Source organism: Prevotella sp. LMAG:51 (assembly GCF_008680225.1).
Lineage (GTDB): Bacteria > Bacteroidota > Bacteroidia > Bacteroidales > Bacteroidaceae > Prevotella > Prevotella pectinovora.
In genome coordinates, this window is record NZ_NALQ01000009.1 from 1 (window position 1) to 110,753 (window position 110,753).

Annotated in this window: 82 protein-coding genes, 1 rRNA gene and 2 pseudogenes; 43 read left to right on the forward strand and 42 right to left on the reverse strand. The window is 47.6% G+C overall.

Going from position 1 to position 110,753, the window contains the following annotated elements:
• The 4 genes from dnaG to CCC32_RS03195 all read right to left on the reverse strand — a co-directional run.
• Window positions 1–1,158, reverse strand: a 1,158-nt coding sequence (gene dnaG / locus CCC32_RS03180) for a DNA primase (RefSeq protein WP_287072263.1), incomplete at its 3' end; no start/stop codon positions are given.
• The gene (locus CCC32_RS03185; protein ID WP_287072265.1) at window positions 1,151–1,705 is read right to left on the reverse strand and encodes an RsmD family RNA methyltransferase; all 555 of its coding nucleotides are present in this window, start codon (window positions 1,703–1,705) and stop codon (window positions 1,151–1,153) included. The genes dnaG and CCC32_RS03185, both read right to left, overlap by 8 nt.
• Window positions 1,706–1,754: 49 nt before the next feature.
• On the reverse strand, window positions 1,755–2,519 hold the full coding sequence (locus CCC32_RS03190; protein ID WP_052484780.1) for a DUF3822 family protein: 765 nt from the start codon (window positions 2,517–2,519) through the stop codon (window positions 1,755–1,757).
• 25 nt (window positions 2,520–2,544) lie between these two features.
• Window positions 2,545–3,021, reverse strand: coding sequence for a hypothetical protein (locus CCC32_RS03195; protein WP_278841685.1), 477 nt, complete (start codon window positions 3,019–3,021; stop codon window positions 2,545–2,547).
• A gap of 119 nt (window positions 3,022–3,140) precedes the next feature.
• Between CCC32_RS03195 and CCC32_RS03200 the strand changes: the two genes are divergently transcribed.
• Complete coding sequence (locus CCC32_RS03200; RefSeq protein WP_287072269.1) at window positions 3,141–4,649, forward strand: ATP-dependent DNA helicase; 1,509 nt, start codon at window positions 3,141–3,143, stop codon at window positions 4,647–4,649.
• Between the two features lie 113 nt (window positions 4,650–4,762).
• On the opposite strand, the gene CCC32_RS03205 is transcribed toward CCC32_RS03200, so the two are convergent.
• The 4 genes from CCC32_RS03205 to nadB form a co-directional block, all read right to left on the reverse strand.
• On the reverse strand, window positions 4,763–6,475 hold the full coding sequence (locus CCC32_RS03205; protein WP_022316255.1) for an acyl-CoA dehydrogenase family protein: 1,713 nt from the start codon (window positions 6,473–6,475) through the stop codon (window positions 4,763–4,765).
• Between the two features lie 8 nt (window positions 6,476–6,483).
• Entirely contained in the window at window positions 6,484–7,506 is a 1,023-nt protein-coding gene (locus CCC32_RS03210) for an electron transfer flavoprotein subunit alpha/FixB family protein (protein ID WP_022316256.1), read from the reverse strand.
• 3 nt (window positions 7,507–7,509) lie between these two features.
• A complete protein-coding gene (locus CCC32_RS03215; RefSeq protein WP_022316257.1) occupies window positions 7,510–8,379 on the reverse strand; it encodes an electron transfer flavoprotein subunit beta/FixA family protein in 870 nt (289 codons plus the stop codon).
• A 306-nt stretch (window positions 8,380–8,685) separates the two neighbouring features.
• Window positions 8,686–10,275 carry an L-aspartate oxidase gene (nadB, locus tag CCC32_RS03220; protein WP_042519190.1) on the reverse strand — a complete coding sequence of 530 codons (1,590 nt, stop codon included), beginning with the start codon at window positions 10,273–10,275 and terminating at the stop codon, window positions 8,686–8,688.
• 230 nt (window positions 10,276–10,505) lie between these two features.
• Between nadB and dacB the strand changes: the two genes are divergently transcribed.
• The 6 genes from dacB to CCC32_RS03250 all read left to right on the forward strand — a co-directional run bounded on the left by dacB (window position 10,506) and on the right by CCC32_RS03250 (window position 20,738).
• Window positions 10,506–11,870: a D-alanyl-D-alanine carboxypeptidase/D-alanyl-D-alanine endopeptidase gene (gene dacB / locus CCC32_RS03225; protein WP_044080859.1), complete on the forward strand. Its 1,365-nt coding sequence runs from the start codon at window positions 10,506–10,508 to the stop codon at window positions 11,868–11,870.
• Between the two features lie 162 nt (window positions 11,871–12,032).
• Window positions 12,033–13,391 carry an MATE family efflux transporter gene (locus tag CCC32_RS03230; RefSeq protein ID WP_287072274.1) on the forward strand — a complete coding sequence of 453 codons (1,359 nt, stop codon included), beginning with the start codon at window positions 12,033–12,035 and terminating at the stop codon, window positions 13,389–13,391.
• Window positions 13,392–13,643: 252 nt separating this feature from the next.
• Complete coding sequence (locus CCC32_RS03235; protein ID WP_022316261.1) at window positions 13,644–13,829, forward strand: hypothetical protein; 186 nt, start codon at window positions 13,644–13,646, stop codon at window positions 13,827–13,829.
• A 231-nt stretch (window positions 13,830–14,060) separates the two neighbouring features.
• Entirely contained in the window at window positions 14,061–15,620 is a 1,560-nt protein-coding gene (locus tag CCC32_RS03240) for a PD-(D/E)XK nuclease domain-containing ATP-binding protein (RefSeq protein ID WP_287072277.1), read from the forward strand.
• Window positions 15,621–15,971: 351 nt separating this feature from the next.
• Window positions 15,972–18,668 carry a TonB-dependent receptor gene (locus CCC32_RS03245; protein ID WP_042519183.1) on the forward strand — a complete coding sequence of 899 codons (2,697 nt, stop codon included), beginning with the start codon at window positions 15,972–15,974 and terminating at the stop codon, window positions 18,666–18,668.
• 39 nt (window positions 18,669–18,707) lie between these two features.
• Window positions 18,708–20,738, forward strand: a complete 2,031-nt coding sequence (locus CCC32_RS03250; protein WP_287072278.1) for a choice-of-anchor J domain-containing protein — start codon at window positions 18,708–18,710, stop codon at window positions 20,736–20,738.
• 204 nt (window positions 20,739–20,942) lie between these two features.
• Here CCC32_RS03250 and CCC32_RS03255 read toward each other — a convergent pair whose 3' ends face one another.
• Both CCC32_RS03255 and CCC32_RS03260 read right to left on the reverse strand, forming a co-directional pair.
• Window positions 20,943–22,112 carry a MalY/PatB family protein gene (locus CCC32_RS03255; RefSeq protein WP_022316265.1) on the reverse strand — a complete coding sequence of 390 codons (1,170 nt, stop codon included), beginning with the start codon at window positions 22,110–22,112 and terminating at the stop codon, window positions 20,943–20,945.
• Between the two features lie 77 nt (window positions 22,113–22,189).
• A complete protein-coding gene (locus tag CCC32_RS03260; protein WP_287072281.1) occupies window positions 22,190–23,365 on the reverse strand; it encodes a trans-sulfuration enzyme family protein in 1,176 nt (391 codons plus the stop codon).
• A gap of 381 nt (window positions 23,366–23,746) precedes the next feature.
• Between CCC32_RS03260 and phoB the strand changes: the two genes are divergently transcribed.
• From phoB to CCC32_RS03310, 10 genes are all read left to right on the forward strand, one after another.
• Window positions 23,747–24,436 carry a two-component system response regulator PhoB gene (phoB, locus tag CCC32_RS03265; protein ID WP_287072282.1) on the forward strand — a complete coding sequence of 230 codons (690 nt, stop codon included), beginning with the start codon at window positions 23,747–23,749 and terminating at the stop codon, window positions 24,434–24,436.
• Window positions 24,437–24,507: 71 nt separating this feature from the next.
• Window positions 24,508–25,926, forward strand: coding sequence for a sensor histidine kinase (locus CCC32_RS03270; protein WP_287072284.1), 1,419 nt, complete (start codon window positions 24,508–24,510; stop codon window positions 25,924–25,926).
• A 206-nt stretch (window positions 25,927–26,132) separates the two neighbouring features.
• Entirely contained in the window at window positions 26,133–26,840 is a 708-nt protein-coding gene (locus tag CCC32_RS03275; RefSeq protein ID WP_287072287.1) for an SIMPL domain-containing protein, read from the forward strand.
• A 96-nt stretch (window positions 26,841–26,936) separates the two neighbouring features.
• Window positions 26,937–27,509, forward strand: coding sequence for a GNAT family N-acetyltransferase (locus CCC32_RS03280; RefSeq protein WP_278841184.1), 573 nt, complete (start codon window positions 26,937–26,939; stop codon window positions 27,507–27,509).
• 18 nt (window positions 27,510–27,527) lie between these two features.
• Window positions 27,528–28,403 (forward strand): helix-turn-helix transcriptional regulator, encoded by an 876-nt coding sequence (locus CCC32_RS03285; RefSeq protein ID WP_022315856.1) that lies wholly within the window; start codon window positions 27,528–27,530, stop codon window positions 28,401–28,403.
• Window positions 28,404–28,561: 158 nt separating this feature from the next.
• Window positions 28,562–30,244 carry a SulP family inorganic anion transporter gene (locus CCC32_RS03290; RefSeq protein ID WP_022315857.1) on the forward strand — a complete coding sequence of 561 codons (1,683 nt, stop codon included), beginning with the start codon at window positions 28,562–28,564 and terminating at the stop codon, window positions 30,242–30,244.
• A 1,459-nt stretch (window positions 30,245–31,703) separates the two neighbouring features.
• Window positions 31,704–32,078 (forward strand): GxxExxY protein, encoded by a 375-nt coding sequence (locus CCC32_RS03295; RefSeq protein ID WP_042519170.1) that lies wholly within the window; start codon window positions 31,704–31,706, stop codon window positions 32,076–32,078.
• A 1,354-nt stretch (window positions 32,079–33,432) separates the two neighbouring features.
• Window positions 33,433–34,917 carry a rhamnulokinase gene (locus CCC32_RS03300; protein ID WP_287072293.1) on the forward strand — a complete coding sequence of 495 codons (1,485 nt, stop codon included), beginning with the start codon at window positions 33,433–33,435 and terminating at the stop codon, window positions 34,915–34,917.
• Between the two features lie 42 nt (window positions 34,918–34,959).
• Window positions 34,960–36,213 (forward strand): L-rhamnose isomerase, encoded by a 1,254-nt coding sequence (locus CCC32_RS03305; protein ID WP_022316830.1) that lies wholly within the window; start codon window positions 34,960–34,962, stop codon window positions 36,211–36,213.
• A 97-nt stretch (window positions 36,214–36,310) separates the two neighbouring features.
• On the forward strand, window positions 36,311–37,345 hold the full coding sequence (locus tag CCC32_RS03310; RefSeq protein WP_022316829.1) for an L-rhamnose/proton symporter RhaT: 1,035 nt from the start codon (window positions 36,311–36,313) through the stop codon (window positions 37,343–37,345).
• Window positions 37,346–37,487: 142 nt separating this feature from the next.
• Here the strand turns inward: CCC32_RS03310 and CCC32_RS03315 are convergent, their stop codons facing one another.
• Both CCC32_RS03315 and CCC32_RS03320 read right to left on the reverse strand, forming a co-directional pair.
• Window positions 37,488–38,978: a glycoside hydrolase family 125 protein gene (locus CCC32_RS03315; protein ID WP_502705598.1), complete on the reverse strand. Its 1,491-nt coding sequence runs from the start codon at window positions 38,976–38,978 to the stop codon at window positions 37,488–37,490.
• An 87-nt stretch (window positions 38,979–39,065) separates the two neighbouring features.
• Complete coding sequence (locus tag CCC32_RS03320) at window positions 39,066–41,216, reverse strand: GH92 family glycosyl hydrolase (protein WP_287072296.1); 2,151 nt, start codon at window positions 41,214–41,216, stop codon at window positions 39,066–39,068.
• Between the two features lie 399 nt (window positions 41,217–41,615).
• Here CCC32_RS03320 and CCC32_RS03325 point away from each other — a divergent pair, with 399 nt between their 5' ends.
• Window positions 41,616–42,923, forward strand: coding sequence for a helix-turn-helix domain-containing protein (locus CCC32_RS03325; protein ID WP_287072297.1), 1,308 nt, complete (start codon window positions 41,616–41,618; stop codon window positions 42,921–42,923).
• A 1,304-nt stretch (window positions 42,924–44,227) separates the two neighbouring features.
• Complete coding sequence (locus CCC32_RS03330; RefSeq protein WP_022316825.1) at window positions 44,228–45,127, forward strand: diaminopimelate dehydrogenase; 900 nt, start codon at window positions 44,228–44,230, stop codon at window positions 45,125–45,127.
• A gap of 369 nt (window positions 45,128–45,496) precedes the next feature.
• Here the strand turns inward: CCC32_RS03330 and CCC32_RS03335 are convergent, their stop codons facing one another.
• From CCC32_RS03335 to CCC32_RS03360, 6 genes are all read right to left on the reverse strand, one after another.
• Window positions 45,497–45,964 (reverse strand): hypothetical protein, encoded by a 468-nt coding sequence (locus CCC32_RS03335; protein ID WP_022316824.1) that lies wholly within the window; start codon window positions 45,962–45,964, stop codon window positions 45,497–45,499.
• A gap of 129 nt (window positions 45,965–46,093) precedes the next feature.
• On the reverse strand, window positions 46,094–47,551 hold the full coding sequence (locus CCC32_RS03340; RefSeq protein WP_287072300.1) for a TrkH family potassium uptake protein: 1,458 nt from the start codon (window positions 47,549–47,551) through the stop codon (window positions 46,094–46,096).
• A 78-nt stretch (window positions 47,552–47,629) separates the two neighbouring features.
• Window positions 47,630–48,973, reverse strand: a complete 1,344-nt coding sequence (trkA, locus tag CCC32_RS03345; protein ID WP_287072303.1) for a Trk system potassium transporter TrkA — start codon at window positions 48,971–48,973, stop codon at window positions 47,630–47,632.
• Between the two features lie 17 nt (window positions 48,974–48,990).
• A complete protein-coding gene (dxs, locus tag CCC32_RS03350; RefSeq protein WP_287072305.1) occupies window positions 48,991–50,901 on the reverse strand; it encodes a 1-deoxy-D-xylulose-5-phosphate synthase in 1,911 nt (636 codons plus the stop codon).
• Window positions 50,902–51,257: 356 nt separating this feature from the next.
• Window positions 51,258–52,196 (reverse strand): NAD(P)H-dependent flavin oxidoreductase, encoded by a 939-nt coding sequence (locus CCC32_RS03355; RefSeq protein ID WP_287072307.1) that lies wholly within the window; start codon window positions 52,194–52,196, stop codon window positions 51,258–51,260.
• Between the two features lie 855 nt (window positions 52,197–53,051).
• Complete coding sequence (locus CCC32_RS03360) at window positions 53,052–54,374, reverse strand: acetylxylan esterase (protein WP_287072309.1); 1,323 nt, start codon at window positions 54,372–54,374, stop codon at window positions 53,052–53,054.
• A gap of 404 nt (window positions 54,375–54,778) precedes the next feature.
• Here CCC32_RS03360 and CCC32_RS03365 point away from each other — a divergent pair, with 404 nt between their 5' ends.
• A complete protein-coding gene (locus tag CCC32_RS03365; protein WP_287072311.1) occupies window positions 54,779–55,624 on the forward strand; it encodes a radical SAM/SPASM domain-containing protein in 846 nt (281 codons plus the stop codon).
• A 27-nt stretch (window positions 55,625–55,651) separates the two neighbouring features.
• Here CCC32_RS03365 and CCC32_RS03370 read toward each other — a convergent pair whose 3' ends face one another.
• The 9 genes and pseudogenes from CCC32_RS03370 to CCC32_RS03415 form a co-directional block, all read right to left on the reverse strand.
• Window positions 55,652–55,948 carry a hypothetical protein gene (locus CCC32_RS03370; protein ID WP_287072392.1) on the reverse strand — a complete coding sequence of 99 codons (297 nt, stop codon included), beginning with the start codon at window positions 55,946–55,948 and terminating at the stop codon, window positions 55,652–55,654.
• Window positions 55,929–56,404: pseudogene (locus tag CCC32_RS03375) on the reverse strand (NAD-dependent epimerase/dehydratase family protein); the annotation flags it as partial. The gene CCC32_RS03370 and the pseudogene CCC32_RS03375, both read right to left, overlap by 20 nt.
• Window positions 56,405–56,539: 135 nt before the next feature.
• On the reverse strand, window positions 56,540–57,883 hold the full coding sequence (locus tag CCC32_RS03380) for a UDP binding domain-containing protein (protein ID WP_287072313.1): 1,344 nt from the start codon (window positions 57,881–57,883) through the stop codon (window positions 56,540–56,542).
• 33 nt (window positions 57,884–57,916) lie between these two features.
• Window positions 57,917–58,594 carry a hypothetical protein gene (locus tag CCC32_RS03385; protein WP_287072315.1) on the reverse strand — a complete coding sequence of 226 codons (678 nt, stop codon included), beginning with the start codon at window positions 58,592–58,594 and terminating at the stop codon, window positions 57,917–57,919.
• Window positions 58,595–59,415: 821 nt separating this feature from the next.
• Entirely contained in the window at window positions 59,416–60,822 is a 1,407-nt protein-coding gene (gene ltrA / locus CCC32_RS03395) for a group II intron reverse transcriptase/maturase (RefSeq protein WP_044075172.1), read from the reverse strand.
• 1,186 nt (window positions 60,823–62,008) lie between these two features.
• Window positions 62,009–62,117, reverse strand: a 5S ribosomal RNA gene (rrf, locus tag CCC32_RS03400).
• Window positions 62,118–62,177: 60 nt separating this feature from the next.
• Window positions 62,178–63,392, reverse strand: a complete 1,215-nt coding sequence (locus CCC32_RS03405; RefSeq protein WP_287072318.1) for a hypothetical protein — start codon at window positions 63,390–63,392, stop codon at window positions 62,178–62,180.
• 85 nt (window positions 63,393–63,477) lie between these two features.
• Window positions 63,478–64,038, reverse strand: a complete 561-nt coding sequence (locus tag CCC32_RS03410) for an RloB family protein (protein WP_287072320.1) — start codon at window positions 64,036–64,038, stop codon at window positions 63,478–63,480.
• 2 nt (window positions 64,039–64,040) lie between these two features.
• Window positions 64,041–65,270 carry an AAA family ATPase gene (locus CCC32_RS03415; RefSeq protein ID WP_287072322.1) on the reverse strand — a complete coding sequence of 410 codons (1,230 nt, stop codon included), beginning with the start codon at window positions 65,268–65,270 and terminating at the stop codon, window positions 64,041–64,043.
• Window positions 65,271–65,687: 417 nt separating this feature from the next.
• Here CCC32_RS03415 and CCC32_RS03420 point away from each other — a divergent pair, with 417 nt between their 5' ends.
• From CCC32_RS03420 to CCC32_RS03455, 8 genes are all read left to right on the forward strand, one after another.
• Window positions 65,688–65,915, forward strand: coding sequence for a helix-turn-helix transcriptional regulator (locus tag CCC32_RS03420; protein WP_042517287.1), 228 nt, complete (start codon window positions 65,688–65,690; stop codon window positions 65,913–65,915).
• 40 nt (window positions 65,916–65,955) lie between these two features.
• A complete protein-coding gene (locus tag CCC32_RS03425) occupies window positions 65,956–66,117 on the forward strand; it encodes a hypothetical protein (RefSeq protein ID WP_156139282.1) in 162 nt (53 codons plus the stop codon).
• A gap of 141 nt (window positions 66,118–66,258) precedes the next feature.
• On the forward strand, window positions 66,259–68,004 hold the full coding sequence (locus CCC32_RS03430; protein WP_287072328.1) for an RNA/DNA-binding domain-containing protein: 1,746 nt from the start codon (window positions 66,259–66,261) through the stop codon (window positions 68,002–68,004).
• A gap of 10 nt (window positions 68,005–68,014) precedes the next feature.
• On the forward strand, window positions 68,015–69,229 hold the full coding sequence (locus CCC32_RS03435) for a hypothetical protein (RefSeq protein ID WP_042517285.1): 1,215 nt from the start codon (window positions 68,015–68,017) through the stop codon (window positions 69,227–69,229).
• An 11-nt stretch (window positions 69,230–69,240) separates the two neighbouring features.
• Window positions 69,241–69,783, forward strand: a complete 543-nt coding sequence (locus tag CCC32_RS03440) for a condensin complex protein MksE (protein WP_287072331.1) — start codon at window positions 69,241–69,243, stop codon at window positions 69,781–69,783.
• Window positions 69,780–73,436 (forward strand): ATP-binding protein, encoded by a 3,657-nt coding sequence (locus tag CCC32_RS03445; RefSeq protein ID WP_287072332.1) that lies wholly within the window; start codon window positions 69,780–69,782, stop codon window positions 73,434–73,436. Before CCC32_RS03440 ends, CCC32_RS03445 begins: the two co-directional genes overlap by 4 nt.
• A complete protein-coding gene (locus CCC32_RS03450; RefSeq protein ID WP_042517280.1) occupies window positions 73,433–74,305 on the forward strand; it encodes a hypothetical protein in 873 nt (290 codons plus the stop codon). The genes CCC32_RS03445 and CCC32_RS03450 overlap by 4 nt, the downstream gene beginning before the upstream one ends.
• 5 nt (window positions 74,306–74,310) lie before the next feature.
• On the forward strand, window positions 74,311–75,150 hold the full coding sequence (locus CCC32_RS03455; protein WP_287072340.1) for an HNH endonuclease signature motif containing protein: 840 nt from the start codon (window positions 74,311–74,313) through the stop codon (window positions 75,148–75,150).
• A 263-nt stretch (window positions 75,151–75,413) separates the two neighbouring features.
• Here CCC32_RS03455 and CCC32_RS03460 read toward each other — a convergent pair whose 3' ends face one another.
• Complete coding sequence (locus CCC32_RS03460) at window positions 75,414–75,674, reverse strand: hypothetical protein (protein ID WP_287072343.1); 261 nt, start codon at window positions 75,672–75,674, stop codon at window positions 75,414–75,416.
• Window positions 75,675–76,272: 598 nt separating this feature from the next.
• On the opposite strand from CCC32_RS03460, the gene CCC32_RS03465 reads away from it, so the two are divergent.
• The 3 genes and pseudogenes from CCC32_RS03465 to CCC32_RS03475 all read left to right on the forward strand — a co-directional run.
• Window positions 76,273–77,271, forward strand: coding sequence for a Fic family protein (locus tag CCC32_RS03465; protein ID WP_287072345.1), 999 nt, complete (start codon window positions 76,273–76,275; stop codon window positions 77,269–77,271).
• 22 nt (window positions 77,272–77,293) lie between these two features.
• Complete coding sequence (locus CCC32_RS03470; RefSeq protein ID WP_287072347.1) at window positions 77,294–78,547, forward strand: hypothetical protein; 1,254 nt, start codon at window positions 77,294–77,296, stop codon at window positions 78,545–78,547.
• Between the two features lie 114 nt (window positions 78,548–78,661).
• A pseudogene (locus CCC32_RS03475) lies at window positions 78,662–78,901 on the forward strand (helix-turn-helix domain-containing protein); the annotation flags it as partial.
• A gap of 247 nt (window positions 78,902–79,148) precedes the next feature.
• Here the strand turns inward: CCC32_RS03475 and CCC32_RS03480 are convergent.
• On the reverse strand, window positions 79,149–79,727 hold the full coding sequence (locus tag CCC32_RS03480) for a hypothetical protein (RefSeq protein ID WP_287072352.1): 579 nt from the start codon (window positions 79,725–79,727) through the stop codon (window positions 79,149–79,151).
• Between the two features lie 5 nt (window positions 79,728–79,732).
• Window positions 79,733–80,233, reverse strand: coding sequence for a hypothetical protein (locus CCC32_RS03485; RefSeq protein ID WP_287072354.1), 501 nt, complete (start codon window positions 80,231–80,233; stop codon window positions 79,733–79,735).
• A 156-nt stretch (window positions 80,234–80,389) separates the two neighbouring features.
• Here CCC32_RS03485 and CCC32_RS03490 point away from each other — a divergent pair, with 156 nt between their 5' ends.
• The 8 genes from CCC32_RS03490 to CCC32_RS03525 all read left to right on the forward strand — a co-directional run bounded on the left by CCC32_RS03490 (window position 80,390) and on the right by CCC32_RS03525 (window position 86,979).
• A complete protein-coding gene (locus CCC32_RS03490; RefSeq protein ID WP_287072356.1) occupies window positions 80,390–81,304 on the forward strand; it encodes a helix-turn-helix transcriptional regulator in 915 nt (304 codons plus the stop codon).
• A 110-nt stretch (window positions 81,305–81,414) separates the two neighbouring features.
• On the forward strand, window positions 81,415–81,987 hold the full coding sequence (locus tag CCC32_RS03495) for a sigma-70 family RNA polymerase sigma factor (protein WP_287072028.1): 573 nt from the start codon (window positions 81,415–81,417) through the stop codon (window positions 81,985–81,987).
• A gap of 12 nt (window positions 81,988–81,999) precedes the next feature.
• Window positions 82,000–82,854, forward strand: a complete 855-nt coding sequence (locus CCC32_RS03500) for a hypothetical protein (protein WP_287072358.1) — start codon at window positions 82,000–82,002, stop codon at window positions 82,852–82,854.
• 2 nt (window positions 82,855–82,856) lie between these two features.
• Window positions 82,857–83,186, forward strand: coding sequence for a hypothetical protein (locus CCC32_RS03505; RefSeq protein WP_287072031.1), 330 nt, complete (start codon window positions 82,857–82,859; stop codon window positions 83,184–83,186).
• A gap of 15 nt (window positions 83,187–83,201) precedes the next feature.
• Window positions 83,202–84,461, forward strand: a complete 1,260-nt coding sequence (locus CCC32_RS03510; protein ID WP_287072360.1) for an MBL fold metallo-hydrolase RNA specificity domain-containing protein — start codon at window positions 83,202–83,204, stop codon at window positions 84,459–84,461.
• Window positions 84,462–84,471: 10 nt separating this feature from the next.
• The gene (locus tag CCC32_RS03515; RefSeq protein WP_287072362.1) at window positions 84,472–85,431 is read left to right on the forward strand and encodes a hypothetical protein; all 960 of its coding nucleotides are present in this window, start codon (window positions 84,472–84,474) and stop codon (window positions 85,429–85,431) included.
• 39 nt (window positions 85,432–85,470) lie between these two features.
• Window positions 85,471–86,406, forward strand: a complete 936-nt coding sequence (locus CCC32_RS03520) for a hypothetical protein (protein WP_044072216.1) — start codon at window positions 85,471–85,473, stop codon at window positions 86,404–86,406.
• A complete protein-coding gene (locus CCC32_RS03525) occupies window positions 86,407–86,979 on the forward strand; it encodes a metallophosphatase domain-containing protein (protein WP_287072364.1) in 573 nt (190 codons plus the stop codon).
• Between the two features lie 102 nt (window positions 86,980–87,081).
• On the opposite strand, the gene CCC32_RS03530 is transcribed toward CCC32_RS03525, so the two are convergent.
• From CCC32_RS03530 to CCC32_RS03540, 3 genes are read right to left on the reverse strand one after another with little or no spacing between them, the layout of a single operon-like run.
• Window positions 87,082–87,621 carry a hypothetical protein gene (locus CCC32_RS03530; protein ID WP_287072366.1) on the reverse strand — a complete coding sequence of 180 codons (540 nt, stop codon included), beginning with the start codon at window positions 87,619–87,621 and terminating at the stop codon, window positions 87,082–87,084.
• 17 nt (window positions 87,622–87,638) lie between these two features.
• Window positions 87,639–88,847 (reverse strand): relaxase/mobilization nuclease domain-containing protein, encoded by a 1,209-nt coding sequence (locus CCC32_RS03535; RefSeq protein ID WP_287072367.1) that lies wholly within the window; start codon window positions 88,845–88,847, stop codon window positions 87,639–87,641.
• A 22-nt stretch (window positions 88,848–88,869) separates the two neighbouring features.
• A complete protein-coding gene (locus CCC32_RS03540; protein ID WP_287072370.1) occupies window positions 88,870–89,283 on the reverse strand; it encodes a hypothetical protein in 414 nt (137 codons plus the stop codon).
• 389 nt (window positions 89,284–89,672) lie between these two features.
• Between CCC32_RS03540 and CCC32_RS03545 the strand changes: the two genes are divergently transcribed.
• Window positions 89,673–90,878: an ISL3 family transposase gene (locus CCC32_RS03545; protein ID WP_502705599.1), complete on the forward strand. Its 1,206-nt coding sequence runs from the start codon at window positions 89,673–89,675 to the stop codon at window positions 90,876–90,878.
• Between the two features lie 126 nt (window positions 90,879–91,004).
• Here the strand turns inward: CCC32_RS03545 and dnaK are convergent, their stop codons facing one another.
• From dnaK to CCC32_RS03570, 5 genes are all read right to left on the reverse strand, one after another.
• Entirely contained in the window at window positions 91,005–92,942 is a 1,938-nt protein-coding gene (dnaK, locus tag CCC32_RS03550) for a molecular chaperone DnaK (protein WP_044064328.1), read from the reverse strand.
• A gap of 270 nt (window positions 92,943–93,212) precedes the next feature.
• On the reverse strand, window positions 93,213–93,896 hold the full coding sequence (locus CCC32_RS03555) for a hypothetical protein (RefSeq protein ID WP_287072375.1): 684 nt from the start codon (window positions 93,894–93,896) through the stop codon (window positions 93,213–93,215).
• 55 nt (window positions 93,897–93,951) lie between these two features.
• On the reverse strand, window positions 93,952–94,266 hold the full coding sequence (locus tag CCC32_RS03560) for a DUF3244 domain-containing protein (protein WP_287072376.1): 315 nt from the start codon (window positions 94,264–94,266) through the stop codon (window positions 93,952–93,954).
• A 251-nt stretch (window positions 94,267–94,517) separates the two neighbouring features.
• Window positions 94,518–96,308: a tetratricopeptide repeat protein gene (locus CCC32_RS03565; RefSeq protein ID WP_287072378.1), complete on the reverse strand. Its 1,791-nt coding sequence runs from the start codon at window positions 96,306–96,308 to the stop codon at window positions 94,518–94,520.
• Between the two features lie 70 nt (window positions 96,309–96,378).
• Entirely contained in the window at window positions 96,379–97,404 is a 1,026-nt protein-coding gene (locus CCC32_RS03570) for an IS110 family RNA-guided transposase (protein WP_042517114.1), read from the reverse strand.
• Window positions 97,405–99,045: 1,641 nt separating this feature from the next.
• On the opposite strand from CCC32_RS03570, the gene CCC32_RS03575 reads away from it, so the two are divergent.
• Window positions 99,046–99,420, forward strand: a complete 375-nt coding sequence (locus CCC32_RS03575; protein ID WP_287072379.1) for a hypothetical protein — start codon at window positions 99,046–99,048, stop codon at window positions 99,418–99,420.
• A gap of 181 nt (window positions 99,421–99,601) precedes the next feature.
• The gene (locus CCC32_RS03580) at window positions 99,602–99,997 is read left to right on the forward strand and encodes a hypothetical protein (RefSeq protein WP_044080040.1); all 396 of its coding nucleotides are present in this window, start codon (window positions 99,602–99,604) and stop codon (window positions 99,995–99,997) included.
• 117 nt (window positions 99,998–100,114) lie between these two features.
• Here the strand turns inward: CCC32_RS03580 and CCC32_RS03585 are convergent, their stop codons facing one another.
• Window positions 100,115–101,200, reverse strand: a complete 1,086-nt coding sequence (locus tag CCC32_RS03585; RefSeq protein ID WP_287072382.1) for a YeiH family protein — start codon at window positions 101,198–101,200, stop codon at window positions 100,115–100,117.
• Window positions 101,201–101,406: 206 nt separating this feature from the next.
• Between CCC32_RS03585 and CCC32_RS03590 the strand changes: the two genes are divergently transcribed.
• Window positions 101,407–103,173, forward strand: a complete 1,767-nt coding sequence (locus CCC32_RS03590; RefSeq protein WP_287072384.1) for a calcineurin-like phosphoesterase C-terminal domain-containing protein — start codon at window positions 101,407–101,409, stop codon at window positions 103,171–103,173.
• Between the two features lie 140 nt (window positions 103,174–103,313).
• Here CCC32_RS03590 and CCC32_RS03595 read toward each other — a convergent pair whose 3' ends face one another.
• From CCC32_RS03595 to CCC32_RS03605, 3 genes are all read right to left on the reverse strand, one after another.
• On the reverse strand, window positions 103,314–106,454 hold the full coding sequence (locus CCC32_RS03595; RefSeq protein WP_287072386.1) for a PKD domain-containing protein: 3,141 nt from the start codon (window positions 106,452–106,454) through the stop codon (window positions 103,314–103,316).
• Between the two features lie 184 nt (window positions 106,455–106,638).
• The gene (locus CCC32_RS03600) at window positions 106,639–107,664 is read right to left on the reverse strand and encodes an IS110 family RNA-guided transposase (protein WP_042517114.1); all 1,026 of its coding nucleotides are present in this window, start codon (window positions 107,662–107,664) and stop codon (window positions 106,639–106,641) included.
• 1,119 nt (window positions 107,665–108,783) lie between these two features.
• The coding region (locus tag CCC32_RS03605) for a hybrid sensor histidine kinase/response regulator transcription factor (RefSeq protein ID WP_287072388.1) at window positions 108,784–110,753 on the reverse strand (1,970 nt) is incomplete at its 5' end.

Below are 110,753 nucleotides of genomic sequence, written 5' to 3' on the forward strand. Positions count from 1 at the left end.
CTTCATCGGGTCGGTGACGCCCTTCAAGAGATAGGATATCTTGAATTCTATCACGTCCTGCTGATGGTCGGCCACATATTTGCGGAAATCTTCCGCCGTATGCTTGCGTGCGAAACTGTCGGGGTCGTCGCCTCCCGGCAGCAGCAGCACCTTCACTTTCATCGCTTCAGCGAGGAGCATGTCGATGCCTCGCATGGCGGCATGGATTCCTGCGGCGTCACCGTCGTAGAGCAACACGATATTGTCGGTGAAGCGGTGAAGGAGCCGTATCTGATACACGCTGAGTGCCGTACCTGAGTTTGCCACCACATTCTCTATACCACACTGGTGCATGGAAATCACGTCGGTGTATCCCTCCACCATATACACGCAGTTCTCTTTGGCTATCGCCTTCTTTGCCTGGAAGATGCCATACAGTTCGCGTTCTTTGTGGTATATCTCCGAGTCTGAGGAGTTGATGTATTTCTGCTGCACTCCCTTTGTGCGGGAATCGAGAAGTCGTCCGCCGAAGGCCCTCACGTTGCCGTTGACTCCAATCCACGGAAACATCACCCTGCCCGAATATTTGTCTACGATTTCTCCGTTGTCACGCTTGAAGCATAGTCCGGTGGCTATGAGATATTTCTCGTTGAATCCCTTGCGCAGGGCTTCCTGCGCGAGGGCATTACGCGACGGAAGGGCGAAACCGAGATGGAATTTCTCTATTATGTCGTCGCGGAAACCGCGGCTGCGGAAATACTGCATGCCTACCGCTCTGCCATCTACATCGTTGAGGAGGATGTTGTTGAAATATTCCATCGCCCATTTGTTGACGATGAACATACTCTCACGGTCGTTCTGCTCCCGCTTCTCCTCTTCGCTCATCTCGCGCTCACGCACTTCGATGTTGTATTTGTTGGCGAGCCATTTCAGTGCCTCCACATACGTCATCTGCTCATGTTCCATGAGGAAACTGACGGGATTTGCCGACTTTCCGCATGAGAAGCAGTGGCAGATTCCGCGTGCCGGCGAGACATAGAACGACGGTGTCTTCTCGTCGTGGAAGGGGCACAGTCCTTTGTAGTTGGCGCCCACTTTCTTGAGCGTTACAAACTCAGAGACGACATCCACGATGTTTGCCGCATCCTTGATTCTTTCTATCGTAGCGTGGTCAATCATCTGCCTCCTTGTCTGCCTCCCTGAATATAGAGAAGTTCACACTTCCGTATTCTCTATGCTCCACGAAATTCGGATGCTGGCTGAAGTCGTTCTTCTTTCCATGTTCAAACACGAACACGCCTCCCGGCTTGAGCATTCCTGCCTTGAACACGAGCTCTGGCAGTGTTGGCAATTCCGGCAGGGCGTATGGCGGGTCGGCGAAGATGAAGTCGAACTGCTGCTTGCATCCCTTGATGAAGCGGAACACATCGCCACGTATCGTCACGCAGTTGCCGGCTCCGAGCTTTGCCACACATTGTTTGATGAAGGCATGGTGGTCGCGGTCGGCTTCCACGCTGATTACCTGCTGACAACCTCTCGACACGATTTCGAGCGATATGCTTCCCGTGCCGGAGAAGAGGTCGAGAGCTGTGGTGCCTTCGAAATCTATATATCCGTTGAGAACGTTGAAAATGTTCTCCTTTGCGAAATCTGTCGTGGGACGGGCTTTGAAGGTGCGGGGCACATCAAATCTCCTTCCCTTGTATAATCCTGTTATTATGCGCATTATATTATTGTTGTTAATGAGTGGACTTGCCGCCAAGTCCTGCCCATGTTCATTTCAGCAGTGCCGTCACCATATCGAAAGGCACACCTTCCTGCAAGGTCAGCGGATGGCGGTTGAAATCCGACGACGCCTTGATTTTGTATATGTTGGCTACAAAGCGATGGAGTTCTTCTATCAGAGCGTCGCGCTCCTTGAATTCGCCACACAAATAGATGTCGTCCTTCTTCTCGTTCATCGCCAGCTGATTCCATACCGAAAGGATGAAATATGCGGCATCGTTGGCATGCGCCACTTCGAACGTGTTGGAGAAGCGGAACCTGTTTTTGCGGAAGCTGCAAAGCTCCATCTTCCCGTCGTGGAAATAGCAATACAGTTTCTCGTTGTTGCCAGCCATACTGCGCCGCTGCAGATACTGCCATGTTGACCCACATACCGGATGCACCTTTATGTCGGAGAAATTGTCGGTGAGCACGAGTCTCAGGTCCTTGTTCAGCGAATACAGTGCCACGGCGTTCACCTGCGGCAGTATGGTGGCGAGCACGGCATTATTCTCCTGTCCCATCACGGTGTAGTTATAGAGCAGCTCCTTGCTGTGCTCGTCGTATTCGTCGATAGGCACCATCACCACCGGCGAGTCGAGAAGCACCTGCACTTTCCTCCATTTCGCCAGTCGGAGCGTATCGTCGCGCAACGCCTCTCTGAGGTTTGCCGCCATGGAGATTCCACCATTTATGGCGTATGGCACGAACGAGAATCCTGCACCATCGCCATTTCTGTATGCGAAGGCGAGTGATCCATGTCCCACTCTTATCATTAGTCGATGTTCCTGCTGTGATATGTTATTCCCAGTTTCCTGCATTGTCATTAGGTGTTGTGATGTCTCCAAATTTCATTCCCGGATATTCTCCCCTTCCGTTTGCCTCTTCGGTGAGCTCGCGAATGCTGTTCTCGTCGAGTCCTTGCAGATAGGCATCGTATGGCGCGCCGCATTCCATCACTGGCACTGCGGCTCCCGACTTGCCTGTATGCACCGAGGCTGAGAGCTCAAACTCCTGTCCTCTTGAATACGGCACGTAGCGCAGCGAATCGGCAAGCAGTCCGCTCCCGATGAGCTGTCTGAAAGACCCGGCGTATATTCCGAAGCGCTGTCTGTAGACTTTTTCCGCCTTGCGGATTTCCGTCAGCCGTTGTATGACTTCCGCCTCTCGCTGCTTACGCTGGTCGGCGAAGTGCATAGGACGCCTGACGCTCGCCCAACAGAGAGCGAGGAGCACCACCACGATGGCGGCAAGTATATGGTTGAGTTTTATTTTCATTCTTCTTGCCTTGCTATAAAGAAATCTTTAGCGTAACTTTGCACTCGTCGATAGAATATCGTAATATGCAAAATTACGGTAAATAATTTGTAATATCAAGAGTTTAGCTAAAAATAACCATGATTGAGGATGAATTAAGCAGGGCCATCACAGAAACCTTCGGCTTCTGCCCCACTGACGAACAGCAGGAAGCGATACGTACGTTCTGCAGGTTCATGACTTGTCGCGACGACCGTCCGGCGATGGTGATGTGTGGTTCGGCAGGTACCGGAAAGACGTCGCTCTCGGCGGCTATGGTCAAGACTTTGGCTCGCTTGCACCAGAGGGTGGTGCTGCTTGCTCCAACGGGAAGGGCTGCCAAAGTGCTATCCATGAATGCGGGAATGCCGGCATTCACCATCCACCGCAGGATATACCGGCAGAAGACTTTCACCGGCGACATGACGGGATTCAGCCTCAACATAAACAAGCAGCGTGACACGCTGTTTGTCGTTGACGAGGCTTCTATGGTGTCTAAAGACGGATTCGCTTCCGGTGGCGGTGCGCCGGGATTCGGCAGCGGCTGTCTGCTCGACGACCTCATGGAGTTCGTGTTCTCCGGCGACAACTGCCGGCTGATGCTTGTCGGCGACAGGGCACAGCTGCCTCCTGTCGGCGAAGAGGAGTCGCCGGCTCTCATGGCTGACAGTCTCGCCGCCAACTATTTCCTGACAATGCACAGTGTGGAACTGAACGAGGTGTTGCGACAGGCTCACGACTCCGGCATCTTATACAACGCCAACGTGATACGCCAGATGATAACCCACGACGAGGCTACACAGTTGCCCAAAATAAGGTTCAAGGCTTTTGCCGACATCCAGATGGTGCCTGGCGACGAACTGATAGAACAGCTTGCCGGCAGCTACTCTGAGGTGGGACTCGACGAGACAATGGTGGTGACTCGTAGCAACAAGAGGGCTAACGTATACAACAACGGCATCCGGGGCATGGTGCTCGGCAGGGAGGACGAACTGACACCTGGCGACATGCTGATGATTGTGAGAAACAACTATTTCTGGGTGGAACAGGAGGAGAAAAAGGCTCGTGAGGCTGCCAAATCATCGGAACCAGCTCCCAAGCCGCCTACTGCCGACATGGAGAAGACGCCTTTCTCATTCATCGCCAACGGCGACAGGGCGAAGGTGCGCCGCGTACGCAACATCAGAGAATTGTATGGTTTCCGCTTCGCCGACCTCGCCCTTGAATTCCCCGACTACGACAACTACGAGCTGCAGGCCACCGTCATCATTGACTCGCTGCAGTCTGAATCGCCATCGCTGACCCGCGAACAGAGCGAGCAGCTCTTCAATGGCGTCCTTGCAGACTATGCCGACCTTAGGCTGAAGAGCGAACGCATGGGACACGTGAGGTCTGACAAATACTACAACGCATTGCAGGTGAAATTCGCCTATGCCGTGACCTGCCACAAGGCTCAGGGCGGACAATGGGCACACGTGTATGTGGACCAAGGATACATGACCGACGACATGCTCACGCCCGACTATATCCACTGGCTATACACAGCCTTCACACGAGCAACGGAAAAACTGTATCTCGTGAACTGGCCTAAGACGCAGACAGAAGAGTGAACATGGCAACAGCTTTTGCAAAATGGTGATACCCCCAATACAAAGGGGATATGCAAGACGTGATACAGTCTGCATATCCCCTTAATATGTTGTATATATAAATTCTGATCCGCTTACTCTGCGGCACGGAAGTTCACCAAATCCTCGGCTATGAAGCTCTTGACATAGCAGCTGTGGCCGATTACCTCCTCCTCAGCATAGCGCACATAAACCTGTGCACTCTTGGCGAAGAGTTCCGGTGAGGCAGTAGCGTCACCGATGATGAGCAGCGACATGAGGATATCGGCAGTCATATCGTAGAGGCGACGGGCGAGGAAGTCGAGCACCTCCTGGTTTTCAGCCTGCTTCACGTATTCGAGCGACTGCTCGTAGAGCTCTATCATCTTTGCCACACGCACATGCAGCGGCTTCATGTCCTCAGACACCTCTCTCTCGAGCATCTCCTTCATGATGTTGAGATAGGTGCTGTTAGTGATGTAACGCAATGCAGCTACAACCTGCAGCTGTGTAGTACCCTCGTAGATAGAGAAGATACGTGCGTCGCGGTACAGGCGCTGACACTTGTATTCCATAATGAATCCCGAACCGCCATGCACCTGGATGCAGTCGTATGCATTCTGGTTGGCATACTCAGAGTTCATACCCTTTGCCACTGGAGTGAAGGCATCAGCAAGACGGGCATACTTCTTCTGCTCCTGACGCTCCTCCGGAGTGAGTTTGCGCTCACGGGAGATATCTTCGAGAGCCTTGTAGATGTCAACGTAGCGTGCTGTCTGATACAGGATGCTGCGACCTGCGTCGAGCTTTGCCTTGATACGGGCAATCATATCGTATACGGCAGGGAACTTCACGATAGCCTCGCCAAACTGCTTGCGGTCCTTGGCATAGGCAAGAGCCTCGTCGTAGGCTGCCTGGCTCACGCCGACAGACTGTGCGGCGATACCCAGACGGGCACCGTTCATGAGCGCCATCACATATTTGATAAGTCCCATACGGGTGCTTCCGCAGAGTTCTGCCTTGGCATTCTTGTATACCAGCTCACAGGTAGGTGAACCGTGGATACCGAGCTTGTTCTCGATGTGGCGCACGGTAACGCCACCCTGGTTCTTGTCGTAGATAAACATTGAGAGTCCACGTCCGTCGTGTGTGCCTGCCTCGGAACGGGCCAGCACGAGATGGATGTCAGAGTCGCCGTTGGTGATGAAACGCTTCACACCATTGAGCAGCCAGCATCCCTCCTCCTCGCTGTATGTAGCCTTGAGCATTACGCGCTGCAAGTCAGAACCGGCATCAGGTTCAGTGAGGTCCATACTCATGGTCTCTCCGGCACATACACGTGGAATATACTTCTGGCGCTGTTCCTCAGAACCGAACTCATAGAGAGTCTCGATACAGTCCTGCAAGCTCCAGATGTTCTGGAATCCGGCATCTGCCGTAGCCACGATTTCCGAAGCCATGGAATAAGGAGTGATAGGCATGTTCAGACCGCCGTAGCGGCGAGGCATTGAGATGCCCCAGAGTCCTGCCTGACGTGTAGCCTCGATGTTCTCGTATGTTTTCGAAGCATAGTGCATGCGTCCCTCCACGAGGTGTGGACCTTCGAGGTCAACAGCCTCACTGTTGGGTTCGAGGATATTGGCGGCGATGTCGCCGGTGATGTCGAGCACACGCTTGTAGTTCTCGATGGCATCGTCGAAGTCTACGGGTGCATCCTCATACTTGTCTTTGTCTGCGAAGTTGCGTTCCTTGAGCTCAACGACGCGTTTCATTTCCGGGTGATTGAGATAGAAATCAAATTCCGGATGGTCGCTATAATAATTAGCCATGATGTTCTTTACTTTGAGTTCTGCTTATAATACTTTATGAGTTTTGGAACGACCTCCTCCACAGTGCCGTTGATTACATAGTCGGCAATCTTGTTGATAGGAGCCTCAGGGTCGTTGTTCACGGAGATGATGATACCAGAGTCCTGCATACCTGCGATATGCTGGATCTGACCGGAGATACCACATGCGATATACACCTTTGGATGCACTGTCACACCGGTCTGGCCAATCTGGCGGTCGTGGTCTACCCATCCTGCGTCAACAGCCGCACGGCTGGCGCCCACCTCTCCGTGGAGTTCCTTGGCGAGTTGGAATAGCATGTCGAAACCTTCCTTGCTGCCCACGCCGTAGCCACCGGCAACGACGATCGGCGCACCCTTCAGGTTGTGCTTGGCAGCCTCAACGTGGCGGTCGATGACCTTCACCACATAGTCAGCCTCAGGCACATATTTTGCTACGTCCATATATACCACTTCATGCTTTGCCTCACCCTCGTATACGGCTTTCTGCATCACTCCGCTACGCACGGTAGCCATCTGTGGACGATGCTCCGGGTTTACGATTGTGGCAACGATGTTTCCGCCGAATGCCGGACGAATCTGATAGAGCAGGTTGTCATAATGCGTGCCGCTCTTCTTGTCGTCGAAATCACCGATTTCGAGCTGTGTACAGTCGGCTGTCAGTCCGCTTGTCAGCGATGACGACACTCTCGGACCGAGGTCACGGCCAATCACTGTTGCTCCCATGAGGCAGATCTGTGGCTTCTCCTCCTTGAAGAGGTTCACCAGGATATCCGTATGTGGTGCTGATGTGTATGGGAAGAGACCCTCTGCATCAAAGGCGAAGAGCTTGTCAACGCCATAAGGCAGTATCTGGTCTTCCACCTTGCCCTTGATGCCGGTACCGGCAACGATGGCATGAAGCTCCACACCAAGCTGGTTGGCGAGCTTGCGGCCTTTGGTAAGCAATTCCTGAGACACCTCGGCAACCGTGGTGTTCTCTATCTCGCAATATACAAATACGTTGTTCATCTCTTATCCAATAATCTTTTCGTCCAACAATTCTTTTATCATTCCCTCGATATCAGTGTCGGAAGCGGTGAGCGTCTTGCTCTCCTTGGCCTGGAACACGATATTCTTCACAGCCTTCACCTTGGTTGGCGAGCCGGCGAGTCCACACTGCTCCGGGTCGCCGTCAACATCGGCTACAGACCACTGGTTGAGCGTCAGATATGGGCGCTCGGCATAAAGCTCGGCGTATGGCATGTCGGCAGTGCGCTCCAAAGGCACGTTGGCACGCTTGTATTTCATCACGAGCTTGGCGTTGCAAGGACGGCAAGGAGCGGCGCTGCCGTTCACCGTGATGACGATAGGCATAGGAGCCTCTACGGTCTCCACTCCTCCGTCGATATGGCGACGGATGGTGAGCACGCCATTCTCACACTTCTCTATCTCCTCGGCATAAGTCACCTGAGAGAGTCCCAGCTTCTGTGCCACCTGTGGTCCCACCTGTGCGGTGTCACCGTCGATAGCCTGACGACCACCGATTACCACGTCGGCACCGCCGATTTTCTGGATTGCCGTGGCAAGTGCGTATGAGGTAGCGAGCGTGTCGGCACCGGCAAAGAGTCTGTCGGTCAGCAGCCATCCTGTGTCTGCTCCTCTATAGAGTCCCTGGCGGATGATCTCGGCAGCACGTGGAGGGCCCATGGTGAGGATACCCACTGTGGAGCCTGGATTCTGGTCTTTCAAACGTAACGCCTGTTCGAGGGCGTTCAAATCTTCAGGATTGAAAATTGCTGGCAATGCGGCACGGTTCACGGTGCCTTCAGCCGTCATGGCGTCTTTGCCAACATTGCGTGTGTCTGGTACCTGCTTGGCAAGTACAATGATTTTTAAACCCATATTATTCTGTTATAATGTAAAGTTCATGTTATACAATAGGTGCAAAAATACGATTTTTTTGTTGTGCTGCAAAGAAAAGCACGAAAAAGCTAACAATACAGGTTATAAAAAGACCTGTCTGCTACATTATGAAATGCTAATTTCCTATCATTATGCTGTTTATGACCTTGTCTTGTCAGCAAATGCCAAACCGTCCCTTTTTACTCCAAAAACAACAAAGCCCAAACCTGTCATCCGGAACATCGCCTGATGACTGGTTTGGGGTTAATGCTATATATATCTTTCCGTCAGCCATCCACTCTCCTATTACTTCTTGTCGTAAGCATGAAGAGGATAGTCGATGGTGAAATGCAGACCACGACACTCCTTACGCTCTATTGCCTGACGTGTGATGAGGTAGCCCACGTTTATCATGTTTCTAAGTTCACAGATATCCTTGCTCGCCTTCACCCTCTTGAAGAGCGACTCTGTCTCTTCATAGAGCAGGTCGAGACGGTTCCATGCACGTTTCAGTCTGAGGTCACTTCTCACGATGCCCACATAGTTGCTCATTATCTGTCCCACTTCCTTCACGCTCTGCGTGATGAGCACTTTCTCCTCATTGGTCAGGGTGCCCTGGTCGTCCCACTCCGGCACATGCACATTGAAGTCATATTCATCAATGTGTGCCAGACTGTGCTTTGCAGCCGCATCGGCATATACCACAGCCTCGATGAGCGAGTTGCTTGCCAGACGGTTGCCTCCGTGAAGTCCTGTGCATGAGCATTCGCCGATGGCATAGAGGCGCTTGATGCTCGACTCGCCGTTGAGGTCCACCTTGATGCCGCCGCACATATAATGGGCTGCCGGCCTTACGGGGATATACTCCTTGGTGATGTCGATGCCGATACTCAGACATTTCTTGTATATATTCGGGAAATGATGCTTTGTCTCCTCCGGATCCTTGTGGGTCACGTCCAGACACACATGGTCGATACCGTGTATCTTCATCTCCTTGTCGATGGCACGCGCCACGATGTCGCGGGGAGCGAGACTCAACCGCTTGTCGTATTTCTCCATGAACGACTCTCCGTTGGGCAGTCGCAGGATGCCGCCGTAGCCTCTCATCGCCTCTGTGATGAGGTATGCGGGATGGGTCTCTTGCGGATTATACAGTGATGTGGGATGGAACTGCACGAACTCCATGTCCTGCACCGTTCCCTTTGCGCGGTATACCATTGCCTCTCCGTCGCCGGTGGCTATCACGGGGTTTGTGGTGGTCTGGTACACGGCTCCGCACCCTCCGGTACACATCAACGTGACCTTGCTCAGATACGTGTCCACCTTCTGTGTCTCCGGGTTCAGCACGTAAGCGCCATAACACTGTATGTTCGGCGTGCGGCGCGTCACCACGATTCCGAGATGGTGCTGCGTTATTATCTCTACTGCGAAATGATTCTCCTTGATGTCGATGTCCGGATTGCTGCGCACGGCCTCCATTAGTCCTCGCTGGATCTCAGCTCCTGTGTCGTCGGCATGGTGCAGGATACGGAACTCAGAGTGTCCTCCCTCACGGTGCAGATCGAAGCTGCCGTCTTCCTTGCGGTCGAAGTGCACTCCCCACTTCACCAGTTCATCAATCTGCTCCGGTGCATTCCTTACCACTTGCTCCACAGCTTCCACATCATTGATGTAGTCACCGGCTATCATAGTGTCTTCGATATGCTTATCGAAATTGTCTATCTTGAGATTCGTCACCGATGCCACTCCTCCCTGGGCGAAGTATGTATTCGCCTCATCGAGCGTTGTTTTGCAGATCAGGCATATCTTGCCTTTGTGTTCTCTTGCTACCTTTAGCGCATAGCTCATTCCGGCGACGCCGGCACCGATAATGAGAAAATCGTATTTATAAACCATAAAGACGTTTGTTTTAATCAATGCAAAAGTAATAAGATTTTCTTAAAACGGATAAATATCGGAGGCTTTTTGTAGGTTATTACATTCTTTAATAGTAATTATTCCACTTTTTCGCCCAAAAGTTCGTAATTTTGTATGCGTTATGGAATTTGGAGTACCATAGCAGCGACTTTTTCCTGTTGCTTTTCCATTGGCACACCAACATCAAACCCATCTGAACATATCAATAAATGAAAAAGAGAAAACTGTTTGCAAGTGGCATAATAAGTCTTGCGGCGCTGTTGCTGCTTCCGATGTATGCCACCGACGAGGTCACTCATTGCGCATTTGCCCAAGAGACCTGCCTCAACGAAATATTCAATGACGACGACACCGTAATCGTAGACACCGTCGACGTGGACACCATGACGATTGGCATCCAGCAGAACGACTCCACCGACGAGGCGTCTGACGACGGTGACGACATCGACGACGACGAGGACCTGCCGTGGCCGGAGAACGTGAGACACAGGATTGAGAAGATTTTCGACAACACCACGATATTCAACACCTCGATGGTGGGAATGAAAATCTACGACCTCACCGCCGACTCCACTATCTACGAACGCAACGCCTCTCAGCTGATGCGCCCTGCCAGCACTCTGAAGATGATGGTGGCGGTGACGGCTATCGACCGTCTGGGTGCAGGCTACGAACTGAAGACGCGCATGGCATATACAGGCAGGACAGACAGTCTGACGCTCCGCGGAAACCTGTATGTGAAAGGTGGCTTCGACCCCACGATAGGGAGCGACGACATCGCCGAGTTTGCCGACAGCGTGAAGGCGCTCGGCATCGACACCATCGACGGCAACATATATCTCGACCTCACGATGAAAGACAAGGACCGTCTTGGCGAGGGTTGGTGCTGGGACGACGACAATCCTGTGCTCTCTCCACTGCTCGCCGGCAGGAAGGAGGAGTTCGGCGAGAGACTGCAGAGGAAGCTCAGACAGAATGGTATCACCGTGACAGGAACGTGCAGCAACGGTTCGATGCCCTCCGGCGCTCACACCTTATATATAAAGCGCACCCCATTGCTCGAAGTGATGCGCCGCCAGCTGAAGCGCAGCGACAACCTCTATTCTGAAGCGATATTCTATCAGCTGGCTGCCGAAGTGGCAGGACGCAACACCGCATCTGCAAGACATGGCAGACAGGCGGTGAACGCCATAATATCCAAGGTGGGCAGGAGGCCTTCGGCATATTATATCGCCGACGGCAGCGGACTGTCGCTATACAACTACGTGTCGCCGGAACTGGAAGTGGACTTCCTGAGATATGCCTACCGCCATCCTGAAATCTACGACAACATGCTGCCTTGCCTGCCTATAGCCGGAGTGGACGGCACTCTCTCGAAACGCATGCGGAAAGGGGCAGCACATGAGAACGTGAAGGCAAAGACGGGCACGGTGACAGGTGTCAGTTCGCTCGCCGGATATCTCACCACGGCCAACGGTCACCGCATCTGCTTCTCTATCATAAACATGGGAATCAGACATTCTTCTTCTGGCAGGAACTTCCAGGACAAGGTCTGTCAGGCTCTCTGCAAATGACGGTGGGACGGACATCTGACTTTTACGGACTCCCCGAAGCGGCATCCGTCTTTTCATCCCGAAACGGCAATCAGACAGTCTCGGGGCTTGACATACAGGATAAAAAAACGACAACTAGAGCATAGGAAACGCAAGTACTGAAGCGGTACGACAATAACAAAGATGAAGAAGCAAAGAGACAACTACACTTTTCTCACTCACGCTCCCGTACACAGGGTGATTGTAAGCATGGCGGTACCCACCATAATATCAATGCTGGTGACAAGCATATACGGAATGGTCGACACATACTACGTGGGACAGATAAACACGCAGAGCACTGCCGCCGTGGGCATTTCATTCTCTATAATGACCATCATACAGGCAATCGGATTCTTCTTCGGACACGGTTCGGGCAACTACATATCACGGATGCTCGGCGCAAAGCGCACCGACGAGGCGAAATATATGGCTGCCACAGGACTTGTGGGCAGCGTGGCTTTCGGTCTGGCGGTTGCAGTGGTGGGACTGGCGTTTCTTTCCGACATCTGCATATTCCTCGGTTCCACGGAGACCATTCTGCCATACGCGGAACGATACCTGGGCATAATCCTCGTGGGAGCGCCGTTCATGACGGGTGCCTTCACGCTGAACAACCAGATGCGCTTTCAAGGCAACGCCAAATATGCCATGTATGGCATACTCAGCGGTGTGGTGCTCAACGTGGTGCTCGCACCGATACTGATATTCTATTTCTGTCTGGGAATAACGGGGGCTGCCGTGGCTACGCTCGTGAGCCAGACGATGAGTTTCTTCATACTGTTCAACATGACTCGCCATCGGGGCAATATAGCCATTGAACTAAGGAACTGCCGTCTTTCGGGCGCCTTCGCCAAGGAAATAGTCATCAACGGCACTCCGTCGCTCTCACGACAGGGACTGGCGAGCGTTGCCACGATAATGCTGAACATCGCTGCGGGGGCTTACGGCGACGCTGCCATAGCGGGAATGTCGATAGTGACGAGGATTTCCAATTTTGTGTATGCCGGCATTGTGGGACTGGGACAGGGATTCCAGCCGCTTTGCGGATTCTGCTGCGGAGCGAAGCTGCTCGACAGGATATACGAGGGCTTTGTTTACTGCATAAAGATAGGCACGGTGTTCTTCCTCGCCATCACCATAATAGGCTTCATATTCACGGAACCCATAATATCGGTATTCCGCGACGACCCTGCCGTAATAGCCGTCGGCACAGCGGCTTTCCGCTGGCAGCTCATCACCTACCCTCTCATCGCCACCATCATCCTCACCAACATGCTGTCGCAGACGGCACGCAAACCGATGCGTGCCAATCTCGTGGCCGCCTCGCGCAGCGGTATGTTCTTCATCCCGGCGGTATTCATCCTCCCATTGTTTCTCGGTCTGCAGGGCGTGGAGATGAGTCAGGCGGTGTCCGACCTCTGTTCGTTCCTCCTCTCAGTGCCTGTGGCATGGAGCGTGTTCCGCGATCTGAAAAAGGATTTCGGGAATGACCATGGTTAACCCCAGAATCCAGGCTAGCCATAATGCCAGATTCTGGACTAACGAAAAATGTTTTTCTCCGGAAAAGTGTCAAAGTATCATTTTCCGGTTCCCTTCAGCATCCAAAGTCAAACAAGCCAACAAGTTACCGTTATGACACTTTTCTGAATGCTTTACAGAAAAGTATCATAAAAGTATCATTGAAGTATCATGCCGCTTTGCGCCACCCGGAGATTTCCAAACCACAATCATTGGCAAGGATAACAAAACCTCATGAAACAGGCAACGATTGTGCCCAACCGGGGCAAGCAGCGTTCTCAAGTGGGGCAAGCAGCGTGCCCCAAGTGGGCAAGCAGCGTGCCCAAAACTGAGCCCAAAGTTTCCATAAGAAGAAACACCCGTAAAGGAAATGAAAAGAAGCGGCATCTGAACAAACTCTTTCCTGTTGATGAGGAATGACATTATGCTTACTCGTCGATTTTTTCATACATAAAGGATGTTCATCATATACAAATTGATCGAGTCATTGGATAACAATAAATTATCCAATGCTTGAGAATGCCCCTTTATGGTATTGCCATGGAGCGTTTTTTGTAAAAGACTTGCCGTTTATTCAAATAATCACTATATTTGCAATAGAATGCAGCATATCGCATCCTACATGGATGAATAACAGCAAAACAAATGACCATGGCACAGGCTAGAAAATATCCGATAGGCATACAGACGTTCAGCGAGATTCGGGAACGTAACTATCTTTATATCGACAAGACGCAGTATCTTGTGGATTTCATCGACAAGGGTTATAAGTATGTTTTCCTGAGCCGCCCGAGGCGGTTCGGCAAGTCGCTGTTTGCCTCGATGATCCATGCTTATTACGAGGGGCGCAAGGACCTGTTCGAAGGCCTCGCCATGGGAGAGTATGAGAAAGACTGGGTTAAGCATCCCGTGCTGCACTTCGACATGAGTGCAGCCAAGCACATGGACAAGGACATGCTCGAGCGTTATCTTGCCGACATGCTCACCGACCAGGAAGCCGTTTTTGGCTACAAGAGCGAAAAGCAAGACCCCAACATTCGCTTGAAAGACCTGGTGGTGACGGCAAACAGGCTAACAGGCCGGAAAGTGGCGCTCATCATCGATGAGTACGACGCGCCGCTGCTTGACGTGGTGCACGAGGAACTGAACCTTGTCGCCCTGCGTCGCGCAATGCAGAACTTCTATTCGCCCATCAAGTCGCTCGACCCGTATCTTGAGTTCGTGTTCCTCACGGGCATCACCAAGTTTGCGCAGCTCAGCATCTTCAGTGAGCTGAACAACCTGTTCAACATATCCATGTACGACAAGTATTCCGCCATCTGCGGCATCAGCAGCGAGGAGCTCCACACTCAGATGCTGCCCGATGTGGAGCGCCTTGCCGAGCACCTGCACCTCAGCGTGGACGAGACATTCGAACGGCTCAAGCGGAAATACGACGGCTATCATTTCAGCAAGAACTCTGAGGATGTGTACAATCCGTTCAGCTTGATCAAAGCCCTTGCCTCAGGCGACATCGGCGACTACTGGTTCGACTCGGGCACGCCCACCTACATCATCAAATTGCTCCAGAAATACAATGTCGGCTTGCGCGACCTCACTGGCCAGGACGCCGGAGTGAGCGACTTCGACGTGTCGCCAGAGAACATGACCACCGCCCTTCCGTTGCTCTACCAGAGCGGCTACCTCACCATCAAGCACTACGACCCGATGATCGACCTCTACACGCTGGGCTATCCCAACGAGGAGGTGCGCACGGGCATGGTGCGCTCGCTTGCCGCCAACTACCTCACGCCGGCCGAGGGCACCAACAGCAGTTTCGTCATCAAGTTTGTCAAGGCGGTCATCGCCGACGACATGGAGCAAGCGCTCACGCTGATGCGCGCCTATCTCGCCGGCGTGTCCTACCGTCTGTCGAACAAGACGGAGCGCGACGTGCAGACCATCTTCTATCTGGTGTTCTCGCTCATCGGCTCGTTCATCAAGGTGGAGGAGGAAAGTGCGCACGGCAGGGCCGACGTGGTGATCACGCTGCCCTCGGTGGTCTACGTCATGGAGTTGAAGTTTGACGGCTCCGCCGACGCCGCGCTCCGCCAGATTGACGAGAAGGGCTATCTCATCCCCTATACAGCCGACGGCAAACGGCTGGTAAAGGTGGGCGTGAACTACAGCAGCGAGGAACGCACCATCACGGAGTGGCGGATAGAAGGATAGCTGCGACTCTTTATCAAAAAAAATTGAAAAGTATTTGCGTGTCTCAATCATTATAAGTGTCTTCGCTCCGATAATTCAAGTATCTCAAAATGAGGAGTAAACTGCACTGTAAGAAATGCTTCCAGTGTTGCCTTGTCAAATTAGTCCGTTGTCAATGGACCAATTACTATTTCATCACTGCCTGCTAAAACAGGTTCATTAATTCGTCCCGTTTTCTTCTTTTTCCAACATTATTTGGCGGTTTCCCATTAAAATTACATTACAAGACGCCTTTTTGTTTAACATTTATAGGGTTATTAAACATTAATTTGTATATTTGTGCAGTATTAATCAACTTTTACAAATTTAAGTATGAAAAATCATCTAAAACATCTCCTTCTCGTGGCTGTGCTGGCCATTGTCGGCACGGTGACGGCAGTGGCTCAGTCCACGCTAAGAGGTAAGGTAGTTGATGCGGAAAACAACGAACCGCTCATCGGTGCTACGGTAACCGTTAACGGCGTCAAGGTGGCAACCGACATCGACGGTGCTTTCACAGTGAAAGGCGTAAAGGGAACTGCAGAAATCACTGTAGACTACATCGGCTACAAGTCTAAATCCATGAAGACCAATGCCAGCAAGGGCGACATCGCCACCATCAGCCTGAAGCCAGATGGACGCATGCTCGACGACGTAGTGGTGACATCACAGGTGGCTGTGGCAAGAAAGACTCCGGTGGCTGTGTCTTCCGTTCCGCTCTCGTTCATCGAGGAGAAAATCGGAACACAGGAGTTCCCCGAAATCCTCAAGTCTACCCCTGGCGTGCATGCCAACAAAGAGGGTGGTGGCTATGGCGACTCTGAGATATACATGCGTGGATTCGACAACACCAACATCGCCGTGATGGTGAACGGAGTGCCTATGAACGACATGGAGAACCAGAACGTATACTGGTCTAACTGGGCTGGTCTGACCGACGTGACCCGTTCTATGCAGACACAACGCGGACTCGGTGCTTCAAAGGTGTCGGCACCTTCTGTAGGTGGTACCATCAACATCATCACAAAGTCTATCGAGGCAAAGAAGGGCGGATCGATATATTATGGTATGGGCAACGACAACATGAACAAGGTGATGTTCACCGTTTCTACTGGTCTGTCAAAGACAGGATGGTCGATGACATTGCTCGGTTCAAAGACATGGGGCGACGGATACGTGCAGGGCACTGAATTCTCAGGCTACACATACTTCCTGAACATCTCCAAGCGTCTGAACGACAAGCACCAGCTCTCGTTCACCGCCTTCGGAGCTCCTCAGGAGCACTTCCAGCGCAAAGACGCGCTGACTCTCGCCGACTGGAAGATGACAGAGCAGGTGTGGGGAGTGAAAGACCACAAGTATAACCCTACTTACGGTTTCGACAGCAACGGCAAGATGCGCTCTGCCGAATATAACGTTTACCACAAGCCTCAGCTGAGCCTCAACCACCAGTGGCAGATCAACGACAATTCGTCGTTGAGCACCGTGCTCTATATGAGCATCGGCCGTGGATACGGATACAGCGGACAGGCGAATACCGACTACGGATACTCTTACACCGACTGGTATGGAGCATACAAGGGAGTGATGCAGAACAAGTTCCGCAAGGCTGACGGCACATTCGACTATGGCGCTGTAGAGGAACTGAACGCCAACAACGAGAACGGTTCTATCATGGTGATGACAAAGGCGAAGAACTACCACAACTGGTATGGACTCGTTTCTACATACAACACCAAACTGACAAAGGACATCGACTTCTACGGTGGTGTAGACTTCCGCTTCTACAAGGGCACACACACCAACGACATCGTTGACCTCTATGGAGGCAAATATTTCATTGACAGCACCCGCAAGTCGGTGAAACCTGAAAACAACGCCAATGCCGCAAACCAGAGCTGGGTATACCAGAAGCTCGGCGTGGGCGATGCTGTATATCGCGACTATGACGGACACGTGGTTCAGGAAGGTGCCTTCTTCCAGGCTGAATACTCCAAGAACGGTCTCTCTTCATTCCTCTCTGGTTCGCTCTCAAACACTTCTTACTGGCGTTACGACCGTCTCTACTACGACAAGAAAAACGCTGAGTCTGAGACCAAGAACTATCTCGGCTTCACCGTGAAGGGTGGTGCCAACTACAACTTCAACGAGCATCACAACGCATTCTTCAACGTGGGCTACATCAGCCGCGCTCCTAAGTTCAACTACGGTGCGTTCCTCTCATTCGCATCAAGCAACGTGACTAACCCTGACGCCAAGAACGAGAAAGTAGTATCATTCGAACTTGGCTACGGCTACCGTCTGAAGTGGCTGCAGGTTGACGTGAACGCTTATTGGACAAAGTGGCTCGACAAGACAATGGCAAAGAGCTCTACAGTGGGCACGGCACAGGTTGACGCCTTCGTGAACATGACCGGCGTGAACGCCCTGCACAAGGGTATCGAAATCGAGGCAAAGGCAAGTCCGCTCTACTGGCTCGACGTGAACGCCATGTTCTCTATCGGCGACTGGAAATGGGACAGCAATGCCAAGGGATACGTGTTTGACTACAACGGACAGCCTCTCACAAAGGACGGAAGCATAGCAAGCGGTATCGGAGCAGAAGATCATCTCTCTACGGGTATCAACCTGAAGGGTATCCATGTTGGCGGCGCCGCTCAGACAACGGCAGCTCTCGGCGCTACAATCAAAATCGGCAAGGAGATTCGTATCGGTGCCGACTGGACTCTCTACGCCCGCAACTATGCCTACTATTCTATCTCGGGCAGCAACCTCTCGCTGGGCAAGACAAACACCGTGGCTGACCCATGGAGAGTGCCTACAGCAAGCCAGTTCGACCTCAACGCATCTTACAAGTTCAAGATTGCAGGTCTGAACGCCACAATCTCGGGCAACGTGAACAACCTCTTCGACTATCAGTATCTGGGCAAGGTGTGGAACCCAAGTTCCGGCACTGCAACAAAGGACAACATCTACGGATTCTATGCCTTCGGACGCACGTTCAGCACAAGACTGAAAATCAATTTCTAATCAACCGTATACATTATATATATATAACATTAGAAGAATATGAAAAAGATATATTTACTGTCGGCTGTCGCCCTGCTGTCGCTTACCGCGTGTAACGACTTTGAAGACCAGTTTCATATCGGCGACCAGATTACCGACGTGAAGAAGGATTTGCCAATAGTGCTCGAGGATGGCGACTACACCGCCATCGCCAATCTCGCAGCCAACAAGGCTCTCGCCGCACAGCTCGACGAGCAGAGCGGAACTACAGCGTATACCGACGCGTTGAATAAACTCGGCACACAGAAGTATTTCGACAATATGATTACCGCCGACCAGTTCCTGCCGGCATTCATCAACAACAAATATCCTGCTGCCGACCTGGGCTCTACGTTCAAGGTGACATACAACGAGTATTGCGGAAAATCGGAATATCTCGCCGACTTCGACAACATGAAGGGTGAATACACTCTGACTGCCGACGACTACAACACGATCTGGGACGGTGCGTCAACGGCTACATACCTCACTCCTTCTACAGAGAACAAGATAGCTGCCGCACTGAAGACAGCAAAAGCCGATGCCAAGGCTGGCGACATCATGGTGGTGAACTACTCTTACTCTGAGTTTGAACCTGCCGGCGGAGGCTCTCAGCCAGAGAGTCAATACACCAAGATTTCTGACGTCATCGCAGGTGGCGTGGGTACTTACACCGTGAAGGGCAAGGTGCCGGCAGTTTACAGCCGCGGCTTCCTGCTCTACGACGGAACCGGTTATATCCTCGTATACAAGACCAGCGACGTGAAGGTTGGCGACGAGGTGGCTGTTAGCGGAACGACCACAGAATATGGCGGCCTGCAGCAGTATCCTACCGACGGCACAGAGGTTTCTGTATTGAAGGCTGGCAACGGCACATACACACAGCCTAAGGCTAAGACCATGGGCAGCGCCGACTTTGAGGCTTATGCCAATGCCCCTTACGTGGCATACGTGACATATACCGGCAAACTGACAATCAACGGCAACTACTACAACGTGGCTATCGACGGAACTGAGAAGCAGGGAAGTCTGGCTTACGTTCCGGAAGGAATGGTAAGCGCCGACCTCAACGGCAAGAACGTGGTGGTTTACGGATACACCGTAGGTTCTGCTTCCAAGGGCAAATACGTGAACACCATGGTGACAAGCGTTGCAGAGGCTGCTTCGGGTGCCAAGATGAACGGAATGCGCCGCGCTGCCGCTTCGAAGGCTAACAAGTCGGTGGTATACAAGTTTGACGGCACTGCATGGAAGACATACACCACTTCTGACGCCAAGGTGATGGCTGTTCAGCCTGCTATGTATGAGGCTGTAGGCTCTACCACAATCGGCAAACCTGCCAACTATCTGCCTCAGCTGCTGCAGCAGGCTTATCCTTTCGCCGCTGACGGACAGAAGGTGGCTGTGGTATACCGCAAGTCGGCTACGGCAATGGCTGTAGTGGAATACACATATTCTGCCACTGAGGGATGGGCAGAGTCTAAGGTATACAAGAAGGAGACCACCACTTTCGCCAACACCGAGAATGGCTATGAGGCTCAGATAAGCATGTATCTCAACGAGTCGCTGCTCGGCAACGAGGGTGGCTTCGTGGCATACAACATCAACATCGGCACACTGAGCTACGTATGGTCTAACACCGCGGCTTACGGATGGAAGGCTTCGGCATTCGCCAACAAGGTGAACCAGGCTGCCGAGAGCTGGCTCGTTTCGCCTGCACTCAACATGAAGAAGGGCAAAGACCCTGTAATCTCATTCGAAGAGGCACTCAACTTCCTGGGTTCTAACAACCTGACTGACTTCATACAGGTGAAGGTGTCTACCAACTTCGACGGCACCGACGTGAAGGCTGCCACATGGGAGGACGTGGAGTTTGACCCGGCTACACGCTCTGCCGGCGACTCTTGGAGCTTCGTAACCGTTGGTCCTGCTTCGCTCGCAAAATATGTAGGCAACACTATCCATATCGCCTTCGTATACAAGAGCACTGACGAAGTGGCTCCTACATACGAGTTCAAGAACATCGTGGTGAAGGAGAGAGACGCTGAATAACAGTAATTTCCCCGAATATCAAAGCGGCAATCAGAAACCGGGTCTTCGATGACTTGAGATTCTCATTACCGCTTTGAACAGAATCATAAAAAAGAAGGATGCCAAAGCGACATCCTTCTTTTTTTATGATTTAACCCAAATCGGTCATTAGGGCTTGCTTGGATTTTGTTTCGTCTTTCAACCTCAATCGGGCATCAATTCATATCATCCGCAAACGGCGTCTTTCAGTTGGGAGAGTGCCTGTGTGAGGATGGCGCGCGGCGTTGCCACGTTCATTCTCATGAAGCCTTCGCCACCCTTGCCGAACATCTCTCCGTCGTTGAGGGCGAGACGTGCCTTGTTGACAAAGAGGTCGATGAGCCGGTCGTGATTGAGACCGAGCTTGCGGCAGTCGAGCCACACCAGAAATGACGCCTCCGGTCGCAATGGCCGTATCATCGGCAGATGTTCACGGCAGTAGTCTTCCACATAACGGATGTTGTCTTCCACATAAGCGAGCATCGCCCTGCGCCACTGCTCTCCTTGCTCAAAGGCGGCGATGGTGGCGATGGGCGAGAACATGGGTGCCTCGTTAAGTTCGTTGGCGGCGAGCCACGAATAGAACTTCTTCCTTATCTCTGGGTTGGGGACTATCGAATAGGAGCTGACGATGCCTGCAATGTTGAAGGTCTTCGACGGTGCTCCGAATGTGATGCTACACTGGGCAGCCTTCTCTGACGCCGTGGCAAAGGGCACGTGCTTGTTGCCCCACAGAGCCATGTCGCAGTGTATCTCGTCGGAAATGACTATGATGCCGCGGTCGTAACAGAAGTCGGCAAGGCGTGCCAGCGTCTCCCTGCCCCACACTATGCCTGCCGGGTTGTGAGGATTGGAGAGTATAAGGAGACGGCATTTCTCGTCGGCTACCTCTGCAAGGTTGTCGAAATCCATCGAATATGTGCCGTCGGCATTCTCCTTCAGCGGATTATACACCACTTCTCTGCCGTTTCCCTCTGGAGTGAGGCGGAAGGGATGGTATACCGGCGGCTGGATTATCACCTTCTCGTCGGGATTCGTAAACACGTTTATCACCATTCCGATGCCTTTCACTATGCCCGGAATGTAGCTGAACCACTCCAGCGGCACCTCCCACTGATGGTGGTCGCGTATCCATCGCTGCACGGTGGGCCAGTATTCCTTCGGCTCCACGGTGTAGCCGAAGAGTGAATGGTCGAGGCGGCGGCGCAGGGCATCGGTGATGAACTGCGGTGTCTCGAAGTCCATGTCAGCAACCCACAGAGGCAACAGGTCACCTCTGCCGTAGCGCTCCTCAAGCACCTCGTGCTTAAGGTCGCCACTGCCCGAACGGTCTATTATCTTATTGAAATCGTACATATCAAACTCTATGTGTGCTGATTTTTTGTCGTTGTCTTTATCCTCTGCCGGCAATCACCGGCAGCAAGGGGCATATATCAGCGCTCCACAGCCTGCTTGATATCCTCGAACACGTCGTCCATATCTTCCAGTCCCACTGAAATACGCACCGTAGTGTCGAGCACGTCCATCTTTCTGCGCTCCTCGTCGGAGAAGTTTCCGAAGATGGTGCTTGCCGGATGGATGGCGAGCGTGCGGTTGTCGAAGAGGTTTGTGGCACGGCGGACGAGCTTCAGATTGTTTATCATGCTGAAAGCGGCTTCCTTGCTCTCCAGGTCGATGGTCATCATCGCTCCGGCAGTCTTGCCATATTGTGCCACGGCAATATCGTGGAACGGATTGTCGGCGAGTCCAACATAGTTTACGCTCTTTATCTGTGGCAGCTCACGCAGTCTGTTGGCAAGATAGATGGTGTTCTGGCTCTGCACTCTGTAGCGGGCATCGAGGGTCTCCAGTCCGAGCGACTGCATGTATGCCACGTGGGGAGTCATGTAGGCACCGAAGTTGAAGAGCATCTCGTTCTTCACCTTGTGGCCGAATCCCTCTGCCGTGCCGTAGTCGATAATGAGTCCGCCGAGGGTGGTGGCACCGCCTGAGAGGTATTTCGTGCTCGACACCACCTCGATGTCTACGCCGAGGTCTTTTGCCGAGAACTGTGTGAACGGTATCACCGTGGTATCGGCAATCAATGGCACGCCATACTCATGGGCTATCGCCGAGAGAGCCTTCAGGTCTGCCACTTCCATCTGTGGGTTGGTGATAATCTCCAGGAATATGCAGCAGGTGTTGGCATCCATCTTTGAGCGCACCTCGTCGAGGTTGAGCAGATCGCAGGGACGTGCCTCAACGCCGAAGCGTGGCAGCGACTCGGTGATGAGCGAGAAGGTATTGCCGAACATGTGTCGTGAGGTGACGATATTCTTGCCTGCTGCCGAGAGGGCGAGTATTGTGTTGCTGATGGCAGCCATTCCCGACGACAGCGCCATCACATTGGCGGCTCCCGTCATTGCCTTCACCTTGTCTTCGAGATACATCACCGTTGGGTTGAGTACTCTGGAATAGTCTGGTGCTATCACTTTGCCTGTGAAGGCGTCCGCCATATCGGCGGCAGTGTCAAACTCGTATGCTGCGGTGTGGTATACCGGCATGCTCAGCGACCCGTATGCGTCGCGCTGTCCAAATGGCGTGTCAATAGCCTTTGTCTGATTTTTCATCGTTTCTATTATAAGTTTGTGTTTATTTCCGAACTGCAAATTTACAGTAAAAATGACGGTTTATGACCAACACGTAATGTTTTTATACTTTTTTATAGCTCAACCCAAACCGGTAATCGTAATTGTCCATCGGAACTGTATGTCAGTCGGAAACGGGACGCACTGAATACAAGCAAACCCTAACGAACGATTGGGGGAGGTATAGTCTTTTCTCGCATAACGCAATGGTTTATTCTTAAAGTTTGTTTGTGTTGCAAGCAATTTGCTTTATCTTTGCATAAGATAAGCTTTTGTGGTGTAACAATATTGTAACATCACTGTAACAATTATGAACTAGTATGAAACTACTTTTGCACCGTAACAATAAAAACTCAGGAAAAGATGGAAACGAAAAACCGCATTTTAGTAGTTGACGACGAGCAGGACCTCTGCGAGATTCTGAAGTTCAATCTTGAAACGGAAGGCTACGAGGTGGACACTGCAAACTCTGCCGAAGAGGTGCTGGAGATTGGAGCGGAGAAATACGACCTGCTGCTGCTCGACGTGATGATGGGAGCGATGTCGGGATTCGCACTCGCAAAAAAACTCAAAGACGAACCGATGACGGCTAACATACCTATCATCTTCCTTACGGCAAGAGACACGGAGAACGACACGGTGACTGGATTCAACCTCGGTGCCGACGACTACATCTCAAAGCCTTTCTCCATCCGTGAGGTGCTGGTGAGAGTGCGCGCCGTGTTGAGAAGGACAAGCGATACGGGCTATGCCCCACACAACAACATCATCTCATATCAGGGACTGGAACTCAATCTCGACAAGAAGACGGTGGCTATCGACGGTGAGGAAATACCGTTCACCAAGACGGAATTTGAAATCCTGCATCTGCTGCTCGACGAGCGTGGCAGGGTGTTCTCACGTCAGGAACTCATCGACAGGGTGTGGCCAAAGGATGTGCTCGTGCTCGACCGCACGGTGGACGTAAACATCACGCGACTGAGAAAGAAGATAGGACGTTTCTCCAAGTGCATCGTGACGAGACTCGGCTTCGGATATTATTTCGACGCATAGCATCATCATACATCCGTATAATGACGGCAAGGCTGATTCCCTTGTCTACTGATAACTAACCCCCATCCACTATGTCAAGGACATCCGTAGGAAAAAAACTGTATTTCAGCGTCATCGCCGTGTTCATCGCCTTTGCCGCTGCATTCATCGTGTTCCAGCACGAGAGAGAGAAACAATACAAGATCGACATGCTCGACACCCGTCTGCAAGACTACAACGAGCGCATGGCTGAAGTGATGAGTCTCGACAAGAGCCACTCAGAAAGAGACCTCGACGAATACGTGAAGCGCCACTACAAGTCGAAAATCAGAGTGACACTGGTCGATATGAAAGGCAACGTGCTCTACGACAACAGGTTCAAGAACTACCATCAGCTCGAAAACCATCTCAACCGAAGCGAGATAAGACAGGCTCTCAACATGGGCCACGGATTCTCAATCGACCGCAAGAGCAGCACGCTCGGAGAGTCGTTCTTCTATTCGGCTACATACTTTCCACACCAGAAATTCATCATCCGCACCGCACTGCCCTACGACAACAGCCTCATCAGGACTCTGCAGACCGACCAGCACTACATCTGGTTTGCCCTCGCCGCAATGCTTATCCTAACCTTCTTGCTCTTCCGCTTCACACAGAGGCTGGGGGCCAACGTGACGAAGCTACGCACCTTTGCAAACCGTGCCGATCACAACGAGAGCCTCGAGACGGAAGACCTCATAGAGTTTCCGAACGACGAGTTGGGAGAGATTGCCGAAAAAATCATCAAGATATACAAACGCCTGCAACACACCAAGAAGGAACAGGACATACTGAAGCGACAGCTCACCCAGAACATAGCCCACGAGCTGAAGACTCCCGTAGCGAGCATACAGGGTTATCTGGAGACCATCCTCGACAATCCGAACATCAGCGAGAGCATGAAGGCGCAATTCCTTCAGCGATGCTATGCACAGGCGCAGCGCCTCACGTCGCTGCTGCGCGACATCTCAACGCTGAACCGTCTCGACGACGCTCCCGACATGCTCACCGACTTCGACACCGTGGACATCTCGCAGATGGTGGCAAACATACAGAAGGAAACGGCACTACAACTCAAGGAACACTCGATGACATTCGACAACCGGCTGCCAGCCGACATACAGGTGAAGGGCAACCAATCACTGCTCTACAGCGTGTTCCGCAACCTCACCGACAATGCCATCGCCTATGCCGGCGAAGGATCCACCATCACACTGTCTGCCGAAAAGACAAGTCAACAGGTATGGCGTTTCACATTCTCCGACAACGGCGTCGGAGTGCCACACGAACACCTCGCACGCCTCTTCGAACGCTTCTACCGTGTTGACAAAGGACGAAGCCGCAAGATGGGAGGCACGGGGCTCGGACTCGCCATCGTGAAAAACGCCATACTCCTACACGGCGGAAGCATCAGCGTGAAAAACGCCTTGCCGCCCAACCACGGACTGATATTCACATTCACACTGAAATGACGACGTTCCGCAAACCATATTCATACGAAGACTGAAGCCCTTACTGCCGATTGCCGCTGAAACGCGCACAATTGGCAGTCAGGACTTAAAGCTTGTGAAAAACTTTTAAATCGCTTGTGGGTGCCAGTATATTTCATATCTTTGCCAAATGACAGCATATAGGAAACACGCCAAACCAATATAAACTAAATAACGGAGGAAAAATCATGAATGTAAACACAGGTATCAAGCAAGCACTGATCTTAGCCATCGGCATCATCGTGCTCGGATTTTTTGTAGACTCAGGACTTAAGAGTCTGGCTGGCAAAGACCGCAAAGTGGTAGTGAAAGGACTGGCAGAAAAGGAGGTGGAGGCAGACAAAGTGACGTGGCCTATCCTATCCAAGGAGTTGGGTGACGACCTGCCGGAACTATACCAGAAGATCAACACCACGACAAATAAAATACGCAAATTCCTGATTGCCAACGGAGTGAAAGACAACGAGATAATCGTGAACGCACCAGTGGTGATCGACCTCAACGCCGAACGATATGGCGCCAACCAACAGCCCTACCGCTACAACATCACATCCATCATCACCGTAACTTCAAAAAACGTGAATCTCGTGCGCAGCATAATCTCCCGACAGGGCGACCTGCTGAAGCAGGGCGTCGCCATCGTTGACGGCGGCTACGAGAACCCGGTGAAATACGAATATGTGGCATTCCGCCAACTGAAACCGAAGATGATGCAGGAAGCTATAGAGAACGCGAAAGTGACCGCCGAGCAGTTTGCCAAAAACAGCGACAGCAAGATAGACAAGATAATGAATGCCGACCAGGGACAGTTCTCAATCGAAGACCGCGATTCCAACACCCCATACATCAAGAAGGTGAGGGTGGTGACCACAGTGACATACTCGCTGAAAGACTGACCGGCTGCTGAATTACGCCGCTAATCTTGCATTTTATCATTAAATTTGCTAATTTTGCCCATCATTCCCATTAACATCACAATTTTAGCAACGACTATGAAAATACAGACAGCGACAAAGAGCCAGGCTCCAATCATCTCGCAACTCATTATGACGGCAATGACAGACGACTGTTGCCAGTATTTCGCCGGCGAACACCATACGCTTGCCGACTTCCGCTCCATGATGACATCGCTCGTGGAAAGGGAAGACTCACAATACAGCTATCTGAACACCCTCGTTGCCATCGACGACGACGGCAACGTGATGGGAGCCATAGTGGGCTACGACGGCGGAAAGCTGCATGAGCTGCGACAGGCATTCATAAACGCTGCCAAGGAATGCTTCGGCAGAGACTTCAGCCGGATGGACGACGAGACGCAAGCCGGAGAGGTGTATCTCGACAGCCTCGCCGTGATGCCCGACCACCGCGGCAAAGGCATCGCCACATCACTGCTGCGGGCAATGATAGAGAAAGCGGCAAAGGAGGGACACCCTGCCGTGGGACTGCTCGTGGACAAAGGCAACCCTAACGCCGAGAGACTGTATCTGCACGTGGGATTCGAATATGCCAACGATTCCTCGTGGGGCGGACATCCGATGCGCCACCTCGTATACAGGATAGATTAAAGAACAAAGACACATATCATGCAGGAAAGCAAATACCTCGTGGCAAACGAGAGAGATGCGCTGTGGGGACTCACGGTGAGCACCGTGGGCTACGACAAACTCAACCCCGGCGACCCATACCCCACCAGAGGCCACGCCGGAGGATACTACTTCGACGTGACAAGGGGACGGACGCTCGACGAATACCAGATGCTCTACCTACTCGACGGAGAGGGCGTGTTCTGTTCCGACCACGTGAAAGACCATCCGATAAAGGCTGGCGACATCTTCCTGCTCTTCCCCAACGAATGGCACACATACCATCCGCTCGCCTCCTCCCGATGGGAGAGCTACTGGATAGGCTACAGAGGAAAGAACATGGACGACAGAGTGGAACACGGATTCCTGTCGCCCGAAAAACCGGTATACCACGTAGGCTACTGTCCTGAGATAATAAGCCTCTACGAGTCTGCCATGCAGGTGGCAAAGCGCGAGGAGGCATACTCGCAGCAGTCGCTCGCCGGCATCGTGAACAATCTCATCGGCACGATGTATGCCAGAGAGCGCAACATCATCCTGAGCCGCGACCAGGACAAGGTGGACATCATAAACAAGGCTCGTCTCATGATACGCGAGAGACTGGAAAGCCGCATCACCATACAGGAGATAGCAGACCAGCTGGGAATGGGATATTCCAACTTCCGCAAGCTGTTCAAGGAGTTCACGGGCATCTCGCCGGCTCTCTACCAACAGGAGCTGCGACTGCAGAGGGCACGCGAACTGCTCTCCTCTACGCCGATAAGCATCAAAGAGATAGCCTACAGGCTGAACTTCGATTCGCCCGACTATTTCTCAAGCAAGTTCAAGGCGAAAGTGGGATGCAAACCAAGCGAATACAGAGAAAAGATGGGATAAAAATTAGGATTTGTTAATATTTTGTCGTACCTTTGCGGCATGATTTACACACAAGGAGCAGTTCTACACTAAAAGTTGACGGACTGCTCCATTTTCGTTTCCTTAATTCTAATAATACGCATTAATAAATACAAATATATTCAGAATAACAATTATCGATGAACAGTAAATTAGATTTCAAGCCGCAGCTCTTCACCACACTGAGGAACTACAACAAGAAGACTCTCATGGCCGACGTCATGGCGGGCATCATCGTGGGCATCGTGGCATTGCCACTTGCCATCGCCTTCGGTATCGCATCCGGAGTGACACCAGAGAAGGGTATCATCACCGCTATCGTGGCGGGATTCATCATCTCGCTGCTCGGAGGCAGCAAGGTGCAGATTGGCGGACCTACGGGTGCCTTCATCATCATCATCTATGGCATCATCCAGCAGTATGGCTTCGAGGGGCTCACCATTGCCACTCTGATGGCAGGTGCCTTCCTCATTCTGTTCGGAGTGCTGCATCTGGGCACCATCATCAAGTTCATCCCCTACCCCATCGTAGTGGGATTCACCAGCGGTATCGCCGTCACGATTTTCACCACGCAGATAAAAGACCTCTTCGGACTGAGCATCGACAAGGTGCCGAGCGACTTCATAGAGAAGTGGTGGTGCTACATCTGCAACTTCGGAACCATAGACTGGTGGTGTGCGGCAGTGGGAATACTCAGCGTGGTGGTGATTGCCGTCACGCCTAAGTTCAGCAAGAAGATTCCGGGATCGCTCGTGGCAATCATCGTGATGACCGTGGCAGCACTGCTCCTCAAGCAGTTTGCCGGAGTGACGAGCATCGAGACCATCGGCGACCGCTTCTCCGTGAGCAACGCCATCCCCGAAGCCCACATGCCTACAATAACATGGGACACGATAAAGGAACTGGTGCCACCGGCACTGACCATCGCCGTGCTCGGCGCCATAGAGTCGCTGCTCTCGGCAACTGTTGCCGACGGTGTTATCGGCGACCACCACAACTCCAACACCGAGCTGATAGCACAGGGTGTGGCAAACCTCGCCTCGCCTATCTTCGGCGGCATACCGGCAACGGGAGCCATCGCCCGCACGATGACCAACATCAACAACGGCGGAAAATCACCCATCGCCGGCATCATCCATGCCGTGGTGCTGCTGCTCATATTCCTGTTCTTCATGCCACTGGCAAAGTATATCCCTATGGCATGTCTTGCCGGAGTGCTCGTGATAGTGTCATACGGCATGTGCGGATGGCGTTCGTTCCTCTCGCTGATGAAGAATCCCAAGAGCGATGTCACCGTGCTTCTCATCACCTTCTTCCTCACCATCATCTTCGACCTCACCGTGGCTATCGAGGTCGGCCTCATCATAGCCTGTCTGCTCTTCATGAAGCGTGTGTCTGAGGTGACCGACGTGAAGTTGATAGAGAATGAAATCAATGAGGAGAGCGACATGATAAAGGGCAACCTGGAGCATCTCACCATTCCGGAGGGAGTGGAAGTGTATGAAATCAACGGTCCGTTCTTCTTCGGTGCCGGCAACCGTTTCGAGGAAGTCATGGCAGCGTTCGGCGACCGCCCCAAGGTGCGCATCATAAGGATGCGTAAGGTGCCGTTCGTTGACTCCACGGGTATCCACAACCTCACCAACCTCTGCGAGATGAGCCACAAGGATGGTATACAGGTGGTTCTCTCAGGTGTGAACCCTCATGTACACGCCGCCCTCGGCAAAGCAGGTTTCTACGAATCTGTCGGCGAAGAGAACATCTGCAGCCACATCAAGATTGCTCTGGACAGAGCTAAGGAGATTGTGGGAGAAAAGAAATAAGGAAACTGGAATCAGAAATCTGTGAGTGCTTAGTGTCCATCAGCCTGCGGCGATGGACACTGGTCTAAAATAAAAACACGGATTGCACGGAACACCACGGATTAATCATCACGGATTATTTTAGACTTATATTTTTGGATTTTATCTTGGATTTTCGTGGATTTGCGAGTGCTTGGGCACTCCCTTTTCCTGAAAGCATACGATAACATTCTATCGAGTACATCACCCTATCATACACCCAAAAGGAAGTGCCCAAGCACTTGCAAATCCTGCTAAATCCAAATCTCACTGACGAAATATCATCAAAAATGAATCCGTGAAAAGACTAATCCGTGTAAAGTCAGTGCTATCCGTGTTTCATTTTTTGATTTGTGTCCCTGCCGAAGGCTGGAGACACAACGGCAACACGGAATAAATATATCTGTGAGTGCTTAGTGTCCATCAGCCTGCGGCGATGGACACTGGTCTAAAATAAAAACACGGATTGCACGGAACACCACGGATTAATCATCACGGATTATTTTAGACTTATATTTTTGGATTTTATCTTGGATTTTCGTGGATTTGCGAGTGCTTGGGCACTCCCTTTTCCTGAAAGCATACGATAACATTCTATCGAGTACATCACCCTATCATACACCCAAAAGGAAGTGCCCAAGCACTTGCAAATCCTGCTAAATCCAAATCTCACTGACGAAATATCATCAAAAATGAATCCGTGAAAAGACTAATCCGTGTAAAGTCAGTGCTATCCGTGTTTCATTTTTTGATTTGTGTCCCTGCCGAAGGCTGGAGACACAACGGCAACACGGAATAAATATATCTGTGAGTGCTTAGTGTCCATCAGCCTACGGCGATGGACACTGGTCTAAAATAAAAACACGGATTGCACGGAACACCACGGATTAATCATCACGGATTATTTTAGACTTATATTTTTGGATTTTATCTTGGATTTTCGTGGATTTGCGAGTGCTTGGGCACTCCCTTTTCCTGAAAGCATACGATAACATTCTATCGAGTACATCACCCTATCATACACCCAAAAGGAAGTGCCCAAGCACTTGCAAATCCTGCTAAATCCAAACCAAAATCCAAATCTCACTGACGAAATATCATCAAAAATGAATCCGTGAAAAGACTAATCCGTGTAAAGTCAGTGCTATCCGTGTTTCATTTTTTGATTTGTGTCCCTGCCGAAGGCTGGAGACACAACGGCAACACGGAATAAATATATCTGTGAGTGCTTAGTGTCCATCAGCCTGCGGCGATGGACACTGGTCTAAAATAAAAACACGGATTGCACGGAACACCACGGATTAATCATCACGGATTATTTTAGACTTATATTTTTGGATTTTATCTTGGATTTGCGTGGATTCGCGAGCATAAATGCTCCCTTTTTCCGAATAATTAGTTACCTTTGCCTAAAGCATCCTTAATTCAAAACTAATCTGTTATGCTACTATACGAAGACCTTACATTCCAAATAAGAAAAGCGATATTCAATGTCTATAACTATTGGGGACCAGGACTTTTAGAGACTATATATGAAAAGTCATTGATGATAGAACTTGAAACTATGGGACTGAAAGTCGAATGTCAAAAACACATCCCTGTTGTATATAGAGGAAAGGATATAGAATGTGACTACAGATTGGATTTACTGGTTGAAGACAAGGTGATAATTGAATTGAAGGCGGTTGAAAACCTGCAGCCCATCCATAAGATGCAACTTTCTACGTATCTGAAAATTACCGGTAAACGCCTTGGCATCCTTGTAAATTTCAATACTTCTGATATTATACACAGCATCGTACGTATAGCAAACTAAGAGGAAGTGCTCCAACACTTGCAAATCCAACTGAATCCAGACCAAAATCCAAATCTCACTGACGAAATATCATCAAAAAATGAATCCGTGAAAAGACTAATCCGTATAAAGTCAGTGCTATCCGTGTTTCATTTTTTGATTTGTGGCCCTGCCGAAGGCCAGGGACACAACGGCAACACGGAAAAAATTATATCTATGATAATATAGTGTCCATACGCCTGCGGTGATGGACAAAAATTTAAACACAGATTTAACGGAGAACACGGATTTGGCTTTTTCACTGATTTTTTATTTGGTAAATGGTTGTTGGATTTCTATCAGGATTTTCGTGGATTCTCGAGTGCTTGGGCACTCCCTTTTCCCTAACTGATGATTCGGCTGATGATTTTTAGACAGAAACCGGGATAAGCCACGAAGTTAATGATGGAGATAAAAGAAAGGAATATTACATAGAAAATCAACATCAGCCCCCACCTAACCACCCCCGAAGGGGAGGGACAGATACACCTGTTGCTTGATAGTTGTCAATGGCTTGTCTGATTCAGAGTAACTTGCATCTCACTGTCTTTGACAGAATCAGAGTAACTTGTTCCTTCCCTTGGGGAAGGTTAGGATGGGTTTGAGAACGAGAGGGGGCTGAAGTTCATTGGCAGAAAGGAACATCCTATAAAGTTCATTGGCAGAAGGGAACATCCTATAACCACAATACATCGCAAGGCATATCAAAAAAGGAAGTGCCATGCACTCATTTTCTTCTAAAGAAGTGTCATAGTATCATTCTCCGTCTATCCAGAGCATTTAAAATACTACAAGCCAACAGGTTAAAGCAATGATACTTTTCTGAATGTTTTACATAAAAGTATCATTGATATATCACAGATGTATCATGCCGTTTTGCACCACCTGAAATCCCCCCACACCGTGGGGAACAGAACCCCCTAATGTGGGGTTTCATTCCCCACGGTGTGGGGGGATTTTCGAGCCTATGGTTTACCCTTAAGGAGTGGCGCATTACGAATACGCAAATCTTATTCTTGCAATTACCAAAAGTTTCAGATTAAATCGCAAATAATCGGGTTTTGCAAACACCAAAAACAAGTATCTTTGCATAAGATAAGCTACGGCTCGGGATAAGAAATGAATACATTCATTTCATTCTCCTCTCGCCTTGCAATATCTTTGCAAAAAATAGGCTGCATCTCAGCATAGCGTCCAAGCAAGCTTGACGCTCTGCATTCGATTTGCACTATCTTTGCCCTCAAAAAACCACCTATGCCGAAAACCAGTCATGACATGGCTGCCGGCATCACGAACCTACTAATTCAAACTGACCGAAAATAACATAATCAAACAAATGGACAACAACAAATATTTCTTCGCCGTGGACCTGGGTGCCACAAGCGGAAGGACTATCATCGGAACACTTGCCGAAGGCAAAGTGCAGCTGGAGGAACTCACACGGTTTGACAACTCGCTGATTGAAACGGGAGGTCACTTCTATTGGGACATCTTCGCACTATACAACGAAATAATCAAGGGACTGAAACTCGTGGCTAAGCGACAGCTGCCGATAACGAGCATCGGTATCGACACCTGGGGAGTGGACTTCGTGTGCATAGGAGAAGACAACGCCATACTGCGCAACCCTATCGCCTACCGCGACCCATTCACTTTCGAGGCTATGGACGAATATTTCAGCAAATGCGTAGACAAGAAGCGTGTGTATGAAACTACGGGAATCCAATTCATGAACTTCAACTCTCTCTTCCAGCTATATGCCATGAGAAGGGAGAACAATGTGGCGCTCGCCAATGCGAAGAAGATTCTCTTCGTGCCCGACGCCCTGTCGTGGATGCTCACAGGAAAGGCTGTCTGCGAATACACCATCGCTTCGACAAGCCAGATGCTGAATCCACGCACAAAAGACCTCGAACCGGAACTGCTGAAGAGCGTGGGACTGACAAGGGAGAAGTTTGGAATGATGGTGAACCCGGGTACGTGTATAGGCACGCTTACAAAGGAGGTGCAGAAGATGACGGGACTGGGAGCGATACCTGTGATTGCCGTGGCAGGACACGACACGGGAAGCGCCGTGGCTGCCGTGCCGGCAAAGAACGAACAGTTTGCCTATCTCAGTTCGGGAACATGGAGTCTGATGGGAATTGAGACTAAAGACGCCATAATAAACGAGGTGTCATATGAAAGAAACTTCACCAACGAGGGCGGCATAGAGGGCACAACACGATTCCTGAAGAACATCTGCGGAATGTGGCTGCTGGAGAGATGCCGCAAGGAATGGGGAGAGGACGCTCCCCGCGACTATGCCATACTGACTGCCGAGGCAATGGCTACGAAACCGTTTCAGAGCATCATAAACCCTGACGACAAGATGTTTGCCAACCCTGCCGACATGCAGGAAGCGATAAAGGAATACTGCCGGGAAACGGGACAGCACGTGCCGGAAGGCTACGCCGAGACATGCCGCTGCATATTCGAGAGTCTCGCACTGAGATACCGGGAGGTGTTCGGATATCTCAGAGAGATGGCGGCGTTCCCCATCAACACCCTGCATATCATTGGCGGAGGATCGCTGAACAGGCAGCTCAACCAGTTTACGGCAAATGCCACGGGAGTGGAGGTGCTCGCCGGACCGCAGGAATGCACCGCTCTGGGCAACATCATGATACAGGCGAAGGCGGCAGGCGAAGTGAACGACATTTTCGACATGCGCAGCATCATTGCCAACAGCGTGGTGATGAACCGCTTCGTGCCTGAAGACAAGGAGCTTTGGGACGAGGCTTACGGAAAATATCTGGAGATAAAGAAGAGGAAAGGTTAATGAGGAAACTAAAAAAACAACAACTATAAAAACCTAAAGAATATGAAAACAGAACAAATCACAAAAGCCTATGAAATGGCAAAAGAGCGCTATGCCGCTCTGGGTGTAGATACCGACAAGGCTATCGAAACTCTCGAAAACACTCCTATATCCCTGCATTGCTGGCAGGCTGACGACGTGGTCGGCTTCGAGCGCAACGTGGCAGCTTCCGGCGGTATTCAGACTACTGGAAACTATCCTGGAAAGGCACGCAACATAGACGAACTGCGTCAGGACATTGAGAAGGTGGACTCGCTGCTGGCAGGTAAGTTCCGTCTGAACCTGCATGAGACTTACGGTGAGTTCGGAGGAAAATTCGTTGACCGCGACGAAGTGGGAGTGGAACACTTCGAAGGATGGATGCAGTGGGCGAAGGAGCACAACATGAAGCTCGACTTCAACTCCACATCATTCTCGCATCCCAAGAGCGGAAGCCTCACGCTCGCCAATCCTGACAAGGAGATACGCGACTTCTGGATTGAGCACACAAAGCGCTGCCGCCGTATCGCCGACGCTATGGGTAAATTCCAGAACGACCCTTGTATCATGAATATATGGGTGCACGACGGAAGCAAGGACCTCACCGTGAACAAGCTGCGCTACCGCGAAATCCTCAAGCAGAGCCTCGACGAGATATTGGCTGAAGACCTGCCGGGAATGAAGTCGTGTCTGGAAGCAAAGCTGTTCGGTATCGGACTGGAGGCTTATACCGTGGGCTCTAACTATTTCTATACCGGCTACTGCGCCAAGAACAACGTGATGTATACTCTCGACACCGGCCACTACGAACCGACAGAGAACGTCTCTGACGCCATCTCAGCATTGCTGCTCTACGTGCCGGAGCTGATGCTCCACGTGTCGCGTCCTATGCACTGGGATTCTGACCACGTGACACTCTTCGACGACAACACCCGCAACCTCTTCTCTGAGATTGTACGCGCCAACGCTCTCGACCGCGCACATATCGGTCTCGACTATTTCGACGCATCTATAAACCGCATCGGAGCATACATCATCGGAGTGCGCGCTGCCCAGAAGTCGCTGCTCTCGGCTCTGCTCGAACCAACGGCAACTCTGCGTCAGTATGAGGACGAGGGCAAACTGTTCCAGCGTCTGGCTCTGCTCGAAGAGGCAAAGACACTGCCTTTCGGAGCCGTTTACGACTACTTCAACATGAAGAACAGCGTGCCTGTGGGCGAGGAGTATTTCGCTGACGTGGAAAAATACGAGAATGAGGTGCTCGCAAAGAGAAACTAAGAGAACAGATTTTCGATATCAAACAATAATATAGCCGGAGCACCAAGGGGAACAACCGATTCCCCTGGCGCTCCGGCTTTGTCACAAACAGGATATTATGGAAATTATCATCGGACTTCTCATCATTGCCATCGGCGCATTCTGCCAGTCGAGCTGCTATGTGCCGATAAACAAGATAAAGAGCTGGAGCTGGGAGTCGTATTGGCTGGTGCAGGGCATTTTCGCATGGATAGTGTTCCCGCTGATGGGAGCGCTGCTCGCCGTGCCGGAAGGTCACTCGATAACGGAACTGATTGCCAACGGAAGCAGCTTCGATATATGGATGACGGTGCTGTTCGGAGCACTATGGGGAGTGGGCGGACTGACTTTCGGACTCTCGATGCGCTATCTCGGAGTGGCGCTCGGACAGAGCATCGCCCTCGGAACATGTGCCGGACTGGGAACCATCATGGGACCCGTGCTCCTGAACATCTTCTTCCCTGAAGAGGATGCGCTGAGCAGACTGACCTTCGCCGTGATTCTGGGCGTGGTGGTGACGCTGGCTGGCATCGCCATAATCGGCGTGGCAGGCTCTATGAAGGCGGCATCGCTATCTGAAGAGGAAAAGAAGGCAGCGGTGAAGGACTTCAACTTTCCGAAGGGACTCGCCATAGCCCTGCTCGCCGGATTCATGAGCGGATGCTTCAACGTGGGACTGGAATTCGGAAAGGGGATAAACTTCGGCGACCTCACTCCCGACATGTATAAGACGCTGCCTGCCACATTGCTCGTCACACTGGGAGGATTCATCACTAACGCTGCATACTGCTTCTTCCAGAATGCGAAGAACAAGACATGGGGCGACTATTCCAAGAGTGGGGTGCTGGCAAACAACATCGTGTTCTGTGCGCTGGCTGGCGCATTGTGGTACAGCCAGTTCTTCGGTCTGTCGCTGGGCAAGGGATTCCTGACCGCATCCGACACGCTGATGACTCTCTCCTTCTGCATACTGATGGCGCTCAACGTGGTGTTCTCTAACGTGTGGGGAATCATACTGAAGGAATGGAAAGGGTGCTCGCAGAAGACCATCGTAGTGCTGATAGTGGGCATCGTGGTGCTCATCATCTCTTCGTTTCTGCCGCAATTGGTATAAATTCCAAACGGTCATCAGACCGTTCTATTATAATGATCCAATGAAAGTTGGGGACTTAAAGCAATCGGTCATCAAGGCTTGCACTTCTTCGCAAACCTTGATGACCGATTTTTATTGATCAATTTCTTATGAGAGTTGGGGCTTAAAGACTATTCAGAAGGTCTGCCTTTCCGTCGTTGATGAGCTTTATCACGAGCTCTCCGAAGAGGGTGTTCTGCCATGCGAACCAGGCGCGGGTGTAGCGTGAGGCGTCGTCTTTGTGGAACGACTCATGGATGAAGCCCGTGCCAGCGTCGGTCTGAAGCAGCGTCTGCATACACCAGCGTATCTCTTCGTCGTCTTTCGCCGTGAAACATTTCATCATGACAGACATCGGCCATGGCATGTCGTAGCCGATATGCGGACCGCCGATGCCTGCTCCTGCCTTGCCGCTGAAGAAGCAGGGGTTGTCGTCGCTCCACACAAAGCGGCGGGTGTTCTGATATACAGGGTCATCGATGTCTACATCGCCCATATATCCCATACCGAGGAGCGATGGCACATTGGCATCGTCCATCAGGAGACGGTTGCCGAAACCGTCCACCTCATAAGCGTATATCTTGCCGTATTTCGGATGGTCGTAAACGGCATATTTCTGCAGGGCAGCCTTCACTTCGGCTGCCAGTTCGCTGCATCTCTTTGCCATCAGGAGGATTTCCGTCTTTCGGCTGCCATACGCCTTGCCTGCACAATGGTGCAGGATTTCAGCTGCCTTGTTCATAGAAGACACCGCCATGAAGTTTGACGGCACGAGGAACGGCAGGATGGTGGCATCGTCTGACGGACGGAACATGGAGGCTATCAGCCCTACCGGTTTCACCGGCGCCCCATAGCCGTCCCATCCCAGGGTGTCGAAGGTGCGGTCGGTCATACGGGTAAACGTGTATGGACCACGGTTCTCCTTACGCTGCTGCTCGATGAAGGTGGCGAGGATATTGTCTATCGCCCTCAGCCAGTCTTCACCGAAGATACTGTCGTCGCCGGTCACCTTCCAATATTCGTAGGCAAGGCGGATGGGATAGCAGAATGAGTCTATCTCGTATTTGCGTTCAAACACTTCGGGGGGCATCTCCGTGTTGTCCTTATGCCAGCCGGCTCCCGTAGGCCCGTCGTTATAGGCATTGGCGTAGCGGTCGATGTTTATACACTTCATCTGTCGGAGTATGACGCCACGAAGCATCTTCTTCAGATTGTCGTCCTTATTGGCAAGGGCGACATAGGGCCACACCTGAGCTCCTGAATCGCGGAGCCACATCGCCGGGATGTCGCCGGTATACACGAAGGTGTCGTCGTCGCCATTGGGGAGCACACGATAATGAACGGTGCTCTCAAGGGTATTGGGGAAGCAGTTGGCAAACATCCATGCCAACTTGGGATTCTTCTTCAGGATTTTCTGAACCTCGCGGATTTTCTTCTCGACGGCGGTTGAGGTGAAGAGGCGCTCGTCAACGGGCGGACGCTTCGATTCATATTTTCCTTTGACTGGAGCAACCACCTTGGTATAGCGTGAGTGCACGTCGACGGTGGCATTCTCTTGTGCCGTCATCGTGGCTGTGGCTGCGAGGAAGGCTATGGTAAACAGGGTCTGTTTCATGATTGTGGTATTATTCTTGTTTTGAAATTGTTTCGGGATAAGGATTATCTCCCAAAGGCAATCAGGCAGTATGATGACCAGTTGGGGCTATGGACGGTCGGCAGACTTAGTTCCCCATGCCGATGGCTTGTTGCCCATCTGCAGTTCGAGCACTCCGCCTTTACGGATGTCGTCGTATAGGATATATGACTTGGTGTATCGCTTACCGTTGAGCTTGGCTGACTGCACATAGATATTCTCCTTGCTGTTGTCTGTGGCTACAATGGTGAATGTCTTGTCGCCGGAGACTTGCATCGTGGCTTTGTTGAAGAGCGGCGAACCGATGATGTATCTGCCGCCGGCGGGCTCCACCTGATAGAGGCCCATGGATGACAGGATATACCATGCTGACATCTGTCCCACGTCTTCGTTGCCACACAGACCGTCGGGGTCGTCACGATACAGCTCCGTCATGGTCTGGCGCAGCAGACGGGCTCCTTTCCATGACTGACCCACATAGTTATACATATACAGCACATGATGGCTCGGCTCGTTGCCATGGGCATACTGTCCGATAAGTCCGGTGATGTCGGGAGATGCGCCGGCTCCGAGATCTCCGGTCACGATGAAGAGTGAGTCGAGTTTCTGGGTGAAACGCCGTTCGCTGCCGAAGAGCTTCACAAGTCCGTGCACATCATGGGGCACAAGCCATGTATACTGCCATGCGTTGCCCTCGGTATAGTCGTCCTGACGATGGTCGGCGGAGAAGGGATTGAATGGTTCACGGAACTTGCCGTCGGTACCGATGCCGCGCATGAAGGTGGTTTCGGGATCGAAATACTTGCTGTAGCTCATGGCGCGGTCGCCGAAATATTTCGCATCGGCTTTCTTTCCCAAGAGGCGTGCCACCTTTGCCACACACCAGTCGGCAAGGGCATATTCCAATCCCTTGGCTACGGTCTCCCTGTTGGCGTCTTTGTCGTAGGGCAGATAACCGTATTTCTTCAGCAGTTCAAGTCCGCGCTCATCTTTCAGAGCTGACTGCTTCATGGCTTCGTAGGCTCCTTCTTTGTCGGCTACATATCCTTTCAGCACCAGGTCGGCAAGCACGGGAATTGCCGGATTGCCCACCATACAGTCTGTCTCATTGCCCATCAGATGCCATACGGGGAGTTTGCCCTGCTGACGGTGGATGTTGATGAACGTCTTGGCTATGTCGGGCAGCATGTCGGTGTGTATCAGCGTCATAAGAGGATGGGCTGCCCGATATGTGTCCCAAAGGGAGAGAGTGGTATAGTTGGTGAAATCACCCTGATGCACCTCGCCGTCGGCACCGCGATACTGGCCGTTGACATCCGAGAATACCGAAGGGGCTGTCATGGTGTGATACATGGCAGTATAGAAAATGCGACGATACGTGGCATCGGCGGTTTCTATCCTGACCTTTGAGAGTTCGTCGTTCCATGCCTTGTCGGCATCTGCCACTACCTTGCGGAAATCCCATCCGGGAATCTCTTTATGCAGGTTTTCTGCCGCATTGTCGACGCTGACGGCAGACATGCCTACCTTTATCATCAATGGCTGGGAAACATCGGCTGCCGTCAGGAGCCATCTGCCGCTGTCGAGTGGTTCTACGCTGACTGTCTGGGAGAATTCCGCAGAGAAGAACACCTTCTGGTTCTTTGCCCAACCTGTGGAATGACGATGGCCGGAGATTGTCGTATCGGTGATGCGGTCGAGGGCATAGTCTGCAGGCTTGTCGTAACCTATACCTTGATGAAGGTCGAGAACAAGCTGTGCTTTCGCCATGTCAGCACCGAAGGTATAGCGGTGGAAACCGGCACGCCGGGTGGCTGTCAACTCTACCCACACATTGGGCCGCTCGAGTTTCAGGGCGTAATAGCCGGGGCGCACGCTCTCATTGCTGTGATGGAAGACTATCTCTTCCTGACCGGCATCAGCAACGGGAAGGAAAGCCACATCGCCAAGATCGCCTACGCCGGTGCCGCTAAGATGCTGATGGCCGAAACCTATCAGCACAGAATCGGAGTCGTGGTAGCCGGAACACCAGTCCCAACCGCGGGTGTGCTCTGTGGGACCGAGCTGGACATAACCGAAGGGCACGTTGGCACCAAGAAATACATGTCCGTGTCCGCCGGTGCCGATTCGGGGATTCACGTATTGTGTGAGATTGTCTTGTGCGAAACCGCAAAAAAATGCGCCTATCGCAAGCAATAAGGTAAAGATTGAATGCTTCATATTATATATTAAGGTGTGTTTCCAAAGACTGCCCGAAACGGGTCGTCGGATAATATTCGGTATAAAAGTATGAATAAATCACGACACGGACAAGAAATTCGACGAATAATCAATAAAAGTGAAGCAAAAAAACATGCTGAGTGAGGGAAGAAAAAGAAATTGGATACCAAGTTATTGTTTTACTGTCACTAACCAAAGAAATCAGAACCAGAACAAGCCTTGACTAAAGACTGGGAAGATGTGACAAATGAAGGGGGAATGCGACAACAAGGATGAGAAAAAAAAGGGAAAAAGAGCAGAAAGAAGAAAAGAATTTATATTTTTGTACTTGAAATTGAATCATGCTTTGAAGCAAGACAAAAGCGAGACTTATACCTTAAACAGTAAAACTTGGCTGATATGGAAATGATTTTAACTCCAACATTCAATATGTTGGGATATACGGCATACGTGATAAGCAGCACGGCATTCATCATATTGGGTATATTCCTGATGTCGCTGAGAGTGATGGAAAAGGAAATGGCCGCCTGCTACAAATCACCAAGGGCTTGTATCGCATGGACGTCAATTGTCATCGGCGTGCTTCAGATGTGCAATGCCACATTGATAGCAAAAGGTATCGACTATGACGTGTTGACATCATTCGCCTACCCTCTGACATACTATATCCAACTGTATCTGCTCACAACATCTATTCTGACAATGACCATTGCAGACCAGAAGAAGGTGGACATGAAAAACATGACCTGCCTGCCGATTGTGGCATTGACACTGATTTACCTTGTATATTTCATCGTGAACAGAGAAACGGAGTTCAATATCGGATCTTATGAACTGTTCACCAATACTCTCCCTGCCAAGATAATAAAATACATTCTGCTTGTAGCCATATTCTCTATCTACCTGGTATACTCCGCAATGATATACTTCGAAATAAGAAGGTTTAGAGATAGTGTGGAAAAGGACGAAGAACTCAGCAAACGCATCAGGACGAAGCCGATGATAAAGAATGCCAAGATGACCATTGCATACGTAACGATTTTAGGTTGTGTAATATTCTTCGAGGCAATAACCGGGAAACACCTTAGCAACAATGCGAATATAGTATTCGTGTTGGTCCATACAGCTATATTCGTATCAAATGGTGGCATCATAGTCAACATATCGCTGAGATATATGAAAGAAACTCGTTATCTTGAAGCTAAAAGGAATGCTGAAAACACAAGACTAAAGGCTATAAGCATAAAGGATATAGAAAACCTATTGTTGAAGAATGCAGCGAACAAGGATACTACAACAAACGAAATAATCCATTCGCATGCAAGAAAAACGAGTAAGGAAGATAAGAAGAAGGAGCCTGAGGCAATAGAAGCCACAGTGAGAAGTTGGATGAGACTACCGTCAAAGCCATACTGCCGTGAGGGACTGGCACTGAGAGAAGCCGCTGCTGAAATGGGAATCGACCAACGGTTGCTGAGCGGCTTCATAAACAATATGTATAGAATGAACTTCAATGCATGGATAAACATGCTGCGCATAGAGGAAGTGAAGCGGTTGATAAGTCAAAGACCGGAAATGACTCTGGTAGATATAGCTGCCCATACTGGTTTTACGGACTCTTCTGCCATGTCAAAGGTATTCAAGAAGGCTGAAAGCATAACGCCGTCGCAATACAAGCAGGAGCATAAGAGGCGCAGAAGAAAATAATTCACTTTGTACACTCATCTGAAACGGCTATCAGACCGTTGGGGGGGGGATATTCGTTATATACGAAAATCCATCTTTCAGACACGACAAAGCAACAGAAACCAAGGACACAAAACCATTTTTCAAGCAATCTGATAAATATTAGTGTAACATATTTATTAATCATTCAAAAGCGATTAAGCCAAAATGTTACAATGTCACATATAACACATCTGCCTTAAAATCAAGCACTTCCCAATATCTCACCCTCAAATGTCAGCCAGAGGTTCAAAGAAACATTTGTATCAAATCAACAAAATATTACATCGGATGCGACACATTAGTAAATTTATATCATATTTTTACTAACTCGAATTAATTCCCTTTTATTACCTTTGCAGCGCAATCAAATAAATGATGCATTGAAGAGACAATAAATATCTCCTTGAAATATTAAATATGTAAGAACAATAAAGAATAGGGCTCCGCATCAACAGAACGATGTGGGGCACTATTTAAAAAGAAAAAGATAAAGTCAACAAAAGCAAGTTGGAAAGCAAAAAGGAGAGATGACAATATAGAATAATACAACTTTGATTAAGTCAAATAATAAAATATATAAATTCAATCATCATTATTAAATTGTCAAAAGCTGAACTTCACTAAAGCAATATCTACAGTGTTTAGGACTAAAGCAAAAAACAAGAAAGTATAAAAGAATTAAGATAAAAATACAATTATCAAGATAAAGGAACCGTTTGTCCAGAAAGTATGGAGGCCCCGAAAACACGGAGCATCTGAAGAATTGTGGATGGAATGGTTGAAAAGAATATAGCTTATAGGAATTTATTAATGTAGCATGAAATAAATATAGCAAAACACAAAAAGTAAAGAATTGTACCAAAAATAAATAAGTCTTCAAAGACGTCTGTGTATAGCCGCAGGGATGCACCTATACACAGCAACTTTTTTTTTTATCCCAAATCGGTCATTAGGGCTTGATAACATTCTCAATAATATTGCTGGCCACACCTGCATTTGGCCAGGTTCAAGTAACATACCACCTTTTTAGTTTCTTTATGACAAGAATATGATGATATTCCGACAAAAAGGCGTATTTTTGTAGTCGGAACGAACAAATGTACGTTCAGCGCATACAAGAAGAGCATCTCACAAATGCATATTCATATTACATGGTAATCAATAAAGACAAAACTTTCAAGAAAGAATAACAATCAAGAAAGAATAAAACTCAAGAAAGATAAAACTATAAATAAAAGAAAACAGCAATCAAGAAAGACAAAACTATTAAACAACAACATAAAATGAAGAAAATTAGAGCAGCCGTAGTGGGCTACGGCAACATCGGACATTATTCTGTACAGGCTCTCGAAGCAGCAACGGATTTCGAAATAGCCGGTATCGTAAGACGCAACGGCGCAGAGAACAAGCCTGCAGAACTGGCAGAATATGAGGTAGTTAAGGACATTACAGAACTTAAGGACGTTGATGTGGCAATTCTCGCCACTCCATCGCGTAGCTGCGAGGAATATGCCAAGAAGATTCTCGCCCTCGGCATCAATACCGTTGACAGTTTCGATATACACACGGGTATCGTGGACTATCGCGCCACTCTCATGCCAATCTGCAAGGAGCACAATGCAGTTGCTGTCATCTCTGCCGGTTGGGATCCAGGTTCTGACTCTATCGTACGCACTCTGATGCAGAGTCTGGCACCTAAAGGATTGTCATACACCAACTTCGGACCAGGAATGTCGATGGGCCACAGCGTCTGCGTACGTTCAAAGGCAGGTGTGAAGAACGCTCTGTCGGTTACCATTCCAAAGGGTGAAGGTCTGCACCGTCGTATGGTGTATGTGGAACTTGAAGAAGGAGCGAAACTGGAGGATGTTGCAAAGGCAGTGAAGGAAGATCCATATTTCGCCAACGACGAGACACATGTGTTTGCCGTAGACTCAGTAGACGAAGTACGCGATATGGGCCATGGTGTAAACCTCGTGCGCAAAGGTGTGAGCGGCAAGACCCAGAACCAGCGCATGGAGTTCAACATGAGCATCAACAACCCTGCATTGACTGGTCAGGTGCTCGTCAACGTAGCCCGTGCCTCTGTTCGCCAGCAGCCTGGTTGCTACACGATGGTGGAGATTCCTGTAATCGACATGCTTGCCGGTTCACGCGAAGATCTCATCAAACACTTGGTATAAGCACTTGGTATAAACAAAGCGCCCCACACCGCGATACTTATGCGATGTGGGGCGCTTTGTTTTTGATATTTTGTTTCGCTATGGTTTCTTACTCTATTAAACCCAAAACGGTCATTAGGCCGTTAAATGTGATATTTTATAACTGCTTGCAGTCTTTTGCTTTTTATAAGGCGTCTTTTGTCCGTTTTTAATTCGCAATAGCTTGCTATTACTCATTAAAAGCCAACCAAAATCCACTCTTCTAAAAATCAAAATCCAAGCAAGCCCTAACGACCGATTTGGGTTAAAGTAACGTTCTGACTGCTACTAACCGTAATCGGTCATCAGGCTGATTAGGGATTGGTCAACCGACTATAGAACAGCAATTAGTCATTTCTTCTCAACGGCCTTGCGCTGAATGAGTCTGAAAGCGATGCCATACATATTGTCACCGCAAGTGACATGTATAAACTTCACGCGATTCTTCTCAAAATCTCTATAAGGCTGTGCGTTGAATACGATACGACGGTATCCTTCGCCATCGTTCACCACCTTTGCCGTGAACCATCCGCCCTCTGTAACATTCTTGGTGTCAGCCAGTTTGCCGTTTTCCACACTCTTCACGTTAGTTTCCTTTGTCTTTCCCTTGTCGTCGGTAGTCTTGTCGTTTATCTGCACGATATTGAGTTCCTTGGCGTTTTTCACCGTTACGGAAGCCTCTCCACCTTCAGCATTGATGTAGACATCAGTGTTGTTGGGGTCGAGCACCGGCAACACCTTTGAATCATCATCATCATCACTACATGCCGTAAACGCTACAGCGCAAAGGGCAAAAAGCATAAACAGGTATTTCTTCATTTCTCTTTTCGTTTTGTTATTTGTTATTATTAAGATTGACAAGTTTCCTTATGCTATCATAACTCCAAAAGCATCAAAACATTGCATCCCCCTCTACCGGAAAACGCATGTTTTCTTTCATATCATGGGTTATCTGTCCTTCCAGAAACCACGGGTGAACAGCACTACTACGCTGAATATCTCCAGTCGGCCCATCAGCATCAGCACGGAACAAATCCACTTGCCCACGGCAGGCAGGATATTCCACGACGCGGTAGGTCCGATTTCCAGTCCCAGCGTCGGTCCCACGTTGCTCGCACAACTCATGGCGATAGTGATGGAGTTTGTGCTGTCCACTCCCATACATATCAGACAGAAGTATGCAAAGATACACAACGCCATATACAGGGCGAAGAACACGAGCAGCGTGACCTGTGCCGAACTGCTCACCAAATTGCCGTTCACCCTCACCGGCAATACTGCCTTTGGATGAAGGATACGACGAAGTTCGTTGCGCACCACCTTGAACAATATCACGCCTCTGACACTCTTGAAACCACCGCTCGTACTGCCGGCACATGCTCCGATGAACATACAGATGCTGAGGATGACCCACGTGATATGCGGCCATTTGCCGGCATCGTCGTTGGAGACTCCCGTTGTGGTGATGAACGACACCACCTGGAACAACGCGCTTCTGAGGGCATTCGCCATGTCATAACCGTTGAAGCGTATCAGGAAATACATTATTCCCATCGTGGCAAGCGACACCACGAGCACATAGAGCTTGAATTCCGAATTCTGGAACAGCGACAGGAACTTACGCTTGAAGAAGGTAAGATACAAGAGCGTGAAGTTTGTTCCAGACAGGAACATGAAGGCTATTGTGGTATAATCGATGAATGCCGAGTGGAAATGTCCGATACTGTCATTATAGGGTGCGAAGCCCCCCGTCGCAGTAATACTCATAGAGTAGTTGGTACAGTCAAAGAGGTTCATTCCTCCCAGATACAGACACACGGAGCAACCCAATGTCAGCAACAGATATACGAGCCATATCGACTTTGCGCTCGACGATATTCGCGGGTGCACCTTGCTCTTTATCGGTCCGGTAGACTCCGCTGCAAACACCCTTATGCTTCCGCCCACGAGCGACGGCAGGATGGCGATGGTGAAGAACGCTATTCCCAATCCACCGATCCATTGCGTCATCGACCGCCAGAAGAGCAGTCCATGCGGCAGAGCCTCAACATCATCGATGATGGTGGCTCCCGTAGTGGTAAATCCCGACATCGTCTCGAAGAAGGCGTCGGTATAGTCTGAGACATATCCGCTGATGGTGAACGGGAATGCTCCGAAGAAGCTGAAAAGCGCCCAAGTCAGCGTGACGAGCAGATAGGCGTCACGGCGGTTCATACTGTTTTCCGCCATGCGACCCTTGTATTTCAGCATAAAGCCAGACCCCACGATGATGGCAATGGATATGGCAAACGCCATGGCATCGTCTTCTCTATAAAACAGAGCCATGGCGAGACACAGCGACATCAGCAATGCCTCAAGGAAGAGGAGCTGTCCCAATATCTTATATATAAGCTTGAAATTCAACATTTCTTTATATGATTCATATCTTATGACTACAATATTCCCCTTGACTGATAATAAGCCAAAGAGCCTTGAGGGATGTCATCACTTGAAGAATTTCTCAAGTTTCTCCATCCTCACGTTATAGCAGAACACCACCACGATGTCGCCAGCCTCTATCTGCGTACCACCCGACACGAGGTGTCCCTCTCCGTTGCGCACGAGTCCTCCGATGGTGGCACCTTTCGGCAGTCCGAGTTCAAACACCCTTTTCTTAGTCACTTTCGACTTCGGATGTGCCGTAAACTCAGCCACATCAGCATTTGCCGTCATCAGGAAGCGCACGTTGTTCACCTCTGCGTCGAGCATCATCTGATAGATATGACTGGCAGCGATAGCCTTCTTGTTGATGATGGTTCCGATGTCGAGACTCACCGCCATGTTCACATAGTCGAGGTTTTCCACCGCTGCCACGGTCTTTCTCACTCCCATGCGCTTCGCCGTGAGACAAGCCAGGATATTCGTCTCGGCATTGCTCGTGAGCGCCACGAAAGCCTGCGTGGTGTGTATTCCCTCCTCGTTGAGCAGCTGCAGGTCACGTCCGTCGCCGTTTATCACCATCACCCTCTGGTCGTCAATCTGGTCGTTGAGAATGTCGCAGCGCTCCACGTCGTGTTCCATCAGCTTCACGTTCATGTATTCAGGCATGTTCTTCAGCGCCCTCACGGCAGTGTCGCCACCACCCATTATCATCACGTTCTTCACATCGACATAATGCTCCTTGCCCACGATTTTCCTCACGTAGGGTATATACTGCTTCGTCACCATGAAGTAAACGAGGTCGTACATCTTCAGCACATCATTACCTCCCGGTATGATGGTGTCGCCGTCGCGGCGTATCGCCACGATATAGTATGGCGAGTCGGGCTTACAGAGTTCTTTCAGCGGACGGTCGAGAATCTCGCAGGTCTCCCTCAGTTTTATGCCGAGCATCACGAGAGCCCCTCCGTGCACGTCCCATCTCTGGCGCACCCAGCTCATTTTCAGTCCGTTCACGATATCGTATGCGGCGAGGTTCTCAGGATAGATAAGCGAGTCGATGCCCAGTTTCTCATAAAACTTAGCCATCTCCGGCTCCACGAACTCATAGTTGTTCACCTTTGCCACGGTCTTCTTGGCTCCGATAGCCTTCGCCATGACACAGCTGTTCATATTGAGATTCTCGTCGGGCGTCACGGCGATATACAGGTTGGCGTCTGCCGCTCCCGCATTTTTCAGTGCCGCCAGACTCGTCGGCGAGGCGTGCATCGTCAGTATGTCGTAGTCGGAGCTGATATTCTCAAGCCTCTGCTCGTCGTCGTCGATAAGCACGATGTCCTGATTGTTTCTCGATAGCAGTTTCGCCAGATGCGAACCTATCGCGTATGCTCCCGCAATGATTATCTTCATTATGTATTTCTTTTTGTTTATTTCCTGAGTGTTTCCTCTATCGTGCGGCGTATGCCTTCGGCATCAATGCCCACGATACTCTGCAGCTGTGCCACGGTGCCATGCTCCACGAAGTGGTCTGGCAGTCCGAGGCGCACAATATCAAGATGCTGCCCGTTGTCTTCCATCCATTCTATCACCGCCGAACCGAAACCGCCTTCGCGCACTCCGTCTTCCACGGTGATGACATGCTTGAACTTCGCCGCCACCTCCTTGAGCAGGTTCTCGTCGAGCGGCTTCACGAAGCGCATGTCGTAGTGTGCCACGGATATGCCATCGCCGTCGTTCTCTATCATTTCGACAGCCTTCACCACGTTGTTTCCCACAGGTCCCACCGACAGCACGGCGATGTCGTCGCCGTCGCGCAACTTGCGTCCCGTACCCACCTTCACTTCTTCCAGCGGACAATGCCAGTCGGCAAGCACTCCCCTACCCCTCGGATAGCGTATCACGAATGTACCCTTGCCGGGCAGCTGTGCCGTATACATGAGCCGGCGCAGTTCGTGCTCGTTCATCGGTGAGGCGAGAGTGATGTTCGGCACCGGTCTGAGAGCCGCCATATCAAAGGCTCCATGATGTGTGGCACCGTCTTCTCCCACCAGTCCTGCCCTGTCGAGACAGATCACCACGGGCAGGTTCAGTATCGCCACGTCGTGTATGATATTGTCGTATGCCCTCTGTGCGAAGGCACTGTATATATTGCAGAAAGGCTGCAGCCCGTCCTTTGCCATTCCTCCGGAGAATGTCACGGCGTGACCCTCGGCGATTCCCACGTCGAAGGTTCTCTCCGGCATCTCCTTCATCATGATGTTCAGCGAGCATCCTGTAGGCATCGCCGGCGTCACTCCCACGATGCGCTTGTTCTCTTTAGCGAGTTCGAGAAGCGTGTTTCCGAACACGTCCTGGAACTTTGCCGGTTCGGTGCCGTCCTCCGTCTTTATGCGCTGCCCTGTGTCGAGGTCGAATTTGCCAGGAGCATGCCAGATGGTGGCGGACTTTTCAGCCGGTGCGTATCCGTGTCCTTTTATGGTGTGCAGATGCAGCAGCTTCGGTCCTTTCATCTCTTTCAGCTGGCGCAGCGTGCGCACGAGCTCCACCACGTTGTGTCCGTCGAAGGGCCCGAAATACCGTATGTTCATCCCCTCGAAGATGTTCTGCTGATGGCTTATCGCCGACTTCAGCGCATTGCTCAGCCGTATGATGCCTTTGCGTCTCTCGTCATCGAGCATACCATTGGAGTGCAGCCATTTGGCAGCCTTATATCTCAGTTTGTTGTAAGTCTCGCTGGTGTTGAGCCTCAACAGATACTGCTTCATTCCGCCCACGCTGCGGTCGATGCTCATATTATTGTCGTTGAGGATGATAATCATGTCGTTTGGCGTTGTCGACACGTTGTTGAGTCCCTCGAAAGCCAGTCCGCCGCTCATCGCTCCATCGCCGATTATCGCCACCACGTGTCTGTCGTCGTGGCCCGTCTGCCTGGCAGCCACCGCCATTCCGAGCGCCGCCGATATGGAGTTTGATGCGTGTCCGCACATGAAAGAGTCATACTCGCTCTCCTCCGGTGAGGGGAACGGTCGCAGTCCGCCGAGTTTACGGTTGGTGCAGAAGCTGTCGAGTCTGCCCGTGAGAATCTTATGTCCGTAAGCCTGATGGCCCACGTCCCATACGAGTCTGTCATACGGCGTGTTGAACACATAGTGTAGAGCTACGGTCATCTCCACCGCACCGAGACTCGAAGCGAGGTGGCCGGGATTCACCGACAGTTCCTTCAGGATGTCTGCCCTCAACTCATCGCATACCTCCGGCAACTGCTCCACAGGCAGTTTTCTCAGTTCATCGGGGTATTTTATGCGTTTGAGAATATTGTCCTTGTTGTCTTCCTTCATGATATACTGTTCTGTCAGAGAGTTTTTTCTTTTATGGTGTGATACGAATTACTTGTGCGTGATAATCCACGCAAAGCCGGATTACAAATTGCAAATGTAGCAAATTTATTCCATCATCAATTATAATAACGGAGAAATTTCCCTTTTATTCGTTTTCCGCCTTGCCTTTTATCCCAAATCGGTCATTAGGCCGTTAAATATATTATTTTACTAACTGCTTGCAGTCTTTTGCTTTTTATAAGGCGTCTTTTGTCCGTTTTTAATTCGCAATAGCTCGCTATTACTCATTAAAAGCCAAACAAAATCCACTCTTCTAAAAAACAAAATCCAAACAAGCCATAATGACCGATTTGGGATTATCCCAATATCCGCTTGCGTGCATCGGCATATTCGCCCATCATGCGCTCCACTATCTGTGCAGCTGTCTGTATCTCCTTTACCGCCGACGCCACCTGACCGATTTCGAGTTCTCCTCTGTCGAGGTCGCCCTCGAAGATGCCGCGTTTCGATGCCGCCTTACCGAGAATGCCTCTCAGCGCCTCGGCATCGGCGCCATTGTCTTCGGCAGTCTTTATCTCGTCGTAGAGCGGATTCTTTATCATTCTGGTCGGAGCCAGTTTCTTCAGACAGAGCATCGTGTCGCCTTCCTGCAGCGAGGCGCAGCGGTCTTTGAAGGCATCGGCAGCCGAGCTCTCCCGGCTCATGGCGAACACCGTGCCACACTGCACTCCCTCTGCTCCCAACGCTTCGGCTGCGAGCATCGCCTCGCCGGAGGCTATTCCGCCGGCGGCCACGAGCGGCAGCGTGGTGGCGCGGCGCACCTGCGGGATGAGCACCATAGTGGTGGTTTCCTCCCTGCCGTTGTGTCCTCCTGCCTCGAAGCCTTCTGCCACCACGGCGTCTACGCCGGCTTCTTCGCATTTGGCTGCGAACTTGCTGCTCGACACCACGTGTGCCACCTTGATGCCGGCGGCATGGAAGCGGGCGGTGTATTTCTTAGGACTGCCTGCCGAGGTGAAAACTATCTTCACCCCCTCGGCTATTATCATGTCTATCAGAGTGTCTATCTCCGGATACATCAGCGGCAGGTTGATGCCCCATGGTTTCCGGGTAGCCTCTTTCATCTTGCGTATATGTTCGAGAAGCGTTTCGGGATGCATGGATCCGGCACCGAGGAGTCCCAGTCCGCCGGCTTCGCTCACTGCGGCTGCCAGTCGCCAACCGCTACACCACACCATTCCTCCCTGTATCACGGGATATTCTATTCCGAAAAGTTCTGTAATTCTGTTTTTCATATTCTTTTTTTGCTGTTATCACTATTGCTTATTTACCGACATATAATGTTCCTTTGCAAATTTAGACAAAATATCCGTATTATAAGCAAGTAGGGATAAAAAAAGAGACAATCTACAAGAGTCCTTTTGGGGGAAAAGCATCCGCAAAAGCTCCTATAGACTGTCTCGCGCTAACAAACTTACCTTAAGACAACTATAACCTATTGTTATCTCATATTATTCCAGTCGTCATCCCAAAGACTGCCCTTTTTATTGACTCTTTAGCGTTGGCAAAGTTAGGAACTTATTAAATATGTAAATAATCCGAAAAGTGAAAAACGCATGAAAAAACGATGCAAACGTTTGTATTGTCATCTCCACACTACACTCTAATTCATACAAGAACACAGTGATTGCTTTTATACAAAAAATGGGCAGCATGCTTGCCCATGTGGGGCAAGGTGCTTACCCAACAGGGGCAAGGTGCTTGCCCCTGTTGGGCAGAATTGCTGTCAGACACATGCCCAATATCTTCATTTTGTAGTACTCCTATTCCTTTTCCCTGGATTCTACCAACGCATACAATTCCTGTCGTATGAATTCCTCACATCTGACATAAGCAAACCATCCAGACAATTGGCTGACAGTTGGATAACAGTCAACTGGCTGGATGTCAGAATATTACAACAAAAAACCAGACAATCTGACAGTTTTTTTCATTTTTCAGTTTTTCGTCAATTCAGGTGGTGACAACTCTTCTATCTCAATCGACATAAAGCAGTTTTGCCCTTAACACAGCAGGTCCTGCCTTGTTGGCATCCTTAACCCCCAAACGGTCATTAGGCCGTTTCAATGTAAATATTTTATCCCCTACTCCTAATTGACGAGATTTGAAAGAATCCATTCGCAATGCTCCCTTTCGGTAGCGTCGCTGGTCCAATGCTCATTGATGGGAGTGATGAGCGAAGACTTGGGACAACGGAGCACATTCCATACGGCATAGCTGGTTGTCGGCGGACAGGTGTTGTCGTTATACCCCCATGTCATACGTACAGGACAGGAGATGTGGCGTGCGAAATTCACCACATCGTAATACTGCAGCGTCTTCTCCGTTTGCTCGTTGAGCAGCCCCATGCGCTGCATGTGAGGGTAGCCGCCCGTGCGTCCCTTATCGCGGTAGGCCGCCATGTCGGCAAGAGCCGGATGATTTGCGCAGCAGAGCGTCACACGGCTGTCGAGCGCCGCCGCCACAAGACTCAGCGCACCGCCCTGGCTGCCACCCTGCACGGCAACGTTCTTTCCGTCCCACTCAGGCAGAGAGGTAAGGAAATCTATGGCACGCACCAGTCCGAGGTAGACATGCTTCATATAATAATCATCGCGAGAATACAATCCCTGACACAGATAGCCATTGGCACCGGTGTTGAGGGCGTTGCTTATTTCCTTGAACTGCCGGTCACTCATCCTCGGGTCGAGTCCGTGAATCTCCGTCTCGAAGCGGATGCAGCCGCTGTCGGCATAATAGCGGTGGCGCAGCGGCTCCTTGATGGTCTTCACGCCTGCTCCCGGAGGACAGAGCACCACAGGGCACGAGCCTTTTATGTGGCCATTGGGTATGAACAGATAGCCGTAGATGCACTGTCCCTGCTTGTTCACGTCGAGGCGCACGAGATAGGCATCGGCCTTGTCGGTGTCGTATTCATGGGCAGGGTTCATGGTGTAGCTGAGCGGCACGCTCTTCAGCTCGTCAAGCTCTTTCTGCCAGAAGGTCATGAAGTCTGATGGTTCTTTGGTGTAGGGCTGTATTTTATCCACCGAGAAGCCGACCTTGACATGATGAGTGGTAGTCGCACCGCCGATTTTGGCAGTAAGACGGAGGTCGAGGAAGCCGGGGTCGCGGCGTGTGCCCATATCTACCACTGCCCTGCCGTGTTTCAGCACAGCCTTGCCGGTATGACCGCCGTCGAGCATGTCGCGGCATACGGTATATGTCACCTCGCCGTCCTGCGCCACTCCGTATCTATACAGCTGCACCTCCACCAGCGCCTTCTCGCCGGTCTTATAGAGCCAGTCGGTATGGTCGGGCACGGTGACCCACAGGAAATCACTACGGTAAGGATAGTTTTCAGCACACACATTGCATGCTGCCATCATCACGAATAGAACCAGAAGGAATAACTTTCTTGATTTATTTTTCATTTTCGATTTATTTGTATATTGCATTTATCCCAAGTTTGTTTTCGTATGCAAATTTACAAAAAAAGGCATATATGCAAAAACGAATGCAAATTATCCTCTACAATATTGCCATTTATCTCGGTTAACCGGATTTTTGCATTATCTTTGAATAAGATAAGCGGCACCTCGGCAATAAAAATGAAAGTCTCAGGCCTTTCATTTTGTATTGCTCTCGGTTTGCATTATCTTTGAATAAGATAAGCGGCACCTCGGCAATAAAAATGAAAGTCTCAGGCCTTTCATTTTGTATTGCTCTCGGTTTGCATTATCTTTGAATAAGATAAGCGGCACCTCGGCAATAAAAATGAAAGTCTATTGCCTTTCATTTTGTATTGCTCTCGGTTTGCATTATCTTTGCAAACGATATGATTACCAGATGTTACCTTGAAATCACGAATGTCTGCAACCTGAACTGTGTGTTCTGCCCCAAGACAACGAGGGAGAAACACTCAATGACGCTTGACGAATTCGACACTCTGACAACACGACTCGCCGGAGAAGTGAGATTCCTGTATTTCCACCTCATGGGCGAACCGTTTCTACACCCTCTGCTGCCTGAGTTCATCCTGATGGCACGCCGGAAGGGGTTCACTCCCGTTATCACCACCAACGGCACGCTGCTGGCGCAACGTGGCGACCTGCTCGACGCACTGCCCCACAAGCTGCAGATTTCGCTGCATTCGCATGAGGGTAACGGGAAGGATAATCCGGAACAGTATATCGATGAAGTGATGGCGTTTGCCAAAGATGCGGCGCAGCGCGGATGCATCGTGGTGTTGCGGTTGTGGAACGAAGGTGGGCTCAACCTTATGAACGGCTCTATTCTGGACATGATTGCCGACAGCCAGCCTCGTCCGTGGACACAGAGACACGACGGATGGAAACTCGCAGAGAACCTGTATGTAGAAAGCGACGACATGTTTGAATGGCCCGACCTTCAGCATGATGTCTACAAGGAGGAAGAGGTGTTCTGCTATGCGCTGCGCAATCAGATCGGCGTGCTTGCCGACGGCACGGTGGTGCCATGCTGTCTGGACCACAACGGCGACATGCCGCTCGGCAATCTCTACGACAATAGCCTCAACGAGATTCTCGTCTCTCCACGCGCCACCGCCCTCTATCAGGGCTTCACCAGCCACACCGCCGTGGAACCGCTATGCCGGCGCTGCGGATATTCCGCCGTTTCCAAACGGTTCAGAAAACAGGAATAGAAACGGAAGACAAGAGGTGGTCTCTTTTCAGTTTCGTTTCGGCAACCATGACGAAGGTACTTCTTTGAAGTTCTTGATATTGGGATTGGCAATGTCTATCAGTTTCAGATACCATTGGTCGCTTCCTCTGCGTTCGCCATCCATATAATATACTTTGTCGGGCTGGTCTCGCAATATCACATATAAATCCAAGAACAGGAATATTCTATCGTTGGCAATACAGCTCCAGTCAAACATCGGGATGCCTGTCAAATCTCTATTTTTATAGAAATAATAGTTGTTGTCCACTCGCAACATATCCATAAATTTTTTTGTTGCTGCCATATACAGATGATGAAGAAGCATAAACAAGATGTTCAACTTCGTGATGGCGGCAAGCTTCAAGGATATTATAGAAACCAATGAGGTTGCTCTGAATGTAAGCATCGGGATTAGTGATACTGTAACGTACACCTGCTTGGGCTGCGAGGTTTACCACAACAGCAATCTTGTTTTCGGTGAAAATCTTTTCTACAGCTTCTTTATCAGCGATTGATGCATGAACGAAAGTCCAGGACCCTCCTCGGGTCTCCCTGTTTTGGGAGGATGCTATTTCTTCTATTTCCTTGAGACGTTCGTGTTTGATGTTGACATCATAATAGTCTGTGTGGAATCAACACCAATCACTTTGATGTTCTGTACGTCGTGGAAAAGACGTTTTACAAGGTTGCTGCCAATAAAACCTGCAGCACCTGTTACAAGAATTGTCTTGCCTTCAAGATTTATGTTGTATTCTACCATAAAGACCCCCTCAGTCCCCCTGTTTAGGGGGAGGAAGAAGACCCCCTCAGTCCCCCTGTTTAGGGGGGAGGGGTGGAGAAAGTTTTTTTTCGTTTGTCTTGTAAGCCTCCCTAAACAGGGAGGTTTGGAGGGTCTTTAGTCTCTACGGAAGATATCTCTAGTATAAACTTTATCTTCTACATCTTTCAAGCAGTCGTCAAAACGGTTGGCGATGATGGCTTTGCTCTGTGCTTTGAATTCATCAAGGTTGTTGACTACCTTGCTGCCGAAGAATGTAGTGCCGTCTTCAAGGGTTGGCTCGTAGATGATGACTTCTGCGCCTTTAGCCTTGATGCGCTTCATGATGCCCTGGATAGCTGACTGACGGAAGTTGTCTGAGTTTGACTTCATGGTCAGACGATAGACGCCGACAACGGGAGCCTCCCCCTGACCCTCCCCTGAAGGGAAGGGATGGCCGTACTGGTTGTTGTTGGTATAGTCGTACCATCCAGCCTTGCGCAATACAGCATCGGCGATGTAATCCTTACGTGTGCGGTTTGATTCTACAATAGCAGACATCATGTTCTGTGGAACATCCTGATAGTTGGCAAGGAGCTGTTTGGTGTCCTTCGGCAAGCAGTAACCGCCATAGCCGAAGGACGGGTTATTATAATGTGTTCCGATACGTGGGTCGAGTCCTACGCCTTCGATGATAGCCTTGCTGTCCAAGCCCTTTACTTCTGCGTAAGTATCGAGTTCGTTGAAGTAGCTTACACGGAGGGCGAGGTAAGTGTTAGCGAAGAGTTTAACGGCTTCCGCTTCTTTCATACCCATAAACAAGGTGTCGATGTTTTCCTTGATTGCTCCTTCCTGCAAGAGAGCTGCAAATGTCTTGGCAGATTCTTTCAGCATCTCTACGTCGGTTACTGATTCTATTGCCTTGTTCTCGGCTTCAAACTCCGGTTTGTCGATAATCTTAGGATAGCCTACGATGATACGGCTTGGGTAGAGGTTGTCGTACAAGGCCTTGCTTTCACGCAGGAACTCTGGGGAGAAGAGGAGGTTGAACTTCTTGACTCCCTTCTGTGCGTATTTCAAGTAAAGATTGCGAGTATAGCCTACAGGGATAGTACTCTTGATCACCATAACGGCATCTGGATTCACGTCCAATACCAAGTCGATTACTTCTTCCACATGGGTAGTGTCGAAATAGTTCTTTACCGGGTCATAGTTGGTTGGTGCTGCGATAACCACAAAATCGGCATCAGCATAAGCCGACTTGCCGTCAAGTGTGGCAACAAGGTTCAATGGCTTTTCTGCCAAATACTTTTCGATATAGTCATCTTGAATAGGTGAAATCCTGTTGTTCAGCTTTTCTACCTTTTCTGGTATTACATCTACTGCTGTTACATGATGATGTTGTGATAGCAATGTAGCTATACTCAGTCCCACATAGCCAGTGCCGGCCACTGCGACTCTGATGTCTTTGAAATCACGCATATTTAAATTTTATTTAGTTTCTTATTCCGCTATTTAGAAATCTTCGTTATGCACATTGCTGATGGCAACGGCATAACCTCCAAGGTCCATCACAAGCTGGCGGTCGCGCAATATTCGTACGACATATCCTTCTTGTCCTGCCATGATTCCTGTCAGAACACGGAGCTTCACGTGTTCCCTTGCAAATTTCACAAAAGGATCACGAAGGAAAGTCACACGTTCTGGTTCCGACTCCATGACTTTCATGAACGGCTTCATGACGCTGTTCTTGATGGATGCCGGTTCTCCTGTCATGCAATTGTTTACAAGATGGTATCGTGGAAAATTCTTCTGGAGGAAATTCTTTAGGTCTTCAGTTTTGCCCTGCAAGAATACGAGGCCGCTTATTGAAGGTTTCTCTTCTTTGACTACACCTTTGCCATTTGCTTTGCGCTTATAACCAATGGTGCGATGAATGAAACACTTTGGAATGAAATCGCCTTCCCAATTGCCTTCTTCAAGTATCTTGTCGAACTTTTCAGCTGCAAAATGCTGGATAAACAAATATCCCCATGGAGCCTCTGATTCTTCGTTAATGGACATTCCTCCTACTTTTGAAGCCGATTTTTTATCAGCCCCAACAACGTGGATGCCCTTTGGTAAACACTTGTTGTTATACATATCGTTGTTTACGTCGGCTGTAGAAGAAGGAAGCGAGCAAACCTGCGTCATTTTCTTTATCTACTTTATGTCACTGTTAGCTGCCATCACGTATGATGACGATGCTATTATTACAATAACATTGCTCATAAAATCACACCTTAGAAGTACATATTGTCCAGTCCAGTAGATGAAAACAGAATTCGTCAAGTAGTCTTGGCCATCTTACTTTCTTACTACTATATGGCTTTGTGTCTCTATCAATATTATGTCTGTATCTTCATATCCATATCTCATAATGAGAGATAAGATATCGGGTGCAAAGTTACGCTTTTTCTTGCATTTATTATCATTCACATTATAAAACTTTTATGTTTTCATTGATTTTGTATAGCTATGTCTATGATTACACGCTAATTAGTAACAAAAATGCGACATAACTTTATATACACAATGCCACTGCCATCATTATATTCTTCACTTTCATCATTCTTCCTCAAACAATACCGCATTAGACTATACTTCGACTGTCTAAAGTTTTTCTTTCCGTCGTTCGTTCCACGCTATATTACTGCAACGTGGTAAACAATATAAGGAATCCAAGGTTTTGGCTAAAAATCCTCTCCGCAAAGCTTGCATTTTCGAATAATTTTAAATTTTGCTGCTGGCATAAGTATTTGATTTTTCAGTTAGTTAAATGGCCAAGGTTCACCTTATCGCTAATTAAGGGGACGGTACGAATCCGGTACAAATTTATAAAATTTATGCCCAGTTTTCAAAAATCCTTTATAAAAACCTGAAATCGAGTAGGAGGAAAACGAAGCAGTTTTCTTCCTACTTTCGTTTTCCGACCTCTCACACCACCGTACGTGCGGTTCCGCATACGGCGGTTCCTATTTTGGATACCATTCGAGATATGCCTCCATTAAAGTAGCATACCCTGCGGAGCGTAGTTTATTGTTATCTATCGCCCTTTTTAGAACAGGGCTGTCAGCTATTCGCCAATAGCCCTTGCGAGTATTACCCCATTCGTATGCTTGGTATTTATTAATGCCACATCTGATGAGGTTTGCCACTTTTGTCTTGACTTTCTTCCAAGCTTTCCATATACACATGCGTATTCGACGTCTTAACCATTCATCAGTATCAAGTAAGAGACGTTTCATATTAGCAAGATGATAATAGCCGACCCACCCTCTTATGTATTCTTTCAGCTTTTGCTTTCTCTTGGCGTATCCCCATCCGTTGCTGCGACTTGTCAATTCTTTCAACCTTGATTTCATCTTGGCTTTGGACTTTGGGTGCACTGTGAGTTGGCATTTGCCCTTCATCACATAAAAGGAGTAGCCGAGGTATTTCACTCCGCGCACATACGACACTACGGTCTTTTCCTTGTTGACTTTGAGATATAGAGTATTCTCTATAAATCGGGTTATAGACTCCTTCACTCGCATTGCTGCCCTCTTGGACTTACAAAATATCATCGAGTCATCTGCATAGCGTACAAAGGGAAGCCCTCTGCGTTCAAGTTCTTTATCCAATTCATTGAGCATGATGTTGCTCAACAACGGACTTAGCGGTCCTCCTTGGGGAGTTCCTTCCTCACTCGCTTCAAACAAGCCTTTGTTCATTACACCACTTCGGAGATATTTGTGTATAAGACTGACAACTCTGCCGTCTTTTATCGTACGGCTGAGGATTTCTATGAGCTTGCTATGGCTCACGGTGTCGAAGAAGCGTTCAAGGTCAAGGTCTACTACATAGGTGTAGCCCTCGTTGATTATCCTTTGCGCTCCACGCAGTGCATCATGGCATCCTCTTCTCGGTCGGAAGCCGTAGCTTGTCTTGGAGAATTGGTTCTCATAGATGGGAGTCAGTACTTGGTTGATGGCTTGTTGCACCACACGGTCTACTACTGTAGGTATTCCCAACAGGCGCATCTTGCCGTTGTCTTTGGGTATTTCTACCCTTTTCACTGGGTTCGGACGGTAAGAGCCGTCCATCAAGGAACGGATGAGCACATCCTTGTTGGTCATGAGCCATGGGAGCAACTGCTCGCATGACATCTTGTCGATACCACCACAGCCTTTGTTTCTCATAACAGCCTTGTAGGCTCGGTTGAGATTGGAAGGACTGAGGATTTGCTCGAAAAGGTGCTCCTTGTCGAATGGTACTTCCACGATGTTGTCTTCACACATCCACATGAAGGTCTGCACTCCCCCATACCATTCGGTTTCCGACCTATCTCTTTGGGGGCAGCCATTAACTTGGGATAATGTTTTCTGCATTCTTTCCTTCATGAGGTATGTTTCAATTACTATCGTTTAATTGTTAGGTTCAGCCCTTCGTGCAACGTTATCGACTATTGCACTACTATGGCGTCTGCTGACTTCTCACGGTAAGCTTTACTCCGCTTCTTTCGTAAAAAAAAAAAACTATTTGAAGCGTCCGTGAGACCTCCTCGGATAAGGGCATTGTCTTTCCATCTTATACCCACTTCATTTACACCGACCGTTCCGAATAGCTATGGGGCTTTGGTCTGTGTTGCAACCTTACCCACGGTCATATGCCTTGTATGAAGTTTCTGTACGTTAGGTCAGATGTTTGCCACCGGCTTCTTTCAGATTTCACCTCACGATGAACACCCTTGCCTTTGGCTATGTAATTCCCGCTATTAAGGCTTACTCGGGACTTGCACCCGTTAGACAATGCTCGTGCCGAGCATACAATAGAAAAAGGGCGTAACTCATTGAGTTACACCCCTTTATCTATCTTTTATCTACGCTTATCTATGAGCGTCTCATTTGACCTCCTCGAAAACGACTTTAACTGACTATCAATGCGTTAGCACTGGATGTTGCACACATGTCGCAAAAACGAAAATAACCATTGATAATCAACATGTTACAAAATCACTACAAATGTATGAATTTCTCCCCAAACAACCAAAAGAAAACACAGAAAAAATCACAAACTTGTCACATTTTCTTGTTTTTGGATTGGTTATAGAATGCAGAAATGGCAATGAAGCGGCATATGGAGAAAGACATGCCACATAGCTCTTCCTATAATTGTTCCTGATTTTTACATTGGAATAATATCAAGCCCTACTTCATTGCATATATACTTTTTTAAAAAGTACCTTGGGAGTTTACCAACGCTCCCAAGGATTTTTTTTGAAGACCTTATTGATTAATGAGGTTCCTTATATCGGGTATCAAACCGACAATATCCGTTACTACTGAAATTGCCCCAAAGGGTGTAGGAGTTGCAAGAAACTACGCAACGTCCGCAATTAAGATTACTACATTAACAATAACATTCCACGCGAGGTGGATGGTCTTGGTAGAACTTGCCTTCTTATTAAAAAGGCAAATCTACACTCCGGTTTTCTTGATATCAAAAACTTTCATAGTATAAATATTATTTTTAATAAGCATCACTTAAGTTTAACGTCATTGATCCGCTTTTTTGGACGAAGACTATATTGGGCAGTCACCTACTCTCCCGATTTCTCAGTACCATTGGCGCAACTGTGCTTAACTTCTCTGTTCGGAATGGGAAGAGGTGGAGCCACAGCACTATAACCACCGATAGTCTTTAATCTACAATATGCTTCATCGATACTTTTGTTTGTATTTCATGCGTTTGAGTTTTATTTGTCAATACGTTTATAGAAACTGCCGATTTGGCCATCTGGTAAAATGTCAACATCATAATAGTCTCCATTGTAATAATATGCCATATTCCCTTTCCGGAAGAATCTGTTGTCTGGATGTTCGTCTTTATATGTTTGATACTCATCATTCAGAGTACCCAAAACAATATCCATGGTAACTTTCAAATCTTTTTCGGCTAATTGAAATTTACTTCTTTCACCAAACTGATTCTCAACAGCAAGCTCTTTTACATGGCGAAGGTAGATGTGTAGAAACGATTCAAAACTCATATACAGCAGATGTTTACCAACCACATTATAGCGATGTTCATGAAAGCTTATAATCTTTGAAAATAACAGAGCTGCTTTCTCCGGATAAGACTTTACCAACTTTTCAAAACTTAATCCCATACTTTGCAGTTCTTTATCAGCTATGCCAAAACGATTAGCTAATCTATTTTGGGACAACTGCATCAGGTCTGTTTTGTTCTTTTCTGTCAGCTTACCTGTATCTTTTTTCCATAATAGCCAGAAATACCCGACTTCTTGATTTACAATTGCTCCGTTCTCATCAAAAATTTCCTTTCTTTCTTTTTCTGTTAGTTTCTCGCGTTCCAGCACCATCTTATAGGCTAGGTACTCATTATGTTCTTCTGGAGTCAATTCCATTCCATCTGCAATAAAATGACACAAGGCTCCATACATAAAAAAAATATCGTCACCATTGCCTTCACTCTGAAAGGGAATCTCCAGTACCTTAGGATTACGCAAAAGTGAACTTCCATAAGTGTTATTTTCTTCTGATGCTGGTCCAACTAGCATTTCAACTATATCCTTTGTCGGAATACCATCTTTAAGCAATTGAGTATATAGCGTTTCATCTAACTCTCCCAAAAGTTCTTCTGCTTTAACATTGGATATATCATTAAGAGCCATTCTGTCTTTTTCAAGTGCCATTCTATCTTTCTGATAATACACAAACACTACCGTCAACGACTCCCCATATACTTCCGCAGATTCTTGGCTCAAAGTCAATGTTGCAACACAATCCTTTGCACCAGCATATTCATATATTTTCTCTTGAGTAAAACCATCAGCCGATTTGTATAGCTTCATACCGCATCTTTCCGCCATTTGGTTTTCAAGAAAATCTATTTGTTGCTTCAGCAAAGATAGTATATCTTCTGAAGAAATATCTATATTGTTGTTCATTTCCATTGAATTAACCTATAATTTCCGTAATTAATCCTAGTCTGAAACGAATCTATCATTGAAAGTAACCTACGCTTTTAGGCTACTATCGTGCATTTTCTTTCAACATCTCAATCAACTTGTAAATACCTGTTGATGGATTCTGGAACTCTTGCAATTTCTTAGCTCTTTCAACAGCAACTTCTTTTTTGTCGTTCAAAAAAGACTTTTGTGTGTCGGTAAAAGCGGATTTTGAATAATTCTTCCACACGGGGGCGCTTTTCTTCAACTCTTTGATGAGTGCATCCGTTTCGATTGCTGCCTTCTGGTCTTTGGCATGAAGTAGCAACCATATTTCAAAGCAAGGATTGCTGAGCAGCATTTCTGCCTTGCATTTGTGAAGTTTCTCGTTGATGGCCTGCACATCCATGTCGTACATGAGGAATGTGTGCACCTTATCCCATTGTGAGATTTTGAGCTCCTTTGTACGCTTCTCAACCAACGATGGCGTGATCTTTGTGCCTTCTATGTGCGAAATGATTCTGATGGGTGACTTATACCACGATTTCAGAAGGTTGATATAGCAGACCTCTGTCTCGCCCTCGCAAATGACAAGGGCGATCTTTCGCATTCGCAAAGATGGTGACGGTTCTCTTTTGCTTGCCATAATCAACCTTCCAATAATTGTTTGATACTTGATACCGATGAATCAACATAAGGCACAGCGTCAAAGCGTCCTTGTATATATCCCTTTTCGGCATCCATATTCTCACGGAAATCCTTGAAGTCGTATAATGAATACACTTCCGTTGCGCCTTGCTCCGACTTGTTGACAAATACAATCTGGTCACGCCTCAGTCGTTTGACATCGATAAGGTTCGTATTATGGGAAGTGAACAATAACTGACTGGTCTCTGAGGCATGAATCAAGTCGAGAATGAAATCAGCTAGACGAGTGTGAAGTCCCATGTCAAACTCGTCCATCATAATGCTCTTCTTGTTCTTTACCACATCCAAGAGTCGTATCAGAATCTGGAACAGTTTTCTTGTACCGTTAGATTCTTCCATGTCCATGTCGAACATGATATCCTTTTGGTTACGATGGAAGGTCTTAAAGCGAAGCACATCCACCAGCTTGTACGATAGTTCTGTTTGTCCAGGCACAACCACAGGAGCCGGCATTTGCTCTTTCCTTGCTTCAATATCTGTAATATCCGTATCACATATTTCAAGTGCTTTGAGTATTACTTTCTTGTAGGCATTGAAACTATCCAATACCATTATGTCGTTCACATTTACGAGTCCAAGAAGGATTTGGTTCATGAAATAGCGATAAAGCTTTTGGGCAATCTCTCTGTTCATTGAACTGGCTCGGCTCAGGAACAGATTCTTTTCACTGGTATTGATTACCACATCTGAAGGCTTGACCATCACGCCTGTACCAAAGCTATACTTTCCATCAGCATTGCGAACAAATATCTTTGCTCGTCTACCAACGGGATAATGGTACAGACTCTCACTTATGATGCGTTCACGAGTCAGCTCAAAAGCGTATTCATACTCCACATCCTCACAGACAAAATCAATAAGGAATTTGCTGGGCTTTTTCTGCCAACCATCAAATTTGAAAGGTTCAAAGTTGAATGTCACCCCTTCGTTATGAAGATGTGACTCCAAAATCATTCTACAGCAAAAAGTAATGGCTTTCAGAATATTCGATTTGCCAGAAGCGTTAGGCCCAAACAAGCCAATAGTTTTAAGTACGGGCACACCGTTCCACTCCATCACATTATGGCTTAACTCCCGTGCAAGAGCTGTATTGATGTTTCCTGCTCTGAAGTCGATTCTTATTCTATCTCTAATAGAAAAGAAATTCTCAAATTCGATTTTCAATATCATTACACGTCTGATTTTGTAGGATTGCTGCAAAATTAGCGATTAAAGTTGAATCAACAATGGCTTTGAGGCGATCATTCGCTTTATCACCTTCATTATTTAACATTTATCAACCGAAATATATAGTTTGATGTGGTAAAAATTGCAAGAACCATACACTTGCTTTTGCAAACCTTTATGGTGCTTAGAGAAAGCGAGTGCGTATTTCGCCTTGTTAATGGTCAAGCATTTGACTAAATAGTCAAATATTGACCATTTTATAAAAATATTTGAGCAAACAAGTTAATATTTCACCTAGTTTTGGTAACTTTGCAGCCAAAGACTACGAGCCCACAACAATCATATACTGTTGATAGCTCTCAGTGCTTGATAGCAAAAATGAAAATAAGACATTCAACGATTATTTGACAACAACTTCAAATGGCGAAACTTAATAGGATTAGAGTCGTTCTTGCAGAACGCGATTTGAACAATAAATGGTTGGCTGATAAATTGGGCAAAGACCAGGCGACAGTATCAAAATGGATCACCAATACCACCCAACCAAACCTTGAAACGATGATGCAAATTGCAAAAGTCCTCGAAACACAGGTAGATGATTTGTTGCGATTTGATGAGTTGCCAGAGATTGATACAAAAGTAGAGTAACAATTGATTTTTTTAGCATTAATATGACTTCAAAAGAAATATGAAGCTAAACAATAATACCGAGATGCAGAGTATGAAGGATATAGATTCTCTGTCCACTCTAGACAACGAGCAGATGTTTGCGGAGGTTGCGGGGATGATTCGGCAGACACGGCAGAATGTCATCCGCATTGCCAATACAGCTCTCATCGAACTCTACTAGAAGGTCGGTGAATATCTTTCACGAAAAATAGCTGATGCAGAATGGAGGGTGTCCGTCAACTTCACCGACAAATAGATGCTCCTCCAACAGAAGATGAGGGAAATAGAAGATGAAATAGATCAGTTGGATAGTAACACCTAATTGACATATCTAGGAATAAAGACCGCAACAATAATGAATAAATTCACCATACAGCAACTCCAGCAGATGCGCGAATCCGAAGACCGCGTTGAGTTCAAGGCGGGCGAAGGAGGCAACATTTCCTACGATGGTCGAGGCAAGACCAATCCGAAGGATCGTCGCCGTTGCATCCTTGGTTATGTCATCGCCCTTTGCAACGAAGGTGGCGGTCGCCTCGTAATAGGTATGCACGACAACTATCCGCATCGTGTCACAGGCACTCGCCAGGCACATAATGCCATCGGACAGCTGGAGTCGGACATCTATCGTGACACAACCATTCGCCCTGAGATTTATGAACTCTATGATGAAGAGAACCGTCGTGTACTTGTGATTGAGGTTCCATCACGTCCTATCGGCAAGGTCTTCAAATTCGAGGACGTTCCTTTGATGCGTGTTGGCGAAGAACTAAAGCCAATGTCCGATGCCATGTATCTCAAGATACTCCAGGAGTCAGAGCCAGACTTCTCAGAGAAGATCTGCGAAGGACTCTCGCTTGAAGACCTTGACGAAGAAGCCATCCGTGTGATGAAGCAAGGCTATGCCCAGCGCTGGAACAAGCCTGAATTTGTAAGTACACCAACATTGCAGGTACTCCATGATTTCGCCCTCATGAATAAGGGTGGTCAACTGACCAATGCTGCCCTTATTCTTCTTGGTAAGTCAGAAGCAATACGCAAGCATTTGTTTTGCAATCGCGTGACTGTAGAGTACCGCCTATATCACTCTATGATAGAATACACTGCACGTCAGGAATTCCAAGAGCCACTTGTACTGATGGTAGATTCTGTCTGGAACTACATCAACCAGCCTGCCAGCAATCCATTACAACACTATAATGACGGATTCCGCATTGGCGACATTCCCACATTCAACCGTGATGTTGTCCGAGAAGCAATCCTCAATGCATGCTGTCATCGTGTGATGTACATCCAGAGCGATGTGGTAATCAAGCAATATCCCGACCAACTCATCATCACCAATGCTGGAGGTTTTCCAGTCGGTGTGGATGTGGACAATATCCTTACGGTCAACAGTATGCCACGTTGCAAACTCATCACCGAAGTTTTGCAGAAGGCAGGTTTCATCGAGAAGAGCGGACAAGGCGTTGACAAGATGTTCTACCATTGTCTGATGGATGGCAAATGTTTGCCTGATTATTCTCTGACAGACGAATGGCAGGTATGCTTACGACTCCCTGGCGAAATCAAGTACCCAGCCTTCATGCTCTATGCTCGTGAGTTGCAGAATGCCCGGCCAGCGAACAACAAACTCAACGTCTTCGACCTCCTTGCCCTCTTCCGTGCTTCGCAAGGCGATAGCCAACGCTATACGGACGAAGTGACACTACGCAAACTTATCGACGAAGGATTGCTCATCTCAGCACAGGATGGTTATAAGTTGTCTGACAGGTATTATGAAATCGTCAAGAAAACCACAGTCAATGTAACTGGACAAAAAGATGATACGATAAATGTCCAATTATTAGATATAAATAAACTAACTGAACGTCAAACAGTTATATATAATAGCATAAAAGAGGGTGTCCAATTAAATGTCCAATTAAACACTACCGATTTGTCCAATAAGCTTAGCATTGGATTCAAAACCATGCAACGAGAATTGAAGGTTATAGAAAACTTAGGGTTAATCGTCAGAGTTGGTAGTAAGAAAACAGGTCATTGGGAAGTGATTAATAAAGGGTAAAAAAGAGAATATGGAGAACCGTTCGCATTTTCGTTCGCTGGACGAACTCATCAGGGGGCTCGATAGGGAGAGAGCCTTATTGAAGGAGATGTTTGCCAAACGCAAGACGTACTCTTTCCGCTATGATATTGCCCGTGAGCTGGCATCCAAGAAGGAGGAAAGTCTGGAGTTCCTCCGCAGAAATGGTGTCATCAGGGATAATGGCGAGTTTGTGGAACTGGAGGATGTGTATCTGAAGTTCTTCGAGGAAGTGCTGGAAGTGAATGAGGAAATCAACGTGGCGAGCGTGAAGCAAAGCATTGACAACCTTAATGAAAATATCGAGTACTATTTGATAGAGAAGTCGCCAGCGAAGAAACACTCATATCTGACGGAGGTGAAGCGCATCCTTCACACTATTGCCCTGAACATTCTGAGAAGTGTGATAGATCTGAAGAGAAACATCGACAGCACTTACAAGAATGAACCGACTCTTGCTGTCAAGAAAAAAAAGCTGGAGCATCTGGACGAGAGGAGAAAGGACATTGCAGTCTTCATCAAGGAGTGTGAGAAGGTGATTGATGAAAAGCAACCGACATTCTTTCTGGAGGCTATGGACGTGCAGTTGAAGGAGACAGTGACGAACGTGAAGTATCAGATGAATGAGGCATATCACAACCTCATTGAGCTGGATCGCCAGATAATCAATTATCTCAATCTGATAGTCTACCAGGACCATCTGGTCAAGAAGGTACAGAGGCTGAAGTATCTGAAGGACCAGTTAATACTGGATACCAATACCAATATCAGGTCTATGCTGAATCAGACAGATCCAGTCTGGATGGAACCAAGACCGAAGTATACATTGAAGGTCTCGATACCTATGCTCCGAAACACGGATGAGGGACTGAGAATACTGCATAAAGTGGCAGCCGGTAAGGGCAACAGCAGACTGAAGAAATGTGAGCTGGCAGAACCATTGACTCTTGAAGACATGCAGGCAGAAGCTCAGGTGCTGCAGACTGTGGATGCTTCGGAAGTGAAGAATGCTTTCATGGCCTCGAGCGACAACCTGTTTCATTTCGTGATGAACTATGGTAACTACAGTAAGAAGATGGATGAGGAAGATAAACTGGTACTGTTCTGTCAGATAGCGACACAGTATCTTGATGAGTTGACTGTGGAAGATAATTACCAGACAATGGGGAACATAGAGTACCCTCTCATTTATTCAAGACAAAACTAAAAAGGATTCGTATGCGATATACAAAAGAAATATTCGATATCCTTAGTCGAGGAGGTTTCATCTCGCAGAATAGTGTCTCACATCAGAAGACACAACTATATGATGCGATTGAGGATGACTACAATGAGTATCTGGAGTACTACAAGGGCATCGGTTTCTTCCTTGAAAGTGGAAATAGCTATTATTACTTCACTCGTACAGAGAACAAGGTGGACTTGGAGAACAAGATCCAGCGTATGGCAGAATGGATAGATCGTGTGGACTTCCTGAAGGTGTTTAACTCCACCTTCGGTCCTGGATTTACTTTCCGCAAGTCGAACATCATGGAGCAGTTTGCCAATGACATCGAGCTGAAGGAGAAATCCGGAGGACTGTATCCGGAGGAGAAGAGTCTGGAGAATAAAGTCGAAAGTCTGGTGAAGGACCTTGAGAAACAGGGATTCGTGGAGATGGAGAACGAACTGGACGGCACTTACAAGGTAACATCGGCTTTCCATTATATCGAAGAAATGATTGATTGTCTCACCATTTATGAAACGGAGGATGAGCAATGAGAGCACTAAGGAAAATTGTCTTCATCAATAGCGCGAACATACGCTATGCGGAAATTAAGCTGGACGGAAATGTACACTTCATTGGAACCCAAGGTGTGGGCAAGAGTACGTTGCTGAGAGCTATCCTGTTCTTCTATAATGCGGACAAACTGCATCTCGGTATTCCGAAGGAGATGAAGTCGTTTGACGACTTTTATCTGCCGAACCCCAACTCTTATATCGTGTATGAGGTGGAGCATGAGCACAGGCCTTTTACGGTTTTGGTGTTCCGCTCTTCGGGGAGAGCATGCTATCGTTTCATAGATGCTCCATTCGAGAGAAAATGGCTGGTGGATGAGTTTGGTGACGTGACATCGGAGTATAAGGTCATCAATTCGCGTCTGGACAAAAACATCTACATGAGCAAGTTGATTGACCGTTACGAGATGTTTAGGGAAATCATCTACGGCAACTACAAGGTGGCTGGCAAAGAGTTCGGAAACTTCCAGCTCATGGAGGCGAAGAGCTACCAGAACATCTACCGGTCGATACAGAATGTGTTCCTTAATTCAAGGTTAGATGCCGACTTCATCAAGGATATCATCATCCGATCGATGGAGGAAGAAGAATCGAACATCAATCTGGCCTATTATCGTGGGCAGGTGGCCGACTTTGAGCAAGAGTATAAGGATATTTCGTGCTGGTTCAGGACCAATGCCAAGGGGGAATCGGCAGTGAGACTACAGGCTGACAAGGTGATAGCCTGCTACCATGACCTGCTGTATCAGAAGCAGCAGATTGGGGAGCTGTGTGGCGAACTGAACTATGCGGTCAGAAATTCGCGTGAACGTATTCCGTTGGTTGAAGAGAATACGGAGAAACTGACAGCCGAAAGAGAGCGCCAGCAGAAGCTGCTGGGAGAAGTAAAGGAGAAGTACGAGACTGAGAAATCAGGCCTGAACAAGCAACTGGGCGTAGCGGATGACAGAATCAAGTCTTGCAAGGCGAAGAAGGAATACTATACTAGCATAGGTATTGATGAGATAATCCGCAGATGCAATGAGGGACCTTTGCTGAAGGAACAGCTGACGGCTCAGAAGGAGAGACTCAATGACCTCACGTGCCAGTACAATGATATTGCCAGCAAATACAAGAAGCTGGTGGATGGTGTGAAGTCGGAATTGGACGGCTTCAGGCAGTTGCAGGAGAATAGGAAGAACAATATCCGCACAGAGTCTCTCTCGAGAAAGGAACAGCTGATGGATGAAAGAGACAAGCAGAAGAGAGAGATTGCAGCTTCTTTTGAAGAAAAACTAAGAGTTGCGGAGAGCCAGATAGATAGCATCAAACTGGAGAGACAGGAGTGTGAGAAGAGCCTGCACGCTTTGCTGTTATATGCTCCTTACAAGGATGTGATGGATCTGCATCTGGCTAAGAAGGTTGAGCTGCAGAAGGAGGAGGTGAAACTGGCTGGCGACATCAGAAGTCTGGATGCCAACTTGAAGCAGTTGCAGACTGAATATGAAGCTATTGTAAAGGACATAGAGTCTGAAGCAAAGGCAGAACTGGAGCGAAAGGCTCAAGAGATGAAACAAGTAGAGACGAAGATTGCCGAATTGGATAAGATGCTCGAGTGTACGAAAGGTTCGCTCTACGAGTGGCTGGACGGCCATGTGACAGGATGGGAAAAGAACATCGGAAAGATCATAGACGAGAAGCAGGTACTGTATCGTACAGGATTGCATCCCGAAAAGGTGGATACTGCAGGCAAGACACTCTATGGGGTGGAACTGGATCTGACGGAACTGCCGATGAGTGTGCGCAAGCCTGACGAAATAAAGGCAGAGAAGCAGAGGCTGGAAGAGCAGCTGAAGGCTATGAGGAAGGCGTGTGCAGAAATTGAAGCGAAGAAGGTAGTGGAACTGGATTCGCAGAGAAAGGCCTACACTCCCCGGGTGAAGGACATGCGTGAACGAAGGTCGCTTTGTGAGGCTCAACGGAATTCTATCCCAGGAAAGGTGAAGGCTCTGGATGTGAAGATTCAGGACCTCCTGAACAAGACAGAGGAGGAGAAAAAGCAAAAGAAGGCAGCTCTGGACAAGCAAATGAATGATGTGAGCCACAGGCTGATGGATGCAGAGTCCGTCATCACGAAGACCAGAGACGACAAGGAGAAACAACTGAAGACTGCCCAGAAGTTGTTTGAACAGGCTGTGGCTAAGGTTGAAGGTGAACAGAAGGCTGCTCTGAATGAGATAGAAATTGCAGTCAAGGCAAAGCAGACTTCGACTGAAACGGAGATCATGCGCTTGCAGCAACAGGAACTGAATGAAATGAAGGGAAAGGGTGCCGATACGGGTGCTGTGGAGAAGTGCAAAGACACCATCAGCGGCATCGAGAAGGAACTTGATTATATAGAAAACAATCGCAAGTTCGTCTATAAGTATCAGTCTGATAAAGAAGAACTACTGGATAAAGAGGATGAGTTCAAGGTTTTGAAGAAAACTCTGCAGGAGAAACTCGGTCAGCTGGAGGACAAGTACGAACTGAGGCGACAGGATTACGGCCGTAAGATTGCTTCATTGAATAAAGAGATAAGCGGGTGCAATGAGCAATTGCAGAAGATAAAACAAGGTCTGGGGAAGGCAGATGACTTTGTTGGCAATTCGGATCTTTGTCCGCCGATACTCAGGGATGTGCCAGAGCGTAAGACCCTGAAATCGCCTGAAGAGGTGGTGTCGGATTTGACCGGCATCATCGTTTCGAGACACAGGAAAGAAGAACAGTTCAAGCAGTCGGTTGTGCTGTTCAACGATAATTTCACGTCCAAGAATACCTTTAACTTTAAGGTTGTGCTGAAGACTGTGGAGGATTATCTGGACTTTGCTTCGAATCTGGATGACTTCATCCATAACAACATGATTGAGGTGTACAGGAACAGGACGAGTGAACGCTACACTGAGATTCTTGCGCGTGTCTCTTCGGAGATTGGAGCTTTGACCAAACGCGAGTCGGAAGTGGTGAAGGTGATTCAGGGTATTAACAAGGACTTTGATGCTCAGAAGTTTGTGAAGGTCATCCGGCAGATTTCTATCCGATCGAAACCGTCATCGGACAAGATGGTTCAGCTGATGAAGCGTATCAAGGAGTTCCATGACGAGAACCAGTTCGCAATGGGTGAGGCAGACCTGTTCACCACCGATAATCGGGAGGATGTGAACAACAAGGCTGTGGATCATATCCTGGACCTGATGAAGTATCTGAATGAAGATACGAGCAGGAAGAGTATGACATTGGGCGACCTGTTCGATTTGGAGTTCCGAGTGGTGGAGAACGATAATGACACACAATGGACATCGAAGCTCTCGCATGTGGGTAGTGAGGGAACCGATACGTTGGTGAAAGCTATGATCAACATCATGCTGATCAATGTATTCAAGTCACAGGTCAGCAAGAAGTTCGGTGATTTCAAAGTGCATTGCATGATGGATGAGATTGGCAAGCTGCATCCACAGAACGTGAAGGGTATTTTGGGATTTGCCAACTCGAAGAACATCCTGTTGATCAATTCTTCGCCTACTACATATAATGTTTCAGATTATCGATATACCTATCTATTGGACAAGGATAGTAAGTCGAGAACTATTGTCCGTCCGTTAATTACTCAGAAATGAAAATAACCAGAAGTTTGATAGACAAGCTCATTGCCCTGAGTAATGGCGAATCATTGCCTGCCTGCAGATTAACGGGAGAATGGGTGAATGAACTAGTCAGAGACGGTATTCTGGTCAGTTCTTCGAGAGGTAGCAAGAGAAGCTTGAAGGCTGTAGACAGAGAGTCGTTTGTGAAGGCCTTGGCGAGAATTGACGAGCGTTTTGCTGACCTCAAGAAGACGAGAAATCTGCTGATGGATGATGGCTCTTCTGGAGGCGCTTTGCGTGCTTCTCAGGCTGCGGATTCTGGAAATTCGAAATTGAAGATGAGGAGGTCTTTCCCTGGGTTTCTTGTTAATTCTTATGAGGCTATTGATGCTCAATTAAATGGCAGGTCATGTGTTATCCTACCAGAGGAAGGAAGCTGTGTGTTCGTGTCGGATTGGGAGCGTTTTGTGATTCCGTCTGACGTGATAGTAGTGGGCATCGAGAATCCAGAGAATTTCAGATTCATACGTCAGCAAAGGTATCTGTTTGAGTCGTGCCTGCCAGGGAAACAGCTGCTGTTCGTGTCTCGCTATCCCCAATCGTGCGACCTCAGGAACTGGCTTATGGGAATTGGCAATCCGTATGTCCATTTTGGCGACTATGATCTTGCCGGTATCAGGATTTTTATAACTGAATTTCATCGCTATTTGCCAGATCGGTCATCGTATCTGATACCTTCGGACGTGGAAGAGAGGCTGAGGAATGGTTCAACGGAACGTTTCCAGGGCAACTATTACGAGAACCGTCATTTGTCTTCTGATATCCCTGAACTGCAGGCTTTGATCGACCTGATTATGAAGTACCATAAGGGGTATGACCAAGAGGGCTATATAAGTTTTTAAATACTATGTTTCTTTACCAAAAACTCATAGATCGTTCCACTCTGCGTCAGGGATTCCAGATTCCGGTGGAGTTTCATCACCTGCTGAAGGCGATGCCTGGGGGTATGCCCCAGCATGGGGAGACACGTAACGTAAAGGTGTTGATTGATGGTGTGGGCTATGATGCACAACTCAAGAACCAAGACTTTGACCGCACGAAGTATGATGGACATGCGGACGTAATACAGATAAGGTACAGCGAAGGATGCGCATTAGTGAAACGATTGCGAGAGGTATTCTCTTCGACCTGGAACTATGTGGAAAGCATCAAGAACCTACCGAAAAACATCAATCGAAAGTTCACCATCCGTATACCCAAGGAACATCAGGAGTTTCTTGCCCTTAGCACTACGGATTTACCCGAAGTCTTTGTGGCTGATTGCATCACAACGACAGTCAAGGCAGAAGTGAAGACTGAAGTGAGCACGATGTCGGAACTCAACTTTGAAACCTTCGAACCGCGTGAAGATAAGAGCGTTGGTATCAAACAAGTTACTCGCTTGCAGAAGGTTAGACTGCTTGACCGCTCAATTGGAGATTCCCTAAAACTTCTCTACGACTATCGTTGCCAGATGACAGGCGAGAAGGTTGGCGATGAATACAACGCTCAGGTGGTAGAAGCCCATCACATCATCCCCTTCACTGAGAGTATGAACAACGACACCTCGAATATCATCATCCTCTCGCCCTCATATCACCGCATCATCCACAAGGCAAATCCATCATGGGATAGTAAGAATTTGGCGTTTATCTTTCCTAATGGATTGATTGAGAAAGTGAAGATAGATAAGCATTTGAACATATAACAAACATGAACGAAATACATAAATATATTGACGTTGAAGCTTACGAACGTGTGGCAGAGCCACATAAACGTGAGAGAGCCTCGGCTTGGCGTACCGCTATTGGTCTTCAGGACGTGGGTTGACACCATGTATCTGAATATATAAAAGAAGCAGCTGTAAAATATATCGAAGGTGACATCAGCTAAATGAGTGGTCATTCCCAATTCGGGAAGGACCACTCATCATTATTTATACTCACACGCGCGTAAGCTATTACAATACCATCAACGCCTAACGTTCTTTCTTTTATCCTTGTCATTCCAAGGAGAATGACTATTACTTCCACCGCCTCCTGTACCTACACGAGCTTGAGCTGGGCCATCCATAGCTGCGATGAGGACTGCGCCAAGGAGTTCTGCCTGTTTTGCATTGACTTGTTCTGCGGGATCGAATGCGTCATTGACAAGTTCGTGGATGGTAAGCTCGCCATCATCAAAGCGTTTTACATCATAGTAGCCAACATTAAAAAAAGGCAGAATAAGCACATAGAAAACATGAGCCTATAAAATGCAAATAGCGTGTAACTCATTGAGCTACACGCTATTTGATAGTGTTTTGTTATGTCTTTACTTATTGGTCTCATTTGACCTCCTCAAATATAAACAGTATTGTGTATCAGTGACTTACAAATACGCGTGAACGTTTTGGAAATCTATTAAGGGCAGTGAAGGCAAACAAAAATAGGAAAAAATAAGACGATTAGTATATTCAGCAGAAGGTATATAGATTTGTTTATTGTTATCTATGGATAGCAAATTTGAAAATCTTGTTTTGTCAGATTACTCATATGTAATATATACGCACACGCACGATACATTGCATCACAAAAACAAAGTACCACAAAAATGCTGGATGAAATAGCACAAGAATAACGAATAATGCCAAAAAAGGTTATTGGAATACACCTTTTTGTGTGTTATATTGCTATTATTTGATGGAAATTTTGTAACTTTGCACCCAGTAAAGGTTAACGACATAAACCTTTTAATGTAATTTGTTACAAAAACCATATATATGAGAAGTATAGAAGATGTAATGAATGAGTGGAACGCTTTGCAGCCTTTGTCTGATAGAGACAGAGAGATGCTAAGTCGTCGATTCACTATTGATTTCAACTACAACAGCAACCATATTGAGGGTAATACACTGACTTATGGACAGACAGAGATATTGCTCATGTTCGGAAAGATTGTTGGCGAGGCTGATGTTCGTGATGTTCACGAAATGACTGCCAGCAATGTTGGTCTAAAAATGATGAAGGAGGAGGCTCTACTTAAAGAGACTCCTTTGACGCAGCATTTTATACGAACATTACATAAAACCCTCCTGCGTGAGGATTACACAGTATATCGCACACTGCCTGGAGGTGTTCAGACGAGCTACGTCATTCATGCCGGGCAATACAAAACTCGTCCTAATTCCGTCATTACTCGTTATGGTGACCGATTCGAGTATGCAACGCCTGACGAGACTCCTGCATTGATGAGCGATTTGATCGATTGGTACAACGATGCAGAAAGATCGGGAAAGTTCACTCCAATAGAGCTTGCCGCGATATTCCACTATCGCTACATTCGTATTCATCCATTTGAAGACGGCAACGGGCGTATAGCCCGATTGATGGTCAATTACATCCTCACTCGCCATGATTACCCTATGATAGTGGTACGTAGCCGTAAGAAAAAAGAGTATTTAGAGGCGTTGCATCGTACAGACCTGACTGTCGGTGCAGCACCTTCACTTGGCGCACATGCCTCAAAGCGCGACATTCAACAGTTTCTCACTTACTTTACCAACCTCTTTATTGACGAGGTGTCATATGACATACAGTTCTTGACTGAGCGTGGAGATAATGTATGGTGGTTTGATGGCGAACGCGTGAAATTCCGTAGTGCTACTACCAGTATAATACTAAATCGTATGTATGAGCAGCCGAATAGTACCATTCCGCAACTGGCAGAGGCAGCCGGTATCAGTCTTACAGCAGTAAACAAGCAGTTACGACTGCTTACTGAGAAGGGATATATCACTCGTACAGAGAAAGATAATTCTTGGAGGCTAATTATCACCCCATCAGTATAAAACACAAATCACGTATAAACGTATGAATCAAGGAAATACTTGGTACGACTACTTAAACGAACTGAAGCGTTTCTTGTGTGACGTTGCAAAGTCACGGTGGGCAAGGTATTTGTTCTACCCATTAGGTGTGTTTGTAGCTATCATGTACATGACAAGCCAGGCAGGAGCACACCCATATTCGTTCTTTAGTTATGTATGCGATTTTGCAGGTTGTATTGCAGTCATCATATTATGTACTATGACTGTTCTATCTTGCATCTTCACCGCTGACTATCCATATGATAGACTAAGGAGAAGAAACAAAGAGAGGGATAATCAGCGAATAATTGCAGCATTTCGGAAAGAGTATGATAAAGAGACGGAGCTGCGCATACAAAGAGATAACGAGTTAGTACGCCGACAGGTTATCGTAGAATGCCACAAGCAACAGAAGGCTCAACTGGACGAGATCCGCACGAAGCAGAAAGAAGAACTGGATAATCTGCAAAGTGAGATAAACCAGAAAAAGAAGGAATTGGAATTCTGTAAAAGCCGATACGAGCAGGATTATCAAAATCTTGAGAATGTCCACAAAAAATCGGAGGATGAAATCGTCAGATTGACACAATACATTACGGAGAAAGAGAAAAGTATCGGAGACCTTCAAACTCGACTCGTTGAATCGCAAAGCTCCTACAACATTCAGATTGAAGAACTTAAAGCTCGACAGGCTGAAGAATTGGAGCAGTTTAAACAGAAAGCTATTGATGAACTCCGCAGTAATGGATTCAGTTTGTTCAAAAAGGCGACAGAGGCGTTAGAAGAATCACGTGAAAGAATCTTACGCGAAAACTCAGAAAGAGTGAAAGTCGTAACAACATATGCTGTGATGGAACTCACCCAATTCGGATTCTCCCCAGAATCATACGCATTCATTCAGCACAAGGTTTGCACCTTTGCCGAAACTGGAGGTAAGTTCGACAAGTCAGAACAAAGCATAATCGTGAATCCATGCAAGAATGAGGTTGCCAGAAAATATGGCCGTAAGAAGAAGATAAACAAAACAGGCAATGTTCTTACGACGCTGGATATTGCACACTACACTCGCAACATAGCTATTTATCTTGATTTTAGACTCGAAGATGTTGCCCGATTTACAGTATATTTGTTCAAAGAGTGGTACCCAGATGGAGATTTCCTGAGTATTACAAAAGCTGCTGCGAAGTTACCCGATAGTGGATTAATCAAAATTCATGAAGATTTGGAGGGGTATATAGCGGAGCAAGGATGGGGGTAGAAAAATTCGCAAATGCCATGGAAACTGATGCGAGACGTAACTTTTATGCATCTTGACAAGGAGGACAAGCCATCTTTGCTTGCCCCTGTCATGATAGCAATCCTTTCTACCTGTGCTCAGTTGGAACGTGATAACATCTCATTTCGACTGAACTCAGAAAGAAAGCAGTATGTAGAGAAAGGCGGTAAACTCGGCAGACCTACAGGTTCCACCAAGTCCCAGGATAAAAAGAGGGAAGAATATAGAGAGGTTATCAACCTCTTGAATAAGGGGTATGCCATCCGTGATGTTGCAAAACTCACAGGAAAAGGAATCAGCACTGTTCAAAGAGTCAAGAAGGAATTTGTGGCTTGACGCACGAAACCTTGGAATGGAGCCGTGAAACACAGCCTCATAATAAAGTGGTCAAGGGTATAGCGACGTGCTATGCCCTTTGTCATAAGCCGGGGTGGTGTTTCACACCTGTGTTTTTACCAGATTCGTGAAACGCTAATGTGGTTTCAAAACCAGATTGTCGAAATAACAATGAGGTTTCCAAACCAGTACCCTGATTCGGGGTTGCGATTTACGATGACTGATGTCTCCTAAGAACAGCCTCCTATTAGTTATAGAGTTTCATTCTTAATCTTTCAAAATCTTCTGTCATATGCGCCTTTATGTATGCTAGTTTGTAACAGATCATTGCTCTGTTTCGAAAGAATTTTCTATTCGAAAGGGAATGTTGGCGCAATTCTATCTCGTGTAGAACAATCTTTATAGCCGAACTATATCGTTCTTTCTCTTCATCTGAAAGTGAATCAATGTAGGCAAGGATTTCTTCCTTCTGTTCTTTCCAGAGTAACATTCCATGTGTATCACTGAGGATTTCCTTTACTCTCTCCATTTCTGTGAACCTTGGATATGTAAATGGTTGTATCTTCTGAATCTTCAGGTATGTATAGATATACGGATTAACTGCCAACCCATGGCTTAGTGCGATTGTTGCAGTCAATTCATCCATATTCTTTGGTTTAATTTGTCGAAGGTCGTACTTGTCCCATTCGGATTCCATCATGAAGATGCCGTCTGTATCTGCTCGTTGAAACAACTCAAATGTTGAAGAATCATCGAGAGGAAGATTGTTTGCATCAAACTTATCAGCAATGAAGGCAAACATTTGCTTAGCCTTTTCTTCTGTCATTCTTTTCATGCGCGTGTTCTATCTATGATTATATACAACTTACTGAACTTTACTATTGGGCGACCGAGGTATGTTGATATGTTATAGCCATTTGTCTTTGCCCAATCGACAATTTGGTTCCGGTATTCTTCTGGATAATAGATTGTCAGTATTTTTTGTTCAATCATCTCGCTCCATGTAAGAGGAAGGCCAATCTTATTGATGTCTTCAACCTGTGCTATTCCAAGAGCAACAGCAGTAGGACTTTTAACGAAATCTCCTTTTTCTGGTGTTGGAGTCACCACAAAAGACTGTTTAACGCCATCAACAAGCGATTTGATTGCCAAGAGTTCCTGGGCAAGTTCAAGTTCTGCAATGAAGTCCACCTCTGCATCAATAAGCTGGTTAAACATGTCATCTTCGTGACCGAGTTGTTTCAGTCCCCAGTGTGCCTGAAAGCGGAGGGTCTCAACGGCACTCTTCTTTGCATGTGCCTCTGCCTTCTTCTGATTCTTTTTCTTTGTCATACTTTGTTTGATTTTGTACGTTACTATTACATAATACGATTAAAAATCTTCAAAATCGGTAATTTTACCGCCTTCTCTGCAAAATTTCCGCAGAACAAACGCAATTTCTTCGTGATTTTGCCGTTATTTTGATAAATTTGCAGAAATTTTTGAATCATGATCAGTAAAACTTATCTCAGATACATTTGGCTACTTGACACTATAAAGCGTTCAAAATATCCTCTCACATTCGAGGATATTGTTAAGATATGGGAGGGGTCTCCTTATGCCTATATGGGTGGTTTACCAATACGCACCTTCCACGAACATCGTAAAGGTATTGAAGAAATGTTTGGAGTTATCATAGAATGTGATAAATCCAAAGGTTACATATATTATATAAAGAATCCAGAAGTCCTGATCCAAAATCCTTATGCACAACTTTTATTGCGTAAGTACAGTGTTCCACAGGATTTCTCCACATTTAACATGATGCGTGACCGCATTTTGTTGGAAGAGATACCCCATGGCACTGGTTACTTTGACTCAGTTGTTGAGTCTATGAGGACTAATACAGAGCTTATAATTGACTATCAACGTTATGAGGGACAACGAGAAACACTTACGATGCAACCTTATTCAATGAAGGTTTACAACAGAAGATGGTATGTACTAGGCTACATAAAAGAAAAGGAATCTATCAGGCATTTGGCATTGGAAAGGTTTCTTGATCTTCATACAACGACGAACAAGTTTGAATTTCCAAAGGACTTCATCCCTAGAAAATACTATGACAATGTTGTGGGAATATATGTGAATGAAGAGCTTCCTGTCGTTAATCTGAAGATAAGGGTGTATGGTGTACAGATGGAATACATGAGAATGTTACCACTCCATAAGTCACAAAGCGAAGTAAAGTCACGCTATGGAGAGTTTGCTGAGTTCACCTACAGAGTCTGTCTGACTCCAGAATTGAAGTCAAAGATACTTGCAATGGGACCAAACGTCGAGGTGTTGGAACCATTGGAATATCGTGAAGAGATAATGTCCCAAATTAGTGCTTCTCTTGACAGATATATGAAAAAAGAGTAAGAAATCCGATGGTATTCTGCGGAGTTTACGCACACAACACCCCCAAAACGCCAGATTTTACCCTTTTTCATTCGTATTATATAATAGAGACACATAATTCCGATAGTACAATGAAGAAGAAAATTACAAACCGTGTTAGTCTGCCAGTAGAGTCACTCCTTAAGGAGGCAACCGAGCAAACTTTGCTCACAGTGGAGCAAGAAGTTGAACTCGCAAACCGAATCAAGCAAGGGGATGATGAAGCTCTAATGGATTTATATAACTGCAATCTCCGTTTCGTAGTAAGCGTAGCAAAGCAGTACCAGGACAGGGGGAAGTCGATGGAGGAACTAATTGAGGTAGGAAACAAAGGACTTGAACTTGCTTCAAAGAAGTTTGACCCACAGAGAGGTTTCAAATTCATTGCTTATGCGGTTTGGTTCATTAGGGCGAGCATCCTTGCATTCCTTGAAACTTCAAAGAACGACATGAATTTTTCAGATCTCACGAAGGAAGAGAAACGTGAACTGGTATCAAAAATATCAAACGAGCGTGATAAAGAGATACTTACTAGATGGTTTGGTCTTGTCGATTCACCAGAATCACTTGATGACATCGGAGAAAGCTTAAATCTTACGACTACACGAGTTCAGCAACTAAGAGACAGGGCTATTGCAAAGCTCAATGCTCATAAGGATAAATAAAATTACCAGGTTATGGCAATAACATTCGACATACTTAAACCTGAAGCCAAGATATTTCAGGAATTGAAGAAAAATCCATCTTGGTGGGCAAGATTCAAGAACGACTCTTCTCTGTACATCGAAATACGCAAAGACAATCAAGTCAACGTGTATTTTGAGGGTGGTAGCGTTGCTCGCATACACTATTGTAGCAAGCATAAGAAGTTACAGGTCTTTACTCATCACAAATACCTTAACCTCCCAGCTCCATCAAAGCGTAATGCTTATATTGAATGTAGTGGCATTATTGATGAACCGAAAGAGACAAATTCAGAAATCCTCGTGTGCGATAAAGTCATAGAGAGAGTAAAGACATGCTACTCTCAAAAACATGCTATCAATGGCATTGTTGATAAAGAAAAATGGTCTGAAAAGTTTATTCAGGGCACATTGATAACGCAGTCGTCGGATTTTCATCTTGATTCAGAGTTTGCCTACAATGATGCAACAGATAAGAATAGAATTGACCTTATTCGCTGTGACAAAGGAGTAATTACATTTGTAGAGTTAAAGCGTATTGCTGATGGTAGAATGCTTCACAAGACAGATGAATCGCCAGAAATTGTTGATCAGATGAACAGATACAAGGATTTCATTACAAAATATTCTGTTGAACTCCTTGCCTACTACCAAAAACTCTATGATGTGAAGGCAGAATTAGGATTGCCAGTGCCACAGATTCGCCCTTCTTCTATCAATCCTGAGCCTCATTTACTTATCTTTGATAACTGGACAAAGGAAACAACTGGAAGAAAGATTCACCGTGAACGTCTCATTGACATACTGAATAGAGAGAAGATTAACTTCAGCATACAAACTGATTTATAAGCATGAACATAGTAACCACATGTATAGGTGAACTTCCCGAAGAATTGCGAGAAGCTGCCATAAACGGGCAAAGAGAACGTCGCAAAAATGGTAATATCTATTATTCGTTCCTGTCTGATGAGTGCGTAGAATCATTGAAAGACGAGGTTATGCTCACAATCTGGCCAATGGAGAACGGTTTTATCTTCACGATGGATGACCGCCATGAATTTGTCGAAGTGCCAGATTCAGAATGCCCATTATCGGCAGAAAGGGCTAAATGGTATCTGGAGCACATGCAACCTTGGACAAAAGAGGTAGAAGACATGTGGTTTGAGACAGTAGCTGACTAAATAACAATTCGCAACATGAATATAAAAGTACATAGAGGACTTGACCAGATTGGAGGTTGCATCACAGAGATTTCCACAGAAACTTCTCGTGTGTTTATAGACTTCGGCCAGAACTTGCCAGGTAATGGTGAGCCAACAACTCCCGAAGAGGACGAAGTGTTGGTGACGCAGATATTTGCTCAGAACAAGAAGCAGCATGAAGCCGTATTCTACACCCATGGTCATGAGGATCATGTTGGATTGTTTGAATACATTCCTGAAGATGTTCCTCAGTATATGAGTGAAGGAACCAAGGGACTGCTGGAGATAAAGTACGATGTTCTTTACGAGGGCGCAGACTTAAAAGTCAATGAACTCCTTGAAAACGAATATGATTCTCAGGAGTATAGCGATGCTATGAACAACCTCATATATGCTGACAACAAATGCAAGTTGCTCAACAAGATTGAGATTTGGCAGCGTACTTCACCACGCAAAGATTCCGAAAGCATCTGTATTGGCGACATCAAGGTAACACCTTTCTTTAACTGCCACAGCATCTATGACTCCCACATGTTCCTCATCGAAGCTGACGGCAAGCGCATCTGGCACATGGGCGACTATCGCGAGCATGGCTACATGGGCAAAGGACTGATTCCTACTCTGAAGAAATATGCAACAGACATTGACGTGCTCATTACAGAAGGAACAATGCTGAAGCGTGAAGACAAATGCATTCATGAGCATATTGTATCGTACAAAATGCAGAATGTGATGAAAGCCTTCAAGTATGTCTTTGTCCTTGCATCTGCCACTGACATAGAAAGACTGGCTGCTATTAAGCAAGCTTCTATTGATGCAGCCAAACCACTATGCATTTGGTCTTTGTTTATGAAGAAGACGATGGCATACTTCACAGAGCGCGAAGCAAAAGCATCAAAAGGTTTGTTCTCATTCGAGCCATTGTTCTACAATGATCGACTGCTGAAGAAACTGAAGCAGACTGGTATGACAATGGTAGTAGGTACATCGCAAATGGAACGTGTAAAAGGATTGCTCGACAAGCTGCCCCAGGAAGAAACACTTCTCATCTACTCATCATGGGATGGTTACTACAAGGATCCTGAGCAGGTGAGGGCTAATCCTAAGTACAAAGAGTTCCGTGACATGTTCCACAATGTTATGGACATACACACCTCTGGTCATGCCGACCGCCAGACAATCGAGAAAGTAATTAAAACATTTAAACCAAAGGAAGTTATCTGCATACATAAAGAGGCAGATGCCGAACTATAATATTTAAGACATGGCAAATATCATCTATTCAAATTATTTTGAAAAGATCGACCTGTTTCAAAGACTAAAAAAGGAAGGTCGGATTGTGAATACACCCTTTCGGAACACTGTTTCGGAAAACTCTTTTTGTTTTGAAGTTGGAATGAAACCATCCAATACAGAAGAATACAAGAAGTGTTTGCTTCAGACAATAAAGGAAGTCTTTGGAATCACCAATGAATCTTTTGACGAAAAGTTTAACCAAGCTATAAATGGAGCAGGCCAGGAATGGAATGAACTCAACGTTTTCCACTCATCTTCACTCCTTGCCTTACTGTGTTTTTACAATGTCAGTGAAGAGAATCCTCTTTCTGTAGAAATTGAAGGCAAGACATGCAAGTTTACAACGAGTGAATTTGAAGTGTCTAACATCATCGGAAAGAATATAAGGGGCAGGAATTATTCATCCCATATTGACGTAAAGCTTACTGGAACATATGAAGGTAAGTCTGTCTCATTATATTTAGAGTCCAAATTCTCAGAGTATGTCAATCAAAGGGGAAACGCATCTTTTTCATATACTGATGATTATAATTCTATATACTCTAAGCTGCAAGGCAAGATAGAAAATTTGGATATTAACATTGGAAGTGATGAAATAACATTGGTTCAGACCAATAACAAACGACCAGCTCGTTATTGGCAAGGTATCAAACAAATGGTATCACACTACCTGGGAATGAAGAATTGCAAAGATGAGAGAGAACTCATTTATCTTGGAGAAATATTATATGATTTCCGTCCAGCCATATACAAGCCGAATGACTTCTTCGGAGATTATGAAGACATACACAAGCAACTTGTAGATGCGTTAGAAGAAATAGAATCACAACCACAAACATTTAAAGTGGGAAAGAATATACTAACATATCAAGGTGTATTCAGAAACTATAATTTGGATGAACGAGTGCGTGAACTCTATGATCTATAACGTGTTGCTTGAAATATTCTACTTTAATATAGAACGAAAATGAAAATAAGAATAATTTTATTGGCTCTCTTTTGCACCACGATTGCACATGCTCAGTCAGTCATTGATCAGGTATTTAAGACGATAGTTCCTGAGACAGAAAGAGCATTCTACAATTTTCAATCAGTTGATGGACAGACCAAAATCTTAGGCTATGGAAACGGCATAAGCAATGTGTATGACGAAAAATGGACCACGCTGGAAATTCACAATGCAGGACAAGAGGAACTTAATACTGGTTATTATTACTTGACCAGAAGCTATCAATATGACAGCAATAGAAAAACATATACTACCACTGCCTGGGAGAAAGCTGACTATCCAAACAAATCGGCAAAATATTCCTATAATATTTGGACTGACAATTATAACAAATTCTATAATGGAGAGGCTAAAACTTTATATTATCTAAGGGGTGTAAATCAACAGTTTCTTAGGTCTCACTCTGTTTCGACTTTTAGTGATAGCTATACAGGTATAGCAGGACAATTAAGTCGAGTAAGTCATCAATATACTGCCTTAACAACAGAATTCAATTTGGTTGATTGGGATGGTAATATTTTGTGCAGAATAGATCCACCATATTACATAAGTAGTGGTTATTGCCAAGCAATAGATGTTAAAGATAAGACATATTTAATTGTGACAGCATACTATATGTATCCAAAGAACGTTATTAAAGATTGTGATACCTATAGTACTGTAGAATATGAATTGTCTTCAAAGGAGGTAGAGCCTGGTTACTATCATTATTTTGTCTATGAGTATGATAGCAAAGCAAATGCTATACAGATGATAAAGACAGATAAGTCATTGGCTAACAGAAGAGAAGTCGCTCGTTATGATGCGAACGGAGTAAAATTGAATAGTCCACAAAAAGGAGTGAATATTATACTATATTCCGACGGCACTTCAAATAAGGTGATAGAAAAATAAATGAAGATTCTTCAAATATCCGACACTCACACTAAGCATCAGCAACTAACATACCTGCCAACTGCTGATGTTATTGTGCATTGTGGCGACTTCACGGAACAAGGCACAGAGGAAGAGGTTCTTGACTTCTTGAATTGGTTTATAGAATTGCCTTACAAGCACAAGATATTCGTCACCGGAAATCATGATTTGTGTCTATGGGATGCTGAAGGTATAGAAGACCTTCCCGACAATGTTCATTTCCTTCAAGACAGAAGTTGTGAAATAGAGGGTATTCGCTTCTTTGGATTGGCATACAATCATTCAGAAAAGTTCATTCCAAACGATACCGACGTACTTGTTACGCATGAACCACCTGTAATGATACTCGACGAATCATCAGGTACGCATTGGGGAAATGCACCTTTGAGAAACAGAGTACTAGATGTTAAACCAAGGTATCATTTGTTTGGTCATGCCCATGATGCTTTTGGAACAGAGAAGCATGATAGCATTGTGTTTTCAAATGCAGCAATGTTAGATGACAATTACAATATACGGAATAAACCAAAAGTGTTCATTCTTGACATGTAAAATTATTGAAAGTGACTAATTTGTATGGTACAATAAAACAGCCCTGTCCTCACGGATGGGGCTGTCTCGTAATCCAAAATAACAACTGACTCAACTAATGCTTTATAGCCAACCAAACTTTACCACATAGCAAATGAGTAAAATCGTAGAGCACAAAGCTATCTCCATGATGACGATAAATAACCAGAAGTAGATGTTGAAGGTCTTCTTGTCAATGAATATACCTTTGTAGCCATTCATTACTTTCTCAACCTTGTTTCCCAAGGCTTTAAGGCTATTATCAACCTTTGCCTCATGGTTCTTGATAAACACATTCTCATTCGCGATTAGCTTCTGGTGAGCAGCCTCCAGATAACTCTTGCTCTCGTCCGTAAAGTCAACCTTTACAGGAGTCTGATGAGCACGAGTGATAGCATTGCAGATGCCATCGACAGCATTGTCAACACTATCTTTGGCCGCATTGAAAGATGCTAAAAGCACAGGAACCTCTAAACTGGCAAGTTTTACATTGTCAGTACAGGAAATCAGGTGAGTAACCGCCAATCTGAGCATCTTCAGCTGTTCGTCAAAGTTGGTAACCTCCTCCTTGACTTCCTGCTTCTGCTCGATCTTGGCAACAAGTTTTGTAATATCCTTAGCCATATCTTACAATTTTAGGTTTAACGTTTGAGTTTAACAACAGGCTTGCAGAGCCAGCTCGCTTTCTTGGCACAGCGACGAGCCCAGTCATCGTCTTTCTCGTTCTTGTCACGTCCCCAACCACTGCCAGGACTGCCACCGCCACCACATGATTCAGCAATTCGGGTTGCACCATCGACATAGCCAGCGAACAGAAGGATGGCTGTCTTGATGCAATTTTCAAGAGCCTCGGTACTATCATTGACAGGTTCAACAGCATCTTTGATGACATTGTAGATGTGGTCAGATACATAGGTCTTTTGCTCTTTGCCGTTGTTGTCCCAAAGAACGTAAGCACGTGTTTCCTTAGTGCCAGAAGACTGGCTTGAGACCTGAGTGGATGCGCCTTGCACTCTTGCGCTTTGCCCTGGTGCAACTGGTTTTGATACTGGCTTTGCCATGCCCATGCCAGTGTCTGTACTGCCAACCGTCACCTGAGTAGCCTTGTGGAATTTCAACCAAGTGCCTCTCAGATTCTTCAGCATAAGGTCACGACCAACACCAAGTATAGAAGACTTGTATCGAGAGTTACCCTTCATGATGGTGTACCCATGTTTAACTCCGTCTTTGTCCTCCAGAACCTTCACGTCATAACCAAGAGCCTTGATTCTGTCAACATAGTCGTTCCAGGAGTAAGCTCGCATTTCTGAAAGCACCTTGTAACACGCATCCGTAATCTCGTTGACATTCGCCTTGTGAATATCCTCGGGCAACTCCCAACCCTCTTCAACATTGATGGTGTGGGCAGCCATTGTGCAACGATTACCGATGAAACGGTTTGTCATCAGATTGCCGTCAAGGTCAATGCGATTGATCAGAATATGAAGGTGAGGAATGCCAGACTTTGAATCGTGATGGACACACGCAAACAACTGTGCTCGGCTCAGGTCAATGGCAGGTACCTTCTTTCCTTTCTTGCCTGACTTCTGTGATGCCTTAACCAACTCATCAAGGAATCGGATGGCATACCTTCTCCAGTCCTCAGATGTCCAGTCCTTTGATTCTTCAAGGGATGGGGATACCTCAATACGGAAGATTGGTTTGTCGACAGGTTTCTTGCGGAACTTTGGTGCATACTTCATCTGGATGACTTGCATCTCATTCCACATGCCCAAGGGTGGCAGACCTTCAGACAGGTTCTTGGTGTAAACTATGTCTGCTCTGTTGTGCCTGGTACAGTACTCAGTCATTCGAGCACCGTGTTCGATAGGCTTACATTCTGCCACCATGACTCTGCAGATACTTGAAGTGATTCTGAATATCTCCCCAGCGACGAATGAGATATGTAGTAGCCTCAATCCAGTTGTTCATGAACTCAGCGTCGTGGAAGTAGCTATGCAGCTCCTCCTGAGTCTTTCCACCGAGTGCATTGTGAATATGAACAAGCTCGCTGCGGGCATCCCCAAGAGAGATAAGAGCCTTTGTCTGTTCATCGTTCATAAGCTGATAAAGCATTATTTCAAGCGACTTGTCATGAATATACTGGCTCTTCTTGATTCCAGCCTTAGTAGACTCTTCAAGAATCGTTGCGTAATCCTCAGGTGAGTAGCACACCGTGATACGTGGGTTGCGTACTTTCTTCTTTTTCTTAGCAACCTTTGCTTCTGGTTTTACATTTGAATCCATAGTTGTATAAATCATTTAAATTAAGTTTATAAGAGGGAATGAAAGACAATGCGAGCTTGCGAGTATTGCAAGAAGTCAGCAGGTCGAAACACTGGGGGAACCCCTGGTGTGTCGGACAATGACACTTCTTGTTTAGCTGACTACACTTTTACTATGCCCTTCGGGTCGTTTTACAAGACTACGCAAGGTAATCTGGGTAACGTCTTCAAGCTTGTCTAGACCTTACTTAGGAGTGCCATTTTCAAGCATCTCATTGTTGCTTCATCGGTGTCAGATGACGCCCTATTTTGGGTTCTTCCGTTAAATGCATAGATAGAAAAAAAATTTTATATTATGATAAAAATAAAGCTGGCATCATCTATCTTTGTAGTGACCAAACTCAATGATAAATGAATGCCAGCATAATGCATAAAGCTTTTGGCATATCCTTGCAAGAATGTTTGGATATGCGTTGCGAAAGTAATAAAATAGTTTTGAATATCCAAACTCCATCAGACAAACTTTGCTGTCCGGAGTGTGGAAGCCATAATGTAGTCCGTAATGGTTTCACGGCCAGACGCTTTGTGAGCGTGCCGATAGGTTGTTCAAAGACTTTCGTCGAGATGAAGATCCAACGTGTCAAATGTTCTGATTGTGGCTGCATAAAGAACGAGGATGTCGATTTCGCAAAAGGCAAGCGCAGGCATACGACCGCTTTCGCCAATATGGTTATAGACTTGTCGCGCTTTGCAACTATACAGGACATTGCATGGTTCCTGGATGTATCTTGGGACATGGTGCGGAACATACAGATGGAGTTCCTGCAAAAGGAGTATGGCAGCCCGGACCTTTCAAACCTCAGATACATATCCATAGACGAGTTCGCTACCCACAAGGGACAAGTTTACAAGACGATAGTCGTAGACTTGGAAACCGGGCGGATTGTCTTTGTAGGTGACGGTAACGGCAAGGCTTCGCTTGAGGAATTCTGGAACAAGCTCGGAGACAGAAAGAATGACATAAAAGCCGCATGCACAGACTTGTCGTCTGCTTATACGGGGGCGGTAACGGCAAATCTCCCCAATGCCTCTCTTGTCGTGGATCATTTTCATGTGGTAAAGCTCATGAATGAAAGGATAGACCAGTTGCGCCGCCAGTTGTGGCATGCTGAGAAAGACGTTAACAAGCGTAAGGTAATCAAGGGCACGCGCTGGATATTGCTGAGAAACGGCAACGACATCTTTGACGCAAAATACAAGACAAGACTTGACAATGTGCTGAACTTGAATGAACCGTTGATGATTGCATATTACCTGAAAGAAGACTTGAGGGAAATATGGAACCAAACCAACAAGGATGATGCAGAATTGGTGCTAAACGAATGGGTGCGGCAGGCCATGGATTCAAAAATACAGCCATTGGTCAAAATGGCTGCTACCTTGCGGGCCTACAAGCCATATATACTTGCATGGTATGACTACCCGATATCAAATGGCCCTACTGAAGGTATAAACAACAAGATTAAAGTGCTGAAAAGACAAATGTTTGGATTCAGAAATGATGAATTCTTCACGTTAAAGCTATACGCTCTACACGACAAGCGTCTACGCATTTAACGGAAGAACCTAAAAAAAGGAATAATAAGCACATAACAAACATGAGCCTATAAAATGCAAATAGCGTGTAACTCATTGAGCTACACGCTATTTGATAGTGTTTTGTTATGTCTTTACTTATTGGTCTCATTTGACCTCCTCGAAGTCTGCGTCCTGAACGTCGTCGGCACCGTTGCTCTGTGAGCCGGCGTTGTTCTGGGTGCCACCGGCGTTGGCTCCGTTGAAGCCGGCACCTGCGTCAGCACCTGGCTGAGCACCCTGAGCACCCTGATACATCTGCTGTGAGGCAGCCTGCATAACGGTGTTGAGGTTGTTGATGGCTGTGTCGATGGCAGCCACGTCACCACTCTTGTGAGCATCCTTGAGCTGCTGGAGAGCCTGTTCGATGCCTGGCTTCTTGTCGGCAGGAATCTTGTCGCCATTGTCCTTCAGGAAGTTCTCTGTGGTGAATATCATAGAGTCAGCCTGGTTCATCTTGTCGATCTTCTCGCGCTCAGCCTTGTCGGCAGCGGCGTTAGCCTCAGCCTCAGCCTTCATGCGGTTGATCTCATCCTCGCTCAGTCCTGACGAAGCCTCGATACGTATTGCCTGCTCCTTACCGGTGGCCTTGTCCTTTGCAGAAACGTTGAGGATACCGTTAGCATCGATATCGAATGTCACCTCAATCTGTGGCACACCACGACGAGCCGGTGCGATTCCCTCGAGGTTGAACTGACCGATACTCTTGTTCTGGGCAGCCATCGGACGCTCACCCTGCAGCACGTGGATAGTCACGGCAGTCTGGTTGTCGGCAGCTGTAGAGAATGTCTCACTCTTCTTGCAAGGGATTGTGGTGTTTGCGTCGATAAGCTTTGTCATCACGCCACCCATTGTCTCGATACCGAGAGTCAGAGGAGTAACGTCGAGCAATACGATGTCGCCAACTCCCTCTTCCTTGTTGAGGATGGCACCCTGGATAGCAGCACCCACTGCAACCACCTCGTCTGGGTTAACGCCCTTTGAAGGCTCTTTGCCGAAGTAGTTCTTCACGAGAGTCTGCACTGCTGGTATACGGCTTGAACCACCTACGAGGATTACCTCGTCGATATCTGAAGTCTGGAGCTTTGCGTCGCGGATAGCGTTCTGGCATGGCACGAGACAAGCCTGAATCAGGTTGTGAGCCAGCTGCTCAAACTGTGAACGTGTGAGAGTCTTTACCAAATGCTTTGGCACACCGCCTTCTGCCGTGATGTATGGCAGGTTGATTTCTGTAGACGAAGAGCTTGACAACTCGATCTTTGCCTTCTCGGCAGCCTCTTTCAGACGCTGCATAGCCATAGGATCCTTAGAGAGGTCGATGCCCTCGTCAGCCTTGAATCCGTTCACGAGCCAGTCGATGATCACCTGGTCGAAGTCATCACCACCGAGATGTGTGTCACCATTTGTAGAGAGCACCTCGAACACTCCGCCACCAAACTCGAGGATAGAGATATCGAATGTACCGCCACCGAGGTCGAACACAGCGATCTTCATGTCCTTGTTAGCCTTGTCCACTCCGTATGCCAGAGCGGCAGCCGTTGGCTCGTTCACGATACGGCGAACGTTCAATCCTGCGATCTGTCCAGCCTCCTTGGTTGCCTGACGCTGAGAGTCAGAGAAGTATGCAGGCACTGTGATGACAGCGTCTGTCACCTCCTGTCCGAGATAGTCCTCGGCAGTCTTCTTCATCTTCTGCAGCACCATGGCTGAGATTTCCTGTGGAGTATATTTACGTCCTTCGATGTCTACACGTGGGTAACCACCCTCGTTAACAACGGTGAATGGCACACGTCCTGTTTCCTTTTCACACTGTGCGTAGGTCTCACCCATGAAACGCTTGATAGAATAAACCGTATTCTTAGGGTTTGTGATGGCCTGACGCTTTGCCGGGTCACCAACCTTACGCTCACCGTCTTTTACGAAGCCTACCACTGATGGAGTGGTGCGTTTACCTTCGCTGTTAGCGATTACTACTGGTTCGTTACCTTCGAACACTGCAACACATGAGTTTGTTGTACCCAAGTCGATTCCAATAATCTTTCCCATAATTGTATCTATTTTTTATTATTTCTTTGTTAACTGATTTCTCAGACTGCTTTCGCAATCTGTCAATCATTTTGCAAAGCCTGTGCCAATGTCACATTATGCCAAAGATATGACATCTTGTCAGACAGGAAGCGGCATTTTCCACTTCTGCCGCCCTTTCTACGACATTATTTCATGCCCCATAGATACAACACTCCCCACCCTCTCATGCGCATCATCAGGGATGCTTGTGAAAAGGCGGGGAGTCATTTCCCTGTTTTGGCTTAATTGTTATTTCGCTATCTTCTTGCCGTCCATGATATACATGCCGTTGGCTGGAGCTTCTTTCAGTTTCATTCCGCTGATGGAATACATCGTTCCAAATTTCTTACGGTCTTGGGTGGCAGCATTCACGCCCAACGTCACGTCGAAGTCCGACTGTGAGAATATCAGTTCGTCATTGTCGTAGCATTCAATGAGGTAACTGGTCATGCCGATAACCTTTTCCGGTCCGTAAATCCAAGTGTCAATATTGGAGCCAATGCCCTCTACCCAGCAAACGGTCTCGTTCCCAGGGCTTTCAATAATGATGCGCTTGCGATTCACACCTTTGACTGTGATTTCGTCAACGGTGGTGTTTCCACCTTCTCCATAGCCCAAGACGTCATCGCCGGCATTCACTGCCATATCCAGCAGCAGCGAAGGTTTGCCAGAGTCCATATAATACAGTTTCCGGTCTTCTTCGTATGCCGCAAATGTATGTGTTTTGCCCTGGTCGTTGGTAATCCTTTTGCAGTTTCTGCCATCGACAATAGTATCTCCAGACACTCTGAAGTCCAGATACAGATCTTCATGCGGCCAATGCCGCACCAGCACTTTCCATCTTTTGCCCTCCGTGAGTATGTTCTTGTAATCCTGTGCACTTACCGACAGACATGATGTCAGCGCAATAATCAAGAATAAAATCTTTTTCATAATATCATCTCCTTTATTATAGTTAATAAAATAATGTTCTGTGAATAGAGACATGTCACTGTTCGCTGAAATTCCATTCGTGTTCACGTCTTTCTGTTTCTCTCACTTGCTTTTCCGTTATACTCTTTGGCTGCCTATACAGTTCATCGTAATAAAGGTTAATCGTTGTCTTCTCGCTGTCGCCGCCTGTATCGGGTACATATATTACAATACCTTCTGAACCAACCGTCTGGGTGGACTGGTGCATCACATTTCCATACTGATCTTTTACCACCACGCCAACATCATATATGGTGGAGTCTGACTTGATGGTTATCTCATCATCGTCGTAAGACACGGACGGATGACCACAGGGGTGACCAGAATCCATACAACCTTTATAGTCAATACTCAAATCAACTTCCGTATTGTCTGCAAAGGTTTGTAAGGCACTACCACCTATAAAAATAAAAATTAAATACAAAAACGTTTTTCTCATAATACGGGTATATTAAATTAGCGCTACAAATATACTCGTAACATGAAAAATACGGAAAGAAATGAATTCAAATAAAATTCAATTCTCATAATTCCCTAATATCGGAATTCAAATAAAATTCAATTTTAAGGATAACGCATTGACTATATGGACTTTATCAAACTGTTAAAATCTTTCGCCTTTCCATTTGTCTTTTCTATCTTGGCATATAGATTTGCTCTTTTCATCGTTATTGCAGAAGGTGTCTTATTCATTATTTCTGCTATATCAACATTAGGAAAGTCCAATTTTACGAGTATACAAATTTTATAGTCATCCATTTTCAAATTGTATTTTTCAAGGATTGCCTTTCTAAAGGCAGGATACAAATTATCAAAGATTTCGATAATCCGCTCCCAATCCTTATTAGTCACATTCTTCTTTTCCTTGATTCTATTGTTCAAGATCGAAATGATATCCAATGCAGACGGCACGTCATTATTCTCACCACAACCATTCGACGCTGCCTCTTGTTTTCGCAATCCTTCCTGCATCTGCTTGATTATGACTTCATAATTATTGCGGTCATTTTCATTTTTCTCATTCAGCTTTCTTATCTCCGAATGGCAGAGGTCTATTTCTTGCTGCTTGTTTTGCATGTTGAGCTCATTCCTGTCATTTGCTTCATCGAGCATATAAGTCAAATGACTATTAAGCATCTTCATTTGAAGGAACCGCTTTTTATGTCTTTCCATCTTAAATATGACAACAAGAACAGACATGAAAAATACAAGTCCCATCAATGCAGAAACAAACACCTTTTCTTTTATCTGGTATCTCAATTGTATATTTTCTTTTTCCTTCTGGTTGAAATTATAAGTAGCGTTCATCTGGGCAACGGTATTCACTGCATTTATGTTATTCACAGAATCGGTCAATATAATGCTCTTTTCAAGATTCTTCTGCGATTTATCCATTTCGCCTTTGTCAAAATAATATGCACACAATGTGGACGTTGCTTTCTGCTTTGTATATACTGTTCCTATTTTCAACAGCTCCTGACTGAAATAGAATACCGAATCCATTTTGTTCTCTCGAGTATATAGATCTATCGCCAAGGAAAATGCGGAAGACTTCACGTTGGGATCGACAGAACGCAATGTCTCCATCAAATAATGCTTTGATTTTGCTATATCATTGATATCAAAATAACAAATAGCCAACGACTGAGAAATGGAATTGTGAAGTCCGTTGTCATTTGTTCTTGCAGACATGTCGTATGCCTTATGCAGCAGAGCCAAACACTTCTGGTATTCTTTTTTGAAATCATATATGGTTGCGATGTCACGCATGCTGAATATCAGGCTGACAGTATCACCGGATATGGAATCACATTTATAAGACTCTTCATACTTCTGGAGCGCATCGTCAAACATTCCTTGGTAAAGGAATAGTCGGCCGGTCTGATTATATATACAGCTGCGGAAATACAGAGGAGTGTTCTCGTCTGTCAGGTCGAGTGCCTTCTGGAAATTCTCCAGACCCTGAGGGGCATCGTTCTTTTTTATGTAGTATTTGCCGAGGTAATAATACGACTGGCAGAGTTTGTCCTTTTCCTCCGTCCCCCTGAAGAAGTCGAGCACATGGAATATCGTGCTGTCCGCCAGGGGCTGGTAGGCATTGTTTGCCGCCTTCACCTTCAGCAGCAGATAATAATTGCGGTCGTAGGCATCTGCCGAGGGTTGGTCGTATTTTTCCGACAACGCCTCCAGACGCGACATCGCCACTTCGGCACTGTCCTTGCAGATGGAGTCTACGGCAGAGAGTTCCTGTGGATAGCGGTGGGATCCGCCACATGAAGACACGACGGCCATAGTGGCCACCGCCAAGAGCAGAATGAGGGCTGACGACGACATTCCGCGCATTATCGTTTGGGTATGCTGTATTATATTCAAAGTCTTTTCCTTTTTTAACCCAAATCGCTTTCTATGTTAATATCCAAATGTTTTGACCATTATTTTCAATTTATGCTGAGATTTTATATTCAGGGGTGAATGTTTGGCGATTTCTGACCATGGCTGTGACCAAATGTACAAGTTTGTTCTTGACATTGTTCAGTGCAACCTGCTTCTTCTTTCCTCGTTCTACGAGGCGCATGTAGTACCTCGCCATAATGGGATTGAAGTTGACGGCAGCTAGTGCCGCTTGCGTCAGCATGGCCTTTATCTGGCGGTTAGCCATATAATGTACATGCGGATCGGAATGCACACTGGTTCCCGAATCTTTGCCAAATGGAGCTAGGCCGTAATAGCAGGCAATCTTGCGTGAGTCGTAGTTGAAACGCCGGAAGTTGTCGGTGTACACCATCAGGCACACAGCGTTCTGCGTTCCTATGCCAGGCACCGAGGTCACGATGGTGAACACCTCGGTGAGTTCCTCGTCCGACTTGATGAGATCGGCAATGCGCTTATCTATCTTCTCTATCTCCTTATTGAGTTCAGAGACGATGTGCCGTCCGCTCTGCGAAATCATTGTCTTGACTGGCGACTTCTCCATAGTGAGTCGCTTTTCGCCTCTACGCACCTGGAAACTGCATCTGTGTCTTACGATCATCTGACGGTATAGGAACAGCTCACGCAGTTGTGTAAGCGACTCGCTAAGAGGCTCGTACATAACGGCTTTATCGTAATTCCTCATGGCGTATTCTGCAATCATCGAGGCGTCAGCACGGTCAGACTTCAATCGTCTAAGACCAGATGCGTCTTTGATGCTCTTTGCGTTCTCAAGCCACATGTCGTAGCCTTTACCGTAGAGGAAGTTGCACAGTCCCTTGCTGTAGTCGCCCGTGTTCTCGCCACAGAAGAGCCACAAGGACGAGTCGATACCGCAGGAATTCTGCTCAACCCACTTGACCAACTGCCTATAGCCAGACACGGTTGTCTTGAACTCGTTGAACACTCTAGCAGCGGTTTCTGCCAGTCCGTCTGCAAAAAGGATAGCCACATCAACTTTTTCTTTCGAAAAATCAACTCCGATAAATAAATTCTTCATAACTTTGTACGAGTTATATTGTGTAGAATTGGTCAATAGTTGTATGGACTAACACTCTAACAAGGCTCAGAGCCGATAACTTTCTATCTGGTCTTTGCAACTATGTCGATGAGGACCTAAACGATTTATAGCTTTACGGCTGGGTCATTAGCTGGTTTACCTCTTCGACAGACCGATTCTACCTTTTTACAACAAAGGTACGAAACTGTCTTTAGCAATCATAGTTTTACCTTGATTATTTTGGAGTTTATGCGACTTCGTCGCAATCTTCTGCAAACTTAGAGGTCATTAGGCCGTTTATTGTATTTTTTAATTACTGCTTGCAGTCTTTAGTTTTTTATAAGGCGCCTTTTGTCTGTTTTTAATTCGTAATAGCTCGCTATTACTCATTAAAAGCCAAACAAAATCCACTCTTCTAAAATAACAAAATCCAAGCAAGCCCTAACGGCCGATTCGGGTTTAAGTTTCCACAAAAGTAAGGATTTTATTGCTACCTGCAAAGTTTTATGAAGAAAAACGCATATCAACGGGAAAGAAATATTGCCGACCAGTAGGACTTTTGGGAATCACATAAGGACAGGCTCTTCTCAACCCGTTGGCGGAATTAATTTAATCAATATGAGTGAAAGTTGCACATATCACTGATTCTTAGAAAAACCAAGAATTTCTGAAAAGCTGTCAGACTGTCTGGTTTTTTGTTGTAATATTCTGACAGTCAAATAGTTGACCACCTTACAACTGTCAGCCAATTGTCTGGATGGTTTGCTGATGAGAGAAATTCAGACGATAAGATTTGTATGCGTTGGCAGAATACTGAAAACAGGAATATGAGTATTACAACATTAACATATTGGGCATGAGTCTGACAGCAAATCTGCCCAACAGGGGCAAGCAGCGTGCCCATGTTGGGTAACGTGCTTTCCCCACTTGGGCAAGCGTCGTGCCCATTTTAGAACAAACTGACATTAGGATTAAGTGCACTAAATCAATTCCGCCAACGGGTTATATTTTGGCAATGATTCTTGGATTTCATTATGGACTTATTCGAGCAAGTGCTGGAGCACTTCATTTTTCTGGTAACTTCTCTTATGACAAGTTCTCTGACATCAGTCCCACCTAACCACAAGCCCACTCTAACCTTCCCCAAGGGAAGGAACATATTACTCCGGCTATTGGCATCAGCCCCCACCTAACCTCCCCCGAAGGGGAGGGACTGATACCAATGGCTGTCTGATTGCCGTCTATAGACACCTGAATATCAATAACTTGACACTAACAGAAGTAACATGCATCTCCCCTATGGGGGAGAACGAGAGGGGGCTGATGTCAGCAGGAAAATCATCTACCTTGGTTTTTTCCTGTTTATCGCTCTTATCTTTGGAATAAGCGGAACATCGGGATAAAAAATAAATAGATTCTGAAGATTTCATTATCAATGAAATCGTATTCTCCGCTCGGTTTAGATAAAATCCTCACGCTCGGAAATGTGAATAAATTCCCATTTCTCTCACTTAATCGGATTTTTGCATTATCTTTAGATAAGATAAGCGGCACCTCGGCAATAAAAATGAAAGTCTTTTGGCCTTTCATTTTGTATTGCGCTCGGTTTGCATTATCTTTGCAGGCAGAATGCAGAGATGGTTGAAAATATTGTTTATCGTCGCGACACTCGCAATGAGTGGCATGACGCCGGCTTTCGCCTCCGGTCATCATGATGATGACGGGAAGCGGAAAGAGACCGACATGCTCGTGGAACAGACAAGCAACCAGCAGGCGGTGCTCAGCAATGCCAACGAACTCGCCCACCTCTGCTGCTCAAGGCCGGAGCGCGTGGTGCCGTCATCATTTAATTTCTACAACACGCTGCACTCCACGGCCAGGCCAAACACTTTGTTTCATATCCAAAAGAATTCTTTCTGCCACTACCGCGGACTTGGCATTCGCACATCCCGGCGGATAACGGCAGCGCCCTCGTCAGCGTATTATGTGCTGACGCTGCGGCATCTGATTTGTTAGCTCCCGTCATGCCGGTTGGCATGGGTGGCTCAATGACCGTTGTCATAGCCACAAGAGGGAGAAAAAGGAAAAATCCGAACCGGTCGTCAGACACACAGCAAGCAGTAATGAAACAAGGGATTACTGCCGATGACCGTATGGGAACAAACATAACAAACCAGAAATCAAAAGAAACAACAAAATGGCAAGATTCAACAATCTGGCAATGTCGAAAGACCTTGCCAAAGACAACCGTATATCAACGACAAAATCATTTTTCGGACTCTGTTCCAAGACGAAGTATGACGCCACAGGCAGCCTCATCAGCGGTTCAAAGCGCGAATACACCGCCGAAGCAGGAGGCAAGATAGAGCGTGCGCTCAAGGCCTCTGCCGACAAGCAGGCATCACTGCTGGCAGCCATCGGCAAACTGCCCACCACCACGCTCGGCAACTATCTCCTCGAGGAGTGTCATTCTGCCGACAGCGAGTTTGCCGCCCTGCAGCTGTTCCAATACTCACACATGAGCTATCAGCCAGTGAGCAGCGTTTGCGTTTTCGAGGGCAACGATGCCAAGACCGTGGTGGGAAGTCTGTAATCACAAAAAAAAACAAGTAATATCGACAAGGGGGATGACCAGTCAATGCGACCGGTCATCCCCCATTTTTTTTCAGTTTCAGACGGTCATTATGCCGTCAGTGATAACAGATCAGCCTCATCCCACCCAAAAGATATAGGCAAGACTGACACAGCTGATGCTCACCCAAAGCAGCACGCCCTGAATGAGCGGTTTGATGCCAACGCTGCGCAGCGTCTCCCTGGTGAGCGACGCTCCGATGAAGAACAGCGAGAGAGTGATGAGATGCTTGGCGAGTTTCGCCACGGCACCGCTGAACTCACCACCCACCGACGCTGCAGCATCACCGATCAGCGAGGCATTGCTCAGGATGTAGGTGTTGAAGATTATCGCCACCACAAACCAGATGATGAAGCGAGGCACACAGCTATACCATGGTTTCGAAGCCCCATCTGTCTGAGCCAGCGAACGGCGGAAGAAGAACGGAGTGACCAGAGCGAGAACCACTATCCACAGCGCCCGTGTCAGTTTGATGGTGGTAGCCACCTCCAATGCGCTCACGCCCTGGCTCGCCACCAGGTCGGGATGCATCTGGTCGTATGCCGCACCGGCTCCCACTACGGAAGAGGTGTCGTGGATGGCAATCGCCGCCCACATTCCGAACTGCTTCATCGTCATCCCCAAGGCATCGCCGATGGATGGGAAGATGAATAGCGCTATGCCATTGAGCACGAACACCACGCCGAGCGCCACCGACATGCTCTCAGCCTTAGCCTTGATGATAGGACCGACGGCAGCTATTGCCGAACCGCCACATATCGCCGTGCCGGAACTGAGCAGATAGCTCGTCTGCGAGTCCACACCGAGCAGTTTTCTGCCGAACAGCCATCCCAGGGCGAGCGTGCCGAACACGCTGACCACTGTGAATATCATTCCCTCGCTGCCAGAGGCGAGCGCCTTGTCCACATTCATTCCGAAACCGAGTCCGATGACGGAATACTGAAGGAGCTTCTTCGACATCGTCTTGTTGAACACCGGGAACGCCTTGCCCAGCAGCAACGCGAAGGCGAAACCGATGGCAAGAGCCACCGGCGACGACACCCAATGTGCTATCCACGACAGCGAACCCATGTCGAGTCCGAACACTTCTTCGGCGAATCCCAACAACAGCGACACGCCGATAACAGCCACAACAACGATGTAGCAGATTTCATTTCTTTTCATTACGATTGATGTTTTATCGATTGTTTCAAAAAAACTTGCAAATTCATGCAAAGGTAATCATAATTAGTGTATTTACAATGTTGCCTGCATTTTTTGTTTCTTTTTTTATCTATAACCTTGATTCTGGAACCGATATTTTTCATAAATTTGCAGGATTGTATCGCAACGACAAGCAAAAAGAAGAACAAGGAAGGAGCATACTGTAAATGAAGAACAAATATATGATAATCGCCATACTCGCTGCCGTATGCTGCGCAGCGGCAATAGTCTATGCCCTGCGCTGGCGGATGGAAGAGGAGCTTCCACAGAAGCCCACCGCCGTGCGCCGCATAGCGACAAGGAAAAGGCAGGCACCGGAAAAGAAACCGGAAGAGGAGAAGACTGAGGAAAAGAAGGAGCCCACCACCCCACCGTTCATCAACGGCACCGTGACCGACACGGAAGGCAACCCGATGGCGGGCGTAGTGGTGAGCAACGGCATTGACTGCGCCGCCACCGACTCGCTGGGACGCTACAAACTGCCCAACGACTCCACGGCACGCTTCGTATTCTTCACCGTGCCGGCAGACTGCGAGGTGCCCGTACACTCTGCAAAAGACCACACCGCACATTTCTACAAGCCCATCATCAAAGGTGTGTCGCGATACAGTTTCACACTGAAGAAGCTGGCGGGAGGAGTGGAGAAATACTACAAGATGATAGTGCTTGGCGATCCACAGGTGACCAACGACTTCAACCCATACTACAACGGCCCCGACGACAAGCCGCTGGAAATCGGCGATGTGGAGAGGTTTGCCACTGAAACGATGGCAGACATAAGACGCACGATACGTTCGCTGCCACAAGAAACACCGATCTATGGGCTCAGCATGGGCGACGACGTGCAATACTACGGCGGTTTCAACCCTATGCTCGAAAAGCAGATAAGAGAAGTGCTCGGTTCGTCGAAGATGAGGATATTCTCTGTCATCGGCAACCACGACCAGGACAACAACCCGGAATATCTGAACAAATGGGAAGAGGCATGGGGACCGACAGACTATTCATTCGACCGCGGCAACGAACACTATGTGTGTTTCAACAACGTGAGGTTCCACGGCAAATACGCCTCATACTATTCGCCCGGCGAACTCTCCGACAGTCAGATGAAATGGCTGCGACAAGACCTGGCGCTGACGCCCAAGAGCAAGAAGGTGGTGCTCTGCTACCACATCCCCTTCACCTTCGGCACCAGTCCCTTCGGCAAAGCCCGTCCTCTCAGCGCCGCTCATGAGAAGGGCCACTACTCATCATCGCGCCTGCCGGCATTGCTCTCGCTGCTCAGCGAATTCAGCGGAGGCTACGAGTTGTTCTGCGGACACACGCATTTCGCCATCAACCACGAGACGGAGATTGACGGTCACCACGTGATAGAACACTGCCATGCCGCCGCCTGCGGAAACATTTGGCAGTCGAACATCAACATCTGCGGCACTCCAAACGGATATTACGTTTACACCTTCAGAGGCGGCCGCATGGTGAGCTGCTACTACAAAGGCACCTTCTGGGACGCCCACAAGCAAATGACACTGTTTCATGCCGACACCGACTTCAACGGCGAGTCGTATGCCGCCGACTGGGACCTTCCTCGCGACCGCAGGATAATAGTAGCCAACGTATTCAATGCCGACTCCCGCTGGCGCATCACTGCCGAAGAGAACGGAGTGGAATATCCCATGCACCGCATCAACTCGAAGGGACAGGACGCCTTCGCCACCGGCTACCACCACAAATATGCCGTGGCAACGAGTTTCCGCTTCATCAGCAAGCAGAACAGCTATCTCATCATGAACCACCTATATTATTATGAGCCGAAGAGCACCGAATCCAAGATAAGGATAATAGCCCGCGACCCCTACGGCCACACATTCACGGAAGATGCCGAAAACATCGTCACGGAACCTTTCTTCAACTATGCACATTATTATAAGTAGACGAGTTGACAAGTTGACGAGTAGACAAGAGGCATAGAGACAAAAAGACGAGTAGACAAAGAACATTAGTATTGAAAACTTGCTATCACAAGCAATACTAATCTCCTTGTCTACTTGTTTACTTGTCTACTCGCCAAGAATCACTTCCACATCACCTTGCGGCAAGTGCCATCAGAATATCTCACGATATACATTCCGCCATGACGAGGAGCGTCAGTCAGCTGTCCGCTGACAGTATATACCGATACCACCTTGGCATTCTGCTGCACATCAGAGCCGGCGGTCACTATGCCGTCCATCTTGCCCTTGTATTCCACACATGGAGCGATAGCCATCGACGTAGGGTCGTCGGTATTCTCAAACCACTTGAAGGAGCCGAGTCCGTTGCCATTTTCGTCCTGATCCTCCACGAGCTGCCATGCCGTGTTCTTGTTGCCTTCACCACGGCGCAGACAGAAGATGGAGATGTCGTCGCTGGTATACGGCGATTCTTCGAGAGAAGAGTTAGGGAATGGTCCCACCACTACAAAGAACTCCTCGCCGGCCTTCAGGTCCACCGTAGTGTCGAGATTGAACTTGGTGGCAAGATAGTCGTCGTCGCTATATTGCAAGTCTGCCGTCTTTACCGTAGATGTGGCGAGCACCTCTCCCGGTTCACCGTTGTCTGCCACGGCATTCACCGTGAGCACGATAGGACAATCGGCATCGAGAGCCGTTACCGAAGCGAAGTATACCGCAACCTCTGAAATGATGGCATTCGCCAGAGGCGCCTTGTATTTCTCTGCAAACTTGTTGATGCCGAGCCAGTTGCTACCGGCATAGTTGCCATACCAGCCCAGGGTGATCTTCTCAAGACTCTTGTTCTCCTCGCTGCTGATATTCCACACATACTGTGCGCCACCTGCCTGCACCGCATATTGCAATACGTCGTTGCTCTGTCCGGCGGCATTCTTCGCAGTCAGGCCCACGCTGACGGTGCCCTTCTTGATGAACGTCACCGTAGGATTCTGCTCCGTGCTCGTCTCCTTGTCGGCAAACTGGAACACCCAGTTCCATTCCGTAGGATTTCCAGTTGACAGGTCGCGGAACGTCACCGGAACGTCTGTAGGCACGAACACGCCAACCCACGGACTCTCATATCCCTCTTCCGGCAATCCGATGAGAGCCGTTGGAGCTTTCTGTGAAACCACCACCAGACCCTTGCGCTCCATCTTGTCGCTTTCGTCACCACGCTTCACGGTGAGAGTGACATCATAGGTTCCTGCCACGTTGTATCTCACCACAGGATTCTCCTCTGCAGAGGTCTCCGTGTCAGCACCAGGGAATTCCCATTGCAGCGTCTCCGGACTGCCCTTGGCAAGACTCTTGAACGTTATGCTCTCACCTTCGAAGATATGAATCTCATCTGCTGCGGCAGGGTCTGACTTGACAAGGCGGAAACCATCAAGGGCAAGATCCTCGCCTCCAAACGGATAGTCGAACACGAACTTCACTTTCTTGCCTGTGTATGCAGCAAGGTCGAACGAGAATTTATTCCAGCCAGGTCCTGTATAAGAATTATCCTGCGCCCAGTCGAAAGCATTCAGCAGAGTGGCGCTCTCATTGGTTTCTGTATCAATGATGTTGAATGTCCACTTGCCGAAAACGAGGTATGGCGCCTGGAAGTATGCGTAGAATTCAACGTTGCTCCCCTCCTCTATTGTCAGCTCCGGACTCGTGAGCTTTGCATTGCCCGTTTCCTGAGCATTATAGGATATTGCGATGGAATATGCGTCGTCTGCCTTTATAGAACTGAACTTCTTGTTTACAAGATTCCATCCGTTGTCTGCTGTCCAATCATTCATCTCCTCTGCAGAGTCAAACCCCTGGTCGTAGTATGCCGTCGCCGCCCTGTCGGTGGTGAAATCGGCCTTCAGCGGTTCGTTGATGACGAACTGTGCCGTAACGACCTCACTGTTCTGGTTGTATCCACGTGTCATGACATACAGCGTGCAGCTCTTGTCGATAGTAAACGAGGTGGTCTTGCCTTCCACTACAGTGCTCTTCGTATAGTCATCCTGGAATTCCTCGGCATCCTTTGCCTCGGTGGAATACCATATCGTCACGGCATTCTCGTCATCGGTAGTCACCGTGACCTCCTGCGGAGCATCGAACGTGCCGCCCAGCGGAGTCACCACCGGAGTCTTCAGCGGCTGCTTGGCCTCAACGGTGACAAACATCTTTGCCGCTCCCGGCTTGAACTCGTCATTGCCGGCAAAGGTGGCAGTGATGATAACGGTCTGAGTGAACTCCACATACGAAGTGGCAAGAAATCCCTTGTCGTCAACCGAACATACGTCCCACTGCGACGAACTGTATTCTATCGGTGACAGTTTGTTCGGATTGAGCAGGTCGGCATATCCGTCATCGCCTGATGTGAGCGTGATGTTCTGCTGATAGAAGCTCAGCTGCGGATCTTTGCGTATCACATACTTTGCCTCAACCACATCACTGTAATCCTCTCCTTCCTGCACCACAGCCTTTATGGTGGTGGTCTCAGCGATATCCAGAGGAGCGGTGTAGGTCATACGGGTGCCGTCAGCCAGTTTAGGATTGCTGCCGTCGGTGGTATAATAGATGATGCGGTTCTCCGCCACCGTAGTGGTCTCCGTAGTTATCGCCACGCTCTGCGCCTCGTCGTAGGTGCCGGCGGCAGGTGTGAATACCGGAGGCATGACGGCAGACTGTTCCTTCTCGTAGTCCACCTCTATCTTGCGCAGATAGACGGGGCCCTTGTTCTCGCTCGTCTGGTTTATCGTGATTTCTATCTCTCCTTCCCGGGCATCGGCTATGGTGAATGCATACTCCGTCTCTGTGGCAGAGAGACTTGCCGAAGCCGACTTGCCGCACTGATAACTGCTGCCGTTCACCTTCACTGAGACATCTCCGGCATATTCCGCTTTCTGCAGATAGGCTTTTACGCGCACTGCCGTCACCTTGCCGACAATGCCGCCGGTCCAGAGCCGGACGCTTGATGGCGGTTCGGAAGCAGAACCGACATACTGTCCTTTGTTTGCCGTATAAGCATAAGTTGTGGTACCCACTGCAGAGATGTTCCACTGCAGTCCGTTCAGCTCTGCGGTATAGAAATCCTTTTCCACACGGTTTGTGCCGAAGTTATAGAATCCCTGTCCGCCATTAGCTTTTGAAGTATTCCACTCAAACGACCATGTGTCGGCATTCACCACCTGGGGCAGAAATGCGAGCAGAAATGCAAATAAGAATAGATAGTTCCTCTTCATAAGCATAAATGTTGAGAGTAAGACAAAAATGTTTCTTTCTGTAAGCGAAACAACGCTACAAATATACAATAATTAATCATACAAGCAAAAATAATTACGATTAATCAGTATATTTCTTGATAAATCCATAAAACCAAATCGCTTTCTATGTTAATATCCAAATGTTTTGACCATTATTTTCAATTTATGCTGAGATTTTATATTCAGGGGTGAATGTTTGGCGATTTCTGACCATGGCTGTGACCAAATGTACAAGTTTGTTCTTGACATTGTTCAGTGCAACCTGCTTCTTCTTTCCTCGTTCTACGAGGCGCATGTAGTACCTCGCCATAATGGGATTGAAGTTGACGGCAGCTAGTGCCGCTTGCGTCAGCATGGCCTTTATCTGGCGGTTAGCCATATAATGTACATGCGGATCGGAATGCACACTGGTTCCCGAATCTTTGCCAAATGGAGCTAGGCCGTAATAGCAGGCAATCTTGCGTGAGTCGTAGTTGAAACGCCGGAAGTTGTCGGTGTACACCATCAGGCACACAGCGTTCTGCGTTCCTATGCCAGGCACCGAGGTCACGATGGTGAACACCTCGGTGAGTTCCTCGTCCGACTTGATGAGATCGGCAATGCGCTTATCTATCTTCTCTATCTCCTTATTGAGTTCAGAGACGATGTGCCGTCCGCTCTGCGAAATCATTGTCTTGACTGGCGACTTCTCCATAGTGAGTCGCTTTTCGCCTCTACGCACCTGGAAACTGCATCTGTGTCTTACGATCATCTGACGGTATAGGAACAGCTCACGCAGTTGTGTAAGCGACTCGCTAAGAGGCTCGTACATAACGGCTTTATCGTAATTCCTCATGGCGTATTCTGCAATCATCGAGGCGTCAGCACGGTCAGACTTCAATCGTCTAAGACCAGATGCGTCTTTGATGCTCTTTGCGTTCTCAAGCCACATGTCGTAGCCTTTACCGTAGAGGAAGTTGCACAGTCCCTTGCTGTAGTCGCCCGTGTTCTCGCCACAGAAGAGCCACAAGGACGAGTCGATACCGCAGGAATTCTGCTCAACCCACTTGACCAACTGCCTATAGCCAGACACGGTTGTCTTGAACTCGTTGAACACTCTAGCAGCGGTTTCTGCCAGTCCGTCTGCAAAAAGGATAGCCACATCAACTTTTTCTTTCGAAAAATCAACTCCGATAAATAAATTCTTCATAACTTTGTACGAGTTATATTGTGTAGAATTGGTCAATAGTTGTATGGACTAACACTCTAACAAGGCTCAGAGCCGATAACTTTCTATCTGGTCTTTGCAACTATGTCGATGAGGACCTAAACGATTTATAGCTTTACGGCTGGGTCATTAGCTGGTTTACCTCTTCGACAGACCGATTCTACCTTTTTACAACAAAGGTACGAAACTGTCTTTAGCAATCATAGTTTTACCTTGATTATTTTGGAGTTTATGCGACTTCGTCGCAATCTTCTGCAAACTTAGAGGTCATTAGGCCGTTTAATGTATAATTTTAATAACTGCTTGCAGTCTTTTGCTCTTTATAAGGCGTCTTTTGCTTGTTTTTAATTCGCAATAGCCCGCTATTACTCATTAAAAGCCAAACAAAATCCACTCTTCTAAAAAACAAAATCCAGGCAAGCCCTAATGACCGTTTTGGGTTTATAGTGTCGCATCTGGAATCAACATGTGCTGCGAAGTATCATAGTATCATTCTTGGCCGCCGCCAAGCCTCTAAAGCTCTATAGACTAAAGACTTAACCAGATGATACTTTTCTGGATATTTTACAGAAAAGCATCACAGATATATCATAGAAGTATCATGCCTTTCGGCATCCCATATTTCCCCCCACGCCAGGGGGAAGACATCCCCACATTAGGGGGTTCTGTTCCCCACGGCGTGGGGGAAATCCGAGGTCAATATTTTACGAATTACAAGTCTATGTTTTACGAATAGCAAGTCTATGTTTTATTCATGAAATGCCGGTTGTCCTTGTCATTGTTTATGGTTTTGTTTTGGCAAACATACCCAAAAACAAAAATACAGGCAAAATACGTTCGTAAAGGAGATGCCAAAAGCGGACAAATGTAAATAAAACATTAAACTGTCCAGACAATTACCAGATGGTTTTTTCGCCATAAATAACACACAAGTATCTGATTGACAAGCACTTTCACACCCACGACCAGATGACTGACGGTTTTCTTGAAAAATTCGTTGATTTATGAAAAAACCGTTGTAGCAACACGAATCCATCTATCGGGATGCATTAACCCCCAAACGGTCTAATGACCGGTTTGGGTTAAACCTACCAATACCCATCACTCCACATCTCCCGGTCTCACTCCGTATTCCTCCTTGAATCTCTTGGCGAAATACGACGAAGTGGTAAAACCTACTTCGTAGGCTACTTCGGAGATGTTCTTGTCGGTGGTTTCGAGCAGGCGCTTTGCCTTTGCCAGACGGGCTTTGCGAAGGAGGTCTACCACAGAATAGCCGGTGAGCGCCTTCACCTTGCGATAGAGCTGCACACGGCTGAGGCCCATCTCGCTGCCAAGGTCTTCTACGGAATAGTCGGCATCGGGGATGTGGCGCTTTATGGCATCGCGCAACTGGGAGACGAAGGTCTTGTCTTTCTCGCCGAGAGCGTCCTGCTCCTGCTGTTCCTGCTGCGAACCGGAGAAGATGAGCTTCAGCTGCGAACGGCTCTTCAGCAGGTTGGCGACACGTGCCATAAGGGTGTCGACAGAGAATGGCTTGGTGATGTAGGAGTCGGCTCCCGTGTTGTAGCCCTCTATCCGCTGATCTTCCAAGGTTCTTGCCGTGAGAAGTATCACGGGGATGTGGCTCGTGGCGATGTCGGTCTTCATGCAGCGACAGAATTCCAGTCCGTCCATCACCGGCATCATGACATCGCATACCACCAGCTGCGGCACGTTCTTCTTTGCCACCGAGAGGCCCTCTTCGCCATTCTGCGCTTCCATCACATTGTATGAAGACGAGAGAACGGAACGTATATACGACCTCATGTCGGCATTGTCGTCGATGACGAGTACGAGAGGGCGGTCGCTGTCGTAGTCTTCGCTGCCTGTCACCAGCGAGAGGTTTCGTTCCGCCACGACATCCTTCACCGAATAATCGTCGATGAGCTGCGTGTCGGACTGTATCTCGGTCTGCTTGTCAAGCGTGGCGTCATATCCCGGCTGGGAGTCGGGGATGACGAAGGAGAAGGTGGATCCCCTGCCCTGCCGGCTCTCCACCTGCACCGTTCCATGGTGTAAGTCTACATAAGCCTTCACGATGGCGAGTCCGATACCCGTGCCACCCACGGAGTCGGCAGCCTGATAGAAGCGTTCGAAGATATGGCGTTGGTCTTCCTCCGACATTCCCTTTCCGGTGTCTGCAACGCTGACCGTGCATCTGCCGCCGGCATGAGCCAGCGTCACGGTGATGGTGCCCTTTGCCGGAGTGTATTTCAGGGCGTTGGTCATGAGGTTGAAGAACACATGAGCTATCTTCTCACGGTCGGCAATCACGATGCTGCGGTCCTCGCTTGTCTCCATACCTACGCTGATGCCCTTTCTCTCTGCCACGGCACTGAAATCCTCTGTCCATGCCTTCAGGTCGGCGGCGATGTCGAAGCGGTTGAGAGAGAGTTTCGCCTTCTCGTTCTGTATCTTGCGGAACTCCAGTATCTCACTCACCATCTGGGAGAGGATTCCAACGTTGCGACGTATCATCTCAACGAGTTTCCGCATTTCGCCACTGATGGTGGGACTATCCGCCAAGCGTTCGGCAGGTCCGGAGATGAGGGTGAGCGGAGTGCGCAGCTCATGGGAGATGTTGGTGAAGAAGCGCAACTGCGTCTGAGTCATCCTCTCCATGTCGTCGGTCATCTTCTTCTGCTTCTGAATGCTCTCCTGCAGCTGGGCATTGTATCGCTTCTTTGCCAGATATGCCTTCAGGGCAAGCACACAGACGATGATGAGCATCGCCACGAGGAAGAGCAGCATGAAGAGATAGCTGCGCTGGGTGTCGAAGGCATTGGTGGTGTTTTCCACCCTGCGGCTCAGCGATATCAGATTGTCGCTCTGGCGCTTCATTTCTTCGTCTTGCATGAGCAGCACGTTGGCGTTGTCGGTGGTGACGAGCGCCGAGGAGAGGAGGTTTTCTCTCTTGAACTTCCTCTTCTCTAATATGTCCAACGCCAGCTCCATCACCTTGTCGCCCCGTGTGGGATAGATATACGAAGCCAGCAGTTCGCCGTCTCTCACCATCTGCAGTCCGCCGC

Coding starts and splice junctions, on each gene's coding strand:
- CCC32_RS03240 (WP_287072277.1), top strand. CDS start 14,061: ATGGCACAGGCTAGAAAATATCCGATAGGCATACAGACGTTCAGCGAG.
- CCC32_RS03295 (WP_042519170.1), top strand. CDS start 31,704: ATGCTACTATACGAAGACCTTACATTCCAAATAAGAAAAGCGATATTC.
- CCC32_RS03530 (WP_287072366.1), bottom strand. CDS start 87,621: ATGGCTAAGGATATTACAAAACTTGTTGCCAAGATCGAGCAGAAGCAG.
- CCC32_RS03255 (WP_022316265.1), bottom strand. CDS start 22,112: ATGTACGATTTCAATAAGATAATAGACCGTTCGGGCAGTGGCGACCTT.
- CCC32_RS03305 (WP_022316830.1), top strand. CDS start 34,960: ATGAAAACAGAACAAATCACAAAAGCCTATGAAATGGCAAAAGAGCGC.
- CCC32_RS03405 (WP_287072318.1), bottom strand. CDS start 63,392: ATGAACAACAATATAGATATTTCTTCAGAAGATATACTATCTTTGCTG.
- CCC32_RS03190 (WP_052484780.1), bottom strand. CDS start 2,519: ATGATAAGAGTGGGACATGGATCACTCGCCTTCGCATACAGAAATGGC.
- CCC32_RS03510 (WP_287072360.1), top strand. CDS start 83,202: ATGAATATAAAAGTACATAGAGGACTTGACCAGATTGGAGGTTGCATC.
- CCC32_RS03525 (WP_287072364.1), top strand. CDS start 86,407: ATGAAGATTCTTCAAATATCCGACACTCACACTAAGCATCAGCAACTA.
- CCC32_RS03555 (WP_287072375.1), bottom strand. CDS start 93,896: ATGAAAAAGATTTTATTCTTGATTATTGCGCTGACATCATGTCTGTCG.
- CCC32_RS03520 (WP_044072216.1), top strand. CDS start 85,471: ATGAAAATAAGAATAATTTTATTGGCTCTCTTTTGCACCACGATTGCA.
- dnaK (WP_044064328.1), bottom strand. CDS start 92,942: ATGGGAAAGATTATTGGAATCGACTTGGGTACAACAAACTCATGTGTT.
- CCC32_RS03370 (WP_287072392.1), bottom strand. CDS start 55,948: ATGGCAGCAACAAAAAAATTTATGGATATGTTGCGAGTGGACAACAAC.
- CCC32_RS03540 (WP_287072370.1), bottom strand. CDS start 89,283: ATGGATTCAAATGTAAAACCAGAAGCAAAGGTTGCTAAGAAAAAGAAG.
- CCC32_RS03195 (WP_278841685.1), bottom strand. CDS start 3,021: ATGAAAATAAAACTCAACCATATACTTGCCGCCATCGTGGTGGTGCTC.
- CCC32_RS03275 (WP_287072287.1), top strand. CDS start 26,133: ATGAATGTAAACACAGGTATCAAGCAAGCACTGATCTTAGCCATCGGC.
- CCC32_RS03335 (WP_022316824.1), bottom strand. CDS start 45,964: ATGAAGAAATACCTGTTTATGCTTTTTGCCCTTTGCGCTGTAGCGTTT.
- CCC32_RS03580 (WP_044080040.1), top strand. CDS start 99,602: ATGGCAAGATTCAACAATCTGGCAATGTCGAAAGACCTTGCCAAAGAC.
- CCC32_RS03425 (WP_156139282.1), top strand. CDS start 65,956: ATGAAGCTAAACAATAATACCGAGATGCAGAGTATGAAGGATATAGAT.
- CCC32_RS03215 (WP_022316257.1), bottom strand. CDS start 8,379: ATGGGTTTAAAAATCATTGTACTTGCCAAGCAGGTACCAGACACACGC.
- CCC32_RS03535 (WP_287072367.1), bottom strand. CDS start 88,847: ATGACTGAGTACTGTACCAGGCACAACAGAGCAGACATAGTTTACACC.
- CCC32_RS03185 (WP_287072265.1), bottom strand. CDS start 1,705: ATGCGCATAATAACAGGATTATACAAGGGAAGGAGATTTGATGTGCCC.
- CCC32_RS03205 (WP_022316255.1), bottom strand. CDS start 6,475: ATGGCTAATTATTATAGCGACCATCCGGAATTTGATTTCTATCTCAAT.
- CCC32_RS03360 (WP_287072309.1), bottom strand. CDS start 54,374: ATGAAAAATAAATCAAGAAAGTTATTCCTTCTGGTTCTATTCGTGATG.
- CCC32_RS03595 (WP_287072386.1), bottom strand. CDS start 106,454: ATGAAGAGGAACTATCTATTCTTATTTGCATTTCTGCTCGCATTTCTG.
- dxs (WP_287072305.1), bottom strand. CDS start 50,901: ATGAAGGAAGACAACAAGGACAATATTCTCAAACGCATAAAATACCCC.
- CCC32_RS03465 (WP_287072345.1), top strand. CDS start 76,273: ATGCTAAGTCGTCGATTCACTATTGATTTCAACTACAACAGCAACCAT.
- CCC32_RS03440 (WP_287072331.1), top strand. CDS start 69,241: ATGCGATATACAAAAGAAATATTCGATATCCTTAGTCGAGGAGGTTTC.
- CCC32_RS03300 (WP_287072293.1), top strand. CDS start 33,433: ATGGACAACAACAAATATTTCTTCGCCGTGGACCTGGGTGCCACAAGC.
- CCC32_RS03385 (WP_287072315.1), bottom strand. CDS start 58,594: ATGACGCAGGTTTGCTCGCTTCCTTCTTCTACAGCCGACGTAAACAAC.
- CCC32_RS03340 (WP_287072300.1), bottom strand. CDS start 47,551: ATGTTGAATTTCAAGCTTATATATAAGATATTGGGACAGCTCCTCTTC.
- CCC32_RS03585 (WP_287072382.1), bottom strand. CDS start 101,200: ATGAAAAGAAATGAAATCTGCTACATCGTTGTTGTGGCTGTTATCGGC.
- CCC32_RS03435 (WP_042517285.1), top strand. CDS start 68,015: ATGGAGAACCGTTCGCATTTTCGTTCGCTGGACGAACTCATCAGGGGG.
- CCC32_RS03210 (WP_022316256.1), bottom strand. CDS start 7,506: ATGAACAACGTATTTGTATATTGCGAGATAGAGAACACCACGGTTGCC.
- ltrA (WP_044075172.1), bottom strand. CDS start 60,822: ATGAAGGAAAGAATGCAGAAAACATTATCCCAAGTTAATGGCTGCCCC.
- CCC32_RS03470 (WP_287072347.1), top strand. CDS start 77,294: ATGAATCAAGGAAATACTTGGTACGACTACTTAAACGAACTGAAGCGT.
- CCC32_RS03590 (WP_287072384.1), top strand. CDS start 101,407: ATGAAGAACAAATATATGATAATCGCCATACTCGCTGCCGTATGCTGC.
- dacB (WP_044080859.1), top strand. CDS start 10,506: ATGAAAAAGAGAAAACTGTTTGCAAGTGGCATAATAAGTCTTGCGGCG.
- CCC32_RS03560 (WP_287072376.1), bottom strand. CDS start 94,266: ATGGATTCTGGTCACCCCTGTGGTCATCCGTCCGTGTCTTACGACGAT.
- CCC32_RS03380 (WP_287072313.1), bottom strand. CDS start 57,883: ATGCGTGATTTCAAAGACATCAGAGTCGCAGTGGCCGGCACTGGCTAT.
- CCC32_RS03410 (WP_287072320.1), bottom strand. CDS start 64,038: ATGGCAAGCAAAAGAGAACCGTCACCATCTTTGCGAATGCGAAAGATC.
- CCC32_RS03450 (WP_042517280.1), top strand. CDS start 73,433: ATGAAAATAACCAGAAGTTTGATAGACAAGCTCATTGCCCTGAGTAAT.
- CCC32_RS03285 (WP_022315856.1), top strand. CDS start 27,528: ATGCAGGAAAGCAAATACCTCGTGGCAAACGAGAGAGATGCGCTGTGG.
- CCC32_RS03415 (WP_287072322.1), bottom strand. CDS start 65,270: ATGATATTGAAAATCGAATTTGAGAATTTCTTTTCTATTAGAGATAGA.
- CCC32_RS03310 (WP_022316829.1), top strand. CDS start 36,311: ATGGAAATTATCATCGGACTTCTCATCATTGCCATCGGCGCATTCTGC.
- CCC32_RS03280 (WP_278841184.1), top strand. CDS start 26,937: ATGAAAATACAGACAGCGACAAAGAGCCAGGCTCCAATCATCTCGCAA.
- trkA (WP_287072303.1), bottom strand. CDS start 48,973: ATGAAGATAATCATTGCGGGAGCATACGCGATAGGTTCGCATCTGGCG.
- CCC32_RS03270 (WP_287072284.1), top strand. CDS start 24,508: ATGTCAAGGACATCCGTAGGAAAAAAACTGTATTTCAGCGTCATCGCC.
- CCC32_RS03355 (WP_287072307.1), bottom strand. CDS start 52,196: ATGAAAAACAGAATTACAGAACTTTTCGGAATAGAATATCCCGTGATA.
- CCC32_RS03250 (WP_287072278.1), top strand. CDS start 18,708: ATGAAAAAGATATATTTACTGTCGGCTGTCGCCCTGCTGTCGCTTACC.
- CCC32_RS03545 (WP_502705599.1), top strand. CDS start 89,673: ATGAATGCCAGCATAATGCATAAAGCTTTTGGCATATCCTTGCAAGAA.
- CCC32_RS03200 (WP_287072269.1), top strand. CDS start 3,141: ATGATTGAGGATGAATTAAGCAGGGCCATCACAGAAACCTTCGGCTTC.
- CCC32_RS03485 (WP_287072354.1), bottom strand. CDS start 80,233: ATGACAAAGAAAAAGAATCAGAAGAAGGCAGAGGCACATGCAAAGAAG.
- CCC32_RS03290 (WP_022315857.1), top strand. CDS start 28,562: ATGAACAGTAAATTAGATTTCAAGCCGCAGCTCTTCACCACACTGAGG.
- CCC32_RS03600 (WP_042517114.1), bottom strand. CDS start 107,664: ATGAAGAATTTATTTATCGGAGTTGATTTTTCGAAAGAAAAAGTTGAT.
- CCC32_RS03445 (WP_287072332.1), top strand. CDS start 69,780: ATGAGAGCACTAAGGAAAATTGTCTTCATCAATAGCGCGAACATACGC.
- CCC32_RS03315 (WP_502705598.1), bottom strand. CDS start 38,978: ATGAAACAGACCCTGTTTACCATAGCCTTCCTCGCAGCCACAGCCACG.
- CCC32_RS03515 (WP_287072362.1), top strand. CDS start 84,472: ATGGCAAATATCATCTATTCAAATTATTTTGAAAAGATCGACCTGTTT.
- CCC32_RS03365 (WP_287072311.1), top strand. CDS start 54,779: ATGATTACCAGATGTTACCTTGAAATCACGAATGTCTGCAACCTGAAC.
- CCC32_RS03245 (WP_042519183.1), top strand. CDS start 15,972: ATGAAAAATCATCTAAAACATCTCCTTCTCGTGGCTGTGCTGGCCATT.
- CCC32_RS03570 (WP_042517114.1), bottom strand. CDS start 97,404: ATGAAGAATTTATTTATCGGAGTTGATTTTTCGAAAGAAAAAGTTGAT.
- CCC32_RS03420 (WP_042517287.1), top strand. CDS start 65,688: ATGGCGAAACTTAATAGGATTAGAGTCGTTCTTGCAGAACGCGATTTG.
- CCC32_RS03480 (WP_287072352.1), bottom strand. CDS start 79,727: ATGACAGAAGAAAAGGCTAAGCAAATGTTTGCCTTCATTGCTGATAAG.
- nadB (WP_042519190.1), bottom strand. CDS start 10,275: ATGGTTTATAAATACGATTTTCTCATTATCGGTGCCGGCGTCGCCGGA.
- CCC32_RS03490 (WP_287072356.1), top strand. CDS start 80,390: ATGATCAGTAAAACTTATCTCAGATACATTTGGCTACTTGACACTATA.
- CCC32_RS03325 (WP_287072297.1), top strand. CDS start 41,616: ATGGAAATGATTTTAACTCCAACATTCAATATGTTGGGATATACGGCA.
- CCC32_RS03500 (WP_287072358.1), top strand. CDS start 82,000: ATGGCAATAACATTCGACATACTTAAACCTGAAGCCAAGATATTTCAG.
- CCC32_RS03260 (WP_287072281.1), bottom strand. CDS start 23,365: ATGAAAAATCAGACAAAGGCTATTGACACGCCATTTGGACAGCGCGAC.
- CCC32_RS03495 (WP_287072028.1), top strand. CDS start 81,415: ATGAAGAAGAAAATTACAAACCGTGTTAGTCTGCCAGTAGAGTCACTC.
- CCC32_RS03455 (WP_287072340.1), top strand. CDS start 74,311: ATGTTTCTTTACCAAAAACTCATAGATCGTTCCACTCTGCGTCAGGGA.
- CCC32_RS03230 (WP_287072274.1), top strand. CDS start 12,033: ATGAAGAAGCAAAGAGACAACTACACTTTTCTCACTCACGCTCCCGTA.
- CCC32_RS03235 (WP_022316261.1), top strand. CDS start 13,644: ATGAAACAGGCAACGATTGTGCCCAACCGGGGCAAGCAGCGTTCTCAA.
- CCC32_RS03320 (WP_287072296.1), bottom strand. CDS start 41,216: ATGAAGCATTCAATCTTTACCTTATTGCTTGCGATAGGCGCATTTTTT.
- CCC32_RS03330 (WP_022316825.1), top strand. CDS start 44,228: ATGAAGAAAATTAGAGCAGCCGTAGTGGGCTACGGCAACATCGGACAT.
- CCC32_RS03505 (WP_287072031.1), top strand. CDS start 82,857: ATGAACATAGTAACCACATGTATAGGTGAACTTCCCGAAGAATTGCGA.
- phoB (WP_287072282.1), top strand. CDS start 23,747: ATGGAAACGAAAAACCGCATTTTAGTAGTTGACGACGAGCAGGACCTC.